The sequence below is a fragment of the Leptolyngbya sp. KIOST-1 genome (assembly GCF_000763385.1).
Lineage (GTDB): Bacteria > Cyanobacteriota > Cyanobacteriia > Phormidesmidales > Phormidesmidaceae > Nodosilinea.
In genome coordinates this window covers 1,828,790-1,941,084 of the sequence record NZ_JQFA01000002.1, presented here as the reverse complement: position 1 = coordinate 1,941,084, position 112,295 = coordinate 1,828,790, and the positions used below count along the sequence as shown (strand labels likewise).

Annotated in this window: 109 protein-coding genes, 2 tRNA genes, 3 pseudogenes and 1 riboswitch (2 of these 115 running past the window's edge); of the genes and pseudogenes, 59 read left to right on the top strand and 55 right to left on the bottom strand. The window is 60.5% G+C overall.

What is annotated here, in order from left to right:
• The 3 genes from NF78_RS08575 to NF78_RS08565 all read left to right on the top strand — a co-directional run.
• Window positions 1-218: the final stretch of an LL-diaminopimelate aminotransferase gene (locus NF78_RS08575; protein WP_035985757.1), read on the top strand. The gene continues 1,018 nt to the left of window position 1, outside the view; the window shows 218 of its 1,236 coding nt (coding positions 1,019-1,236); its start codon lies beyond the left edge, outside the window; its stop codon occupies window positions 216-218.
• Between the two features lie 106 nt (window positions 219-324).
• A complete protein-coding gene (gene hisG, locus NF78_RS08570; protein WP_035985756.1) occupies window positions 325-972 on the top strand; it encodes an ATP phosphoribosyltransferase in 648 nt (215 codons plus the stop codon).
• Between the two features lie 501 nt (window positions 973-1,473).
• Complete coding sequence (locus tag NF78_RS08565) at window positions 1,474-2,841, top strand: MFS transporter (protein WP_035985755.1); 1,368 nt, start codon at window positions 1,474-1,476, stop codon at window positions 2,839-2,841.
• A gap of 13 nt (window positions 2,842-2,854) precedes the next feature.
• Here the strand turns inward: NF78_RS08565 and NF78_RS08560 are convergent, their stop codons facing one another.
• Window positions 2,855-4,354, bottom strand: a complete 1,500-nt coding sequence (locus NF78_RS08560; RefSeq protein WP_035985754.1) for a sodium:solute symporter family protein — start codon at window positions 4,352-4,354, stop codon at window positions 2,855-2,857.
• Window positions 4,355-4,447: 93 nt separating this feature from the next.
• Window positions 4,448-4,581, bottom strand: a riboswitch (guanidine-I (ykkC/yxkD leader).
• Window positions 4,582-4,850: 269 nt separating this feature from the next.
• On the opposite strand from NF78_RS08560, the gene NF78_RS08555 reads away from it, so the two are divergent.
• The 3 genes from NF78_RS08555 (at window position 4,851) to NF78_RS08545 (ending at window position 6,551) form a co-directional block, all read left to right on the top strand.
• Window positions 4,851-5,435 (top strand): DUF981 family protein, encoded by a 585-nt coding sequence (locus NF78_RS08555; protein ID WP_035985753.1) that lies wholly within the window; start codon window positions 4,851-4,853, stop codon window positions 5,433-5,435.
• Window positions 5,436-5,628: 193 nt separating this feature from the next.
• Window positions 5,629-6,291, top strand: a complete 663-nt coding sequence (locus tag NF78_RS08550; protein WP_035985752.1) for a class I SAM-dependent methyltransferase — start codon at window positions 5,629-5,631, stop codon at window positions 6,289-6,291.
• Window positions 6,288-6,551 (top strand): helix-hairpin-helix domain-containing protein, encoded by a 264-nt coding sequence (locus NF78_RS08545; protein ID WP_035985751.1) that lies wholly within the window; start codon window positions 6,288-6,290, stop codon window positions 6,549-6,551. Before NF78_RS08550 ends, NF78_RS08545 begins: the two co-directional genes overlap by 4 nt.
• Window positions 6,552-6,664: 113 nt before the next feature.
• Here the strand turns inward: NF78_RS08545 and NF78_RS08540 are convergent, their stop codons facing one another.
• Together NF78_RS08540 and NF78_RS28125 are read right to left on the bottom strand one after the other, a co-directional pair.
• Window positions 6,665-7,282, bottom strand: coding sequence for an SRPBCC family protein (locus tag NF78_RS08540; protein WP_035985750.1), 618 nt, complete (start codon window positions 7,280-7,282; stop codon window positions 6,665-6,667).
• 106 nt (window positions 7,283-7,388) lie between these two features.
• Window positions 7,389-8,741, bottom strand: coding sequence for a sensor histidine kinase (locus tag NF78_RS28125; RefSeq protein WP_052050003.1), 1,353 nt, complete (start codon window positions 8,739-8,741; stop codon window positions 7,389-7,391).
• A 534-nt stretch (window positions 8,742-9,275) separates the two neighbouring features.
• On the opposite strand from NF78_RS28125, the gene NF78_RS08530 reads away from it, so the two are divergent.
• On the top strand, window positions 9,276-10,964 hold the full coding sequence (locus tag NF78_RS08530) for an ATP-binding protein (protein ID WP_035985749.1): 1,689 nt from the start codon (window positions 9,276-9,278) through the stop codon (window positions 10,962-10,964).
• A 10-nt stretch (window positions 10,965-10,974) separates the two neighbouring features.
• Here NF78_RS08530 and smpB read toward each other — a convergent pair whose 3' ends face one another.
• The 3 genes from smpB to NF78_RS08515 are packed head-to-tail and all read right to left on the bottom strand — an operon-like array spanning window position 10,975 to window position 13,159.
• Complete coding sequence (gene smpB, locus NF78_RS08525; RefSeq protein WP_035985748.1) at window positions 10,975-11,445, bottom strand: SsrA-binding protein SmpB; 471 nt, start codon at window positions 11,443-11,445, stop codon at window positions 10,975-10,977.
• A gap of 11 nt (window positions 11,446-11,456) precedes the next feature.
• On the bottom strand, window positions 11,457-11,723 hold the full coding sequence (locus tag NF78_RS08520; protein ID WP_035985747.1) for a YciI family protein: 267 nt from the start codon (window positions 11,721-11,723) through the stop codon (window positions 11,457-11,459).
• A gap of 35 nt (window positions 11,724-11,758) precedes the next feature.
• The gene (locus tag NF78_RS08515; RefSeq protein WP_035985746.1) at window positions 11,759-13,159 is read right to left on the bottom strand and encodes a glycosyltransferase; all 1,401 of its coding nucleotides are present in this window, start codon (window positions 13,157-13,159) and stop codon (window positions 11,759-11,761) included.
• 292 nt (window positions 13,160-13,451) lie between these two features.
• Here NF78_RS08515 and ebsA point away from each other — a divergent pair, with 292 nt between their 5' ends.
• The 11 genes from ebsA to NF78_RS08460 all read left to right on the top strand — a co-directional run bounded on the left by ebsA (window position 13,452) and on the right by NF78_RS08460 (window position 22,127).
• Window positions 13,452-13,832 carry a type IV pilus biogenesis protein EbsA gene (ebsA, locus tag NF78_RS08510; protein ID WP_052050000.1) on the top strand — a complete coding sequence of 127 codons (381 nt, stop codon included), beginning with the start codon at window positions 13,452-13,454 and terminating at the stop codon, window positions 13,830-13,832.
• A gap of 185 nt (window positions 13,833-14,017) precedes the next feature.
• Complete coding sequence (locus NF78_RS08505; RefSeq protein ID WP_035985745.1) at window positions 14,018-15,100, top strand: phosphotransacetylase family protein; 1,083 nt, start codon at window positions 14,018-14,020, stop codon at window positions 15,098-15,100.
• 85 nt (window positions 15,101-15,185) lie between these two features.
• On the top strand, window positions 15,186-15,701 hold the full coding sequence (locus NF78_RS08500; RefSeq protein ID WP_225885259.1) for a DNA recombination-mediator protein A: 516 nt from the start codon (window positions 15,186-15,188) through the stop codon (window positions 15,699-15,701).
• Window positions 15,702-15,713: 12 nt separating this feature from the next.
• Window positions 15,714-16,130 (top strand): MAPEG family protein, encoded by a 417-nt coding sequence (locus NF78_RS08495; RefSeq protein ID WP_225885258.1) that lies wholly within the window; start codon window positions 15,714-15,716, stop codon window positions 16,128-16,130.
• A gap of 32 nt (window positions 16,131-16,162) precedes the next feature.
• Window positions 16,163-16,654, top strand: a complete 492-nt coding sequence (locus NF78_RS08490) for a YajQ family cyclic di-GMP-binding protein (RefSeq protein WP_035985742.1) — start codon at window positions 16,163-16,165, stop codon at window positions 16,652-16,654.
• A gap of 73 nt (window positions 16,655-16,727) precedes the next feature.
• Window positions 16,728-17,192, top strand: a complete 465-nt coding sequence (locus NF78_RS08485; protein WP_035985741.1) for a YraN family protein — start codon at window positions 16,728-16,730, stop codon at window positions 17,190-17,192.
• Window positions 17,193-17,383: 191 nt separating this feature from the next.
• Window positions 17,384-17,941 (top strand): hypothetical protein, encoded by a 558-nt coding sequence (locus tag NF78_RS08480; protein WP_035985740.1) that lies wholly within the window; start codon window positions 17,384-17,386, stop codon window positions 17,939-17,941.
• Window positions 17,942-17,965: 24 nt separating this feature from the next.
• Window positions 17,966-18,673 carry a RibD family protein gene (locus NF78_RS08475; protein ID WP_072016024.1) on the top strand — a complete coding sequence of 236 codons (708 nt, stop codon included), beginning with the start codon at window positions 17,966-17,968 and terminating at the stop codon, window positions 18,671-18,673.
• 58 nt (window positions 18,674-18,731) lie between these two features.
• Window positions 18,732-19,904 carry a GNAT family N-acetyltransferase gene (locus NF78_RS08470; RefSeq protein ID WP_052049998.1) on the top strand — a complete coding sequence of 391 codons (1,173 nt, stop codon included), beginning with the start codon at window positions 18,732-18,734 and terminating at the stop codon, window positions 19,902-19,904.
• Between the two features lie 107 nt (window positions 19,905-20,011).
• Window positions 20,012-21,580: an adenylate/guanylate cyclase domain-containing protein gene (locus tag NF78_RS08465; RefSeq protein WP_052049996.1), complete on the top strand. Its 1,569-nt coding sequence runs from the start codon at window positions 20,012-20,014 to the stop codon at window positions 21,578-21,580.
• 124 nt (window positions 21,581-21,704) lie between these two features.
• Window positions 21,705-22,127, top strand: coding sequence for a DUF4346 domain-containing protein (locus NF78_RS08460; protein WP_197064798.1), 423 nt, complete (start codon window positions 21,705-21,707; stop codon window positions 22,125-22,127).
• A gap of 9 nt (window positions 22,128-22,136) precedes the next feature.
• On the opposite strand, the gene NF78_RS08455 is transcribed toward NF78_RS08460, so the two are convergent.
• Entirely contained in the window at window positions 22,137-22,448 is a 312-nt protein-coding gene (locus tag NF78_RS08455) for a hypothetical protein (protein ID WP_197064914.1), read from the bottom strand.
• Window positions 22,449-23,117: 669 nt separating this feature from the next.
• Entirely contained in the window at window positions 23,118-24,563 is a 1,446-nt protein-coding gene (locus NF78_RS08450; protein WP_081972555.1) for an LCP family protein, read from the bottom strand.
• Window positions 24,564-24,964: 401 nt separating this feature from the next.
• Between NF78_RS08450 and NF78_RS08445 the strand changes: the two genes are divergently transcribed.
• The 3 genes from NF78_RS08445 to NF78_RS31005 all read left to right on the top strand — a co-directional run bounded on the left by NF78_RS08445 (window position 24,965) and on the right by NF78_RS31005 (window position 27,343).
• Window positions 24,965-26,023 (top strand): mannose-1-phosphate guanylyltransferase, encoded by a 1,059-nt coding sequence (locus NF78_RS08445; RefSeq protein ID WP_035985738.1) that lies wholly within the window; start codon window positions 24,965-24,967, stop codon window positions 26,021-26,023.
• 174 nt (window positions 26,024-26,197) lie between these two features.
• Window positions 26,198-27,037 (top strand): hypothetical protein, encoded by an 840-nt coding sequence (locus NF78_RS08440; protein WP_035985737.1) that lies wholly within the window; start codon window positions 26,198-26,200, stop codon window positions 27,035-27,037.
• 159 nt (window positions 27,038-27,196) lie between these two features.
• Window positions 27,197-27,343 carry a hypothetical protein gene (locus NF78_RS31005; protein WP_156119703.1) on the top strand — a complete coding sequence of 49 codons (147 nt, stop codon included), beginning with the start codon at window positions 27,197-27,199 and terminating at the stop codon, window positions 27,341-27,343.
• Window positions 27,344-27,625: 282 nt separating this feature from the next.
• Here the strand turns inward: NF78_RS31005 and NF78_RS08435 are convergent, their stop codons facing one another.
• Window positions 27,626-28,585: a cobalamin-binding protein gene (locus tag NF78_RS08435; RefSeq protein WP_035985736.1), complete on the bottom strand. Its 960-nt coding sequence runs from the start codon at window positions 28,583-28,585 to the stop codon at window positions 27,626-27,628.
• 222 nt (window positions 28,586-28,807) lie between these two features.
• On the opposite strand from NF78_RS08435, the gene NF78_RS33435 reads away from it, so the two are divergent.
• Window positions 28,808-29,041 carry an HNH endonuclease gene (locus NF78_RS33435; protein WP_197064797.1) on the top strand — a complete coding sequence of 78 codons (234 nt, stop codon included), beginning with the start codon at window positions 28,808-28,810 and terminating at the stop codon, window positions 29,039-29,041.
• On the opposite strand, the gene NF78_RS08430 is transcribed toward NF78_RS33435, so the two are convergent.
• The 3 genes from NF78_RS08430 to NF78_RS08420 all read right to left on the bottom strand — a co-directional run bounded on the left by NF78_RS08430 (window position 29,014) and on the right by NF78_RS08420 (window position 31,625).
• Window positions 29,014-29,643, bottom strand: coding sequence for an ABC transporter permease (locus NF78_RS08430; protein ID WP_035985735.1), 630 nt, complete (start codon window positions 29,641-29,643; stop codon window positions 29,014-29,016). The two genes, NF78_RS33435 and NF78_RS08430, sit on opposite strands and share 28 nt — an antisense overlap.
• Entirely contained in the window at window positions 29,640-30,611 is a 972-nt protein-coding gene (locus tag NF78_RS08425) for an ABC transporter ATP-binding protein (RefSeq protein ID WP_035985734.1), read from the bottom strand. Before NF78_RS08425 ends, NF78_RS08430 begins: the two co-directional genes overlap by 4 nt.
• A gap of 108 nt (window positions 30,612-30,719) precedes the next feature.
• Window positions 30,720-31,625: a glycine betaine ABC transporter substrate-binding protein gene (locus NF78_RS08420; RefSeq protein ID WP_035985733.1), complete on the bottom strand. Its 906-nt coding sequence runs from the start codon at window positions 31,623-31,625 to the stop codon at window positions 30,720-30,722.
• Between the two features lie 172 nt (window positions 31,626-31,797).
• Between NF78_RS08420 and NF78_RS32925 the strand changes: the two genes are divergently transcribed.
• From NF78_RS32925 to NF78_RS08410, 3 genes are all read left to right on the top strand, one after another.
• Window positions 31,798-31,923 carry a hypothetical protein gene (locus NF78_RS32925; protein ID WP_263970570.1) on the top strand — a complete coding sequence of 42 codons (126 nt, stop codon included), beginning with the start codon at window positions 31,798-31,800 and terminating at the stop codon, window positions 31,921-31,923.
• A gap of 161 nt (window positions 31,924-32,084) precedes the next feature.
• A complete protein-coding gene (gene pcrA, locus NF78_RS08415) occupies window positions 32,085-34,430 on the top strand; it encodes a DNA helicase PcrA (RefSeq protein WP_035985732.1) in 2,346 nt (781 codons plus the stop codon).
• Window positions 34,431-34,713: 283 nt separating this feature from the next.
• Window positions 34,714-36,333 (top strand): IS1634 family transposase, encoded by a 1,620-nt coding sequence (locus NF78_RS08410; RefSeq protein WP_035985731.1) that lies wholly within the window; start codon window positions 34,714-34,716, stop codon window positions 36,331-36,333.
• On the opposite strand, the gene NF78_RS08405 is transcribed toward NF78_RS08410, so the two are convergent.
• Complete coding sequence (locus NF78_RS08405; protein ID WP_035985730.1) at window positions 36,330-36,641, bottom strand: glutaminase; 312 nt, start codon at window positions 36,639-36,641, stop codon at window positions 36,330-36,332. The two genes, NF78_RS08410 and NF78_RS08405, sit on opposite strands and share 4 nt — an antisense overlap.
• Window positions 36,642-36,677: 36 nt before the next feature.
• Here NF78_RS08405 and NF78_RS08400 point away from each other — a divergent pair.
• A pseudogene (locus tag NF78_RS08400) lies at window positions 36,678-37,061 on the top strand (L-lactate dehydrogenase); the annotation flags it as partial.
• A 582-nt stretch (window positions 37,062-37,643) separates the two neighbouring features.
• The gene (locus NF78_RS08395; RefSeq protein WP_081972554.1) at window positions 37,644-38,360 is read left to right on the top strand and encodes a tetratricopeptide repeat protein; all 717 of its coding nucleotides are present in this window, start codon (window positions 37,644-37,646) and stop codon (window positions 38,358-38,360) included.
• 187 nt (window positions 38,361-38,547) lie between these two features.
• Here NF78_RS08395 and NF78_RS08390 read toward each other — a convergent pair whose 3' ends face one another.
• From NF78_RS08390 to NF78_RS08375, 4 genes are all read right to left on the bottom strand, one after another.
• Window positions 38,548-38,760 carry a hypothetical protein gene (locus NF78_RS08390; RefSeq protein WP_035985729.1) on the bottom strand — a complete coding sequence of 71 codons (213 nt, stop codon included), beginning with the start codon at window positions 38,758-38,760 and terminating at the stop codon, window positions 38,548-38,550.
• A gap of 271 nt (window positions 38,761-39,031) precedes the next feature.
• Window positions 39,032-39,820 (bottom strand): twin-arginine translocase subunit TatC, encoded by a 789-nt coding sequence (tatC, locus tag NF78_RS08385; protein ID WP_035985728.1) that lies wholly within the window; start codon window positions 39,818-39,820, stop codon window positions 39,032-39,034.
• A 177-nt stretch (window positions 39,821-39,997) separates the two neighbouring features.
• Entirely contained in the window at window positions 39,998-40,885 is an 888-nt protein-coding gene (locus NF78_RS08380) for a helix-turn-helix domain-containing protein (protein ID WP_035985727.1), read from the bottom strand.
• 256 nt (window positions 40,886-41,141) lie between these two features.
• On the bottom strand, window positions 41,142-41,411 hold the full coding sequence (locus NF78_RS08375; protein WP_035989135.1) for a YciI family protein: 270 nt from the start codon (window positions 41,409-41,411) through the stop codon (window positions 41,142-41,144).
• A 516-nt stretch (window positions 41,412-41,927) separates the two neighbouring features.
• Between NF78_RS08375 and NF78_RS08370 the strand changes: the two genes are divergently transcribed.
• The 4 genes from NF78_RS08370 to NF78_RS08355 all read left to right on the top strand — a co-directional run bounded on the left by NF78_RS08370 (window position 41,928) and on the right by NF78_RS08355 (window position 45,010).
• Window positions 41,928-42,245: a Mo-dependent nitrogenase C-terminal domain-containing protein gene (locus tag NF78_RS08370; RefSeq protein ID WP_035985726.1), complete on the top strand. Its 318-nt coding sequence runs from the start codon at window positions 41,928-41,930 to the stop codon at window positions 42,243-42,245.
• Between the two features lie 228 nt (window positions 42,246-42,473).
• Window positions 42,474-43,025, top strand: coding sequence for a tRNA adenosine(34) deaminase TadA (gene tadA / locus NF78_RS08365; protein WP_052049993.1), 552 nt, complete (start codon window positions 42,474-42,476; stop codon window positions 43,023-43,025).
• Window positions 43,026-43,289: 264 nt separating this feature from the next.
• Complete coding sequence (locus NF78_RS08360) at window positions 43,290-43,964, top strand: lysophospholipid acyltransferase family protein (protein WP_225885257.1); 675 nt, start codon at window positions 43,290-43,292, stop codon at window positions 43,962-43,964.
• 59 nt (window positions 43,965-44,023) lie between these two features.
• A complete protein-coding gene (locus NF78_RS08355) occupies window positions 44,024-45,010 on the top strand; it encodes an L-lactate dehydrogenase (protein ID WP_263970569.1) in 987 nt (328 codons plus the stop codon).
• A 204-nt stretch (window positions 45,011-45,214) separates the two neighbouring features.
• Here the strand turns inward: NF78_RS08355 and NF78_RS32920 are convergent, their stop codons facing one another.
• The 6 genes and pseudogenes from NF78_RS32920 to NF78_RS08325 form a co-directional block, all read right to left on the bottom strand.
• Window positions 45,215-45,856 (bottom strand): AAA family ATPase, encoded by a 642-nt coding sequence (locus NF78_RS32920; RefSeq protein WP_035985724.1) that lies wholly within the window; start codon window positions 45,854-45,856, stop codon window positions 45,215-45,217.
• A 147-nt stretch (window positions 45,857-46,003) separates the two neighbouring features.
• Window positions 46,004-46,093, bottom strand: a tRNA-Ser gene (locus NF78_RS08345).
• A 104-nt stretch (window positions 46,094-46,197) separates the two neighbouring features.
• Window positions 46,198-46,374, bottom strand: a pseudogene (locus NF78_RS08340) (thioredoxin domain-containing protein); the annotation flags it as partial.
• Between the two features lie 129 nt (window positions 46,375-46,503).
• A complete protein-coding gene (locus NF78_RS08335) occupies window positions 46,504-46,785 on the bottom strand; it encodes a TMEM165/GDT1 family protein (protein ID WP_035985723.1) in 282 nt (93 codons plus the stop codon).
• 26 nt (window positions 46,786-46,811) lie between these two features.
• Window positions 46,812-47,156, bottom strand: coding sequence for a TMEM165/GDT1 family protein (locus NF78_RS08330; protein ID WP_225885256.1), 345 nt, complete (start codon window positions 47,154-47,156; stop codon window positions 46,812-46,814).
• A gap of 201 nt (window positions 47,157-47,357) precedes the next feature.
• Entirely contained in the window at window positions 47,358-47,714 is a 357-nt protein-coding gene (locus NF78_RS08325; protein ID WP_035985722.1) for a YkgJ family cysteine cluster protein, read from the bottom strand.
• A gap of 159 nt (window positions 47,715-47,873) precedes the next feature.
• On the opposite strand from NF78_RS08325, the gene psb30 reads away from it, so the two are divergent.
• Complete coding sequence (gene psb30, locus NF78_RS08320) at window positions 47,874-48,005, top strand: photosystem II reaction center protein Ycf12/Psb30 (protein ID WP_035985721.1); 132 nt, start codon at window positions 47,874-47,876, stop codon at window positions 48,003-48,005.
• 46 nt (window positions 48,006-48,051) lie between these two features.
• Here psb30 and ispD read toward each other — a convergent pair whose 3' ends face one another.
• Window positions 48,052-48,744, bottom strand: coding sequence for a 2-C-methyl-D-erythritol 4-phosphate cytidylyltransferase (ispD, locus tag NF78_RS08315; protein ID WP_035985720.1), 693 nt, complete (start codon window positions 48,742-48,744; stop codon window positions 48,052-48,054).
• Between the two features lie 166 nt (window positions 48,745-48,910).
• Here ispD and NF78_RS08310 point away from each other — a divergent pair, with 166 nt between their 5' ends.
• The 3 genes from NF78_RS08310 to NF78_RS08300 all read left to right on the top strand — a co-directional run bounded on the left by NF78_RS08310 (window position 48,911) and on the right by NF78_RS08300 (window position 51,212).
• Window positions 48,911-49,822 carry a glycosyltransferase family 9 protein gene (locus NF78_RS08310; RefSeq protein ID WP_052049991.1) on the top strand — a complete coding sequence of 304 codons (912 nt, stop codon included), beginning with the start codon at window positions 48,911-48,913 and terminating at the stop codon, window positions 49,820-49,822.
• A gap of 104 nt (window positions 49,823-49,926) precedes the next feature.
• Complete coding sequence (locus NF78_RS08305; protein WP_052049990.1) at window positions 49,927-50,466, top strand: hypothetical protein; 540 nt, start codon at window positions 49,927-49,929, stop codon at window positions 50,464-50,466.
• Window positions 50,467-50,528: 62 nt separating this feature from the next.
• The gene (locus tag NF78_RS08300) at window positions 50,529-51,212 is read left to right on the top strand and encodes a ferritin-like domain-containing protein (protein WP_035985718.1); all 684 of its coding nucleotides are present in this window, start codon (window positions 50,529-50,531) and stop codon (window positions 51,210-51,212) included.
• A gap of 56 nt (window positions 51,213-51,268) precedes the next feature.
• Here the strand turns inward: NF78_RS08300 and glsA are convergent, their stop codons facing one another.
• The 13 genes from glsA to lysA form a co-directional block, all read right to left on the bottom strand.
• On the bottom strand, window positions 51,269-52,228 hold the full coding sequence (gene glsA, locus NF78_RS08295) for a glutaminase A (RefSeq protein ID WP_035985717.1): 960 nt from the start codon (window positions 52,226-52,228) through the stop codon (window positions 51,269-51,271).
• A 194-nt stretch (window positions 52,229-52,422) separates the two neighbouring features.
• Window positions 52,423-53,487, bottom strand: coding sequence for an LOG family protein (locus NF78_RS08290; protein WP_035985716.1), 1,065 nt, complete (start codon window positions 53,485-53,487; stop codon window positions 52,423-52,425).
• Window positions 53,488-53,680: 193 nt separating this feature from the next.
• The gene (gene trxA / locus NF78_RS08285; protein WP_035985715.1) at window positions 53,681-54,001 is read right to left on the bottom strand and encodes a thioredoxin; all 321 of its coding nucleotides are present in this window, start codon (window positions 53,999-54,001) and stop codon (window positions 53,681-53,683) included.
• 495 nt (window positions 54,002-54,496) lie between these two features.
• On the bottom strand, window positions 54,497-54,895 hold the full coding sequence (locus NF78_RS08280; RefSeq protein WP_035985714.1) for a hypothetical protein: 399 nt from the start codon (window positions 54,893-54,895) through the stop codon (window positions 54,497-54,499).
• Between the two features lie 154 nt (window positions 54,896-55,049).
• Entirely contained in the window at window positions 55,050-56,759 is a 1,710-nt protein-coding gene (ureC, locus tag NF78_RS08275) for an urease subunit alpha (protein ID WP_035985713.1), read from the bottom strand.
• 346 nt (window positions 56,760-57,105) lie between these two features.
• Window positions 57,106-58,062 (bottom strand): RNA polymerase sigma factor, RpoD/SigA family, encoded by a 957-nt coding sequence (locus tag NF78_RS08270; RefSeq protein WP_035985712.1) that lies wholly within the window; start codon window positions 58,060-58,062, stop codon window positions 57,106-57,108.
• Between the two features lie 131 nt (window positions 58,063-58,193).
• A complete protein-coding gene (locus tag NF78_RS32915) occupies window positions 58,194-58,316 on the bottom strand; it encodes a hypothetical protein (protein ID WP_263970568.1) in 123 nt (40 codons plus the stop codon).
• Between the two features lie 283 nt (window positions 58,317-58,599).
• On the bottom strand, window positions 58,600-61,605 hold the full coding sequence (gene sbcC / locus NF78_RS08265; protein ID WP_035985711.1) for an exonuclease subunit SbcC: 3,006 nt from the start codon (window positions 61,603-61,605) through the stop codon (window positions 58,600-58,602).
• A 147-nt stretch (window positions 61,606-61,752) separates the two neighbouring features.
• Window positions 61,753-61,842 (bottom strand) — tRNA-Ser (locus NF78_RS08260).
• A gap of 100 nt (window positions 61,843-61,942) precedes the next feature.
• Window positions 61,943-62,479, bottom strand: coding sequence for a CDP-diacylglycerol--glycerol-3-phosphate 3-phosphatidyltransferase (gene pgsA / locus NF78_RS08255; protein ID WP_035985710.1), 537 nt, complete (start codon window positions 62,477-62,479; stop codon window positions 61,943-61,945).
• A 124-nt stretch (window positions 62,480-62,603) separates the two neighbouring features.
• Window positions 62,604-63,359, bottom strand: a complete 756-nt coding sequence (locus tag NF78_RS08250; protein WP_035985709.1) for an isoprenyl transferase — start codon at window positions 63,357-63,359, stop codon at window positions 62,604-62,606.
• A complete protein-coding gene (cdaA, locus tag NF78_RS08245) occupies window positions 63,356-64,276 on the bottom strand; it encodes a diadenylate cyclase CdaA (RefSeq protein ID WP_035985708.1) in 921 nt (306 codons plus the stop codon). The genes NF78_RS08250 and cdaA overlap by 4 nt, the downstream gene beginning before the upstream one ends.
• A gap of 94 nt (window positions 64,277-64,370) precedes the next feature.
• The gene (gene lysA, locus NF78_RS08240) at window positions 64,371-65,786 is read right to left on the bottom strand and encodes a diaminopimelate decarboxylase (protein ID WP_035985707.1); all 1,416 of its coding nucleotides are present in this window, start codon (window positions 65,784-65,786) and stop codon (window positions 64,371-64,373) included.
• Window positions 65,787-65,967: 181 nt separating this feature from the next.
• Between lysA and NF78_RS28120 the strand changes: the two genes are divergently transcribed.
• The 8 genes from NF78_RS28120 to NF78_RS08205 all read left to right on the top strand — a co-directional run bounded on the left by NF78_RS28120 (window position 65,968) and on the right by NF78_RS08205 (window position 75,084).
• A complete protein-coding gene (locus NF78_RS28120; protein WP_052049988.1) occupies window positions 65,968-66,777 on the top strand; it encodes a GNAT family N-acetyltransferase in 810 nt (269 codons plus the stop codon).
• 199 nt (window positions 66,778-66,976) lie between these two features.
• A complete protein-coding gene (locus NF78_RS08230; protein ID WP_035989117.1) occupies window positions 66,977-69,442 on the top strand; it encodes an ATP-dependent Clp protease ATP-binding subunit in 2,466 nt (821 codons plus the stop codon).
• A 133-nt stretch (window positions 69,443-69,575) separates the two neighbouring features.
• Window positions 69,576-69,749 (top strand): hypothetical protein, encoded by a 174-nt coding sequence (locus NF78_RS30995; RefSeq protein WP_156119702.1) that lies wholly within the window; start codon window positions 69,576-69,578, stop codon window positions 69,747-69,749.
• Between the two features lie 294 nt (window positions 69,750-70,043).
• Window positions 70,044-71,153 carry an S-methyl-5-thioribose-1-phosphate isomerase gene (gene mtnA, locus NF78_RS08225; RefSeq protein ID WP_035985706.1) on the top strand — a complete coding sequence of 370 codons (1,110 nt, stop codon included), beginning with the start codon at window positions 70,044-70,046 and terminating at the stop codon, window positions 71,151-71,153.
• Window positions 71,150-71,740 carry a class II aldolase/adducin family protein gene (locus tag NF78_RS08220; RefSeq protein ID WP_035985705.1) on the top strand — a complete coding sequence of 197 codons (591 nt, stop codon included), beginning with the start codon at window positions 71,150-71,152 and terminating at the stop codon, window positions 71,738-71,740. Before mtnA ends, NF78_RS08220 begins: the two co-directional genes overlap by 4 nt.
• Window positions 71,741-71,847: 107 nt before the next feature.
• The gene (gene rlmD / locus NF78_RS08215; RefSeq protein ID WP_225885255.1) at window positions 71,848-73,269 is read left to right on the top strand and encodes a 23S rRNA (uracil(1939)-C(5))-methyltransferase RlmD; all 1,422 of its coding nucleotides are present in this window, start codon (window positions 71,848-71,850) and stop codon (window positions 73,267-73,269) included.
• Window positions 73,270-73,319: 50 nt separating this feature from the next.
• Window positions 73,320-74,357, top strand: coding sequence for a UDP-3-O-(3-hydroxymyristoyl)glucosamine N-acyltransferase (lpxD, locus tag NF78_RS08210; RefSeq protein ID WP_035985703.1), 1,038 nt, complete (start codon window positions 73,320-73,322; stop codon window positions 74,355-74,357).
• A 127-nt stretch (window positions 74,358-74,484) separates the two neighbouring features.
• Window positions 74,485-75,084: a hypothetical protein gene (locus NF78_RS08205; RefSeq protein ID WP_197064796.1), complete on the top strand. Its 600-nt coding sequence runs from the start codon at window positions 74,485-74,487 to the stop codon at window positions 75,082-75,084.
• Window positions 75,085-75,199: 115 nt separating this feature from the next.
• On the opposite strand, the gene lexA is transcribed toward NF78_RS08205, so the two are convergent.
• The 4 genes from lexA to NF78_RS08185 form a co-directional block, all read right to left on the bottom strand.
• Complete coding sequence (gene lexA / locus NF78_RS08200) at window positions 75,200-75,814, bottom strand: transcriptional repressor LexA (protein ID WP_035989112.1); 615 nt, start codon at window positions 75,812-75,814, stop codon at window positions 75,200-75,202.
• A 241-nt stretch (window positions 75,815-76,055) separates the two neighbouring features.
• The gene (gene rpoD / locus NF78_RS08195) at window positions 76,056-77,201 is read right to left on the bottom strand and encodes an RNA polymerase sigma factor RpoD (protein ID WP_035985702.1); all 1,146 of its coding nucleotides are present in this window, start codon (window positions 77,199-77,201) and stop codon (window positions 76,056-76,058) included.
• 679 nt (window positions 77,202-77,880) lie between these two features.
• A complete protein-coding gene (gene cysE / locus NF78_RS08190) occupies window positions 77,881-78,618 on the bottom strand; it encodes a serine O-acetyltransferase (protein ID WP_035985701.1) in 738 nt (245 codons plus the stop codon).
• A gap of 188 nt (window positions 78,619-78,806) precedes the next feature.
• Complete coding sequence (locus tag NF78_RS08185; protein ID WP_081972552.1) at window positions 78,807-79,289, bottom strand: hypothetical protein; 483 nt, start codon at window positions 79,287-79,289, stop codon at window positions 78,807-78,809.
• Between the two features lie 140 nt (window positions 79,290-79,429).
• On the opposite strand from NF78_RS08185, the gene NF78_RS30990 reads away from it, so the two are divergent.
• Window positions 79,430-79,585, top strand: coding sequence for a hypothetical protein (locus NF78_RS30990; protein ID WP_156119701.1), 156 nt, complete (start codon window positions 79,430-79,432; stop codon window positions 79,583-79,585).
• Between the two features lie 171 nt (window positions 79,586-79,756).
• Here NF78_RS30990 and NF78_RS08180 read toward each other — a convergent pair whose 3' ends face one another.
• Window positions 79,757-80,152, bottom strand: a complete 396-nt coding sequence (locus NF78_RS08180) for a bactofilin family protein (RefSeq protein WP_035985700.1) — start codon at window positions 80,150-80,152, stop codon at window positions 79,757-79,759.
• Window positions 80,153-80,622: 470 nt separating this feature from the next.
• On the opposite strand from NF78_RS08180, the gene NF78_RS08175 reads away from it, so the two are divergent.
• A complete protein-coding gene (locus NF78_RS08175) occupies window positions 80,623-81,066 on the top strand; it encodes an orange carotenoid protein N-terminal domain-containing protein (RefSeq protein WP_035985699.1) in 444 nt (147 codons plus the stop codon).
• A gap of 303 nt (window positions 81,067-81,369) precedes the next feature.
• On the top strand, window positions 81,370-82,356 hold the full coding sequence (locus NF78_RS08170) for an ATP-binding cassette domain-containing protein (protein ID WP_035985698.1): 987 nt from the start codon (window positions 81,370-81,372) through the stop codon (window positions 82,354-82,356).
• 195 nt (window positions 82,357-82,551) lie between these two features.
• On the opposite strand, the gene NF78_RS08165 is transcribed toward NF78_RS08170, so the two are convergent.
• The 3 genes from NF78_RS08165 to NF78_RS08155 all read right to left on the bottom strand — a co-directional run bounded on the left by NF78_RS08165 (window position 82,552) and on the right by NF78_RS08155 (window position 84,987).
• Window positions 82,552-82,893 (bottom strand): cupin domain-containing protein, encoded by a 342-nt coding sequence (locus NF78_RS08165; RefSeq protein ID WP_035985697.1) that lies wholly within the window; start codon window positions 82,891-82,893, stop codon window positions 82,552-82,554.
• Window positions 82,894-82,906: 13 nt separating this feature from the next.
• A complete protein-coding gene (gene aroC, locus NF78_RS08160; RefSeq protein WP_035985696.1) occupies window positions 82,907-83,995 on the bottom strand; it encodes a chorismate synthase in 1,089 nt (362 codons plus the stop codon).
• 116 nt (window positions 83,996-84,111) lie between these two features.
• Entirely contained in the window at window positions 84,112-84,987 is an 876-nt protein-coding gene (locus tag NF78_RS08155; protein ID WP_035985695.1) for a M23 family metallopeptidase, read from the bottom strand.
• Window positions 84,988-85,242: 255 nt separating this feature from the next.
• Here NF78_RS08155 and NF78_RS08150 point away from each other — a divergent pair, with 255 nt between their 5' ends.
• From NF78_RS08150 to NF78_RS08145, 3 genes are all read left to right on the top strand, one after another.
• The gene (locus NF78_RS08150) at window positions 85,243-86,031 is read left to right on the top strand and encodes an MBL fold metallo-hydrolase (RefSeq protein ID WP_035985694.1); all 789 of its coding nucleotides are present in this window, start codon (window positions 85,243-85,245) and stop codon (window positions 86,029-86,031) included.
• A 106-nt stretch (window positions 86,032-86,137) separates the two neighbouring features.
• Complete coding sequence (psb34, locus tag NF78_RS30985; protein ID WP_156119700.1) at window positions 86,138-86,308, top strand: photosystem II assembly protein Psb34; 171 nt, start codon at window positions 86,138-86,140, stop codon at window positions 86,306-86,308.
• A gap of 25 nt (window positions 86,309-86,333) precedes the next feature.
• Entirely contained in the window at window positions 86,334-88,439 is a 2,106-nt protein-coding gene (locus tag NF78_RS08145; RefSeq protein ID WP_035985693.1) for a hypothetical protein, read from the top strand.
• Between the two features lie 173 nt (window positions 88,440-88,612).
• On the opposite strand, the gene rpsU is transcribed toward NF78_RS08145, so the two are convergent.
• The 4 genes from rpsU to NF78_RS08125 all read right to left on the bottom strand — a co-directional run bounded on the left by rpsU (window position 88,613) and on the right by NF78_RS08125 (window position 91,790).
• Window positions 88,613-88,789 carry a 30S ribosomal protein S21 gene (gene rpsU / locus NF78_RS08140; protein ID WP_035985692.1) on the bottom strand — a complete coding sequence of 59 codons (177 nt, stop codon included), beginning with the start codon at window positions 88,787-88,789 and terminating at the stop codon, window positions 88,613-88,615.
• Between the two features lie 317 nt (window positions 88,790-89,106).
• On the bottom strand, window positions 89,107-90,384 hold the full coding sequence (locus NF78_RS08135) for a metallophosphoesterase family protein (protein WP_035985691.1): 1,278 nt from the start codon (window positions 90,382-90,384) through the stop codon (window positions 89,107-89,109).
• 144 nt (window positions 90,385-90,528) lie between these two features.
• Entirely contained in the window at window positions 90,529-91,320 is a 792-nt protein-coding gene (locus NF78_RS08130; RefSeq protein WP_052049986.1) for an SDR family oxidoreductase, read from the bottom strand.
• An 80-nt stretch (window positions 91,321-91,400) separates the two neighbouring features.
• Window positions 91,401-91,790 carry a carboxymuconolactone decarboxylase family protein gene (locus NF78_RS08125; protein WP_035985690.1) on the bottom strand — a complete coding sequence of 130 codons (390 nt, stop codon included), beginning with the start codon at window positions 91,788-91,790 and terminating at the stop codon, window positions 91,401-91,403.
• A gap of 305 nt (window positions 91,791-92,095) precedes the next feature.
• Here NF78_RS08125 and recO point away from each other — a divergent pair, with 305 nt between their 5' ends.
• The 5 genes and pseudogenes from recO to NF78_RS33430 form a co-directional block, all read left to right on the top strand.
• Window positions 92,096-92,941, top strand: a complete 846-nt coding sequence (gene recO / locus NF78_RS08120; protein ID WP_035985689.1) for a DNA repair protein RecO — start codon at window positions 92,096-92,098, stop codon at window positions 92,939-92,941.
• A gap of 50 nt (window positions 92,942-92,991) precedes the next feature.
• Window positions 92,992-94,428 carry an MFS transporter gene (locus NF78_RS08115; RefSeq protein ID WP_035985688.1) on the top strand — a complete coding sequence of 479 codons (1,437 nt, stop codon included), beginning with the start codon at window positions 92,992-92,994 and terminating at the stop codon, window positions 94,426-94,428.
• A 113-nt stretch (window positions 94,429-94,541) separates the two neighbouring features.
• Window positions 94,542-95,696 (top strand): glycosyltransferase family 4 protein, encoded by a 1,155-nt coding sequence (locus NF78_RS08110; protein WP_035985687.1) that lies wholly within the window; start codon window positions 94,542-94,544, stop codon window positions 95,694-95,696.
• Window positions 95,697-95,795: 99 nt separating this feature from the next.
• Window positions 95,796-96,446, top strand: a complete 651-nt coding sequence (locus NF78_RS08105) for a hypothetical protein (protein WP_035985686.1) — start codon at window positions 95,796-95,798, stop codon at window positions 96,444-96,446.
• Between the two features lie 179 nt (window positions 96,447-96,625).
• Window positions 96,626-96,823: pseudogene (locus tag NF78_RS33430) on the top strand (DUF4058 family protein); the annotation flags it as partial.
• 48 nt (window positions 96,824-96,871) lie between these two features.
• On the opposite strand, the gene uvrB reads toward NF78_RS33430, so the two are convergent.
• Entirely contained in the window at window positions 96,872-98,875 is a 2,004-nt protein-coding gene (gene uvrB, locus NF78_RS08100; protein ID WP_035985685.1) for an excinuclease ABC subunit UvrB, read from the bottom strand.
• 501 nt (window positions 98,876-99,376) lie between these two features.
• On the opposite strand from uvrB, the gene NF78_RS08095 reads away from it, so the two are divergent.
• The 3 genes from NF78_RS08095 (at window position 99,377) to NF78_RS08085 (ending at window position 105,825) form a co-directional block, all read left to right on the top strand.
• Window positions 99,377-101,155: a sensor histidine kinase gene (locus NF78_RS08095; RefSeq protein ID WP_225885254.1), complete on the top strand. Its 1,779-nt coding sequence runs from the start codon at window positions 99,377-99,379 to the stop codon at window positions 101,153-101,155.
• 196 nt (window positions 101,156-101,351) lie between these two features.
• Complete coding sequence (locus tag NF78_RS08090) at window positions 101,352-104,258, top strand: PAS domain S-box protein (protein WP_197064795.1); 2,907 nt, start codon at window positions 101,352-101,354, stop codon at window positions 104,256-104,258.
• Window positions 104,259-104,301: 43 nt separating this feature from the next.
• The gene (locus NF78_RS08085) at window positions 104,302-105,825 is read left to right on the top strand and encodes a cytochrome P450 (protein ID WP_035985684.1); all 1,524 of its coding nucleotides are present in this window, start codon (window positions 104,302-104,304) and stop codon (window positions 105,823-105,825) included.
• Window positions 105,826-105,888: 63 nt separating this feature from the next.
• Here the strand turns inward: NF78_RS08085 and NF78_RS08080 are convergent, their stop codons facing one another.
• From NF78_RS08080 to NF78_RS08070, 3 genes are all read right to left on the bottom strand, one after another.
• Complete coding sequence (locus NF78_RS08080) at window positions 105,889-107,190, bottom strand: uracil-xanthine permease family protein (protein ID WP_052049980.1); 1,302 nt, start codon at window positions 107,188-107,190, stop codon at window positions 105,889-105,891.
• Between the two features lie 243 nt (window positions 107,191-107,433).
• Complete coding sequence (locus tag NF78_RS08075) at window positions 107,434-108,672, bottom strand: membrane protein (protein ID WP_035985683.1); 1,239 nt, start codon at window positions 108,670-108,672, stop codon at window positions 107,434-107,436.
• 129 nt (window positions 108,673-108,801) lie between these two features.
• Window positions 108,802-109,941: a trans-sulfuration enzyme family protein gene (locus NF78_RS08070; protein ID WP_197064793.1), complete on the bottom strand. Its 1,140-nt coding sequence runs from the start codon at window positions 109,939-109,941 to the stop codon at window positions 108,802-108,804.
• Window positions 109,942-110,122: 181 nt separating this feature from the next.
• Here NF78_RS08070 and NF78_RS08065 point away from each other — a divergent pair, with 181 nt between their 5' ends.
• Window positions 110,123-110,935 carry a prepilin peptidase gene (locus NF78_RS08065; RefSeq protein WP_035985682.1) on the top strand — a complete coding sequence of 271 codons (813 nt, stop codon included), beginning with the start codon at window positions 110,123-110,125 and terminating at the stop codon, window positions 110,933-110,935.
• A 10-nt stretch (window positions 110,936-110,945) separates the two neighbouring features.
• On the opposite strand, the gene NF78_RS08060 is transcribed toward NF78_RS08065, so the two are convergent.
• The gene (locus NF78_RS08060) at window positions 110,946-111,236 is read right to left on the bottom strand and encodes a putative quinol monooxygenase (RefSeq protein ID WP_035985681.1); all 291 of its coding nucleotides are present in this window, start codon (window positions 111,234-111,236) and stop codon (window positions 110,946-110,948) included.
• A gap of 207 nt (window positions 111,237-111,443) precedes the next feature.
• On the opposite strand from NF78_RS08060, the gene NF78_RS08055 reads away from it, so the two are divergent.
• The gene (locus NF78_RS08055) at window positions 111,444-111,824 is read left to right on the top strand and encodes a hypothetical protein (RefSeq protein ID WP_035985680.1); all 381 of its coding nucleotides are present in this window, start codon (window positions 111,444-111,446) and stop codon (window positions 111,822-111,824) included.
• Between the two features lie 13 nt (window positions 111,825-111,837).
• Here NF78_RS08055 and glp read toward each other — a convergent pair whose 3' ends face one another.
• On the bottom strand, window positions 111,838-112,295 hold the 3' portion of the coding sequence (gene glp / locus NF78_RS08050; protein ID WP_035985679.1) for a gephyrin-like molybdotransferase Glp. 775 nt of this gene lie beyond the right edge of the window; only the last 458 of its 1,233 coding nucleotides appear in the window; its start codon lies off the right edge, out of view; the stop codon is at window positions 111,838-111,840.

Sequence of the window (112,295 nt, the reverse complement as noted above, 5' to 3'; positions counted from 1 at the left end):
ACGGCGGCGTCAACGCCCCCTACGTGTGGGTCAAAACCCCCAACGACCTGAGCAGTTGGGACTTCTTTGACAAGCTTCTGCACAGCTGCCACGTGGTCGGCACCCCTGGCTCCGGCTTTGGGGCCGCAGGGGAGGGCTACTTCCGGATCTCCGCCTTCAACAGCCGCGAAAACGTCAACGAAGCCATGCGCCGCGTCACCGAAAAGTTCCGGGTGTAGTGTCGATCCATTGGGTTCTGTCGGGTGGGCACTGCCCACCTGCCAACTTTTCTGTTCCAATTAAATCTGCTCAATCTGCCTGAGAGCACCGCTAAGGAAAACTGCCATGCTCACCATCGCGCTGCCCAAGGGCGGCATGTTAAAAGACAGTATTCGCCTGCTGCAGGCCGTGGGCCTCGACTTCAGCCTGTTTCAGGACAGCGCCAACCGCCAGCTGCAAATCACCGATCCCACCGGCCGAGCCCGAGGGCTGCTGGTGCGCGCTCAGGACGTACCGGTGTACGTGGAGTACGGCCAGGCCCAGCTGGGTATGGTGGGCTACGACGTGCTGCGCGAGAAAAAGCCCGCCGTGGCTCACCTGGCCGACCTGGGCTTTGGCGGCTGCCGCCTGTCGGTGGCGGTGAAGACCAACAGCCCCTACCGCTCAGCGCTGGATTTGCCCGCCCACAGTCGGGTGGCCTCCAAGTACGTCAACTGCGCCCGCGACTACTTCCAGAGCCTCGATCTGCCGGTGGAAATTGTGCCCCTCTACGGCTCGGTGGAGCTGGGGCCGATTACCGGCATGTCGGAGGCGATCGTGGACCTGGTCTCGACCGGCAAAACCCTGAAGGAGAACAACTTGATGGAACTGGAAGTGCTCTACCACAGTACCGCCCGGCTGATTGCCCATCCGCTCAGCTACCGGGTCAACCCCTACGGCCTGAAGGACCTGATCGATCGCCTGCGCGAGCAGGCCGAGGCCGTTGTGGTGTAGCGATCGCCCCCGCCAGTGGACCAAAAATCAATCATTTTTATAGAAAAATCTTTAGGGGAAAATCGGGTGCGATCGCGCCATCAATCGGTCTGTGGTAGCAGGTGCCCCGGCCTAACATTTGCCACAATAGGGGTAGCCGTACGATTTGTGTATCGACCGCTCGGGTATTCGGCAAAGGCGTTAGCGTTTAAAGCATTCGGATTACAGATTCGGGCTGGCGCAAACGCTGCCGGGCATGAATCTCAGCCTTAGTCTGTGTATCTGTTGTCTGCTGGCAATGTTAGCCCCAGATGACGTTGCATCTTGCCTCCTATCGAGTTTACATAGGCAGGTGCTGAGTAGCACTGGGGAGTCACATATCCTGGCGGCAACTGATGACTCCTAGCTGCGGCAACCCGTTGTGGTTAGTTCGTTGCGGCAGGGCGCAGGATGTCGGGACGTTGCCAGCGAGCCCGTCGCGGCTGACGCCTGCCACCCCCTGGCGAGATTTGGAGACCCCGTTTGACTTCACCACAGACCAAGCCAGAGCTAAGCTTCTGGCAACTCTGGAATATGAGTATTGGCTTTTTCGGCATTCAGTTCGGCTGGGGGCTGCAAATGGCCAATACCAGCGCCATCTTCGAGCACCTGGGGGCTGATGCCGACCAAATTCCGATTCTGTGGCTGGCAGCCCCGCTCACCGGCCTCATCGTCCAACCCATTATTGGCAACCTTAGCGATAACACCTGGAGCCTATTAGGCCGCCGCCGTCCCTACTTCTTAATTGGAGCCATCTTCGGATCTCTGGCACTGCTGTGGATGCCCAACGCAGGCAACCTGTGGATGGCGGTAGGTTTACTCTGGATTTTGGACACAGCGGCCAATATCAGCATGGAGCCCTTTCGGGCCTTCGTTAGCGATCTGCTCCCGCCCAGGCAGCGCACCAAAGGCTTTGCCATGCAGAGTCTATTTATTGGCCTTGGGGCCGTGCTGGCCGCCGCCCTGCCGTGGTTGTTGTCGAATGTCTTTCACCTGCAGGCCAGTACCGCCAACGACGTCCCATTAGCCGTCAAAATTTCCTTCTACACCGGCGCTGTATTCTTTCTGGGCACCGTTCTGTGGACCGTGATTACCACCGCAGAACGGCCACCGGTCGATATGGAGGCGTTTCGAGCGCAGCAGGAACGGCGACTGGGCATCGGTGCCACCGGCCGAGAAATTTTCACCGCCGTGCGACACATGCCAGCCACCATGCGGCAGTTGGCCTGGGTACAGGCCTTTAGCTGGCTGGGTATGTACTGCGTATTTCTGTACTTTCCCACGGCGGTGGCCCACAACCTGTTTGGCGCAACTGATGAGGCTTCGGCTCTTTACAGTCAGGGGATTGAGTGGGCGGGGATCTGCATTGCCGCCTACAATGCCGTCTGTTTTGGCATGTCGTTTTTGCTGCCCCGGCTGGCGAGGATGACGAGTCGCCCGATCGCCCACGCGCTCTGTCTCACCTGTGGCGGGGTGGGGTTAATTTCCCTCTGGTTTGTGCCGTCGCCCCGCTGGGCGCTGCTGCCCATGCTGGGCTTGGGGGTGGCCTGGTCCAGCCTTTTGTCGTTGCCCTACGCCATGCTGGCGGGGGCGTTGCCTGCCCGCAAAGGCGGCATCTACATGGGCATTTTCAACATGTTTATTGTGCTGCCCGAGATCGTGATCTCGCTAGGGTTGGGGTGGATTATGGCCCATTTGCTCGACAACAACCGTCTGCTGGCGGTGGTGCTGGGCGGGGGCTGTTTCTTGATTGCGGTGCCCCTGACCCTGCGAGTCCAAGAGGCCGTGCCAGAGGTGACCCCCACCGTGGTGCTGCACCCCGACCTGGAGTCTGAGGTGGTTTCAAAGTAGGCCGACGACAGCTTTAGAGCGATCGCACCTCCTCCAGCACCTCAGCCCGCTGGTGTTCAGCTCTGAGCGGTTTGTAGGTCAGCCTCGACACGGCCACAAAGGCCACTAGACCCAGCAGCGGGCTAATCAACGTAGGGAAGCCGTCAAAATCAGCGGTGAACAGGCGGTTGGGAAAGTACAGCAGCGTGTTATCAACCCCAAACATGGTTGGCATGAGGGTAAACATCAGCAGGCGCGACAGCGACCCCACCGCAATACAGGCCAGCGCCCCCTGCCGGGTCGCCTTGGCCCAAAACAGACCGCCAATCAGCGGCACCACCAGCCCGGCAAAGCTCATATCAAAGGCCAGCAGCAGCAGCACCCCGGTTTGGGGTACCCGCAGGCCCAGCACCACCCCCACCACCGTAATAACTACGGCCATGAGGCGGGTGATCAGCAGCAGCCTGTCGCCCCCGGCCCCGTGGGCCGTGGCATGGCGAATGCCCATCACATTGTGGGCCAGCACCGACGAGGTGCCTAAGATCGCGCCGTCGGCGGTAGATAGGGAGGCCGACAAAATTGCTGCCAACACCAGCAGCCCCAGCAGGGGTGGCACGACTTCCCTCAGCAGGGCAAACAGCACCGGTCCATCGGGCACAATGCCCGCCTGGCTGAGAATCCCCCCCGCCCCTAACGCAATAATTGAAAAGGGAATACCAATAATCAGCGTGCCAGCCGAGGCAATCAAGCAGGCCCGCTGGGCCGTTTCTGGGCTTTCGGCAGCAAAGATGCGGGCCATAAAGTCGATCGCCACCATATTGCCAAAGCCCAGGGCAATGATGCTAGCCCAGTTAATCGCCGCCCCAGAACTCACGGCAGTCAGCTGATCCAGCGCGGCTGGCCCCATGCCGGAGTCAATGCTGATGCCAAAGTTGGCTACTACGTAAGCCAACAGAGCCCAGGCCCCCACCAGGGCAATCATCACCTGAATGAAGTCGGTGTAGGCGACCGCAAACAGCCCGCCTGACACCGTGTAGACCAGCACCAGCAGCGCTAGCAGAGTAATGCCGCCGGTATAGCTAGTGCCAAGAAAGTCTTGAAACATGTAGCCCCCAGCCACCAGGTTGCCCGCCAGCAGAAATGAGAAGCTGACGCACATAATGCAGGCGGCCACCAGTTCTACGGTGCGGCCATATTTGACCCGATAGAAGTCGGGGATGGTAATCAGCCCCATACGGTTCATGGGCTTAGCCAAAATCAGTCCGGTCAAAAAGAGGCAGAGGGATAACCCGATGGGTAGCGCCGCCCCGGCCCAAAAGCCAAACTCTGAAGCGAGGTCGGTGTTGCCCAAGGTGGCGTTAGAGTCGACCGACTGCGCCATCAGCGTGGCTGCGGCTAAGGGTAAAGCCAGCCCTCGGCCGGCCACCAAAAAATTGACGCTGTCGCCCTTAATTTGTCTGGAGGCCCACACCCCAATGCCTAGCGTCCCGAGCAAAAAGGCAATGATGCCGTAGGAAAACGCACTATGTTCCATACCGTTAGGCTCCTGACCTAGATTCGTGACTATCGAGCGGAAGATACAAGAAAACCCAGGAGTAAAATGCCAATTCCTATAGAACTGGGCTATTTCTCCCGGGCTTTTATCCCTCCGTGAACCAGGCCACAATCGCCGCCCGGCTGCACCTCTCGGACCAGTCCCCTAGCCAGATCAAGACCTCAAAAAATCTTAGCTGCTAAGTCGGAACCCTAGGTGCTCTACTCTCAAGTTTTCTAAAGGCAATCCATACCTCTGTTTTTGAGTGCTTAGTCTAGAAAGCTCCAAAAACAAAGAACTTTATGCGTGAGCGAATTAACTAGGTTCTATCAACTAGCCATAGGCCAACGAAGTATCTATCACTACGGTTGAGCTGGCTTTATGTCATCGTTTCATCATCTTGAGTGGCGAGGCTAAGGGTTGGGGGGCGATCGCATGTCTATCCCCGCCACCCATGGATCGATAGGATATAAAGCGTTGCATTGGGCCGATTGCCATGTTTATCAACTACATCACCCTCATGCTGATCAATATGTCAGCGGGGCTGGTGCTGCTGGCTGACTTTGTCTACCGCGGACTAGATGGGGCCAATCTGAAACGATGGATCCCGGGCTTTGGACTGGTGGGGGCGATCGCCCTGGTCACCGGTCTGCACATGACCCTAACCTGGCCTGTCCCCGGCAGCTTCAATATCTCCTTTGGCGAAACCACGGTGCTGTTTGGCGGGCTGTACGTGGCGGCGGCGATCGCGATCGCTCAGGGGTGGGATCTGCTTTCGCTGGCGGTCTACGCCTTTTTTGCCGGTCTCACTGCAATTTTGGTGGGCGCGCGTATTGTCAATCTGGGTCAAACCCTGCAACCGCTGGTGGCGGGGCTGGCCTTTCTGCTGACGGGGCTGGGCGGGGTGCTGGCCGCCCCCACCCTGGTGTATCTGCGCAACAACAAAATCTGGCGCACCGTAGGGGCCGTGGTGCTGATCGTGGCGGCGCTGATCTGGGCCGTCATCGGCGTCCGTGCCTACTGGGGCCACCTGGAAGGCTACAGCGAGTGGCAGCCACTGATGATGCGGGGCGAGCCCTAGTACTTCTGCGGCAGAAGTCAGTCAACTGTTCCTGACGCCTGACACCGAACACCTGACAACCCCAGCAACGGTTGTTCTATTTCTGCTAGCCAGTACTAGGGCGTGTCGCGTTCAGGCCGATCGCGCTGCCCGGCCGTAGCCCAAAACTTAATCTTTATTTACAATTAGGGAAGCTCCCACAATCGGCCTCACCATGCTGCTTCCCCCCAACCAGCGCACCAAGCTCGACGAGTCCAGCGACACCTTTTTCTACGATGCCCCCCGCTTCGTCACCCACGTAGACGAGGGCTTCATTCAGCAGCTCACCGAGCTGTACCGCGATCGCCTGGCCCCCAACAGCCGCATTTTTGACATGATGAGCAGCTGGGTTTCCCACCTGCCCAAAGATGTCGCCTTTGAGTGGGTCGAAGGCCACGGTATGAATGCCGAAGAACTGGCCAAGAACCCCCGCCTAGACCACTACTTTGTCCAAAACCTGAACGAAAACCCCAAGCTACCCCTAGCCGATCAATCCTTTGATGCGGTGCTGAATACGGTGTCGGTTCAGTACCTCCAGCAGCCCGAGGTGGTCTTTGCCGAAGTCTACCGCATCCTCAAACCGGGGGGCATCGCCATCATCAGTTTCTCAAACCGGATGTTTTACCAAAAGGCGATCGCCGCCTGGCGCGACGGCAGCGAAACTCGCCGGGTCAACCTGGTTAAGAGCTACTTTGGCTCGGTGCCGGGCTTTGGTACCCCCGAGGTGATTGCCCGCACGCCCAGCGTCCCCACTATTCTGCAAATGCTGGGGATGACTGGCGGCGACCCCTTCTACGCCGTCATCGCCGAGCGCCTGGAGCCGCTGGTGCAGCCATGACCGACCTCACTGACATTCCCGGCATTGGCAAAACCTTTGCTCGCGACTTTGCCCGCATCGGGATTTGGTCTCAGCTCGACCTGGTGGGCCAAGGGGCTGAGGATCTCTTTCAGCAACTGGTGGCGGCCAACGAGCGAGAGCGCCATAAAACCAGCAAAAACTACCTCTACGTTATGCGGATGGCGATTTACTATGCCGAGGGCGGCCGCGATCCCGAGCGGCTCAAGTGGCACGCCTGGAAGGATCCAGTCTCATCGTAGATGGGTAAATGCTTCTCTCCTGGGAAACCAGACCCAAACCAGTCCCCCCCCCCTCGGAGTCATTCTTATTCACAGCAAGGCGCGACAGGAGCACCGAGGGCAGTCCTGATTGCTCAAGCCCCAAAGACAACGGCGGTGCGATCGCTAATCGCTTTTAAATTGCGGGTCAGGTCGTGGCGAATGTGCCGCTCGATCAGGCCGACCGGCATGGCACGGGGTGGCCGAAGCGTCAGGTCGTAGCCCAGGCGAATCACCTCTCCCTGGCCATCCGCTACGGGCTCCAGCGTCCAGCGCCCTTCAAACTGGCGAAAGTCACCTTCTACCATCGAGAAGCGCAGTTCTCGGGGAAAAGCCTCGACCATGTCGAGCACGACGCGGGCGCAAAACTTGATGTTGAGAAAACACTGGGAACCGATTTGCTCCAGGCGAATCCCGCCCTCTGGGTGGTGGAGCCGCTGACTCAAGGACAGGTTGGGAATGAAGCTAGACAGATTGTCGTAGTCGGTCAGAACTTGCCAGATCTGCTCAGCGGTAAAGGGAATATCGGTGGAGGCAACGATGCGCCGCTGTTGACCCTCCAGCTTCTGGGTCTGAATAGCCACCCCTGATTCCAACAGCGGGCCGAGCTCAAGCCCGGTTGCCAGTTCAGAGTCCAGGCCTACCTCGGTCGGCTCGGCAATGCCCCAAGCTGCCGCGTCAAGGTTAGTGGTGTCAGGAACGTTTGCAGTCATGGGTAAAAACTAGCCGATAACGGTGCAGTTTAGCCAGGCCACCACGCCTGTGCCCAGAATACCAGCAAAGTTTGCCGGTGCGGTGTTGATCCGGTGAAGTATGGCTCTACTCACCGGGAGTGACCTCGCCATGGGGTTTGAACTCAAGGGTAAAACAAGTCTGCCAGAGCTGAGAAGCATCGCTGGGCTGACTTGACACGGTAATGGTGCCCCCCAGTTGCTCCACCAACCCACGCACCAGAGCCAGTCCGGTACCGGTCCCCGCAATGCCCTCCCTGGTGGCGCTGTGCCCACGCCGAAACTTGTCAAACACATGGGGCAGGTCAGCGGCCTCAATGGCCATGCCCCAATTGGTGACCTGTAGGACGATTCCACGGCCTGGAGCCGGAGAGGCCGCCAGGGACAGGGTGACGGTGGTTGCCGGGGCCGAGTATTTGCAGGCATTGTCCAACAACTCTCGCAGTACCTTGGTCAGCTGCTGTAGATCGGTGGATAGCACCACCGGGCTAGACGGTCGCTGCACGTCCAGGGTTAGCTGAGCCTGCTGTAGATTTTCCCTCACCTGCTCCGCCAAATCGATCAACAGCTGCCCCAGGTCCGTAGGCTGACGATGGGTCGATGCCGCCTTGGATTCCAGGGTTTGCAGCATTAGCAGATCGTTGACCAGATTGATTTCGCGGCTGCACTGCTGCTCCAAAATGTCGAGATACATGGCCGCCCGCTCTGGGGTGAGGTCCGGGCGGCGCAGCATGCGAATGGCCAGCATCATGCTGGTCAGGGGCGTGCGTAACTCGTGGTTGAGGGTGCTGAGAAAGTCTTCTTTCAGGTAGTTGAGGTAGCGCAGTTGCTCGGTTTGGCGCACCGCCTGCCCCTGCAAGTAGTGCTGGTGGAAGGCGATCGCGCCCAGGCTGGCCAGATTGGCCTGGACCCCAGGATCCACTGCGGTTGCCCCGCTGCCCAGCAGTAGAATGGCTCCCTGCAGGCCTGAGCCATCGACGGCGATCGCGGTACAGGCGGTGACAGTGCGCAGCCAAGCCGGGGGGCCGTCTTCATCCCGCAGCAGCGCCGCCAGGCCCTTTTGCCAGCGCGGACGAACCCCAGTCATCGTCTGCTCAATTGTCTGCTGAATTAAGCCCAGCACTACGCGACGCTGCCAGTCTGTGGCCGACCCTGCCTCCGCAGGCCCAAGATACTGGCTGGTAGGCTCCTCGTCCCGATGCCAGCAGGTGTAGATCAGATGGTTGCTACTGGGATAGTGACAGAGCAGCAGGCAGGCCCCAACCCCCAAATGAGTACCCAGGACCTCAGCCAGAGTTGGCAGGGGATTGGGGTCATTGAGGGTGGCGGCCAGGGCGTGAACCAGGGGCCACGTTTCCCGGACATCGCCACCGGGTAAGGCGGATAAGCCACCCTCCGGGGAGCGGACCTGAAACAGCACTGGCGAAGTTTCCGATGCCATGGACAACCATCAACGATATGTTCCTGACCGCCTGAGCTGGAGGTGGAGCTGAGCTACTCCGGACTCCGCCTCCAACTTCCCCTAGCCTATCTACTCGCTCGCGAGGCAGTATCCGTGAATTCGCCAATTTTTCTCTCGTCCCAACTTTCAAAAGATCCGCAATCTCCGTCCGCCGCTCCTGGCTGTTTGTGAGGTCGGGTAGAGCCACGCTCCGACACCAGATGCCCTCACCCAGCCGCTGCACTGGTTTGGCTGACCGGTCTAGCCAAACTTGCTTTACAGATTGATGGGTTGCCTTTACCCTTATCATCAGCAGGACATTAGTATTAATGCAGCCAGCATCCGGCACCGGGCTGGGGGGCGCATCAATTGGCCCCTGATCGCCTACTGATCGCCTGGGGCGCAACGGTCGCAGCCCTTAGCCTGGTTTTGGGGCGGCCTGGCAACGCCGACGGTCAAAATTTTTTGACTGGGGTTAATGACAGGCCCCAGACCACTGACTAAACTGACAGCAAATTCTCGAGCGGAGTTGCGATGGCACGGTCACCTCAATCCTTAGATTCTCCAGTTATTGGCACGGTCAAGGGTCCCGGAGAAAACGGTAACCAGTACGTGTTCATTACCGCCGACAACAGTCAGGTCAAAATTGGCGAGTTTGTCTACTACACCGTCGATCTGACCGACATGCCCAAGGCCCAAATCTTGGGCAAGATTTCTGACCGTCGCCTGATCGACCACCTGCCCGATCGCATTTTTGCCGATCCCGACATCGATCCTGAGGCGATCGCCGCGCTAGTCGGCTTTGCCCACCCCAACCCAGAAATCTATGAGGTCACCGTCGATGTGGTGGGCCACTTTCACCCCGCCCTCGGCTTTATGAACCCGCGCATTTCCCCTGATCCTGGAGCCAAAGTCACCCTGGCCGACGACGACAGCCTGCGCCAGATTATCAACAAAAAGCAGCCCCAGGAGGTCGGCTCGGCCCATATCGGCTCGCTGCTGCTGCGCCCCGGCGGTCGAGTGCCCGTGGCCCTGGACGTGAAAGAGTTGGTCAGTACCCACATGGCCATTCTGGCGGGCACCGGCTCGGGCAAAAGTTATACAGCAGGGGTGCTAATCGAGGAGTTGCTCAGCCCCTACAACCGGGCAGCCGTCTTAATTTTTGACCCCCACGGTGAGTACGGTACCCTGACCGACATGCGCGGGCACGCCAGCTTCGCGACCGCCGATGGCTACAGCCCCGAGGTCAAAATCCTCACCCCCGACGACATTCGGATTCGGATGTCGTCGCTGGACTACTACGACATCCTGACGCTCTTGCCGGATATGAGCGATCGCCAGCAGGCCATTCTCAACAAAGCGTTTAGCCTGCTGGGCAAGCACAAGTTTGGTGAGCACCGCTGGGATGTACAAGATCTGATCTCCGCCTGCTACGAGTCAGACCGCACCACCGACGACGAAGGCAATGAAAAAACCGGATCCTCGGCCCCGGCGCTGGAGTGGAAACTGGGTAAACTGGAGCGATCGGACTATTTTCATCGGGTGCAGCACCTGGCCCCCCGCGATCTCTTTGCCCCTGGACAGGTGACCGTGCTGCAAATGAACGAGATCAGCCAGGAAGAACAGCAGGTGATCTGCGCCGCTGTGCTGCGCCAGAGCTACCAGGCCCGCATGAACACGGCCAAGGACAAAATCACCGCCGAAGACGAAAACTACCTGCCCTACCCGGTGTTCATCCTGATTGAAGAGGCTCACCGCTTTGCCCCCGCCCACGAACCGGCCCGCTGCAAGCAGATTTTGCGCACCATTTTGAGCGAGGGCCGCAAGTTTGGCATGGGGGTGGGGCTGATCACCCAGCGCCCGGGTAAGCTCGACTCCGACGTGCTCAGCCAGTGCATGAGCCAGTTTCTAATGCGCATTGTCAACCCCGTAGACCAGGACAGCCTCAAGTACGGCGTCGAGGCCGCCGGGCGTGACCTCCTACAGGAACTGCCCTCCCTGACTAAAGGCCAGGTGATTGTGTCGGGGGCCTGCGTCAATACTCCGGTGCTGTGCCAGGTACGCCAACGGCTGACCAAGCACGGCGGCGAAACGATGAATGCCCCCGAAGCCTGGATGAGCCACTTTCAGACGCACCACCAGCAGGCCCGCAAACTCGAAAAAGCCGCTCCCGCCAGGGCCGGGAAAAAGGCCGAAACCTTCGGCGGGGTCAGTATTGAGTAAAGCTGAGCAACTAGCCCCGACCGCTGAGCGCCCGGGCCGTTTCGCGGCTCTCCTGCTTGCGTTTGAGGCTTTCGCGCTTGTCGTGGAGCTTTTTGCCCCGAGCCAGGGCAATGGTCGCCTTCACCCAGCCTCGCTGCAGGTAAAGCTTGAGGGGCACCAGCGTCAGGCCCTTTTGCTCCACTTTGCCGATTAGCTTGCGAATTTCGTCGCGGTGCAGCAGCAGCTTGCGGGTGCGCTTGGCGTCGTGGTTATAGGCCTTGTTGGTCATGGTGTAGGGGGAGATGTGCACGTTGTGCAGCCACAGCTCCCCGTCTTTGATTGAGGCATAGCCGTCGCGGAGGTTGACCTTGCCCTGGCGAATCGACTTCACCTCCGAGCCCATCAGCTCCAGACCGGCTTCGTAGGTCTCTAAAATTTCGTACTCGTGGCGAGCCTGGCGGTTGTCGCTGACTACCTTGTACCCGTCGCTAGAATCAGCCACAGCATGTCCTCCTACTCCACAACCACCCGCCATTCATGCAGCTCGTAATCGACGCAGTGGTTTTGAATCAGCGGGTCGGCGGCTACAATGGCGCGGGCTTCATCCAGCGAACTGGCCTGAAACAACAGCATACCACCCCCAAACTCAGCCCAATAGCCGCTCCTGGCGGCGTGGCCTTTGGCAATCAGATCTTTGACGTAGGCCACGTGGGCGGGCACAAACTGGTCAAAAATAGCTTTGTTGACCACGCCTTTCTCAATTTTAACGAACCAGGGCATAGGGGGCGATCGCGGAGCAGCCAGACAGAACGTATCTAGGATAGATCAACCTGAATGTCCTCTTCACTGCCCAGGTGTGTGGTTTTGACCCAGCGCAGTCGTTTGGGCCGCACCGCCAGCCGCATCGTCATGGTGGCAATCACCAGCAGCCAGTGCAGCATGTAGAGATTGCCCCACAGCGTTTGCAGGCCGCTCACCCACAGGGCCTGCTGCCGGGTGCGCCGTAGCCCGCAGAACATGCCCACCATCGACAGGGTCAGGGCCAGACTGGACACCGGCAAAAACAGCGGCAGCCGGTGGCGCAGCACCGCCATCACAAAGTCAGGCAAAGCCACCGTGGGCAGGCCGTACTGAATCATCCAGAAGGCGGCCATATCAAAGGTTTTGACCGGGGCCAGCCGGGGTTGGGCTATCAGCCGCCAGTAGTCGAGGTAGCGCTGATACCCCCCTTCTGCCCAGCGGTTGCGCTGGTGCCACAGCCCCAGGGGCCGCTCGACCCCCTCTTCGCCCACCGCCGGGTGCAGCAAAAACTGGATATCCCAGCCGCCAAAGTGCAGACGCAGGGTTAGATCCAAGTCGTCGGTGATGGTCTCCTCGTTCCAGCCGCCGCACTGGGCCAGGGCTACCCGCCGCACAAACTGGCCGTTGCCCCGCAGCTCACCAATGCCGCCCAGGCTGATCCGCTGCTGCTGAAAGTAGCTGTCGAGGGCCATCTCAGCCTGCTGCCCCCGAGTCCACAGGTTTTTGGCCCGGTTGACCACTGCTTTTTGCACCTGCACGGCCCCCACCTCCGAGGGGTCAAACATCGGCACCACGTGGCGCAACAGGTCCCTCGGCACCCGGGCATCGGCGTCAAAAACGCCGATGATGTCGCCCTGGGTATCGGGCCAGACCTGGTTCAGCGCCCCCGACTTGCCGCCCGTGGCTCCGGCGCTGCGGCACAGCACCCGCAGTTGGGGGTAGCGATCGCGGAGGGTCTGTAGGCGGCGGGCGGTGCCGTCGGTGCTGTTGTCGTCAATGATCCACACCTCGTAGCGGCTGGCGGGGTAGTCGAGCTGACACAGGGCCGCCACCAGGGGTTCAATCACAGCCTCTTCGTTCTTGGCGGCCACCAGCAAGGACACGTAGGGCCAGGTCTCTTTGGCCTCGGGCATCGCCACCCCAGGGAGCGAGGCCGGGGGGAGAGGCGCTGGAGGCCGCCCTGGTCGAGTCAGCAAAATTCGCAGGGCGTGGGTGGTCAGGAGGGCCGTTAAGCCGAGCACTAGCCAGCTGCCCCAGGACACCAGGTGCAGCACCACGGTAGTCCCCCACAACAGGCTCAGGGTCAGCGCCGCCTTTGAGCGACGGCCAGAGAACCCTGGGAAGTCTTCCATCTCGAGTTCATCAACGGGAGTAAAAAAACGTCCGGCAGCAAAGCGTTCGGGAGTATCAGCCATGAACTCAGGTTAGCAAGCACGACAAAACGGCAATGGCCAGGTTGCCCTGCCCAGGGAAAATTACCTTAACCCCAAACATGCCCCCGGCCTAGGTCTATCATCCCCGATTTTGCGAGAAAATTTCAGTGATACCCCTGGTACCCTCATGGGGAATGCTAACGATGTCGAAGGAATCATCGGTCAGTCAGCAGACTGTGGGTATCTAGTATCTTAAGCACCTAAACCCGATGATCGCCGCCATCACCGTTTTTTGAAGCATCGTTTGTTAGAACTCGACCTAAAGGCCAGACCCATGAGTTTGACGTTTGAGGCAATTCAGCCAGCAGGCAAGCAGGACATCAGCGTTTACATGCCCTACTACCAGGGCAGTAAGCGCAATGCGCTGCCCTACGCCATTTCTCTGTACAAGCAGGGCAATCTGGAGGGCGAGCGTCAGATTGAGGGAGGGGACAGCATCGCCTTTGTGGCCACCTGGAATGTCTCGGTGCTGCCCGCTGATCTGACCCGGTGCCGCATGCAGTTCGACGGCGATAGCGATCTGAGCTACGAGATCACGATGGCCACCTTTGAATTTGTAGACTTTTTATTTGATGTGATTGTGGCGCTGCGCCAAAAGCGAGCGGCGGACTTTTCCCAGGGGTTTTATCGCAAGCTTCTGCGGCTGGACGATTAGGTTAGGTCGTTTCAGAGCAGCTGGGCCACGGGTTTGGCAACGGTCTGACGCCGACATCCGCTAAAGTGGCAGAATGAGTATGGCACTGTACCTATCGGCATCAGCCAGGCGATGCTGGGCTGCTCTATGGCGGCAATGCCTGGTCGCTTAAGCACAGTGCTTTGCCCCCATGGAGGAGTTGCAGCGTGCCCAGTTCAGCAAAGCGTCTAGTGATTGGTTCAACCGAGTCCTACAGCGGTAAGTCAGCGGTGTTACTGGGCGTTGGGCTCCAACTTCAGGCCACCGGCCTGGACATTGGGTTTGGTAAACCCATGGGCAGTTCCACTGGCCAGGACGAAACCGATCCCGATCTCGATTTTATTGTTGAAACGCTGCACTTGCCGGCAACCCGGTTTTATCCGCCGTCAATTTCCCTGATCGAAGCGGCGGTGGCCGATCGCCTGACCACGGCAGGCCAGGCCCCAACCCACTACAGTCTGGAAAGCTACACCGAACACCGCGGCGAAGACCTGCTGCTGCTGGAGGGGCCGGGCAACCTGACCGAAGGCACCCTGCTGAACCTGTCGGTGGCCCACATTGCGGCCGACATCGATGCGGTGGTGCTGCTGGTTACCCGCTACGACTCGCTGCTGCTGGTCGATCGCCTGCTGGCGGCCAAGGCTCAGCTGGGGGCGCGCCTAATCGGGGTGATTGTCAACGACATTCCTGCCGATGCCGCCGCCGCCTGTGCCGAGATGGCCCGTCCCTTTTTGGAGAGTCAGGGCATTCCGGTACTGGCGCTGCTGCCGCGATCGCCGATTATGCGCAGCGTGACGGTTCGTGAGATTGTGGCCCGTCTCAACGCCGAGGTGCTCTGCTGCCCCAACCGCCTGGATCTGATGGTTGAGACCCTGACCATCGGGGCGATGAACGTCAACTCGGCCCTGCGGTACTTCCGCAAAGCCACCAATATGGCGGTGGTGACCGGGGGCGATCGCACCGATATTCAGTTTGCGGCCCTGGAGACCTCCACCCAGTGCCTGGTGCTGACCGGCCAGATTCCTCCCTCCCCGGAAATTTTAGAGCGGGCTTCCGATTTAGAAGTGCCGATCGTCTCGGTGGACTCCGATACCCTGTCTACTGTCGAGCGTATCGACGAACTGTTTGGCCAGGTACGCCTGCACGAGCCGATCAAAGTACGCTGCATTCAAGACCTGATCGCCACCCACTTTGACATGGACCGGCTGCTGCAGTTGCTGGACCTCAAGCTGCCGGTGTCGGCCAGCTAGGTAGGCCTGGGGGCGGGGTTTCCTGTAGCCGTACCCTCACCTTCTGATACAATTAAGCGCGTTATTCTCGCATTCGGTGCAGCCTTTGAGTCAGTCCATAGAAGCGTCGCTCGAATCCGCTAAAGTCGACACGTTTTTGCAGGAGCTCGCGGCTATTCAGCAGTCGGGTTCTAAGCGGGTGGCCATTTTGGGGTCGCGCCATGTGCCTATCACTCACCAGCAGCTGATTGAGCTGATGACCTACGCCCTGGCTTTGGGAGGCAACCGCATTATTACCTCCGGGGCCACCGGCACCAACGCCGCCGCCATCAAAGGGGCGATGCAGGCTGACCCCAATTTGCTGACGGTAATTTTGCCCCAGAGTCTGGCCCGCCAGCCCCGCGAGTCGCGGGATCAGCTGGACCAGGTGATGCACCTGGTGGAAAACCCCGCCAACGACTCCATGTCCCTGGCCGATGCCAGCGCCCTGTGCAACCAGGAGATTATCTCCCGCTGTCAGCAGCTGGTGTGCTTTGCGTTCCACGACAGCCACACCCTGCTCAAAACCTGCCAGGATGCCGAGGACCAGCGCAAAATTGTCACGCTGTTTTACTTCGACTAGGGCAGGGGTGGTATGACCAGGCTTTTGACCATGCCCGGCTTTTTGCTGGTCAGCATTGGGCTGGCGGCGCTGCTGGTGTACCTGCCCTTTCTGGCGGTGGGCTACGGGCGGTTTGCGGTGGGCTACGATCGTGAAGCCCCAAGGGCCATGTTGCCCAAGCTGCCCCCCTACGCCCAGCGGGCCACCTGGGCCCACGAGAATGCTTTTGAGTCGATTATTTTGTACGCTCCGGCGGCGCTGATGGCCTACGTCACCAATCAGCAGTCGGATCTGGCTCTGGGGGCCGCGATCACTTACCTGGTCGCCCGCACCCTGTACCCGGCGGCCTACATTCTCAACCTGCCGAACGGGCGATCGCTGATGTTTGCCGTCGCCAACCTGAGCACGTTTACCCTCTATTTCTTGAGCTGTCGGTCGGCCTTGATGTAGTCTGTTGGTGCGCAGATACTCGATATTGCCCTATGGCTTCTAGTTATTCCTTTGATATCGTCAGCGATTTTGATCGCCAGGAGCTGGTCAACGCCCTCGACCAAACTCGACGGGATGTGTCCAGCCGCTACGACCTCAAGGATACGAAGACCACCCTTGAGCTGAGCGACAGCACGATTACCATTGAAACCGCCAGCGACATGACCCTGGATGCGGTGAAGGATCTGCTGCACCAGAAGGCGGCCAAGCGCAATCTGTCCCTGAAGATTTTTGACTACGGCGATGTGGAAGCCGCCAGCGGTACCCGCGTCCGCCAAACGGTGACCCTCAAAAAGGGCATTGAGCAGGAGATGAGCAAGCAGATCACCAAACTGATTCGCGACAACCTCAAGAAGGTGACCGCCGCCATTCAGGGCGATGCGGTACGGGTGACCGGCAAGTCTAAGGACGACCTCCAGCAGGCGATGCAGCTGGTGAAGCAAGAGGACTGGCCGGTGGCGGTGCAGTTCACCAACTACCGCTGAGTCGGCTTCGGGCAGTTAAGCGCGATCGCCCCCGTTTGGGCAGGCTAAGGGCAGCCATCTGCCGGAGCCACCTATGTCCGCCGACCTCAGCAAAACCGAACTTGGCACCCTGGGCGAAACCCTGGTGGCCAACTGGCTGCAAACCCAGGGCTGGCAACTGTGCGATCGCCAGTGGCACTGCCGCTGGGGCGAGCTCGATCTGATCATGGCCAAGGGGCCCGCCAATGGCGATGGTCAGCTGGCTTTTGTGGAGGTCAAAACTCGCAGCCAGGGCAACTGGGATGCCTACGGCCTGATGGCGATTACCCGCAGCAAGCAGGCCAAGCTGTGGAAGGCGGCACAGCTGTACTTGCTCAAGCACTCCCAGTGGAGCGAGGCTACCTGTCGCTTTGATGTGGCTCTGGTGGCCTGTCACCGGCAGCGGGGCGATCGCCCCCCGGCTACCGCCCATCCCAATCGCCAGATGAGGCTAGACGATCGCCATTACCTGGTGCTGCAAGACTATATTGACCACGCCTTTGACCTGGTCAGTGGGTAGGCCGAGCCACCCACGACCAACATTTAAGTAAACAATAACGATCCATTAACAGGATCTCGCCCATCATGGCCTAAGCTGCTATGTAGAGGTATAGTCGTTGTCCTGCCTCTACCCCTAGTGTCTGCCTCCGCTGAGCAGCTAGAGCAGGCTCACTACCGTACTTCCCAGCTCGTTGTTTCTCTGGGAATACCATGACAAAGTTCGCGATTGCTATCTGCCCGACTGGTTCCCTGGCCGAGCAGATTAATCAGTTTCTAACCCAGAATGGCGAGGATCAAGCAGCCAATAGCACTAAAGGATCCGTTCCCGGCTTTACGTTGATTGAAGACTTTGAAGAACAGGGCAGCGCCGCCCCCGTCTACACCCAAAGTCTCGATCGCGCCTTCAATCGGGGGCTAAAATCCCGCCCTTCCCCTGTGGTTACCCTAGATGGCGTGGTCACGAAACCAGACGGTTGTAGTGTGGCGATTACCGCCCCCTGGCTGAAGCAGGTCATGGTTAACTTCGCCTGTACGGTGAAGTCGCCCACCCGCAAAATGCCCCTTCGCATCCAGGAGGACCTGGGCTTACCCCTGGCCTGTGGCCTTGACCACAAGCAAGTTGATGCTGTGGTTGCCCAGGCAACCGCCGCCATTGACTGCCAGACCCCAACCCAGTGGGAAATGCGATTTTACCAGCGATCGCCCAACCGGGGCTGGGTTTGCCACCGCAGCTGGGATCTCGGCGACGGCCAGCCCTCGGTAAACTAGAGGCGGCATTTAGGCTCGAAAGACTTGGCGATCGTCCCCCAGCCTGGCCCCGCTATCCCCCACACCACGCTGGTACTGGCCATGAGCCTGGACGGCAAGATTGCCGATCGGCAGCGGGGGGCGGCGCGGTTCTCGTCCGCGGCCGACCTGGACCACCTGGAGGCCCAGGTGGCGGCGGCGGACGGCGTGCTGTTTGGCGGCGGCACCCTGCGGGCCTACGGCACCACACTCAGCGTCCGCACCGCCGACCTCCTGACCCAGCGGCGACAGCGGGGGCAGCCCGATCAGCCGCTTCAAATCGTCTGGTCACCCTCGGGCAATCTGGACCCCGATCTGCGCTACTTTCGGCAACCGGTGCCCAGGGGGCTGGTGACAACCGCGGCGGGGGCCGAGGGTTGGGGGGCCGAACAGTTTGAGCAGGTCTGGACAGTGCCCCCCGACAGAACCCAGCCCTGGGACTGGGGCTGGATCCTCGCTCAGTTCAAGCGGCGGGGCATCCACACCCTGGCGCTGTTGGGCGGCGGTGGGCTGGCCGCAGAGATGCTGCGCTGCGGCTGTGTCCACGAAATCAAGATCACGGTCTGTCCATTAATTTTGGGCGGCACGATGGCGCCTACGCTGGTGGAGGGGGACGGTTTTCTGGCCGATGTGGCTCCCCGCCTGACGCTGCTATCCAACCGAACCGTAGGCGACGAGGTGTTTTTGCACTACCGGGTGCAGTCCTCTGCATAGACCTACAAATTCCTTTACCCTGGAGAATAACCAACCGTCCCCTACCGGCTAATCACCCATGGGCTACCCCGCTGTGCCGTCGCTCACCGCTACCTGGCTGCGTTCCATTGACGAGGTACCCGAAGCGGTGTGGAACGAGCTGGCGCTGCCCCTGGCCACGCCGTTTTTGGAGTGGAGCTGGCTGCACAACATGGAGCGATCGCACAGCGTGGGGGCCAATTCCGGCTGGCTGCCCTGTCACCTCGCCCTCTGGCAGGGCAAAACCCTGGTGGGGGCCGCGCCCATGTACCTGAAGGGCCACAGCCGGGGCGAGTTTGTGTTCGACCACCAGTGGGCCGATCTGGCGGAGCGGCTGGGGGTGGAGTACTACCCCAAGCTGCTGGGTATGTCGCCCTTTACCCCGGCGGAGGGCTACCGATTTTTGATCTCACCCGACGCTGATGAGGTGGTGATTAGCCGAGCCATGGTGGAGGTGATTGACGACTTCTGCGATCGCAACGGCATCTCCGGCTGCCACTTTCTCTACGTGGACCCCCAGTGGCGGACCACTATGGCCCAGCTGGGGTTTTCCGAATGGCTACACCACAGCTATGTGTGGCAGAACCAGGGATTTCAAACCTTTGACGACTATCTGAGCATGTTCAACGCCAACCAGCGGCGCAATATCAAGCGCGAGCGCAAGTCGATGGAGACGGCGGGGCTGCGCCTGGAGGCGATCGCGGGGGACGCCATCAGCAAAGCCCTGTGCCACCAAATGTACGACTTCTACGCCGACACCTGCGACAAGTTTGGCTGGTGGGGCAGCAAGTACCTGAGCCGCAAATTCTTTACGCTGCTGCACCACGACTACCGCCATCGCATGGTATTCTTCGCTGCCTACGGTGACGACGACAATGACCCGGTCGGCATGTCCTTTTGCCTCACCAAGGGCGATCGCCTCTACGGCCGCTACTGGGGCTCCAGCCTGGATTTCAACAACCTGCACTTCAACGCCTGCTACTACGCGCCAATCGAATGGGCGATCGGCCACGGCATCACAATGTTTGACCCAGGGGCCGGAGGTCGCCACAAAAAACGGCGCGGCTTTCCCGCCCTGGGCAACTACAGCCTGCACCGGTTCTACAACGCCCGCCTGGGCACCCTGCTGACCCGCTACATCGCCGAGGTCAACGACCTGGAGCAGCAGGAGATCGACGCCATCAATGCCGAACTGCCCCTCAAGCAGCCCTAGTTGTCAATTCTGCCTTAGGAGAACCCTGGCCCCGCAGGTGGGAACCCTAGAGCAGCAGACTGCTGCTGGGGCAGCCGCCGCTGGAAACAGCCATCACGGAAAAGGGCATGGCAGAACCGAAGCACCTGGCAGAACTGGAAACCATTGAGCACCGCCTGCGCTACCTGGCCCCGGCGGACCTCTACGCCGCCCTCTGGGTTGATCCCTCGGCTCAGACCCTGGGCCAGGTGTTTGACCACCTGCGGACCCTGCAACACGTGCTGATTGACTACGTACCGCGAGATGTAGCCCAGCGGCCTCCCTGCGGTCCCCAAATCCGCCACCGCTGGCACCGGGGCAGTCTGCTCTTTACCGATCTGGCCGGGTTTACTCCCCTTTTTGCCGCCAATGCAGCGGCGGGCCAGGCTGGGGCCGAAGCTCTGCTCGTCATCCTCAACGACTACTTCGCCCAGATGGTGGACCTGGTCAGCAAGGCGGGCGGCAACCTCCTGGAGTTTACTGGTGATGCGATGCTGGTCCAGTTTCGCCACGAGGCTTACCAGTCCGAAGATGGTAGTGCGGAAATGATTCAGGCGGTCTGCGCGGGGCTGCGTATGCAGCGGGCCATGGCCCCCTTTGCTCAGCTGGAGACCGCCCAGGGGCCGCTATCGCTCCAGATGCGCCTGGGTATTCACCCAGGACCGTTTGTTGCCGCCGACATTGGCACCCCCCTGCGCCGGGCCCACGTGCTGCTGGGCCCAACGGTGCTGGCGGCCAAGCGTACCGAAGGGGCTGGCGCCGTGGGGCGGGTCTGCCTGAGCCAGACGGGCTGCGATCGCCTGACCCCGGCCAAGGCTCCCTTCCGCCTGGAAACCAACCCAGCCGGGGGCAGCCTGATCATCGACGACCTGAGCGCTGAAACCCTGGGGGAGTACGACCTCACCCTGAGCCGCCGCCGCCCGCCCAGCTCTGTGCTGTTGGACCGCAGCGTGCCGGGTCTATTGGGGGAAATTGAGTCCAGTCTGCAATCCCTGGAGCCCCTGGCCAGCTACCTGCCCCGCGCCGTTCTCCAGCTACTGGTCAATACCGCTGCGGCCCGCCGGATTCCGCCCGCCTTTCCCACCGCGGCGATCGCCTTTGTCAACCTGATCGGTTTGCCCGAGGCCGTGGATCCCAATCACCCCGAAGATACCGACGGCATTGTGAGCTGTTTTTCCACTGCCTTTGCCCTGATCAACGGCGCGGTGGAACGGCGGGGCGGCATTTTGCAGAAGGTGAGCTATCACTCCGCCGGTTCTGAGTTGCTGCTGCACTTTGGCGTGCTCAACGGCAACACTGACGCCCCCCAGCGGGCGGCCGAGACCCTGCTGGCCATTCGAGCGGTGGTCACTCGGCTGCGGCCTCCCCTGCGCAGGGGTGAGCCCCTGCCCGTGACCTGCCACATGGGGTTGACCTACGGTCAGGTCTTTGCCGCCGAAATTGGGGAACCCAGGGGACGGCGAGAATTTAATGTGCTGGGCGACCCGGTAAATACGGCCGCCCGCCTGATGGGGCAGGCCACCCCGAACCAGATTCTGCTGGATGCCGCCGCCTACCGGGCCCTGGCGCTCTACGACTACCCCTGCACGGCGCTGGGGATGCGATCGCTCAAGGGCAAGGCCCTCCCTCAGGCCGTCTACAGCCTGGCACCTGAGTGATTCTCCAGGAACATCGGCACTGGGGCCACAGACCCACCGGGGGAGTGGTGAGCTAGGCAGCGGCACACGCTACCATAGATAGGCTTGACCCTGTACAGGCCGCGATCGCGGCGCGCCCCCTGCAATGACTCTGCCCTCCAGCGCCCAGCCCACTGGCACCCAACCGATTGATAAAGCCCAGCGCCAGGCCCTTGATGACCAGCTCTCCAAACGCTACATCGAGCTCGATCCCGGTGGCTATTTTTTAATCTATCTGGATGTTGAGCAGGGGCTGATTTGCGCTAAGCACTTTGCCAATATCATCAACGACAAAGGGTTGGCCTGCGACCCAGCCACCGGCAAGCCGTTGCCCGTTCGCGGTAAGGTAGAGCGCGTCCCCACCCACATCTACAGCGGTCGCACCGCCAAAGAACTCTGTATTGCAATTTTTGAAGATCCCGCCAACCCCTGCCCCATCACCTATCTAGACCATGCGGCCTACCTGGGGCGAGAGTTTATGCGCGCCGAAGCGGCCCTGTCAGCAGGCGCATCCTACGTTCAGGACTGAATTAAGCCCTCAATGCACCCGAGAGGCCAGAAGCTGTTCTTCGAGTGCCGCAATTCGGTTGTAGGCCGCCGTCAGCTGGGCGGTCAGCCGCTGAATTTGAACGTCTGGGGAGAAGGTGGTTTCGGTATTCTGGCGATCCAGATCCAAATAGCTGCTGTCCAGCAGAATGTCTTTGTGTTCACAAACGCTGTCGAGCAGGCCAAGGCTTTGTCGGGAAGCCTTGCCGTAGGCAAATTGACTGGCCCCGACATCTTCGGGTGTAATCCCACAGCTCTGGGTCGCAATTAGTGCAGACACCTGATCGTTGACCTGATCAATCATTTGATGCAGTGCGTCAATTTTATTCGTCAGAAGAACGACCTGAGTTTGGATAGAGTCCATGTGACGCCTGATTTTTTAAATGTCATCATCATCCTAGACTCCAGCCTATGAATCGATGCTGGTCTCCTGAATCATTTAACCTTTATTCGCAAGGCTCTGACTTAGCTGCTAAACGGCTGTAGAACGGCCTCACCACCGCAAACTGGCAAACAAAACTCAGCATTTGTAAACGTCTCGATCAGGCTAGTTACAAAACTACACAAGCAATTAATCGTGTTCAAATATTTGTTTTCTGGGGAAAAAATTGGGCCGCTAGGGCAAAATTTAGGAAGTTTGGCAGGTTTCTTTGACATCATGGTCTGGGCCTACGTTCATGGACCTGACCGAGCTTATACTCGCCCTCAGTCCCTGTAATGCCAATATTTACCCAGTCCATGCCGGGGTGGAAACTGATAGGCGCGATCCCTGGTATTGGCGGGCAGAAATACAACAACCCTTGCTGTTGGTGGTGGGTGCCGGGTGCCAGGAATGGTTGACCAACTTACGCCGCAGAGTACTAGGCGGCCTGCGGTGACGATCGCAGGTCAGGCCGCTTTAAACGCGGGGTGGATAGGGACTTGCTATGGAGCGATGGCTATGGCGCCGGGGCACCGGGGCCCGACCATAGACTTACTGAGGGGTGGCATCGAGGGATTGGCTGGTGCGCTCAACCCAGTCCTGGCCTACCCGAATGGTGATATCAGAAGCGAGGTCGCCGGTTGACTCTGACAGCGATCGCCCGGTACCCAGCAGCGATCGCACCACTCGGGCGCTATCGACATCGCCGCGCTGGGCCACCACTTCGGTGCGGGCTACGGTGCTGGGCCAGTCGTCAATCACGTAAACCTTGCTAAACCCGTTCTCGCGCAGGTAGCGCGCCATGGCGGCCGCCTGCTGGGGCTGGCCCGAGGCATTTTGAACTGCGATCGCCAGTTCGGCCACGTAGCGCCCCTGGGAGTGGTCAGCATAGGTTGCCACGTCGGTCGCGTTGAAGAAATTCTGCATCACCGTGGCCGATGCCTCCCAGTTGGGCAGCCAGTAGCTGGCGATAAATTCGGCCGGGGTGCTGAAGCGACCGGGCAGCATCACCATCTGGAGCTGTTCAGCCTCAATTTCGAGCCCAAAGTTGGCAATTGCCAGCATTTCTTCCAGGGTCAGGTTGGTGTCAACGTAGCGCTGTAGCACGCGAATGGCCTGGGGCAGTTTGGGAATCACGGTGGGGTTGGTCAACCGCTCGCGCAGCGCCCTGAGCAGCATTTGCTGACGCTGCACCCGGCCAATATCGCCGCTGTCCTGGCGGTAGCGGGCAAACTGCTCGGCCTGGTCGCCATTCAGCGTCTGCCAGCCGGGGTGAAGATCGATATAAAGGCCCTGGGTGCGATCGGTGTATTCCATGCGGCTGGGCACATTGATCTCGATTCCCCCAACCAGATCGACCATCTCCCGAAAGGCGGTGGTGTTGATGCGCACGTAGCGATCGACCTGAATGGCACCCAGATTATAGTTCAGGGTCTGGGCGACCAGTTCGGCCCCTCCCAGCACGTTGGCCTGGTTGATCTTATCCATGCCAAAGCCCGGTATCTCCACGCGGGTATCGCGGGGAATGGACATCACATTGAGGGTGCCGGCATCGGCATCGACCCGCACCAGCAGCAGCGTGTCGGTGCGGCCCGCAAACACCTCGTCGGTTGTAGGCTGGGCGTCCGGGACGTCATCGATGCCCATGACCAAAATATTGACCGGCCGCGTTACCTGGTAGCGAAAACCCGCCTGCCAGAGGTCGCCGAGGCTGGCGGCGCGGTTGGTTTCACCGCCCAAAAAACCGGGCAGGGGCACAGAGAGGGCGATCGCCGCTCCCACCACCGCCGAGACCGCCGCCGTACCGACAAACAGACCGCTCCACAGCAGCGAGTTGAGCAGACGCCGGGCCGCTTTGGGCTGAGGGGCAGAATCGGCCGCAGCGCCCTCCGAGGAAGTAGGAATATTCAGCTCATCGGCCTGTTCAAGGCTATCGGAGGGATCCGGAGGGGCGGAAGTATCTGGTTTAGACTCGACGTTCTGCAAAGGAGTTGTCATGGATACCTACTTAACCTGCTGCGACGCCCTACCACCATAGCCCCTGTTACGATGCGTCTCTGTAGCCTCAGCGCGGGTTTTAGGCTAACCAGGCGAATCAGGACCAGATTAACCCGTGCCATGGCAGCCCAGGTTCCAATCCTGAACCCGGGCTAAATCTTCGCAGCAGGTTGATGTGTTAATCAATATTAAGCGAATTTTGCCCTGAATTCTCCCCCTAGGGGATAGGATTGAGCCACTTATAAATGTGGCTATATAGATGACTAACCGGCATCCCGTAGCCCAGCTCGGAAATGGTGGCCCGGGCCCCTAAACCCAACTTGGGTAATCCCCGTTGGGCCGAAACCCACAGCACCGCTATAACGCTTTAGCTTGCGTCTAATACTAGAGACAGAACTACTATGGCTGCACTGATTCCGATTATTTTGGCGGGGGGCAAAGGCGAACGGTTTTGGCCGGTCAGCCGCCTGGCTCGGCCCAAGCAGTTTTTGTGCCTGGACGGCGGCGATCGCAGCCTGCTGCAGGCCACCGCCGACCGCCTGCTGCCCCTGGCCGAGGGCTGGGAAAATATGTGGGTAATTACCGCTGCTCACCTGGCCGACCGGGTGCGGGAGCAACTGCCCCAGCTACCCGAGGCCAACCTGCTGGTGGAGCCAGTGGGGCGCGATACCGCTCCAGCGGTGGCCTGGGGCACCCTGGAGGTGGCCCAGCGCTACGGCGACGACGCTCTGGTGGGGTTCTTCCCGGCGGACCACTGGATCGCCGATGAGGATGCTTTTTGCCAGACCCTACAGGCAGCGGCAGGGCTGGCTGGCACCGGGGCGATCGCCACCCTGGGCATTGCCCCCTCCTACCCGGCTACGGGCTACGGCTACATCGAGCAGGGACAGGCCACCGGCATCTACGGCTCCCTCAGCGCCTACACCGTCAGCCGCTTTACCGAAAAACCCGACGCCCCCACCGCCCAAACCTTCATTGACAGCGGCCGCTTCAGCTGGAACAGCGGCATGTTCATCTTCCCGGCTGGGGTCATGATCGACGAACTCAAAACCCACGCCCCCGACCTGATGCAGGCGCTGATCGCCAGAGGGGTAGAGGCCTACCCAGAGCTAGACAAGCTCAGCATTGACTACGCCGTCATGGAGCACACCGATCGCGCCCAGGTGATGCCCGTCACGTTTGGCTGGGATGATCTGGGCGACTGGAACGCCGTCGAGCGCCTGCTGAAGCAGCCCGGCGATCAAAACGTAGACCTGGCCACCCACGTGGCCCTCGACACCGCTGGCAGCATCGTTTACTCAGCCGATCCCGACGAAGTTGTGGTCACCATTGGCCTGGAGGACGTGGTGATTGTGCGCGACGGCAACGCCACTCTGATCGTACGCAAAGACCGCACCCAGGACATCAAAGCCGCCGTCAAGCAACTGGGCGCTGAAGACCGGTTTCAGCACTTGCTGTAGACCCACAGCAATTCGCGGGCACTGCTACACAGGTGAGTTGAGTAACCCTCAGTTTAAGGATCCTGGGCTGGGGCAGAACGTTCCAGGTAGGACAGTGGTTGATATAATTTCGGGATCAGCCGTTTATACCTGCGCTATGCTGCGGAACTCTGTGGCGTGCGGCAGCTTTGAGCCATGCATCCAACCATCGACGACATCGATTTCCAGGCCCGCCAGGGGAGTGTAGCCGCGATCATTCAAATTTTGAATGATCACTTTGCAGAAGAAGGCATTCGCACCCGCGCCATTCAGGACAGCGGCATCCTCCAGCTGCTGGTCGAAGCGCCTAACGCCGACGCCCTGCCCCGCGAGGCCGTGGTCGACCAGGTCCGCCAGGTCCTGGAGTCCATCAGCCCCAGGGGCATCAGCCGAGTCAATATCAACAGCCGCATTGTGCAGGAGCAGCAGCTGCTGTGGCTTGATGAAATCAAGCGCGACCCCGAGAACAGCTTGCTGTGGTCGGAGCCGATTGTGCTGAAACGCCCCAACCCGGCGGCTCGCCTGTGGCGCGACCTGCGGGCCCCGCGTCAGCGCAACCCATTTTTAGACGACGTCTACAAGAAGAAACCGACCACCAGCCGCAGCGCCTTTTGGCGCGGCATTATTGGCGGGGCCAGCCTGGCCCTGCTGCTGCTGCTGGTGGGGTGGGCCACCAAGGACTGGCTGGGGGTGAACCTGCGGCTGGGCGCCCAGGGTGAGACACCCAACGAAGTCGATCCAACCCCCGCCCCAGCGGCCCCCGCCGGACAGGATCCCTTCGTGCTGGCGGTGCGCATTGCCCAACAGGCGGTGGAAGACGGTAGAACCGCCTCGACCGCCGCTGAGTGGCTCGACCTGGCCGTGCGCTGGCAGCGGGCGGCGGACCTGATGGCCGAAGTGCCCCCCGAGGACGAACGCTACCCAATCGCCCAAGATCGGGTGCAGACCTACTCTGCCAACCGGGCCATGGCCCTGATGGAAGCCGAAAAGTTTTAGGGCTGAATGGGGGCACCGGGGCGATTCTTCAAAGGGACACTGCGCCAACGCCAGCCCCTATGCAAGGCTCAGCCAGATCGATGCGGGGGGCGCATACTGCCGTGGCTAGGCCCAGGCAGATTTGCTATATCAGAGCTATCGGAAGCTCTGTATGTTGTTATGTCTACCCTAAAATCTTCTCAGTCTGCCGCTACCCTGTCTGCCTCGGCCCGCAACGCCCTCGAAAACCGAGAGGAGTTTAGCCTTTGGGCTGAGGCGGTCAAGCAACAGATGCTGGAGGCCCTACAAAAGCGCCAGCGCAGCTAGAGCATCAGCACCCCAGGCTAACCCGGTTTCTGCGGCATTAATCTGCGGCATTAATCTGACGATGCAGCGTCAAAGCTAAAATTAGGGTGCCCGTAGGTTGGGTGAAGCAGAGCGAAACCCAACAACAGTCAGTTTTGTTGGGTTCTGCTGGCGCGTCACCCAACCTACAAATTTGGGATTGACAGACCACTAGCCCTCTGGACAAGCAACCGGGTTGGGCTGCTCGGGTCACTACCGATCAAATTCAACGGTTGAGCTTAGCTTTGGTTGCGGTGCTGGGGGTCAAGGAGAGCCCTGGAACAGGCCCGAGTTGAAGGGTTGCCAACCCCGGCCCCGGTAGCCGTAGGCCGCGATCGCCGGGTGAAAAATCTCCGCCAGCATCTCTAAGGAGTCAACCAGGCGAGGGCCAGGCCGGTTGAAGTACTGGTTGCCATCGCTCAGGAAAACGCGACCCGCCTGCACCGCTCGGAGCAATGGCCACTGCGGGTGAGCCGCCAGCACCGCACTCTCGCGCCGGGTGACGGTCAGGTCGTAGCCGCAGGGCATGATCACTATCACCTCCGGGTCGGCGGCTACCAGATCGTCCCAGGTTAACCAGGGGGAGTGTTGGCCGACCTGGCCGAACAGCGATGTGCCCCCGGCCAGGGCTACCAGTTCGGGCACCCAGTTGCCAGCGGCCATCAGAGGCTCGGTCCACTCAATGCAGGCAACGGTGGGGGAGGGGAGATGGGCGGTGCGATCGCGACAGACCTGCACCCGCTCCTTCAGCCCCGCTAAAACAGCCTCCGCCCGGACTTGCCCTGCCTCCCCCAGCAGCGCTACCCCCGTTTTATAGATGTCGTCCCATACGTCGGCCAGGCGGTTGGGAGACAGCGAAATGAGCTGGGGCTGGCTCGCGGTCAGTTCAGCTACAGCCGCTTCGACATCCCCCAGGCTGACGGCGCAGACTTCGCACTGGGCCTGGGTAATGATGTGGGTGGGCTGTAGTGCCTCTAGCTGGCCAACATCGACTCGGTAAACGCTGAGGGCGGAGGTGAGCAGATCGCTCACCCGCTGGTGAATTTCGCCGCTGGTGCCCTCGGGGTTAAACTTGGGCGCGGTGCAGACGGGTAAATCTTTGACGGCGAACGGAAAGTCGCACTCGTGGCTGCGGCCCACCAGGAAGTTCTCGAGGCCCAGGGCGCAGACAATCTCGGTGGCGCTGGGAATGAGGGAGATGATGCGGAGGTGCGGTTGGGTCATGGGAGATGCCAATTGGAGAGCTAAGTTGCGGGGCGCAATTGCACAACTAGGCGTTGCTGAATGCAGGTATGATATGCCCCCCCAGTCCCCCAATTCTGGGGCGAGTCGAACGCTCAAAGTCCCCCAGAATTGGGGGATTTAGGAGGCGATGAAAGGATGTCAAGTTTGCAAATTCATTACTCAATTCAGCAACGCCCAATTTTCCATTTGAGGTAGAGCATATTGTGTCTCTGTCTCGGCAAGGGTTCAAATGATGAAGCCAATTTAGCCCTTGCTTGTCGTTCCTGTAATCTGCGTAAGGGCAATCGTTTCAGGGGAGAATCTTCCCCATTGAGAAGCACTACACTATGTCGACAGTTTCCGTATAACTGCCCTTTCAGGGTGATTTATACGGATAGTGGCCTCACAACCCCCAACGGCCAACTTACTCATTGCTTTAGCCGTCGTTGGGGCTGAGCGTAGTGCTCCAGGGCCAGCAGTAGCCCGTTAATAGCCAGGGCCAGAACAGCGACTGCAATAGACCCGGCCACAATCTTGTCGTAGCGGTTGGTCTGGATGCCGTCGAACAGTAGCTTGCCCAGACCGCCCGCGTTGAACTTGGCGCCAATGGTGGCGATCGCAATGGCAACAATCGCCGCAATCCGCACCCCCGCCAAAAACACCGGCAGCACCAGGGGCACCTGCACCCGCCACCAGCGCTGGCTGACGCTCATGCCCATGCCCCGCGCCGCCTCCAGCACGGCGGGGTTAATGCCCGCCAGGCCCACTGTCAGGTTGCGGACCAAGATGACCTGGGTGTAGAGCACCATCGCCACAATCACCGAGGTGGCATTGAGGCCAAACATCGGCACCAAAAAAATAATCAGCGCCAGGCTGGGGATGGTGTAGAGCACCCCTAGACTGCCCAACACCGGCACCGAGAGCCAGCGCAGCCGTGTGACCAGCAGGGCCAGGGGAACGGCCAGGGCGATCGCAACCCCCAGGGCAATCCCCGTCATCCGCAGGTGTTGCAGCAGCAGGGTCAGCACCTCTCCGGGCTGGTTCAGCAGGTAGCTCATCGTCGGTTCTCCCCTGGTGCCGCTGCCGACTGTCGGATGTGGTCGAGGGTGAGCAGGCCCACCGGGTTGCCCTCCTGCAGCACGGTTAGGGCCGGAGCCCCGGTTTTGAGAATCAGCGACAGCGCGTCCCGCAGGCTGTCCAGGTGCGAAAGCGTGGGGTTGTGGCCGTTGCTGTAGTTGGGCGGCAGGGCCATCATTGCTGCGCCCACCCGCAGCAGCCCCAGCTGGCGCACCATATCGTCGGCCCCCAGCAGGGTGTAGACAAACTCGTCGGTGGGCTGGGTCAGCAGGTTGAAGGGGGTATCAAACTGCACCACTTCCCCCAGCCGCATGATCAAAATGCGATCGGCCAGGCGCAGCGCCTCTTCTACATCGTGGGAGACAAATAGAATGGTTTTTTTGAGCTGTCCTTGGAGGCGCAAGATCTCGTCCTGCAGAGCGGTGCGGGTAATCGCGTCGATCGCCCCAAACGGTTCATCCATCAGCATAATGCCGGGGTTGCCCGCCAGTGCCCGGGCAATGCCCACCCGCTGCTGCTGCCCACCGGAGAGCTGGGCGGGGTAGCGATCGCGAAATTCCCCCGGCGGCAGCTTTACCAGCTCCAGCAGCTCATCGATGCGGGCCTGAATCTGGGCTTTACCCCAGCCCAGCAGCCTGGGCACCACCGCCACATTGCCCGCCACCGTCATGTGGGGAAACAGCCCCGACTGCTGAATTACATAGCCAATCTGCTGCCTCAGCCTGGTGGCCTTGAGCTTGCGAATGTTGACGCCATCGAGAAAGATATTGCCCCCGGTCGGCTCGTAGAGGCGGTTGACCATCTTCAGCAGCGTGGTTTTGCCGCAGCCCGACGGCCCCAAAATCACCACGATTTCCCCGGCGTTGACCTGGCAGGTCACCCGATTGACCGCCGGGCGCACTCCCCCAGCAAACCGCAGCGAAACATCGTCAAACTGAATGGTGCTCATGGGGGGGCAAGTATCGAGGGTAAAGGGGCAAGGGCGAGGGGAAGGGGGCAGGTCCGCGGCAAAACCGTGAACCGTATACCTGGAACCGAAACCCAAAACCCCAGGCCATTATTCTGTAATCAGACCCGCATCAAGCAAAAACTCACGGGCGACATCCGCCGGTTCCCGCTGGTTCCCGCTCACCTCGTAGTTGAGCTGGCGCATCACCTCGTCGTTGAGCAGGGGCGACAGCTGGTTGAGGGCATCGGCAATGCCGGGGTTGGCCTCCAGCGCCGCCTGGCTCACAATCGGGGCCACCTGGTAGGGGGGAAACAGCCCCTGGTCGTCTTCGAGCACCACTAAGTTAAAGGCGTTAATTTCGCCATCGGTGCCAAAGGCCACCGCCACATCGGCCTGGCCGTCTACCAGTCCTCGGTACCGCAGGCCCGCATCCACCGCTCTATACTCGCCCAGGGAAAAGTTGCCGTAGGCGGCCTGTAGTCCCGGCAAGCCGTCTTCGCGCACCTCAAACTCGGGGGGACCAATTAACGTCAGGTTGCTGGCCTGGGCCGCAAAGTCAGAAATGGTGCGAATAGCGAGAGCGTCGGCCCGCTCCTCGGTCATTGCCAGGGCCTGGGTATTGTTCATCGGCGAGGGCTCGAGCCAGACCAGGTTGAATTGCTCCTCGTAGGCCTGCTTCACGGTGTCAAATACGGCCTGCTGGTCGCTGCTCACCGGCAGTTTGAGCACCGTCAGCAGGGCCGTGCCGGTGTATTCCGGGTAGAGGTCAATCTCGCCGCTTTCGATCGCTGCCTGAGCCACGGGCGTGCCGCCCAAATTTAGCTTGCGCTCCACGGTAAACCCGTTTTCTTCCAGCACCAGGGCGTACATTTCGCCGATGATCAACTGCTCGGTAAAGTCTTTAGATCCGACGCTGATCACATCGTCGCCGCCCCCGCCGCCACAGGCCGCTACTACCAGCGCCGCCGCTACCCCCAGGCACGCCTGACTAAACCACCGTCGAGATAACGCCATAGGACTAAGTGAAGACTGAAACCTAATAACCCGGCAGCCGTCGGGCTGCTTTCCCCTGAGAATATCACAGGATTTTTGGGCCTGGGTTTTCCTCCAGACAGGTTTTAGAGGCATCAGCGGGGTCTGGCTCGGGCTCCGGTTAGAACGCAGAGGTGTTAATCGTTCCTTGTCCATGGCGTCTAGGCCAGCCTGGCTGTGCCAGGGTGGCGGGGTGCTGCGGAAGCACGGGGCGGGAGGCGATCGCGGCGCTATGATTGAGCCAGCTCTGGTAAACCTCGATACAGTGGCACAGTGCTGATCGCCCCAGTTCCCTACTGGCAGGTGCTGCTGCTGAACCAGGTGGCTGCCTCCGCGTCAAGGACCTCCAGCTAAGAAGGACCTCCAGCTAAGACTGGTCCCAGGGCCGTCTTCGCCTGCGCCCAGTGTCATACTAGATAGGCAAAACCCCACCCGGCTGCAATGACTGATTTTCTCGCCCTCCTCAACCCCGCCCAACGTCAGGCCGTCGAGCACTACTGTGGCCCGCTGCTGGTGGTGGCGGGGGCCGGGTCGGGCAAAACCCGCGCCCTCACCTACCGCATTGCCAACCTGGTCCTCACCCACAAAACCGATCCTTACAACATTTTGGCGGTCACCTTCACCAACAAGGCCGCCAAGGAAATGAAAGAGCGGGTTGGGATACTGTTTGCTCAAGAGAGGGCCCAAGCCCACTATGGCAAATCCCTCTCTTCTCTGTCGGAATATGATCAGACTAAACTCAAATCTCAGGTATACAAAGATATTACCAAGGACCTATGGATTGGCACCTTTCACGCCCTATGCGCCCGTATTCTGCGGTTTGACATCGAGAAGTACCAGCACCCATCGGGCTATCGGTGGACGAAGGGCTTTTCGATTTTTGACGAGTCCGATGCCCAGGGGGTGGTCAAAACCATCGTCACCCAAACGTTGAATCTAGACGACAAAAGGTTCAACCCGCGATCGGTACGCTTTGCGATTAGCAACGCCAAAAACCAAAATCTCACCCCAGATGAACTGGAGCGAGAGCAGCCCGACCTCCGAGGCCGCACTATCGCCGACGTCTACCGCCATTATCAGAAGGCACTGGCTGAAAACAATGCCCTGGATTTTGACGATTTGATTTTGATGCCGGTGCACCTGTTTCAGCAGAATGAGCAGGTGCTAGCCTACTGGCACAAGCGCTTTCGCCACATTCTGGTGGACGAATACCAGGACACTAACCGCACTCAGTACGACCTAATTCGTTTGCTGGCCACCAATGGTGAAGCTATTGGCACCTACAAAGACTGGAATCACCGCTCTGTTTTTGTTGTCGGTGATGCAGATCAAAGCATATATTCCTTTCGTAGTGCGGATTTCACCATTCTGATGAACTTTCAGGATGACTTTGGCGATGGGTTACCCGACGATGACACCCGTACCATGGTTAAGCTGGAGGAGAACTATCGCTCGACTTCAAATGTTCTCGATGTTGCCAACCATCTGATCGAAAACAACACTGAGCGCATTGATAAGGTGCTGCGCGCCACCCGAGGCGAGGGTGAGAGCGTCTACGTCTACAGGGCTGATACTGAGAAAGCCGAGGCCGATTTTGTAATCAGCCAGATTCGCAACCTGGAAACCCAGCACCCGGAGCTAAACTGGGGCGACTTTGCAGTTCTATACCGAACCAACGTCCAGTCTCGACCGTTTGAAGAGGCGTTAACCCGCTATGGCATCCCCTACCAGGTAGTGGGGGGCCTCCGGTTCTATGATCGTCGAGAGATCAAAGACGTGTTGGCATACCTGCGGGCTATAGCCAATCCCTTCGATACTATAAGCCTCAAGCGGGTGATCAACGTGCCGAAGCGTGGCGTGGGCAAGGGCACCCTCGATAAGCTTGAGCAGGCTGCCCTTACCTTGGATATTCCCTTGTGGGAAATTCTCAGCGACGAGACCTCAGTAAAGACTCTTGCGGGGCGGTCTGCCAGGGGTGTTATGGAGTTTGCCAGCATTATCAAAAAATACCGCCAAGGCATCGACGAGCAGAAAGGGTCTGAAATTATTCAAGGAGTGATTGAAGACAGTGGCTACCTGGCTGCACTAAAAGCTGAAGGCACTGATGAGGCTGAGGAACGCTTTGTTAACGTGCAGGAGCTTTACAACGCCGTCCTCCAGTTTGAGGAGGAAAACGAAGATACTTCTTTGCTCGCCTTTATCGCTAACGCCTCTCTCGCCTCAGACCAAGACAATAAAGGCAAAAATGCCGTTTGGCTGATTACCCTACATGCTTCTAAGGGGCTAGAGTTCCCAGTAGTATTTCTCGTCGGTTTGGAGCAGGGTCTCTTCCCTAACCACCGATCGCTAGAAGACCCCGCCGCTATTGAAGAAGAGCGTCGCCTCTGCTACGTGGGTATCACCCGCGCTCAAGAGCGCCTGTTTATCTCCCACGCCCGCGAGCGCCGCCTCTATGGTAATGATCGCCAACCCGCCAGCCCCTCGCTGTTTTTGGCCGAGCTGCCCACCGATTTAATCAGCGGCAACAGCGCTCTGAGTTTGCCCCAAAAGTGGAGCACCCCCATTCGCGAGGCCCGCAAAAAGAGTGAGGCCGCCGCCCAACCCGGCAGCGGAGCCCACGAGGCAGACTGGACTGTGGGCGATGTGGTAGTGCATAAGGCCTACGGCGCTGGCGAAGTTACCCACATTTTCGGCGCGGGGAACAAAATCTGTCTGGCCATTCACTTTCAGGGCCAGGGGCGAAAAATTATCGATCCTAAAATAACGGCGCTGCAGCGGGCGGAATAGGCAACGGTAGGCCGCTTGCAGGTGTCAGTAGCCGAGTTCAATTAATTGGAATCAGGGCGTTTGGGAACTGGGACACGGTTAACGACTTGCGGTTCACAGTTTGTACCGACATTCCGCAGGTTGACAAAAAGAATATTTGGCGGGGCTGAGGTAAGCTCAGGGCAAGCCATGGGATCGCGTCTTGGAGATAGAGAATCTAGATCACTTCCGACATTCCGCAGGTTGACAAAAAGAATATTTGGCGGGGCTGAGGTAAGCTCAGGGCAAGCCATGGGATCGCGTCTTGGAGATAGAGAATCTAGATCACTTAGGATTAGTGGCCGCCTTAGTCGATGAGATCGGGCTGGTCGAGCTAACCGACGAGCTTCTACCGCCCCATCCGTTGAACCACATCAGCCCAGGGCAAGTGGTGAAAGCGATGATACTCAATGGATTGGGGTTTGTCAGCGCGCCGCTGTACCTGTTTAGCGAGTTTTTTGAGGGCAAACCGGTCGAGCACCTGCTGGGCGCCGGTATTACAGCAGCGCACCTGAACGATGACCGTCTGGGCCGCGTGCTAGATCAGCTGTTTGAGTACGGGACGACGCTATTTTTCCTCAACGTGGCGATGCAGGCGGCACGCCGCTTTGGGGTGAATGTCTCCCAGTGCCATCTAGACTCGACCTCCTTTGCTCTCGATGGGGAGTATCCCACCGTAGCTAGGGCTGAAGGCGCATCAGAGGCTGAAGCCCCTCAAGCGATTGAGATCTGTCGGGGCTATTCGCGAGACCACCGGCCCGAGTTGAAACAGTTTTTGGTCAACTTGATCTGTAGTGCCGACGGCGGTGTACCGGTGTGGTTCAAGGTCGGCAGTGGCAATGAGACCGATAGCCAAACCTTTGCAGGGCTGATGCGAGCCTTTGCCGAGCAGTGGCAGACGCCCGCTTTGATGGTGGCCGATGCGGCGTTCTACAGTGAACCCAACCTCCAGCAGGTGGGGAGTTTGCCCTGGTTGAGCCGAGTGCCACAAACCCTCAAAGCGGCTCAAACCCTGGTGGATAGCGCCCCCGATTCGCTGAGCGAGAGGCCCTGTGACCTCGACGGCTATCGGCTGTGGGAACAACGGCAGCGCTACGCTGGGGTGGAACAGCGCTGGATTCTGGTGGAAAGCCCGCACCGACGCGAGTCAGAGGATTGGCTCAAACCCCTCGAAAAGCAGGAAAAGGGGCTGCAACGGTCGTTGCGCCAACTCTGTAGCCAGGTGTTTGCCTGTAAGCCCGATGCCATGGATGCACTCCTGCGCTTTCAAGACTCCCTCACCGGCTACACCCTGACTCAGGTGGCGCTGGTCTCGGTCGCTGCTAAGCGTCCCCCCGGTCGGCCCAAGCGCTCTCAACCCTCAGACTCACCGACGTTAGGCTATCAATGGCAGGCGACCCTGGAACGCACCGCTGAGTATGAGGCCCAGTGCCAACAGCGCTATCGTCGCTTCATTCTGGCTACCAACGTCCTGGATGACGACACCTACCCGGCCCAGCGCCTGCTGCAAGAGTACAAAGCTCAGCAGCACGTTGAGCGCGGCTTTCGCTTTCTCAAAGACCCCCTCTTCTTCACCAGCAGTGTCTTTGTCAAAAAACCGCAGCGGGTTGAGGCCCTCGCCCTCGTCATGGCCTTGACGCTGCTGGTCTACAGTCTTGGCCAGCGCAAACTCAGAGCGCAGCTCGCCCAAGCCGATGACACGGTGCTCGACCAAAAGCAGCGCCCCACTCGCAATCCGACCTTTCGCTGGATTTTGCAGAAGTTTCAGGCCATTCACTTGGTCTCTATCGGCTCTTCTCAGCAGGTCAGCAACCTCTCAGAAGAACGCAACAAAATCGTTCGCCTTATGGGCTTCCCGGCCTGCCGGTACTATCTCCTAAATTAACTCCTGTCAACCTGCGGAATGTCGGACGGGTCGCCCGTCGGCTCTACCCCCACCTTTCTCAGCAGTTTTTCGCGGCCATAGTCCTCCAGGGCCATGCCGTAGACAAACACCTTAGAAATCGACTGGATGGTGAATTTTTGCGCCACATCGCCCACCTCAAAGCTGCGGCCATCGAGGGTAACGATACTAATCCCAAACCAGCCGGGATCTGCCCGCGCCAGTTCAGGGATGTAGGACGCTAGCTTACCGTCAGTGATTCCCTTGAACTCGTGGTAGAGCTGCTCTAAAAACGTTTGCACCTGGGCCATGGGGAAGAAGGGGGGCGTGAGTAGGTACCCCTCTGGAGCCATGCCAATGTCTGTGGAACCCCGATTTACTTCGACAGCATGTCCGCCGCTGAGCGAGAGGCGATGGACGACATTTTTCAGCAGACTAAGAATGCGGCCTACGAAATTATCCGCCGCAAAGGCTACACCAACTACGCTGTGGGCTTGGCGGTGACGCAAATTGTGCAGTCCATTGTTCGTGACCAGAACCGGGTGTTGACGGTGAGCTGTATGGCCGATGAGATCTTTGGCGTCAGCGATGTGTGCCTGAGTCTGCCCGCCGTAGTTGGACGGTTTGGGGTCACCCGTCGGCTTAACCTGGCGCTAAATCAGCGGGAGCAGGAGCTTTTGCAGCAGTCGGCCCAAACCCTGCGAGCCGTGATCGATCAGATTAAATTTTAGGGCTTTTGGGCGTGTCATCAATTTTGGCCAGCTGTAATCTCAGAAGAACGCAACAAAATCGTTCGCCTTATGGGCTTCCCGGCCTGCCGGTACTATCTCCTAAATTAACTCCTGTCAACCTGCGGAATGTCGGTTTGTACTGTTAACCCTGGCCCGTAGACTCCCCCCTAGCGATAGCTATTAATACTCAGGTGGTTAAGGAATCATCACTTAAGGACAAGAAAATACATGGACTGTTCCCGTGTATTCCCTTAGATTTGGGTTCCAAATTGGGATTACCCGATCAAAAGGCGGTTTAACCTCCGTCTTTTTTCGGTTTAGCCCACTGGAGGTAGGTGCGACCATAGCGACATCAGTCAGGGTTCTTATGGTTTGGCCTCCAAATACAGCCTTGAGGTAACTCTTCAGCCTGATTTTTGGATTGGCCAGCTCGATAACTGCCACAGGTGGGATGAGGTCATACCGGTCGAGATGGGACGCTATGGATTAGTTCCTGGAAGATGGTATGGCTCAAGGAGCGTTAGCTCCGCTGCCTTGCTGGATTAGTTTCACGGTTTATGAGCACACTACAGGACATCAACCATGCACATCTACCGAACACAGCAACCCCCGGTCTGTACCCTCCCATCCCGATCGCAGGGAGAGGCACAGTTGGCCCAGTCAGCGGTGCCATCCACCGCTGAACCGCTGCCCTTAGCCTGTACCACGGCTGACGAAACCCTCGGTCGCCTGGCGGCAGCGGCAGTGAAGCGACAGCAGTACCCCCAGGCGCTAAAGTTGCTCAACCAGCTAATCGATCGCCATCCCGATCGCGCTATGTACTACAGCAATCGTGGCCTGGTATACCTGTGGCTGGGCCAGCCCGAGCGAGCGCTCCTGGACTGCGATCGCGCCATTGACCTGGGCCCCGACCTGGATCAGGCCTACAACAACCGGGCCATGTGCCACGCCGCCCTGGGCGACCTGCCCGCCGCCCTCGACGACTACGAGCAGGCCGTCGATCTCAACCCCTTTAATAGCCGTGCCCGGATCAATCTGGGAGCAACCCTGCGGCAGATCGGCGCGTTTGACCTGGCCCTCGACTGCTTTGATGAAGCGCTGATGTTCCACCAGTTGCCCGAGTTCATCTACGCTGAGCGGGGCCGCACCTACCATCTGCGCGGTGACTGGAACTGCGCGATCGCCGACTATCGCCGGGCGCTGGCCGCCGCCCAGGACTCCGGCAACTACCCCCAGCCGCTGGTCGCCCGGGTAAACCGCTGGATGGCAGAACTACTGCCCCAGCCCAGCCTGGCCTAGGGCGTGTCATCAATTGTGGTCAAAAGCTCGGTATATCAAGCTTTGCCACGCCCGACCCATCAGACAGGCTAGGGGCTGCAACCCTTGATTTTGGGGCGTTTGGCAGCTAATTGATCACAGCCCCTAGTGATGCTGGCAGAAGCGGGAGGACAAAACCCGGCCTGTCGCCCCGGTGCAGCCGCTGATCTCAGTCAATAGAAATGCTCTGGGGGCCACCGTTGCGGGAACTGGCGCGATCGGCGGCGCTGCTAGCGGGGGCAACACCCTGGTTCTGGAGCCAGCTTTTGACGGGGTCATCGGACAAATTGAGCCGCAGCAACCCTGAGGTCAGCCCGCCTAAAAATGCCACCGGGTGAGCGGTTAGCTCTTGTACAAAAGGGGTCAGCTCATCTAGAAACATAGGGTTCAGGAGGGGTAGCAACGGCTTGATCCTAGCGTGAAAGCGCTGTGAAGAGGTATCTCCTGTAGCCTCCGCCGCCAAATCTGTTTCTATAAGCAACTGGGTGATCCGGCTGTCAGATTGCATCCGAACCGCCTTGGCCAACCCCGGTGCAGCTGGGATAACACCGTTCGGCCCTACGCAAGCCCCCTACTTATAAATTGGGCAAATCGGGGCTATGTGATTCGGATGTGCTTGGAAAATAGCCCAGGACTCAGGGTCCGCGCTGACCCTATCGCCCAATCGCCTTGACCAGACCAATGCCGCCAAAGTAGAGAAACAACACCGCCCCCGCCAGCAGACTCTGGGTGACCGGGTCCGTCGAGGGGGTCAGCACCGCCCCCAGCACCGCCGCCCCCAGCAGTACGTAGCGCCAGCCCTTCAGCATCTGGTCGGAGTTGACAATGCCCAACAGCCCCAGCAGCATCTGCAAAATTGGAATCTGAAAGGCCAACCCGGTACTGAACAGCAGCAGCAGCACAAATTCAAAGTAGCGATCGATCGACCACAGCTGCTCGACCACATCGGCCCCGTAGCTGATGAAGAAGTTGAGCGCCGCCGGGATCAAGGCGACGTAGGCAAACATGAGCCCGGCAAAAAACAAGACGCTCGACCCCAGCACCAGAGGCCCAATCAGCCGTCGCTCACGCCGGGTTAGCCCCGGCAGTACAAACATGACCACCTGGTAGAGAATAAAGGGACTGGCGGCGACCAGGCCGCTATAGCCTGCCACCTTGAAGGAGACAAAGAAATACTCCCCCGGCGATAGCTGTAAAAACTTGACCCCCTGGGCTGGCACCTCCAGCAGGGCCACAATCGGCTTCACCTGCCAGAAGCAAGCCACAATGGCCAGCACCACCGCAATCAGGCTGTAAAAAATACGCTGTCTCAGCTCTTCCAGGTGGTCGAACAGCGACATCTCGACATCGTAGGGTACCTCGTCGAGGTCAACCGCCGGGTTTCCAGCGGCACCGGAAGCCGTCTGGGGAGCGGCGGTGTCAAGCTCGGTGGGCGGTGTCATAGGTTGGGCGGATGAACAGTAGGAGGATCGCTTCTATTGTAGGCCCATAACTCAAGGGGATCGGGTCAGGGCCAGATCCGATGGAGATTGTACGACCGGCACAGGATCCAACCTGGTTTTTGGGGCCGGGCGTGGCCATGGGAATGGTGGGTGGTTTGGGCGAGAGTTCATGCGCCCTTAGGGTGTCTGGAGCGTCTCTGCCCCAGAGTTGGGGGTGATGGTCAGGGTTCTAACCACCCCGGAGTTGCCCAAGACCACCGCCCGATCGCCATTGACCGACAGCTCTACCCCGCCTGCGTTGCCGGTTCTAAACACCAGACTGGCTTGGGCCGTCCAGGTTTCCTCAAAGCCGCTCTCGGCAATGCCCTCGTAGACGTTTTGGCCATCGGCAACAACGCTCAGCCAGGCGCGATCGCTCAGGTTAGCGCTAACGACCACCGGAGCCTCCAGGGGCACGCTGGGACTGTTGTCTGATGCCTCCGGAGAATCAGCGCCAGCCTCGGCATCCCCGTCGGGTGCATCAGCGTCAGTAGTCGGGGCCTCGGTTGGTGCGCTGGTGCCCGGGCTGTTGGCCTGGGGGGTCACGCTACTGCGACCCAAGAGCGCCCACAGCCCCAACCCCAGCACCAGCGCCAGGGCCCCCAGACCCAGCAGCAGCGGCAGCGGCGATCGCGGTGCAGACCGTTTTTCAACGACCCGAGGCCGACTCTCCATCGCTGGGGGGCTGGAGTAAACCTCGGGCTGTTCGACGAAGCCATTGCTGGCAACCGGTTCAAGGGGTGCTGGGATGGGCAGCACATCGACAGGCGTGACCCGAAATTCCTTAGCGATGCTCTGGCCGTCCAGGCCGAGGGCTTCGGCGTAACGCCGAATAAACCCCTGGATGAAGACTGGTTCGGGGAGCGCGGCCTCTTGCCCCGTCTCCAGCGCCTGTAGCAGGGCCGGACGGATAAAAATTTGGTTGGCCAGCATGTCAATGGACAACCCCTGCTCTTGCCGCACCTGGCGCAGATACGCCCCGATACTTTGGAGCTGCTCGATTTGGGTAGGAGCTAACTTAGCCACGGCACCTCATTGAACAACGCTATGGAAATTTCACCGCGGGCAACCATGCCCCAGGCGATGACGCGATCGAAGCTATTTTAATGGGAAATGGTCGCCAGCGTAGTTCGGCCGCGCGAAACCCTTGCGCCCTCAGGACGGGTCATCAATTGTGGCCAAAACCCCTGTGTACCAGGCTTTGCCACGCCCGACCCCAAAAACGGGCTAGGGGCTGTAACCCTTGGTTTATAGGCATTCGGCAGTGAATTGATGACAGCCCCTAGAACACCTGATTCCAGGCATGAACCTCGTAGCCGGTCCAGATGCCGTGCTGCCAGTAGGGATCGCCTTCCACCAATTGGCGCACCGTCGCTTCGTCCTCGGCTTCGTAAATACCAAAGACTTTTGTGTTGTCCATGGTGGGGCCAAGGGCGATGAGCGTCCCGCTGTCTTTCTGCTGCTGCAACCCCTGCAGGTGCTCTGCCCGGAATGGAGCACGCTTTTCGAGCACATTTTCGCAGTAAGTGCCCCACATGACGTACTTTGCCATCGTTAATCCCATCAACTTGATCATCGCTGATGGTATCAGACGGAGTCCCGTTCTCTACAAAGTAATAATCTATACAAAAGGAGTTGGTTTTGGCGAGATAGGCTGATAGCCGCTGCCCGGTTGGAAAAGTGTCATGGTTTTCACGCAAAAAGCGGTGCTAATCCGTCATGATCAACTACAGATAAGCTTCAGTGAAACTACTTGAAAATTGCCCCTGTATAGGGGAGTTAAGAGAGCGATCGCAGGCCTGGGAGCTATATTCCTCGGACCTTTCCGGAATGTGAACTCAGCCCGCTGAAGGTTTTCTTTATCGGAGCTTTAGTCGAAAACAAGGCAGCTTCGCTGATGCTTTACCCGATGTTTGAGGGAATTCTTTAGCTTGAACAAAAGGCTCCCCCAAGCTCTGTTATCTCTATCCTCCTCTGGCCAAGTATTGAGTTTTTATATCAAGTCCAGCTCAATGCTCGGTGGTTTCTCAGACGGTCTCAACTATTTGGACTTGCGAGAGGTTTAACCATGAAACGTTTTCTGTCTACCCTGAGCCACGGTTTTCGCGCTACAGGCCAAACGCTCAACCTAGACCTGTTCCGCCCGCTGCGCCAGTGGGTCAGTCACCTTCGGGTGGAGACACCCCGTCGAGCCCGCAAGGTAGCCGAACTCATCCCGGCCCAGTGCCCCTTTGAGCGCGACATAGTGCTGTGCGGGCGCTCCGTTGCCCACATTCCGCCCCTGTGCAAGCTCAACCCCCTCTACGACGAGTTGGTCGAACTGCGGTTTCGGGCCCTGTGCTACCTGGCCGACGAGTGCGGCGAAGACATTTCGGCCTATATCTAGTCAGAACGGTTGGCAGATTGCTGCTAGCACAGCCTGGCCGCCAGAATCCCAGTTTCTCGACCTGACGAGGGCCCTGGTCAGCTGCCTATATGGCGGGTGCTGAGCAGAATCTTTGCAGAATTTTGAGCAGCGGATCGGCCACAATCTCTGTAGGCTTTGTGGGATAGGCATCCTGCCTGGCTTGACTGGACAGCCGGGAGGGCTACCCCACTCAACCACGATCCCGCCATGCCCGACGACATTCCGCCCATTGACCAGGAGGACGCACCCGACCTGCGCCATCGCCGTTGGATGCGGCGGGCGATCGAGCTGGCTGAAATGGCCGGGAACGCAGGCGATGTGCCCGTGGGTGCCGTGGTGGTAGGCCCCGGCGACGTGGTGCTGGCCGAAGCGGGCAATCGTCGCGAGCAGGACCAGGACCCCACCGCCCATGCCGAAGTGCTGGCCCTGCGCGAGGCGGCCCGCCAGTTGGGTAACTGGCATCTCAACGACTGTACGCTCTACGTCACCCTAGAGCCCTGCCCCATGTGCGCCGGAGCAATTATTCTGAGCCGCCTGGGGCTGCTGGTGTACGGCACTCCCGACCCCAAAACCGGAGCGGTGCGATCGGTGCTCAACCTGCCGGATGCCCCCACCTCCAACCATCGGTTGGCGGTGGTGACCGGCATTCTGGCCGACCCCTGCCGCGAGCAGCTACAGCGGTGGTTTCAGCAGCGTCGTCAGGCCCACCGCCGCAAAACGGCCTCCCATGACGCCATGACACCGGGTGAACTGTCCTGAGCAGGCTTGCGCCTGGTCACAGAGACTATAGGGTGGTGATATAGACCAAGGCCAGTCCCCTTTTGTTTCCGGCTGAGGCTGTTAAGCCATCAGGACGGGCATACTGGGAAGGCCTGGTATCGGCACTATAGGGTTTAGCTGACCATGGCTCCTGTAATCCACCTTCCTATGAAATCGTCTGAGTTCTCTGAATCGTCTGCCGCCGAGTCGAATAGTAGTGGGATCGCGCCGGACGGCCGATCGTTAACCTCGCACTGTTCTCCAATGCTGACGCCGTTGGCCTATTTGCTGGGGCAGCGGCTGGTCGTGCCATCGTACTTTGGGGCGATCACAATTACCGGCCAGGAGCGGGTACCCACCGCTGGGCCTGTGATCTTAGCGCCCACCCATCGAGCCCGCTGGGACTCCATCCTGCTGCCCTTTGCCACCGGGCGACCCGTCACCGGGCGAGACCTGCGCTTCATGGTCACTGCCGACGAGGTCAAGGGTGTACAGGGCTGGTTTATTCGTCGGTTGGGCGGGTTTGCCGTCAACGTGCGGCGGCCTACGGTGGCCAGCCTGCGCTACGGCATTGACCTGCTGCTAGCGGGGGAAATGCTGGTGATCTACCCGGAGGGAGGAATTCGCCGCGAAGACCGGATTCACGGGTTGAAGCCCGGCCTAGCCCGTCTGGCCGTTCAGGCTGAGGCCGCCAAATCTGACCTGGGGCTGCAGGTGCTGCCTGTCGATATTTTCTACGGTGAGACCTATCCAGGCTGGCGCTGCCCAGCACAAATACACATTGGCGAACCCCTGCGAGTCCAGGGGTATCTCAATGGGCAAGATGCCCCCGAGGCGCTCAAGTCCGGGGCGCAGCAGCTGACCCAAGATCTCCAGGCTCAGCTAGAGGCCATGGTGGCTCACCGCCAAGGAATGACCTCCGCCAATTCGCCCAGGTAGGACAATCTGCAATTGCCGTGGTTTATTAAAGGCATTGGCCCTTTAAACCAGGATTTCCTATGTTTGATAGCCTTTTTACTACCAATCCGCTGCCCAACCTCCACATTGACCCACTGCGGCCTTTGAAGGGAGTGATTGTGGGGGCAGGGCAGGTAGGCCTGGCCTGTGCCTACGCCCTGATGATCCAGAATGTGTTGGATGAGCTGGTGCTGGTCGACATCAACCAGGAAAAGCTGATCGGCGAGGTGATGGATCTTGAGCAGGGCATGTCGTTTGTGGAGCCGACGCTGATCACAGCGGGTACGATGGCCGATGGCGCCGGAGCCGATGTGGTAATCATCACCGCCGGAGCAGCCCAAAAGGAAGGAGAAACTCGGCTGGATCTGGTGCAGAAGAACGTCGAGATTCTCAAAAAGCTGATCCCCGATATTGTGACCCATTGCCCGGACGCCATCCTGCTGCTGGTGTCTAATCCCGTGGACGTGCTCACCTACGCCGCCTGGAAGCTATCGGGGCTGTCTCAGGCGCGGGTGTTCGGCTCAGGTACGGTGCTGGATACGGGGCGGTTTCGGTACCTGCTCTCCCGTCGGTTGGGCATCGATTCGCGCAGCCTGCACGCCTACATCGTTGGTGAACATGGCGACAGCGAAGTACCCCTCTGGAGCCATGCCAATGTCTGTGGAACCCCGATTTACTTCGACAGCATGTCCGCCGCTGAGCGAGAGGCGATGGACGACATTTTTCAGCAGACTAAGAATGCGGCCTACGAAATTATCCGCCGCAAAGGCTACACCAACTACGCTGTGGGCTTGGCGGTGACGCAAATTGTGCAGTCCATTGTTCGTGACCAGAACCGGGTGTTGACGGTGAGCTGTATGGCCGATGAGATCTTTGGCGTCAGCGATGTGTGCCTGAGTCTGCCCGCCGTAGTTGGACGGTTTGGGGTCACCCGTCGGCTTAACCTGGCGCTAAATCAGCGGGAGCAGGAGCTTTTGCAGCAGTCGGCCCAAACCCTGCGAGCCGTGATCGATCAGATTAAATTTTAGGGCTTTTGGGCGTGTCATCAATTTTGGCCAGCTGTAACCCATGATTTTTGAGCGGTTAGCAGCTGATTGATGACGGGAGCATGTCAGGTTTGCAAGGTCGGCTGAAACAGGTGAGGATGCAAGTGTTGACCTAAAGGCCTAACTGATGACCCCTGAGAAAGCCACCCAACTCAAAACTCATCTCGCAGCAATCGCTCAATTGCTCTACGAGGAGAGCGATCCGGCTGACATGCAGACTCTAGAAATCACCACGGTGAACAGCATCACCCGCGTATCAAAGCGCTGAAAGCCGTAGCGAATGGCCAGATCGCCCAGCCCGCCGCCGCCGACTACCCCCGCCATGGCTGAGTTGCCAATCAGGCTGATCACCATCAGGGTGAGGCCCAGCACCAGGGCGGGCAGCGACTCTGGAATCAGCACATTGCGGACGACTGGCAGTGGGTAGTTGACCACCGTACACGCCAAATCGAGCCTGAGGTGGCGGCAGAGGAGGGCCTGGGTGGCGCGCACGCCCCGCTGGGTCAGCACCCGCCAGCCCGCCTCGGTGTAGACCTGAAACTCCAGACTGGTGCCCTGGCTGCGGTGGCGACTGCGAATCACCCGGTAGGTGTGATCGCCCTGCTGAAACTGAAAACTGACGCTGGCCTCCAGCGCGCCCTGGTGAATGATGTCGTCATCGGCTGCGGCCCGGCTCTGGCCCCACAGCGCCCAGGCGATCGCCTCTAGCAGCGACGACTTGCCCGCACCGTTTGGCCCCGCCACGCAGACCACGTGCAGGCCGCTAAAGTCGAGACTGGCCTCGCGGTAGCTGAGAAAGTTTTTGAGGGAAATGTGCTTGGGAATCATGGGTACATCAGCACCACTCCCCTAAGCCTACAGTACAAGAGAATCTCAAGTACACCTGTATCTTAAAGGCGGACTCCCATAAACGCAAAAATCGCTGCAGATGACGGCGCATCCCAGCGATTTTTGTCGGTTCGGGTATGTCAAATACGGAAGCGGTGGGATTTGAACCCACGAGGGAAGGTTTACTCCCCTACCTCCTTAGCAGGGAGGCGCTTTCGACCACTCAGCCACGCTTCCAAGAACAAGAAGTTCTTTGTTAGTTTAGCAGACTTTACTGGCCTGAGGCACCTTCCGGCCCTCTGGCCTAACGCTTACGGGGTCAACCGTAGAAAAGACGCTGCTTAGAGATACTTTTCGAGGGTATTGGCCAGGGTTGTTTTGGGTACCGCACCCACAACCATGTCAACTCGCTGACCTTCCTTGAAAATCATCAGGGTAGGAATGCTGCGAATACCGTACTGGCTAGCCACGCTGGGATTTTCGTCGGTATTTACTTTGACCACCTTAATCTGGCCATCTCTCAGGGGCCCAGTGGAATGAGGACAATGTTCCCCAGGTGCTGGCCCATCGTTGTGCTTATCTCAATGGAGCCATTGGGTTACAAAGGTGACATGCTCCCATTGATGACAGCCCCAAGCTCGGCAAGCTCACTCGGCCTTTTCCCCTGGCCACAGTAGCCGGACGGCCAGCAGCGCAAACCCAACCGCCGCTACGGCTTTGATCAGGCGCTCGGGCAGAATTTGGGCGGTGCCTTCCCCAACGATGACCCCCAGCAGGCTGGCCAACAGGAGGGCGGCGGCGGTGCCCAGGAATACGGCGCGGGGAGAACTGGAGCTACCCCCCAGGGCGATCGCGGCCAGCTGACTTTTATCCCCCAGTTCGGAGATGAACACGGCGGTAAAGCTGAGGGCGAGGAGGTTCCAGTCCATAGAGAAAAGGCGGGTGGGTAAGGGAGCTAGAGGTGGGCGACATCCCAGAGCAGCCAGACGGAGATGCCCAGCAGCATGGCGCCGGCGGCGGTGTCCAGGGTGGCGGGGGACACGCGGCGGGCCAACCACTGACCCAGCAGCACGCCAATCAAACTGGTGGTGACCAGGGCTGTGCCAGCCCCAATAAAGACCACCAGCGGGGCCTGGGACTGGGCACTCATCAGCAGGGTGGTGACCTGGGTTTTGTCGCCCAACTCAGCCAGAAAAATGGTGATAAACGTAGAGCTAAAAATACGCCAGAAGGTCGCTCGACTGATGGTTTCAGCGGGCTTGGTGGCGGTGGGCTGGGGAGCAGGGCTGGAAATAGACACAGCAAAAATAGCGGCAGGTCAGTAGGTCAGTTTAGACAGTCAATAGAGCCGGGTCTGCCTCAGCCAGGTAAACCCAGGGCAACCCCCACTGAATACCCCCTGAACACCACCGGATATTTCATAATGCTTTCATTATCTGCAAGCGATCGCAAAATCGCAACCCACCCATCTACTCACCTACTCATCCACCCACCCACTCTCCTACTCATCCACCCCCACCGCCCGGTTAAACCGCTCCATCTCCGGGCTTTCGTCGCCATAGATATCGGCAATGTGCTCCTGACAGCAGTCGATGGCAAAGTCGTCTAGCTGATCGGCGGTAACGCCAAACATGGTCTCGAAGGTACTAAAGGTGACTCGGCAAAAGGTGGGTCGCTCTGGGTAGATGGCGCAGAGGCGATCGCCCTTGTTGTAGTGGATGCACCAGCCGTCTTCGCCCACCATGCTGAGGTAGAGGGCCAGCTGGTCGGGATCGAGGTACGACTCCAGGTCAGGGCGCTCGTCGGGGGCCAGAAAGCAGCAAGCGCCGCAGGTTTTCACACATTGCCAGGTGGCCATTCGTTCTCCTCTGGCCGTCGCTGGCCCAGGTTGTCCAGGTCAGCCAGCGCTGCCTTAGAATTTTGTTAAGTTATCTAAAACGGAGGCCGCGTTAGCGGGTAAAATAGGCTCCGAAAGCAAGCTTCATTCTAGTCCAGTCGCCTTGTGTTGGGAGGTTTCATGAGCTTTGTAAGTGGTTTTTTGAACAGTATTAACTTTGAGCTGATTGCCCAGTTGACCATGCTCGGCATGATTGTCATCGCCGGCCCGGCGATTGTGTTTCTGCTGTTTCTGCGCGGCGGTGACCTCTAAGGCCTTTGGGGCTTAGGCCCCAGCCATGACATCAGCAGCGCCTGGGTTAGCTCAGGCGCTGTTTTAGTATAAATTCTGCGATCGCCAGGTCCACGGGCGTGGTCACCTTCAGGTTGGTTTCCTCCCCCAGCACCACCTGCACCGGTAGGCCGCTCTTTTCGAACAGGGCCGCATCGTCGGTGACGTTCCAGCCCTGCTCCAGGCCCTGGCGGTGGCACCGCTTGAGCAGGGCCACATCAAACCCCTGGGGGGTTTGGGCGGCCCACAGGCGCTGGCGATCGGGGGTGGCCTCGATCCGCTGGTCGGCATCGACCACTTTGATCGTATCTTTGACGGGCACCGCTACCACCAGCCCCGGACAGGTGCCCAGGGCGGCCGCGCAACGGTTGAACAGGTCTGGGGTGGCCAGGCAGCGGGCCCCATCGTGGATCAGCACCCGAGTCGCCTCCGGGGGCAGGCTTTGCAGGCCGTTGTAGACCGACTGCTGCCGAGTGTCGCCGCCCGTCACCAGGTGGATGGGCTTACTCAGTTGCAGTGCCTCAGCCACGGTGGCCAGGTGGGGGCGATCGCCCGGCTGGCCGATCAGCCCGATCCAAACCACAGCCTTGGCCTGGTCGGCGGCCTGGAGGGTCCAGGCGATAATCGGTTGTCCCAGCAGATCGAGCAGGACCTTGTTGCGATCGGCCCCCATACGGCGACCGCTGCCAGCGGCGGGGATGAGCAGGTGGACAGGGGTCATAGCAATATGGCGTAGGGGAAAAACGGAGATAAATTATCCCCTTTGGTGAAATTTAATGCATTTTGTCGGCCAGATATCCCTTAAACCTTGACCAGGTTCCACTACAATAGCTTGCGAACAGGCATGGGCGTAATATATGCGGGTACTGGCTCTTGTTCCAGGGGAAATGGAGACTCAGCTGAGCTTCTTTCCGGTAATCAATCAGATTCAAAATAGCTTTGAAAACGCCGAGGTTTCTGTGGTAGCGGCCCCCAGCGCCACGGCGATTTATCAGCTTTCTAAGGGAGTGGCCGAGGTGGTGCCCTACAACTTTGCGGCCCCCAACAGCCCGGCCGACTGGGCCAACCTGCTCGGCATTGTGCGCGATCGCGAGTTTGATGTGGCCATCACCCTGACCGACTCCTGGTCGATTGCCCTGCTGCTGTGGCTCAGCGGTGTCCCCACCCGGCTGGGTTACGGGAGTGCCGCCAACAACCTGCTGCTGACGGCAACGGTGCCGCCTTCTGCTGCCGCACCTTCCTACAGCGACCTCCTGGCTCCAATTCAGATCACGAGCGCCCCCCCTGCCCTCTCGGTCAATGTCCCCCGCAGCGACCTGACCGCCGCCGAGTCCCTGCGGCAGGGTTTGGGCCTGGAGAATGGCTACGTCCTGCTGTATCCCGGCCCGACCGCCAGCGGCACCACCTACCCCACCGAGAGTTGGGTCGCAATTCTCAAAGACTTTCAGCAGCGCCAGCCCGGTCTGCCCCTGGCGCTTTTGCAGCTTGACGGTGGGGTGGCCCAGGCAGCCGAACTGGCTGCTGCGGTGCCCGACCTCAAGGTGCTGCGGCCCGAGACCCCTGGTCAAACGGCGGCGATGATAGCGGCGGCCAACCTGTTGGTCGCGGTAGAGGGCTACCCGCTGGGGCTCGCGATCGCCCTGGAGGTCTACACCGTGGGGCTGCTTACCAGCCGCGAGGGCACGCTGCCCAAGAGTCCAGAGGGCGATCGCCTGGTCACCCTGGCTTCTGCTACCGGCACCCTGGCCGACATTGCCCCCGACCAGGTACTCAAAAAAATCTGGAGTGAAGATGCCTAGCTCCCCATTGTCCTACCTTTAGCCCCATGCCCCTCCGTAGAGCCTTAGCTACTATCTAAGTGCAAGGCCGTCATCCCTGCCCAGCCCTTGGAGAACTGACACCTATGGACAAGATTAAAGAACAGGCCAATGTCGTCACCCAGCTGCTGTTTGCAGCTGATACTGGCGACCTGTACAAGAAAACCCTCGCTCGCACCTGGGATATTCTGCGCGAAATTGGCATCCTGCTGTGGCTGGTCATCTGCCTCACCTTTGTGGGTGGCGAGTGGTTCTACCGCACCGCCGTGGGCCTGGGCCGCAGTACCCGGGCCTGGTATACCCACCTGAGCGAAAAAGACCCCGCCGCCGAGTCCCAACCCATTACCTCCACCGGGCAGGCTCTGCTGGACACAGTTAAGTCAGGCACATCCTATCTGCTGGCCCAGGCCCGACAGCAGTTGGGCATCCCAGCCCCAGAGCCCCTGGTGCCCGCTGCCCCCCCGGCCCCGACCACCTCGGTAGCACCTCCCGCCCCTGCGGAACCTGCTACCCCCAGTGGCCCCCCCGCCCCGGTGGAGCCCGCCCCGCCGACCGAACCCCCAGCTTCCCCGATCGCAACCATCAGTGCTGACGTGGAAGCCGAGGAGGATGTCGATCTGGCCTAGGGGTTGTAACCCTTGATTTCTGAAATGGCTAGCAGGATCCATACCCCTATCTATCGGTAGCCATGCTTCAGCACCTTCTGTTTATTGGCTTTAGCGCTATCTACTACAGCCAGAGTGCCGCCAGTTCCCAGCGGCGGCCCCACCTGTTTGCCTCGCTGGCACTGCAAGAGGCAGAGGGCAGCCGCACCGTTGCTCACATCCGCACCGCCAAATCGACCGATATTCCGGGCTGGCTGGACGAGCAAATGCAGCGCCACGTCAGCGATGAGGTGCGCCACGCTCAGATTTTTACCAAAGCCGTCGAGCGCGAGGGCTACTTTATTGATCTGGAGAGCGAAGCGGCGCAGCAATCCCTCTCCAGCGTGGGGGAGGCTGCCATGCGGCGCTACCACCAGGTGGAGGATCTAGCGGCTGCCCCGCTGCCCCATCTGCTGGCCAGTGTGCTGCTGGCGGAGGAGTTGGGGGTGCGGGGGTTTCGCTGTATTCTCAAGGCGCTGCCAGAGCACCTGGGCGCAACTCGGGCGGCGATCGCATCGGTTTTGCAGGACGAAGAACGCCACGTGCAATATCTCAGCGATGCCCTGCGCTACTTCCGCGCCACTGCCGTCGTCGATGCCTACCGCCGCGATGTTGAGTCGAAAATGTTTAGCGATCTGGGCAAGGTGGTGGAGTTTTTGACCAGACCCGCCGCCGAGCGCCCCAGCCTGGTGCAGCCCGGCCACAAACCGGAACTCTCCCTGCTGTAGGGTGGCCCAGGTCGGCCAGGCTTAGGCTATGACCCTAACCCAGCCTGGCGTTATCGTCAGCCTTCGGCGGCGGCAAAGTTGCAGCGGCCCAGGGACAGGTCAAACAGGTGAAACCCGTACTGTCGGGAAAGCGCCTCAAACACCTTAAGCCCCCGGACACTGTTGCCGTGGCCATCTAGCAGAGGCGAAAATACCGCGATTCCAGCCTGGTTGGGCACCACCGCCATAATGCCCCCTGACACGCCGCTCTTGGCCGGAATCCCCACCCGAAAGGCCCACTCCCCGGCGAAATTGTACATGCCGCAGGTATACATCACGCTGAGAATGTCGCGCACGTGCTCGGACCCGACCGCCCGCTGACCAGTGATGGGGTTGACCCCCTGGTTAGCCAGCGTCGCCGCCATCACGGCCAGGTCGTGGGTGGTGACCAGCACAGCGCACTGCTGAAAGTACAGGTCGAGGGCTTCCTCAATGGGCTGCTCGATCATGCCAAAGTTGAGCATCAGGTGGGCCATGGCCCGGTTGCGGTGGCCTGTAGTTTTCTCCGACATAAAGGTGGACACGTCCACAAAGACCTCATTGCCCACGTAGCGCTCAAACATCGACAGCATTCGGTTCAGGCGCTCGGCGGGGTCACTGCCGGTGATCAGGCCGGTAGTGGCGATCGCTCCTGCATTTACCATCGGGTTGTCGGGGCGCTTAGAGTCCTCATCCAGGCGAATCAGCGAATTAAACGGGTCGCCCGTCGGCTCTACCCCCACCTTTCTCAGCAGTTTTTCGCGGCCATAGTCCTCCAGGGCCATGCCGTAGACAAACACCTTAGAAATCGACTGGATGGTGAATTTTTGCGCCACATCGCCCACCTCAAAGCTGCGGCCATCGAGGGTAACGATACTAATCCCAAACCAGCCGGGATCTGCCCGCGCCAGTTCAGGGATGTAGGACGCTAGCTTACCGTCAGTGATTCCCTTGAACTCGTGGTAGAGCTGCTCTAAAAACGTTTGCACCTGGGCCATGGGGAAGAAGGGGGGCGTGAGTAGGTGAGTATGCGGGTAGTGGGAGAACGGTCCAACTTAGGGCAATGGGGCACTTAAGGCTCGGCCATCAGGGCACTGGAGCCTGCTGTCTTTTGAGTAGTTTTGAGTAGGACTATCCAACCCGGCGACCCACAGACCCGCTGACTCCTCCACCCGTCCACCCATCCACACACCTACTTCTGCTCAGGGTGTTGGGCTTCGGGGCGGTGGTCGCCCAGATCGTTGAGCCGCCAGATCAGCTGGTGCAGTTTGCCAAAGTCGCGATGGTTGAAGTGCATCACCAGCCGAGGTAGCTTGGCGGTTTCATCGCTGTGTTCTTCGGGGAGCGCCGCAGATTTTTCGATTGTACCCTTGGCCAAAATATCGCCGAACTCATCGTTGAGCAGCGCCACCGCGCCATCGCTCAGGTCGCACTTTAGCCGCATAATCAGGCGATCGCCTGCGTAACGGCAGGAGTGGTACACCCGGTAAAAGCTGCTGATGGCGTGGCAGGCGTCGTCTACGTTGTCGGTCATGGTGTAGAGGCTGGGGTCGTCCGGGCTGATCAACCCTCTGTTGAGCAGGTGGGTGCGAATGTAGCTGTCCCACCCCTGCCAGTAGTCGCCGCCGGGGTGGTCCACCAGCACGATGGGCATGGGGTCAGCCTTGCCGGTTTGAATCAGCGTCAGCGACTCAAAGGCCTCATCCTGGGTGCCAAAGCCGCCGGGAAACAGCACCAGCGCATCACTTTCGCGCAGAAAAAACAGCTTGCGGGTAAAGAAATACTTGAAGTTGATCAGCTTGGGGTCGCCCTCCATAACCGGGTTGGCCCCCTGCTCAAAGGGGAGCTGAATGTTGAGCCCAAAGGAATGCTCAGCCCCCGCCCCGGCGTTGCCCGCCTCCATAATGCCGCCTCCGGCTCCGGTCATTACCATAAAGCCCAGCTCGGTAACCTGCTTAGCAAATTGTTCGGCCAGCTTGTAGTCGGGGCTGATGGCGCCGGTGCGAGCCGAGCCAAAAATGGTAATTTTGCGGGTGTGGCGGTAGGGGTAAAAGGCTTGAAACCCCTGCTCCATATCGAGCAGAGCATAATTTAAAATTTTCCAGTCCAGGCGGTCTGCCTCTCGCCCCATCATCCGCAGAATGGTCTCTAGGACTTGGCGAATTAGTCTGCCGTGTTCCAGGTGAGGCAGTTGCTCCAGCACAGTGGCCAAGTCAGCCTGAACACTAGAGGGCAAATCTGAGGGGAGCGCAACCATACGCTGTTGTTTCCTTAGAGGCAGCACTCTATTTTAGCGACAAATTTGCCCCTTGCCGTGCAAAAACTCTCCAGAGAGAAACTATGCTTCCCCAGAGAGTTTTGCTGAATATGCTGGATGAGTTTACTGGCCTGAGGCACCTTCCGGCCCTCTGGCCTAACGCTTACGGGGTCAACCGTAGAAAAGACGCTGCTTAGAGATACTTTTCGAGGGTATTGGCCAGGGTTGTTTTGGGTACCGCACCCACAACCATGTCAACTCGCTGACCTTCCTTGAAAATCATCAGGGTAGGAATGCTGCGAATACCGTACTGGCTAGCCACGCTGGGATTTTCGTCGGTATTTACTTTGACCACCTTAATCTGGCCATCGTATTGCTCAGCAATTTCTTCTACCACCGGGGCTACCATCCGGCAGGGGCCACACCAGGGGGCCCAAAAGTCTACCAGTACGGGAACGGTGCTTTCTAGAACTTCTTGCTTAAATGTAGAGTCTGTTACCTGGGCGGCTGCCATGCCTCGTGTTCCTTGCCGTTGTTAACCACACGCAATCTTACCATAGCCAACCCCGCCAAACCTCAGTCCTTGGGCAACATCTGGTTTGCAAAACTACACTGAAAGTCCGCAGCAGAATTGCGGTGGCGCTTGCAGCCGGGGTAAGCCCCGGATAAGAAACCGCCCAGACCTAGGGCCTGGGCGGGGTGTGGTGTGAGGAGTGAACGGAAACTTACGTCTCCGCTTTACTCTATTCTACTGTGGACAATTGAAAATCTGCCACTGCTCGATGACATTCGCAACAAATTTATGGTAGTCAAAAATTAATGTTGGCTTCGGGAACCAAAGCCATTTTCCAACATTGTAAATTTGACGTTCGCCCAGCTGCTACCAAACCCATTGACAGCAGAAGGCGCTGAGCGGTGGCTGGATTTTGAGCCGAATTGCTCTAACCATATTCTTAAGGCCTCAGTCGGCTCTAGCTAGCTCCCCTAACCTGCCCCGGTGGGCCAGCCCCTACTCCGAGAGGTGCTTGAGGACACGCTTGTCGGTCTCAGAAAGGGAGGTATTCGGTGAGTTCTCAGCCTGTTCAGCTCGTTCGGCCAGTTTCCGCAAATTGTTGCTGGCTGTCGCTCGCCCCGCTTCAATCGCTTCGTTTCGACCTTCAGTTTTGCCGATAACCTGCTTTGTGGTGTCCAATCCATTGTAGACATCTTCGGTCAGATTTTCGGCTTGCTGACTGGCTTTTTCTAAATCTAGAGGTTGCCCTTGCTTAGGATCGACGCTCTCTTGACCCGTCGTAAAAGGCGTTTCCCCTCGACCGGCATAGGTTAGAACTGTGCCCCAAAGGATTAGCCCCAGGGCAATGGCAAGGATAACGGCTACCAGAGCCACTATGCGGTTACGAACACCCATACTGCTTCCCATACAATGCCTCTAGGCTAAGCAAAAATTGCTGGGACGCCATCCTTCAAGAGAAGGACAGGGCTGGGGCAGAAGCGGGTCGGCGAGGCCATCGCTTGGGGCTGTGGTGACTTGCTGTTAGGCCGTACCAGGTTAATGTCAGCGCCTAAAACAAAAAGTATCGTTGGGCCATGGGCAAAAGGTCCGCTGGCTCGCAGGTGAGAAGTTCCCCATCGGCCCGCACCTCGTAGGTTTCGACGTTGACCTCCATGTGGGGCTGGTAGGTGTTGAGCTTCATGTCGGCCTTGGTGAGAGTGCGGCAGCGGGCCACCGCCGGGGTCGAGCTTTGCAGGCCGAACTGCGCGGGAATGTCCATTTCCAGGGCAGCCTGGGAGACAAAGGTGAGGCGAGTGGGGGCCATGGCTCCGCCAAAGCTGCCGAACATAGGCCGCATGTGGACCGGCTGGGGAGTGGGAATGCTGGCGTTGGGGTCGCCCATCTGCGCCCAGGCGATCGCGCCCCCCTTAATCACCAGCTCCGGCTTCACCCCAAAGAAGGCAGGTCGCCACAGGCAGATATCTGCCAGCTTGCCCTCCTCAATGGAGCCCACGTGGTCGGCGATGCCGTGGGTGATGGCGGGGTTGATGGTGTACTTGGCTACGTAGCGCTTGGCTCGGTAGTTGTCGTTGCGGTCAGAATCTTCGCTGAGCGCCCCCCGCTGTACCTTCATTTTGTGGGCGGTCTGCCAGGTGCGGATGATGACCTCCCCCACCCGGCCCATGGCCTGGGAGTCGGAGGCGATCATGCTGAAGGCTCCCAGGTCGTGGAGAATGTCCTCGGCGGCGATAGTCTCGCGGCGAATGCGGGACTCGGCAAAGGAAATGTCTTCAGGAATGCTGGGGCTGAGGTGGTGGCACACCATCAGCATGTCCAGGTGTTCGTCTAGGGTGTTGCGGGTGTAGGGGCGGGTGGGGTTGGTCGAAGAGGGCAACACGTTGGCCTCGCCGCAGACCTTGATGATGTCGGGCGCATGGCCGCCCCCGGCCCCCTCGGTGTGGTAGGTGTGAATCACCCGGTTTTTGAAGGCGGCGATGGTGTCCTCCACAAAGCCTGCCTCATTCAGGGTGTCGGTGTGGATGGCCACCTGCACGTCGTACTCGTCGGCGACGGCCAGGCAGGTGTCGATGGTGGCGGGGGTGGTGCCCCAGTCTTCGTGGAGCTTGAGGCCGATCGCTCCCGCCCTAAGTTGCTCCACCAGGGCCTGGGGCTGGGCGCTGTTGCCCTTGCCCAAAAAGCCCAGGTTCATGGGGAAGGCTTCCGCCGATTGCAGCATGCGGGCCAGGTGCCAGGCTCCGGGGGTGCAGGTGGTAGCGTTGGTGCCGGTGGCGGGGCCGGTGCCGCCGCCAATCATGGTGGTGATGCCGGAGGCGATCGCGGTCTCGATCTGCTGGGGGCAAATGAAGTGGATGTGGGTGTCGATGCCCCCGGCGGTGGCGATCATGCCCTCCCCGGCCACCACCTCGGTGCCGGGGCCAATAATAATGTCGATGTTGTCCTGGATGTAGGGGTTGCCCGCCTTGCCGATTTTGAAGATCTTGCCGTCCTTAAGGCCGATGTCGGCCTTGACGATGCCCCACCAGTCCAGGATCAAGGCATTGGTGATTACCGTGTCCACCGCCCCGGCGTCGCGCCCGATGGGCGACTGACCCATGCCGTCGCGGATCACCTTGCCACCGCCAAATTTCACCTCGTCCCCGTAGGTGGTGAAGTCCTGTTCCACTTCGATAATCAGCTCAGTGTCCGCCAGGCGGAGGCGATCGCCCACCGTGGGGCCAAAGGTTTCGGCATAGGCACGGCGGTCCATGCGATAGCTCATAGGGACTCCTGGGGAAATGGGGAAAATTTAGCCAGAACCACTCTAGAATGCGGGATTCCCCCCATTTGGTCAATCAGATTACGGTTGTGAAATATCGTTCTGGGCAATTCCATCTCACCCTTACCGCTCGGGGTCCTGGTCAGTAAGACATGAGATTTAAACCAAACAGCCCGAAGGATCAATCCCTCGGGCTGGGCCGCTAAGCTCTTAACGCCGACCTTAGGGCGTGTCGTCAATTGTGGTCAAAAGCCCGGTATAACAAGCTTTGCCACGCCCGACCCAAACGACAGGCTAGGGGCTGTAACGCTTAATTTTTGGGCGTCTAGCAGCTAATTGATAACAGCCCCTAGCTGGCAAGGTATTCGCGGATGTCGGACTGACGCTTGCGGAGCTTGGTCAGGGCCTCGCGCTCGATCTGGCGGACGCGCTCGCGGCTGATCGAGAGCAGATCACCAATTTTGGCCAGGGTCATCGTTTTGCCGTCGGCTAGGCCAAAGCGCAGGGAGAGCACCTCCCGCTGCTGGGGGGTCAGGTCGCCCATCAGACGCTCCAGATCCTGGCGTAGGGAGACCTGGGTGGCAAAGTCCTCGGGGGAGGGACCGTCGTCTTCGAGCAGTTCGCCCAGCTCAGTGTCCTGGTTGTCGCCCACCTTCAGGTCAAGGGAGAGGGGTTGACGGGACTTTTCCAGGTAGTCGCGCACCTGCTTGGTGGTCAGGTCGCACTCAATGGCCAGTTCTGCCACCGTAGCCGCTCGCCCATGCCGCTGCGAAAGCGTGCGCTGAGCTTTTTTGAGCTTGTTCAGCTTTTCAGTGATATGGATGGGCAGCCGAATGGTGCGGCTTTTTTCGGCGATGGCGCGGGTAATGGCCTGACGAATCCACCAGTAGGCGTAGGTGGAGAACCGGTAGCCCTTAGTGGGGTCGAACTTTTCGACGCCCCGCTGCATGCCAATGGTGCCCTCCTGGATCAGGTCAAGCAGATCGACGTTGCGCTTGATGTACTTTTTGGCCACAGAGACCACCAGGCGCAGGTTAGCTTCTACCATTTTGCGCTTGGCCAGGTTGCCCTGACGCACGATGACAGATAGCTCAGCCGCAGGTAGCTCAACCGCTTCGGCCCACTGTTCCAGCGTGAGGCCGTGACCAACCGTCTCTTCGACCGCTACCCGCTTGGCTTCTAGCGCCGTCAGCTTCTGCACCTGCTTACCCAACACGATCTCTTCCTCGTGGGTCAGCAGCGGCACCTTGCCAATCTCCTTCAGGTAGGTGCGCACCAAATCCGTGGAGTTTTGCACAGTTCTCATATAACTCGGCAATCTAAGGAACAGCGTCGAAGGAACAGGGAAGAAAACGGCTAATCAGCCGCCAACCGAACAATTGCCGCAGCAGACTGGGGCGAGCGGCAGAAAACCGGGGGTTAGGTGGAACTGACGGCCTAGGGGCGAGAGCGAACTGGAACTGGAATAGGTTCGGCTTCCAGGGCGGCTTCCTCGGCACGACGCTGGAGGAGTGCGCCAGCGATCGCCAGGGCGGCCGCAACTTCTAAAGCAATATCCACAGCGTTAGCGGGTAGGTTCATTGGTAAATAGTTGTTAATCATTTATGTAAACAACTGTAACATTTATTAAAGAGACCGTGAATGGCTATTAATACCTAGGGCGATCCCCGTCGCAAAGGCTGTATTCCCCAGATTAAAGGTCTTTCAATGGGTGTATTGCATTCCAGAAGACATATTTTTAGAATTGCAGTGAAAGAGATTCTCAGAATCTAAAAAAATATTAATAAAAACTTGAGTGAGCACTCCTTGCTTTCTGTAGGGTCACGCTCTATAAAGTCATGCTCTAGGCAGAGAGGGTCAGCTGAGAGCCGTCGGTCGTTTTGACCACGTCAATTCGAGTCTGGAAGGCGGCGCGGAAGTGGGGAATGTGGGTAACGGTGAGAATGCAGGCAAAGTCTGGGGCGATCGCGTTGATGGCGGCAATCAAGCGATCGCATCCCTGCTGATCCTGGCTGCCAAAGCCCTCGTCGATGATCAGTAGCTGCAGGGCCAGGCCCGATCGCTGGGCCAGCAGCCTGGCCAGGGCCAGCCGCAGGGCAAAATTCACCCGAAACGCCTCACCGCCCGAGTAGGTTTCGTAGGGCCGCGTTCCGTGGGCGTCGGCGATCAAAATATCCAGGGTGTCGATCACCCCCTGGCCGCGTTTGGTGGCCCGCTGGGTGACAAACCGCACGTGGAGCTGGTGGGCGCTGAGGCGGCCCAGCAGGTGGTTGGTTTCGGCCTCCAGGTGGGGCAGCAGATTTTCTATCATCAACGCCTGAATGCCGTTGCGGCCAAAGGCCTGGGCCAGCTCCTGGTAGACCCGCTGCCGCTGGCGCACGGCGGCCAGTTCCTGCTGTTTTTGGGCCAGCCCCTGCTGGAGCGCCTCCAGATGTTGCCGGGCCTGGTCGAGGGCGCCCAGCTGGGCCAGCATCGCATCGCGGCGCTGCTGACGGGCGGCGATCGCGCCCTCCAGTTCGGCCAGCTCGGCCGGACGGTAGGCCAGGGCCTGACGCTCCGTCTCCAGGGCCAGAATGGCCTCATCTAGCTGGGCCAGTTCCTGCCGCTGCTGCTGCTGCTGAGCCTGGAGCAGCGCGAGCTGGGCCTTGCGATCGGCCTGGTGCTGGTGGGCCTGGTTCAGGTCGTGGTGGCGCTGTCGCCAGATCTGGGCCGCCTGCAGGGCCTGGCGCACCTGCTGGTGGTCTTCGATAGAGTAGTCAAGTGCATCAATGGCGGTTTGGACCGCGGCCAGCGCCTGACCGGGTTCACTCTGGCGGAGCTGGGCCAGCTCCGCCTCCAGCCGGGTCAGCTCCGCCTCCAGCCGCTGTTGCCGCTGGGTGAGCTGCTGCTGCCGCCGCTGCCCCTGGACCAGCTCGCGGTGTTTGATCTCGGCCCAGCGCAGGCGATCGACCTGCCCCCGCACCAGGGCGTGGTCGCGATCGTCGTAGGCCAGCTGGGCCAGGGTTTCGTCGAGGTGGCGCAGCTCGGTGCGCAGATCGAGGGCGTACTGGTTGTCGGCCAGCCGCTGCCCCAGCCGCTGCTGCTCCGTTGCCAGGGCCTGGAGCTGCTCCTGCACCGTCGCCTGGGAGGCCATCTGGGCGGTCAGCTGTCCCTGCTTTTGCAGCGCTGGCACGTAGGCTTCCAGCTCCGCCTCTACGGCGCGATACTCCTGCCGCAGCACCTGAATTTCTCGCTCGGAGGCCGACAGCTGCTCTCGAATCACCCAAATTTCTTCCTGGAGTTCTTGCTGCTGCTGGCGATGGCGCTGCTCAACGACGGTGCGGTGGTGGGCAGTGAGGGGGCGATCGCAGAGGGGACAGGTGGCCTCAGGCTGGATCAGCAGCCCCAACTTGTGGCCAATCTGAGCGATCTGGGTTTCGCAGCGGCGCTGGTTGGCCTGCAGGACTTCCATAAAGCTGCGGCGCTCCAGACCCTTTTCTCGCACCTGCTCCTGGTAGGCCCGGCGCTGCTCCAGGTAGCTGAGGGTGTTGGACACTGCCTGGGCCGTGGCGACCAGCTCCGAGCGATCGCCCTGGTGCTGCTGTAGCTGCTGGGCGCTGGCGGTGAGTTCTTCGAGGCGGGTTTGCAGGTGGGTCTGGGCCTGCCGCAGCTCGCCCTCCAGCTGCCGGCGGCGCTGCTGCAGCGGTTCCGCCTGCAGTTGCAGGGCGTCGAGGTGTTGCAGACGCGCCCTGGCCACCAAAAACTGCTCACGGCTGGCGGCGATCGCCTCCGCCTGGGCCAGCAGCTCGGCGCGATCGGCCAGCTGGGCCTCCACGGCGGCCAGCTGCACCTGGGCCTGGTTGAGGCGGTTGCGGGTGTGCTGGGAATGGGCCTGCCAGGTTGCCTCCAGAGTCTGGCGCTGGGCCTGCAGGGTTTGGTATTGAACAAACTGCTGGTTGAGCTGGGTGTCCTGGGCCTCCAGGGCCAGCAGCTCGGCCAGGCCGGCTTCGATGGCGGTTGCTTGGGCCAGCAGGTGTTCTCGCTGGCGCTGCTCGGCGGACAGCGCAGCCAGGTTGGTGTCGGTTTGCTGAAGCAGGGCGACCAGGTGGCCCTGCTGCTGGCGCTGCATCTGGAGCTGCTGCTCGTAGTCGCGGTGGCGCTGCTCCAGCGATCGCAGCTGCAGCAGGCGATCGCGATCGCCCCCCTGCTGCTGGTCCAGCTCGTGGAGGGCCTGCTGCAGCTCGGCCTGGCGCTGCAGGGTGGGCTCGTAGTCGGCCAGGGTGGCCACCAGCTCGTCCAGTTGGGTCTGGCGCAGGGAGGCTTCCACCTTGGCCTGCCGGGCCTGGTCTCTAGCCCGCTCGGCCAGCTGGTCGTAGTGGTTGAGCTTGAGCAGGTCGGCCAAAATTTGCTTGCGATCGCCGGGCCGCTTCAGCATAAAGTCGTCGGCCCTGCCCTGGCGCAGGTAGGCCGAGTTGATGAACGTCTCGTAGTCGAGCCTGAGGTGGCGGCAGAGGAGGGCCTGGGTGGCGCGCACGCCCCGCTGGGTCAGCACCCGCCAGCCCGCCTCGGTGTAGACCTGAAACTCCAGACTGGTGCCCTGGCTGCGGTGGCGACTGCGAATCACCCGGTAGGTGTGATCGCCCTGCTGAAACTGAAAACTGACGCTGGCCTCCAGCGCGCCCTGGTGAATGATGTCGTCATCGGCTGCGGCCCGGCTCTGGCCCCACAGCGCCCAGGCGATCGCCTCTAGCAGCGACGACTTGCCCGCACCGTTTGGCCCCGCCACGCAGACCACGTGCAGGCCGCTAAAGTCGAGACTGGCCTCGCGGTAGCTGAGAAAGTTTTTGAGGGAAATGTGCTTGGGAATCATGGGTACATCAGCACCACTCCCCTAAGCCTACAGTACAAGAGAATCTCAAGTACACCTGTATCTTAAAGGCGGACTCCCATAAACGCAAAAATCGCTGCAGATGACGGCGCATCCCAGCGATTTTTGTCGGTTCGGGTATGTCAAATACGGAAGCGGTGGGATTTGAACCCACGAGGGAAGGTTTACTCCCCTACCTCCTTAGCAGGGAGGCGCTTTCGACCACTCAGCCACGCTTCCAAGAACAAGAAGTTCTTTGTTAGTTTAGCAGACCTTGGCCGCATCTCTATCAACCCGAAAAACTTTCAACCGGAAAAACTTTTGTGTTGCTTAATCCGCCCTAGGCGGTGCGGCTGGGCTGGATCTGGGGCCAGAGATAGACCAGTCCCGACACCAGAGTCAGCCCCACCGCCAGCCAAAACAGCGCCAGGGCTACCCCGTCCCAGGCCGTTGGGTGCGGGGCCAGCAGCAGCGCGATCGCGGCGATCTGCACCACGGTTTTGGCCTTGCCCCACAGGTTGGCTCCCGGCACCGCCCCTCCGGCCTGAAGCACGGGGTTGACGCGCCAGCCCGCGATCGTAACCTCCCGCGCCACGATCAAAAAAACGCCCCAGGCAGGTACCTGTCCCAGCTCGACCAGCATCAGCAGTGGGGCAAACACCAGCAGCTTGTCCACCAGGGGGTCTAAAAACTTGCCCAGGTCGGTGACCTGGTTGAGCCTGCGGGCCAGGTAGCCATCCAGCCAGTCGGTGCCCGCCGCCACCACAAAGAGGCCTGCCGCCCACCAGCGCTGGGCCTCCGTTGGAGCCTGGAGCAGAACCAGCAGGATCGGTACGCCGAGCAGGCGGGAGACGGTGATCCAGGTGGGGAGATTCATAGGATTTTGGATTTTAGATTGCGGATTTTGGCAGCCAGGGCGGCTTGAGCAACGACCATCGCTTTTCCATCAAAGGCCTTTCTGGCCTGAATGTCCTCTTCCCCCAGGGGAGGGCTTGGGCGGCTTATCCCTTGACTTTGCCAAACCGGCGATCGCGCTGCTGGTAGGCAAAAATCGCCCGGTGAAACTCCGAAATATCAAAATCGGGCCAGAGGGTATCGGTGACATAGATCTCGGCGTAGGCCAGCTGCCACAGCAAAAAGTTGCTGATTCGCATTTCGCCGCTGGTGCGAATCAGCAGGTCCGGGTCGCTGATCTCGGCTGTGTAAAGGTGGCGGCTAAACAGGTCTTCACTGATGTCGCTGGGGTCGAGCTCGCCCCGCTGCACCTGCTCGGCGATCGCGCGGCAGGCCTGCACAATCTCCTGGCGACCGCCGTAGTTGGTGGCTACCGTGAACTCAATGCCGTGGTTGCCCTGGGTTTGAGTCACCGCCTGGTGAATTTCGCCCTGGAGGGATTCGGGCAGGGCGGCCAGGTTGCCGACAAAGCGAATCCGGACATTCTCCTCCATCATCTCCAGCAGTTCCTGGCGCAGCACCCGTTCAAACAGCGCCATCAAAAAATCCACCTCCTCCACCGGACGGCCCCAGTTCTCAGTGGAAAAGGCGTAGGCGGTGAGGGCACTAATGCCCCAGTCGCGGCAGCAGCGCAGCAGCGTTTTGAGGGTGTCCACCCCGCGGCGGTGACCCATAATGCGCGGCAGCCCGCGCCGTTTAGCCCAGCGCCCGTTGCCGTCCATAATCACCGCCACATGCCGGGGGAGGCGATCGGGCTTGAGGTCGGCGGGCAGGGCATGTCGAACAACAGGCTTGGTGGTCATTTTTTCTCTCGGGGAGACGATGAGGGGAGACGAAACAAGCGCAGCACGTAGGTAACCCCAAGGCTGCCCAGCCGCCGACCAAGGCTTCTGAGCTGGGGGGCTACCGCCTCGCGATCTACCGATTTTGAAAACTTAGACCGCAGAATACTGCGCAGGCGGCTGCTAGTCAGAGGCCGATCTAGAATACCGCCTTCCGCCAAAGAAATAGAGCCTGTTTCTTCCGATACCACCACACAGAGACAGTGCTCTACCCGTTCGGTGATGCCCATGGCCGCCCGGTGGCGGGTGCCCAGCTGGCGTGAGGCCACCCGCTCCGAAATTGGCAAAATTACCCCCGCAGCCGCAATTCGCGACCCCCGCACCAGCATGGCCCCATCGTGAAGCAGCGTGCTGGTCTGAAAAATAGTTTGAATTAGCTCCTTCGAAACCTCCGCATTGAGGCGCACCCCCGGCACTGTGAAGTCTCGCTCATCGATGGGCTTGTCGATCTCAAGAATCAACAGTGCCCCGGTGCGGTTTTGGGACAGTTCCTTGACGGCATCGACAATTTCATCGATCACGTTGTCGGGCTGGGGCATCGCCTCCCGAGACGGGCTGAGCAACTCCCAGACCCGCCCCTGCCCCAGCAGCTCCAGCAGCCGCCGAAATTCCCCCTGGAGCATGAACGCCATCGCCACCGCCGAGCCAATCACCAGCTTGTCGAGCACAAAGCCCAGCAGCGCCAGGCCCAGGAATTTGCCCAGCGCCGCCGCCAGCATTAAAAAAATTAGCCCCCGCACCATCCACAGGGTGCGCTTCTCGCCAATGATGACCAGCACCACATAGCTCAGCAGCAGCACCAGCGCAATATCCAGCGCCTGAAGCACGAACCTGACCTGGTCAAGGTTTGTTAGCCATTGCTCCCACAGGTAGTTCATGCAGCGTTAGAGAGAGGTGCCTGAGCGGCTGTGCGATAGGTGGCCCGATCGGCCCCCTGGCAAAACCCTGGCCAAGACTAGCCACGGTAGCCGACTAGGTGGACTTGGCTCTGGGTCGCAGGGCTTCAGGTAAGCAATCCTGACGAAGCAAATCGGCTACGGTTTCTCGACGAAGAATCAAGCTGGCGTCGCCTTCGGCCACCAGCACCGCCGCAGGCCGAGGCACCCGGTTGTAGTTCGAAGCCATGCTGTAATTGTAGGCACCCGTGCCCGCAATAGTAACGACATCTCCGCTCTTCAACTCGGGCAGCGGCGCATCCTTGATTAGAATATCGCCTGACTCGCAGTGTTTACCAGCGAGAGTCACCGTTTCTGCCAGGGGCGCGGCCATCCGGTTGGCCACCAGGGCTCGGTACACCGACTGGTAGGTGATGGGGCGAGGATTGTCGGACATGCCGCCGTCGATGGCAGCGTAGGTGCGCAGGCCGGGGATTACCTTCTGACTGCCGACCCGATAGGCGGTGACACAGGCCGGACCCACCAGCGATCGCCCCGGTTCGCACAGCAGCCGGGGCAGGGGGATTCCCTCCGCCTGACAGGCGGCCACCACGCTGTCGCACACCGTCTTCACCCAGGTGTCGATGCTCGGCGGGTCATCGCCCTCGGTGTAGCGAATGCCCAGACCGCCGCCCACATCCAGCTCGCTCAGGGTCAGGCCGTAGCGCTGGGCGGTGACCATCCACTGGGCCATGACTCCGCCCAGATCGGTGTGGGGGTTGAGTTCAAAAATTTGTGAGCCGATGTGGGCATGTACCCCCAGGCAGTGGAGTTGAGGCTGGCCCGCCAAAAACTCAAACACAGATTCGATCTGGTCGGGGTCAAAACCAAACTTGCTGTCCAGGTGGCCGGTGCGAATGTACTCGTGGGTGTGGCACTCGATGCCGGGGGTAACTCGCAGCAAAATCGGCACCGTTTTGCCCTCGCGGCTGGCAATCTCGCCCAGGGTCTTCAGCTCCAGCCAGTTGTCGACGACAACACGACAGCCTACCTCCACGGCCAGGGTCAGTTCTTCGAACGACTTGTTGTTGCCGTGGAAGTAGATGTTGGCGGGGGCGGCTCCGGCCTCGGTGGCGGTCAACAACTCCCCGGCGGAAACCACATCGATGCCCAACCCCTCGTCGGTGACAATCGCGCAGACGGCCAGGCAGCTCCAGGCCTTAGAGGCGTAGAGGACCAGGGCCTGACCGGGGTAGTAGCGCTCAAAGCCCTGGCGGTACTGGCGGCAGGCGGTGCGCAGGGTGTGGTCGTCCAAAATATAGAGAGGGGTGCCAAACCGCTCCACCAGGTCGACTACATCGCAGCCTCCGACGCTGAGATGGTGGTCAGCCGTGACGGTGGCGGTGAGGGGCAGCAGCAGCTGGTTGGGGGACAGATCGGCGGTGGAATCGGTGGGGGGAAGGTACTGGCGGCTGTCAGCAGTAGAGGCCGGCTCAGAAGATGTGGAAACCATAGACGTTGCGCTCACAAAAACGTTAAGAGGATTCAAGGGGTGATTTGGAGACAGCCGCGACGCTAAATCGGCGGTGTTGGGGGGGCTACCCGGCCCCTCCGCCGCACCGCACCTAACCCTCAGTGTACAATTAAGGGCTGTGCCAGTTTTTAGCCAATTTTTGAATTAGCGCCAGTTTTTTGTGGGTTACCTCTCCTGCCAGGCTCCGAGCCACGACGACATTGCTGCTCTGGTAGCCCTCGACCAGCTGGCCCTGGGGGGGCTGTGGTCGGCGGAGGGGTACCGGCGGGAGATCGACAGCCCCAACAGCTGTCTCCTGATGCTGGTGCATCGAGCCCATGCTATCGGTGGGGAGGGGCTGAATCCATCGACGGCTTCAATGGCTCACCCTCAGCCCTCAGATGTAATGGATTCACACTTAATCGGTATAGATGAGCTGGCTGCCGCCGACCTCACGGCGGTGGCTCCGCCTCCAGACCGAGGCCCTGGGGTGGTCCCAGGCGGGGAGAATGGCGATGACTCTGGCGATGACTCTGGCGAACGACGTCTTCTCGGCCTGGGCTGCTACTGGGCTATTTTGGATGAGGCCCACATCACGGTGCTGGCGATCGATCCTCGCTACCAGCGGCGGGGGTTGGGGAGCTGGCTGCTGGTCAACCTGCTGCTTGAGGCCTGTGCGGATCCGGTCGCGGTTGCCAGCAGTTCTAGTCGGGATCGCTCTGAGACCTGTGCCCTGGTCCGCGCCACCCTGGAGGTACGGCCTTCCAACAGTCGCGCCCTGGCCCTCTACGAGAGCTTTGGCTTTGAAAGCCTGGGACGCCGCCGTCGCTACTACGCAGATGGCGAAGATGCCCTGATTTTGTGGCAAAACTCGCTTAGAACCCCCGAATTTCGCGATCGACTGCACCAGCGCTACAGTCAGATTTACCAGCGGCTCCAGCGCCAGGGATGGCGAATTGCCAATCCAAAACTGTCGGCAAACCGAACCTGAAACCGAACCTTTAAAGTTGAGAAAATTTACATTTTCTACAATCTCAACCCATTGACACTTGGCGATCCCGGACTGTTTTTGCAGCTTGATCTGTCTATTAACTACTGCGGGTAAACCGGCTGTTTGGTAGGGCACAACTGACAAAAACCGCTGTGCTAGAATTTGCCTATCCGGCACGCACCAGGTGATTAATACCATCATGTTTGAACGCTTCACAGAAAAAGCAATCAAGGTCATCATGCTGGCGCAGGAGGAAGCTCGTCGGTTAGGCCACAACTTCGTGGGTACCGAGCAGATTCTCCTGGGGTTAATTGGGGAAGGCACAGGCGTAGCCGCCAAGGTCTTGAAGTCGATGGGCGTCAACCTCAAGGACGCGCGCATCGAAGTCGAGAAGATCATTGGTCGCGGCTCCGGGTTTGTCGCCGTTGAAATTCCCTTTACCCCCCGAGCCAAGCGTGTGCTTGAACTCTCCCTGGAAGAGGCCCGTCAGCTCGGCCACAACTACATTGGCACTGAGCACCTGCTCCTGGGATTGATCCGCGAAGGCGAGGGGGTCGCGGCCCGCGTTCTCGAAAATCTGGGTGTTGACCTCTCGAAGGTGCGCACTCAGGTGATTCGCATGCTGGGTGAAACCGCTGAGGTGTCTGCCGGGGGCGGCCAGGGCCGTACCAAAACCCCTACCCTCGACGAGTTTGGCTCTAACCTGACGCAGATGGCCGCCGACGGCAAGCTGGATCCTGTGGTGGGCCGCCAAAAAGAAATCGAGCGCGTCATCCAGATTTTGGGCCGACGCACCAAAAACAACCCGGTGCTGATCGGCGAACCCGGTGTGGGTAAAACCGCGATTGCCGAAGGACTGGCCCAGCGCATCGGCAACGGCGACGTGCCGGACATTCTGGAAGACCGCCGCGTGGTGACGCTGGACATCGGCCTGCTAGTGGCCGGTACCAAGTACCGGGGCGAGTTCGAAGAGCGCCTGAAGAAAATCATGGACGAGATCCGCTCTGCCGGAAACGTCATCCTGGTGATCGACGAAGTCCACACCCTGATTGGGGCTGGAGCCGCCGAGGGAGCAATCGACGCCGCCAACATTCTCAAGCCTGCCCTGGCGCGGGGTGAACTCCAGTGCATCGGCGCGACCACGCTGGATGAGTACCGTAAGCACATCGAGCGGGATGCCGCCCTGGAGCGCCGCTTCCAGCCGGTGATGGTGGGCGAGCCCAGCGTGGAGGAAACCATCGAGATTCTCCACGGCCTGCGCGATCGCTACGAGCAGCACCACAAGCTGAAGATCTCCGACGACGCCCTGGAGGCCGCCGCCAAGCTCTCCGATCGCTACATTGCCGACCGCTTTTTGCCTGACAAAGCCATCGACCTGATTGATGAAGCGGGGTCTCGGGTGCGCCTGATCAACTCCCAGCTGCCGCCGGCGGCCAAGGAGCTCGATCGCGAGTTGCGCCAGGTGCTCAAGGACAAAGACAACGCCGTGCGCTCCCAGGACTTTGACAAGGCCGGGGAACTGCGCGATCGCGAGATGGAGATCAAGGCCGAAATCCGCGCGATCGCCCAAAACAAAGCCACCGAAGACGCCGAGGGCGAGGATCAGCCCGTGGTCGGCGAAGAGGACATTGCCCATATCGTCGCCTCCTGGACTGGCGTGCCGGTGAGCAAGCTTACCGAGTCCGAGTCCGAGAAGCTGATGCACATGGAAGACACCCTGCACCAGCGCCTGATCGGTCAGGACGAGGCGGTGAAGGCGATCTCCCGCGCCATTCGCCGGGCGCGGGTGGGCCTCAAGAACCCTAACCGACCCATTGCTAGCTTCGTCTTCTCCGGTCCTACCGGGGTGGGTAAGACCGAACTGGCCAAGTCTCTGGCCTCCTACTTCTTCGGCTCCGAGGATTCGATGATCCGCCTCGACATGTCCGAGTTTATGGAGCGCCACACCGTCTCCAAGCTGATTGGCTCCCCTCCGGGCTACGTGGGCTACAACGAGGGCGGTCAGCTGACCGAGGCGGTGCGCCGTCGGCCCTACACCGTGGTGCTGTTCGACGAGATCGAAAAAGCCCACCCCGACGTCTTCAACATGCTGCTGCAAATCCTGGAAGACGGTCGCCTCACCGACGCCAAGGGCCGCACGGTGGACTTCAAGAACACCCTGCTGATCATGACCTCCAACATCGGCTCCAAGGTGATCGAGAAGGGCGGCGGCGGTCTCGGCTTCGAGTTCGAGCAGGACCAGGCCGAATCCCAGTACAACCGCATCCGCTCCCTGGTGAACGAAGAACTCAAGCAGTATTTCCGGCCTGAGTTCCTCAACCGCCTCGACGAGATCATCGTCTTCCGTCAGCTCACCAAGGACGAGGTCAAGGAGATCTCCGACATTCTGCTCAAGGAGGTGTTTGCTCGACTCACCGAGAAGAACATCACCCTGCAGGTGACCGAGCGCTTCAAGGAGCGCCTGGTGGAGGAGGGCTACAACCCCAGCTACGGGGCCCGTCCGCTGCGTCGCGCGATCATGCGCCTGCTGGAGGACACCCTGGCCGAGGAGATTCTCTCCGGTCGTCTGGGCGATGGCGACACCGCCACCGTCGATGTGGACGACAGCGGCAAGGTCACCATCCAGGCCGAGCAGCGTCGTGAGCTAATTTCCGCCGAAAGCTAACCCGCTGATTAACAATTCCTATCGGCCATGCCGTCCTCCTGCGGGAGGGCGGCATTTTACTTTTTACCCCTACAGGTCATGCGCCCACGCCCTAGAGCCGTTATGCTGACAGCACGATTTGAGAGGTTCCACCATGGGCGACACCACCAATTGTGAAAAATTGGCGGGCGTGTTCAACCGGGCTAGCCAGGAGGGCAAGAGCGCCTTCTGCAAAATGCTCTGGGGCAACCAGCCCGAAACCGTGCAGGACCAGCTGAAGCCTCTGCTCAGCCAGACCGCGATCGCGGCCCTCCAGAGCGAAGATTAGGGCAGGCGGCTAGTATTGGCGGGCAGAAATATAACAACCCTTGCTGTGGGTGTTGGGTGCCAGGTGCCAGGCACCAGGTGTCAGGTGTCAGGAATGGTTGGTCAACTTACGCCGCAGAGTCCTAGCCGCGTCAACCCCAAGAATCCGCGTCAACCCTCAGAACAAAGGTGCCGTAGGGTGCATTCGCGCAGCAATGCACGCACAGGAGCCAGGTCAGGCATAGCTGCGGGTCGCAGGAAACCTCTGCTACCGTAATAGTCTGTCATAATGCCCCTCAGATGCCAGGACAGGCCCATGAAAATCAACGGCGAACCGACCAGAACCATTCGTCTGCACCGCGACAATCCCCGCATTGTGCAGGTGATTGATCAGCGCCAGCTGCCCCACCAGTTCACCTGGATGGATTTGACCACCGCCGATGAGGCCGCCTACGCCATCAAAGACATGGTGGTGCGGGGCGCGCCGCTGATTGGGGCCACCGCCGCTCTGGGGCTTTACCTGGCCGCCCTGGAGGTCAGCTCGGCAGACGACTTTCGCGGCCCCCTGTACCAGGCGGCGGAGCGCCTCGGCCAAACTCGCCCCACGGCGGTCAACCTCCACTGGGCGCTGAACTCGCAACTCAAGGCGCTGGGGCAGGTGACGACCGCTGCCGAGGCGGTGGAGCGACTGCGCCAAAACGCCGAAGCCATCCTCGATGCTGACGAGGAGCAGTGCTACCAGATTGGCCGCCATGGCGTGGGGCTGATTGAGGCGATCTACGCCCGCACCGGACAGACCGTGAATATTTTGACCCACTGTAATGCGGGCTGGTTGGCCTGTGTGGACTGGGGCACCGCCACCTCGCCCATCTACCAGGCCCACGATCGCGGCATCCCCGTCCACGTGTGGGTGGATGAAACCCGCCCCCGCAACCAGGGGGCCAAGCTCACCGCCTGGGAACTGGGCCAGCACGGGGTGCCCCACACCGTCATTCCCGACAACGCCGGAGGTCACCTGATGCAGCACGGCCTGGTGGACCTGGCGATCGTGGGCAGCGATCGCACCACCCGCCAGGGGGATGTGGCCAACAAAATCGGCACCTACCTGAAGGCCCTGGCCGCCCACGACAACGACGTCCCCTTCTACGTGGCCCTGCCCTCCTCCACCCTGGACTGGACCCTGCGGGACGGAGTCAAAGAAATCCCCATCGAGCAGCGCAGTCAGGATGAGGTGAAGTACATGGATGGGCTGTCGCCCCGGGGGGTGACCTCCGTGCTGATCTGCCCGGAGGCCTCCCCTGCCGCCAACTACGGGTTTGATGTCACCCCAGCCCGCCTGGTTACCGGGCTGATTACCGAACGGGGCATCTGTGCCGCTTCGGAGGAGGGGCTGCTGAGCCTGTTTCCCGAACAATCGGCACAATGATCGATGAGGGCGTCATTAAGTACCGCTGCCAGTGGACCCCCGGCCCGTCCCTGGCAGCGGATCAGCTGGCGGATCTGATGGCGTGGCGCGATCGCCTCCACCAATCCGGCCAAATCGGCCAGTACCCCAACGGCATCGGCTACGGCAACATCAGCCTGCGCCTCTCGCCAGGTACCTTTGCCGTCTCCGGCACTCAAACCGGCCACCTGGCCACCACCACCCCCGACCACTACACCCGGGTGGATAGCTGGGACATCGATCGCAACACCCTGCACTGCACTGGCCCGATTCAAGCCTCGTCAGAATCCCTCACCCACGCCGCCCTCTACGACTTTAGTCCCGGGATCCAGGCCATAATTCACGTCCACAACCGCGACCTGTGGCAGCGCTACCAGGGCGAACTGCCCACCACCGCCGCCACCGTTCCCTACGGCACCCCGGCCATGGCCTACGAAATGGAGCGGCTGTTGCAGCAGGGCGATCCGGCCCAGCAGCGGATTTTGATCATGGCGGGCCATGAGGAGGGCGTGCTCACCTTTGGGGCCAGCCTCGATGAGGCCGCCCAGGTGTTGTACCGGTATCTGTAGAGGAGAGTCTGGGCCACTTTTCCCTCCTCGCAGGGGTGCCCGCAGGGCGGGGCGGGGCGGTCTCGCTATTGCAATAGGTCACGGCTTCGCCCCACAGGCCCTATCCCTTGCTAGAGTCGATAGGCGGCGATCGCCGTAGTCAATCGTTTGGGAGCACCACCGTGGACCAGTGGCAGCAGGGGGCAACCCTGGACTTAGACATTACCGACCTCACCAGCAGTGGGGACGGCCTGGGCCGCTGGCAGGAGCGGGTGGTGTTTGTACCCAATACGGTACCGGGCGACACCGTGCGGGCGCGGCTGGTGCAGGCCAAACCCGCCTTTGGCCGCGCCCAGGTGAAGCAACTGCTCACCCCCTCCCCCGATCGGATTCGGGCCGCCTGCATCGTGGCCGACAAGTGCGGCGGCTGCCAGTGGCAGTCGGTGAGCTACCCGGCCCAGCTGGTGGCAAAGCAGCAGCAGGTGGTGGATGCCTTCACCCGCATTGGCGGATTTGAGAATCCCAATGTGCTGCCAATTCTGGCCGCTGAGGCCCCCCTGGGCTACCGCAACAAGGCCACCTACCCCCTGGGGCGATCGCCCGAAGGCCAGGTGAAGGCGGGCTACTTCCGTCAGGGCAGCCACAAGCTGGTCAACCTCAACCAGTGCCCGGTGCAGGACGAGCGCCTGAACCCTCTGCTGGCGGAGGTCAAGCGCGACATTCAGGATCGGGGCTGGTCGATCTATAACGAAACCAAGCACCAGGGGCGGCTGCGCCACCTGGCTCTGCGGGTGGGACGGCGCACGGGGCAGCAGCTGCTGACGCTGGTGTCTACCGCGCCCAACCTGAAGGATATTGAGCTGCAGGCCCAGGAGTGGCGCGATCGCTACCCTGAGCTGGTCGGCGTCTGCGTTAACCTCAACCCCGACAAAACCAACGCCGTCTTCGGTGCCGAAACCCTGACCATCGACGGCGTCCCCTATATTGAAGAAATCTTTGCCGATCTGCAGTTTCGCATCCACGCCACCACCTTCTTTCAGGTCAATACCGAGCAGGCCGAGCGCGTGTTGGGGGTGATTTTAGACGAGCTTCAGCTGACCGGCAGCGAAACCCTAATCGACGCCTACTGCGGCGTGGGCACCCTGACGCTGCCCCTGGCCCAGCAGGCTAAGCGGGTGGTGGGGCTGGAGGTGCAGCCCGAGGCGGTGGCCCAGGCGCTGATCAATGCTGGCCTTAACGGCATTGACAATGTGGAATTTCGGGCAGGGGATGTGGGCGAATCCCTGGCGGTGGCCGCCGCCCAGCTCAACGATCCGCTGGATATTGTGGTGCTCGACCCGCCCCGCAAGGGCTGCGATCGCCCCGTCCTCGATGCTCTGATCGAACTTCACCCGCCCCGCATCGTCTACATGAGCTGTGACCCTGCCACCCTGGCCCGGGATCTCAAGATTTTGCGTGAAGAGGGTGGCTACCAGCTCATCAAGGCCCAGCCCGCCGACTTCTTTCCCCAAACTCCCCACGTAGAATGCGTCGCATTTCTGGTAGCGTAAAAGCCAGATTGGTTTGACGGCCTAATCCCCAGCTCCTATCCCCAGCTCCTATGAAGTTCAGCACCATTGCCGACAAGATTCAGATTACGGCAGCCTCCAGCCTGTCCACGCACCCCGGCCACGACCCCGAGATCGCTGGAGTGGCCGCCGTTGACCAGGCTACGGCAGGCACGCTGAGCTACATTGAGGGGGATAAATTTGCGTCCTTTGTGGCGACGACCCAGGCCAGCGCCCTGATCTTGCCCCAAAACCCCACCCTTCAGGCCCAGGCAACGGAGCGAGGGCTGGCCTGGCTCAGCACTGCTGACCCCCGGTTGGCCTTTGCCCGTGCCATTGCCCTGTTCTACAGTCCCTACCGCCCTGGCCCCGGCATTCACCCCAGTGCTGTCGTTGACCCGACCGCCATCTGCGGGAGAGACGTCTCGATTGGGGCCAATGCCGTGATTCAGGCCGGGGCCAGGCTGGGGGACGGCGTTTGTGTTCACCCCAACGTGGTGATCTACCCCGAGGTGCAGGTGGGCGATCGCACGGTGCTGCACGCCAACTGCACCCTCCATGAGCGCACTCAGATCGGCGCAGACTGTGCCATTCACAGCGGAGCGGTAATTGGGGCCGAGGGCTTTGGCTTTGTGCCCACCGCCGAGGGCTGGGAAAAAATGGAGCAGTCGGGCATTGTCGTGATCGAAGACGGCGTGCGGGTGGGCAGCAACACCACCATCGATCGCCCCGCGGTCGGCACCACCCGCATTGGCCGCGACACCAAGCTCGACAACCTGGTACACATTGCCCACGGCTGTCAGGTGGGCCAGGGGGTGGCGATGGCAGCCCAGGTGGGAATGGCTGGGGGTGTGATCATCGGCAACCGGGTGATTTTGGCGGGTCAGGTCGGCATTGCCAACCAGGCCAAGATTGGCGACGGCGCGATCGCCACCGCCAAAGCCGGTATCCACGGCGACATTGCCCCAGGGGAAATTGTCACCGGCATTCCCGCCCTGCCCCACCGCGTGTTCCTCAAAGCCTCTGCGGTGTACCGGCGGTTGCCGGACATGTACAAAACCCTACAACGCCTGCAAAAGCACCTGCCCTAACCCCCATGATTGACCTATAGCCATCACCAGAACCGTTAGGACACGACCCATGCCCCTGACGCAATGGCCATCGCTATAGGAGCAGGATAGGCAAATCCTGCTCAACCGCCCTCTGAACAACAATCCTATGGCCGCTGATCCCGACGACCGGACCCCCGACAGTCACGCAATTCAGCAGGAGCTGCGCCTGAGCCGTCCCTTTACCCTGGCCGATGCGATTGGCCAGGAGGCGGGCAACTTCATGCAGGGCGAATCGCCTGTGCCCCGACTGGTGCAGACCAGGCACGGAGCCCAGCAGGCGCTGAAGGACTCCCTGGTTGACGGACCTGGGGCGCTGTACCGGGTGCTGGCCCAGTGGCTCTGGGATGACGAGGCCCGCCTGAGCCAGCACGTGCAGGATCCAGCTGGGGCCGTGAAGGATTTGTTGGAAACGATTCTGCGATCGCCCGCCACTTTTTACGAACTAGTGCGACAGGCCGATGTTACCTGGGGGCAACTGTACGACAGCCGCCCCCACTTCCAGCAGCCGGGGCAGCCCCCTCATCCCGACGATGAGTACACCCACGAGTCGGTGCGAGAAACGCTGCTGGCCTGTCTCTACCGCCTCAACCATCCCCCTCAAACGGATGTCGAGGTGACAGCAGAAGCCGAGCCAACACAAACTCCGCCCTCAACCCCGATGGGCTGGCTGCTGACCAAACTCTCGGCCTTGAGGCAGCGTCTGTGACTGTCTATCCCGGCTGAAGTAAGGCCACCGGCTGACGACGGTCTGGCCCAGGAAAAAACCGCTGTTGCCAAACACAACAGCGGAATAGGAACTGTGGATAGGTTGTACAGGGCCTCTAAACAGCGAAATCTGGGTCAATACCGCGCCATACGGCAATCAACCGACCCTGTACATCGACAAGGTCAGCGGGAAACTCCATGACCGGGTAGTTCGGGTTGGCAGGCTTGAGCTGTACCTGATTGCCCTGGCGGTGGAAGGACTTGAGGGTGGTACCACTCTCCACCCGGGCAGCGACGATGGTCCCCTCCCGGATGCCCTGAGGGTCTTTCACCGGGCGCATGATGACGACATCGCCGTCCTGAATCATCGCCTCAATCATGCTGTCTCCGGTAACCTTCAGGGCGTAGTCGCCCGACTGGATCGGCAGACCGTTGAGGTCGAGGCGTTCAACGCTGTCGGTGAAGGCTTCATTGACAAAACCAGCGGCAATAGTGCCAAGGATGGGCACACCTCGGACATCGTCGCGTACCCGGATGGTGCGGGCCTTGCCCTCGCTCCACTCGATATAGCCCTTATTTTTAAGGTGCTCCAGACGGCTCTGAATCGGTGCTGGGGAGCGCAGGTTCATAGCCCGCATCATCTGGCGAATAGACGGAGAGTGCTGATTGGCTCGAATATAGTCAATTAGCCAGTCATAGAGTTCTTGTTGGGCAGTTGTAAGAGGTTCCATAGGAGTTAGCCACAGCATCAACGTCATTTCATGGAACAAGTGTACCAACTGGGCGCCAATCTGTCCACTTTAGCAGCAAAAATTTGATAAATCTACCCCCTGGCATTCTTTGGAAAATACTCCGACCAACGCTTGATCACAAAAAAGGCTGCCCCAGGGCAGCCTCTTCTCAACAACATCACATACTTGCGGTTTCAGGCCTTGCGGTTTCAGGACAGCCTGAACAAGCCCTAATGAATCCCTAGCGGATGTATTCTTTCAAAATGCTGTTGCGGTTGGGGTGGCGCAGCTTGCGGAGGGCCTTGGCCTCAATCTGACGGATGCGCTCCCGGGTGACGTTAAAAATCTGTCCAATTTCCTCCAGGGTCTTCATCCGGCCATCGTCAAGGCCGTAGCGCAGACGCAGAACGTCCCGCTCGCGGGGGCTAAGGGTACCCAGCACGCTTTCGAGATCTTCCCGCAGCAGGCTCTTAGATACCTGGTCCTCTGGGGTTTCGCCGTCAGATTCAATAAAGTCACCCAGGCGAGAATCCTCTTCTTTGCCGATCGGTGTTTCGAGGGAGATCGGCAGCTGGGCTGATTTGGCAATGAATCGCAGCTTCTCGATGGTCATCTCCATGCGAGTGGCGATTTCCTCTTCGGTTGGCTTGCGGCCCAGTTCCTGGGAGAGCAGCTTGGTGGTTTTTTTGATGCGGGAGATGGTTTCGTAGAGGTGCACCGGCAGACGAATGGTGCGCGACTGGTCGGCGATCGCCCGGGTAATGGCCTGACGAATCCACCAGGTGGCGTAGGTGGAGAACTTGTAGCCCTTTTCGTGGTCAAATTTCTCGGCGGCCCGAATCAGACCCAGGCTGCCTTCCTGGATCAAATCCTGGAAGGAGAGACCGCGGTTCATGTATTTTTTAGCGATCGAAACCACCAGACGGAGGTTCGACTGCACCATCTTGTCTTTGGCACGGCGACCGATGTGCAAACGGTGGCGGAAGCTGGCCAGGCTGTAGTTTTCGCCTTCGTCTTTGCTGACGGCTTCGGCCCACTCGGCGTCGTAGGGATCGCGATCGAGGGCATCGGCCAGTTCATCGAAGATGCGCTCTAGCTTGAGCAGATCGGCAATCTTTCTAGCCAGTTCAATTTCCTCTTCGGCCCGCAGCAGGCGAATGCGGCCAATTTCCTGGAGGTAGAGACGAATGGAGTCTTCGGTGTAGTGACGCTTTTTGGTCTGAGTGCGGCGGCGGGTTACTTTCCCCTTAGGCGCTTTTTCATCGGCGCCGGCCTCGTCATCTTGAGCAACAAAATTCTCGTCGCCATCATTGTCGCTGCCGTCGATCAGTAGATCGAGCTCAGTGTCAGGGTCGATGGTGCCGAGCAGATGATTTGCTTGGGTCATGCCGCGATCCTCGTGCTCCTTAGGGATGAAAGACAAAGACTGTGATCAGATTAACAGCTCTCTTAGTTAGATGCCCACAGTTCCGAAAAAGTGCGGATCTAGTTTTGGCGATCGAATGCTATGAGCCTAAGCAGCTAGGCAGTCCACAGAACCGATCTTGAGCCGATCGCTCAGCCCGCTGCCGCCTCTACCGGGAGGAATACATTAGCGGAGCCGAAGCTTTTCAATTTTAACTGCAATATCCGGTGATGTACCACCCCAACTTTTAGACAGACCAATTGAATCGGCTGAAAGGCCTAACTTTAGGGCCTAAAACTAGGATCAAATGAGGCCGACCACCGCGTTCAAAGCATTGATTCGATAGAACAAACAGACTACTTTTAGGCTGTGTCTACTGACTCAGGCTGAGCTAGGGGATGGGGTGCGATCAGCTGCCGCAGGGACATTTAGAGCCGCTTTACTCGACAGTAAGGGGTAAAAACACCGAAGTGGCGGCTGGCTTTGTGTGACAGAACCCTCACATTTTGATGGCGGCGGGCAGGAAAAATTCAGTATCGCCCCGGAGGCCTTCTATATGAAATTGCTTGGGAATAAAAAACGGATCCAGTTATTGTTGCGAAAGCAATCAGTGGATCCGTTTTTTATTTTTCTGTTTGGTAGCCAGGGATGTCTTGAGTGGTTAAATGCCGCTACCGTCTAAAAACTCTTCGATCACGCGATCTTGCAGGCGGCAGTAGGTGTTGTCTTTTGCAGTGACAGCCCCAGCTAACACTGGCTGAAGACGGGTCTGACCGATCGCCTGCACTTCTTTTTCGAGCGCTTCAATGCGATCGAGCAGGGCGCGAATGACCTGGGCCTCGGAGTCGGGCAGACTGCCGTGCTCCAGAGGGTCGACCCGTTCCCCGGCCCGGTAGACAACTCGCCCTGGCACCCCCACTACGGTGCAATCGGAGGGAACTTCCCGCAGGACGACCGACCCCGCGCCAATACGCACGTTGTGGCCCACATAAATGTTGCCCAGCACTTTTGCGCCAGCCCCAACGACGACATTGTCTCCCAGGGTTGGGTGGCGTTTGCCCACTTCTTTGCCGGTGCCGCCCAGGGTCACCCCCTGGTAGATCAGGGCGTAGTCGCCCACAATGGCGGTTTCGCCGATCACGACTCCCATGCCGTGGTCAATAAAGACGGCCTTGCCAATGGTGGCGCCGGGGTGAATCTCGATACCGGTTAAAAATCGGGCCAGGTGGGAGATCAGGCGAGGGACTAGCGGCAAACCCAGGTGCCAGAGCCAGTGGCTAAATCGGTGCAGCGTTAGGGCGTGGAAACCGGGGTAGCAGGTGAGTACCTCCAGCCAGTTGCGGGCCGCTGGGTCACGTTCGAAAACGATACGAAAGTCGGCAAGCAGAGTCTTCAGCACGGGCAGTGGGGTTAATGGCAGCTTTATCATCCTAGCGTGGCCTTGCCCTCGACTCACACCTACTCCCAGGCAGGACTCTCCCGCCGAAATTTTCCCTGGGCATGTTCCCTGGGCATGTTCCCTGGGGCGCTGAGCCCTGGACAACGGTCACGGGTGCTCAATCTAAACACCCACTCTAAATCACAGCACTACGGGCTGACATTGAGGGAATAACTGTAGCGCTGCCCATGGTGATGGGAGCCCACCCAAACCCGGTAGGTACCTGCGGCCCAGCTTTGATCCTGAATGCGGGCATCGGGGTTGCGGCGACCGGTGTCCTGGCCGCAGCGGACGCTGCCGTCGGGCCCCTGCACCAGCAAACTGGTGTCGTTACTACCGCTGTTGACCTGGAGGGTGAGGGCAGCGAGGTCCTGCTGGAGAACCATGATGTGGTCGGGGTTGGTGTCGGCAAAGCCAGTGCAGATATTGCCGGTGCGATCGCGCCCACTGATATTGGACAGGGCAAAAATGCCGTTGGTGACGCCACTAACGCTGGCATTGGGGGTGGCTTCGTCGAGGGTGAACGATTCGAAGTTGGCCGACTGAGCCAGGGTGGGCAGGGCTGCCACAGCACCCATGACCAGTCCGGCGACCAGACCCATTGCCCCCCACTGTTGCTGCTTGATCGCCATGGCCCCATCTCCTACAGTATCTGTCCCTATGGTGATCGCTCACTACGGCGATCGCCAGCCATAATAGACAGAAGTTACAACTGTCTCTAGCTACACAAAGCGGCCAGGGAAAACGGTCTAGCCCCCAGGAGGCGATCGCGGTGGAACTTGTGATCCTGATTATCTGCGTGGTGGCCGCCTGGGTGAGTTCCAATGCGGTCGACAGCTTGCCGCACCTGGGGCAACTGCTGGTGCCGTCGCCCTGGCTGCTGGGGGTTATTGCCCTGGTAGGCATCACCTGGCTGATGCGGGATTAGGGGCTAACTGATCACAGCCCCTAGGGCGCGTCATCAATTATGGCCAAATTATGGCCAAATGCTCTGTGGCCAAATGCTTGGTCTATAAGCTTTGCCACGCTCGACCCAAATGACAGGCTAGGGGCTGTAACCCTTAGTTTCGAGCGTTTAGCAGCTAGTTGAGCACAGCCCCTAGATCTCGGTTGTGCCGTAGAGCTCAGGCATCTCTCGGGCCGGGGGCAGTGACTTGGCATCCCGGGTTTCGATATAACCTGTGTAGTAGGCTCCCGGCTCTATTTCCAGTGCCCCGGCCACCACATCGCCCTCTAAGCGAGCTGTGCGGCTGAGGGTGAGCTTGCCCTCGGCAAATACCCGTGCTTTCAGCACGCCCTGCACAACAATGTTTTGGGCCCTTACCTCAGGCCCTTCAATCAACCCAGACGATGAGATTTCGAGATCGCCTTTGATATCGACGGTGCCGTGGATAATGCCGTCTACCCGCAGCATGCCTTCGGCATGGAGCACCCCTTCAAACTCCGTTTTCTGACTCAGATAGGTCAATAGCGGAGCCGACTTACGTTTAAACATCAGAATTGCCCTCATAACTCCAGAGAACAGCACTCCAAGCAATCGTCTGAACGGGATTGACCCTACAGAAGCCAGCGCTGCAACTGGGCAGCCTAGCTATGTAACTAAATCTTAAAAGACAATGGCGGTGACTCGGGCAACAATCCCCTAACTGGACGAACTTTTCTCATCTTGGGGAGGATGGGCGGCGACGGCGGGCTGGCTAAGCTTTAAATCAAAAGAAACTTGGAAGAAACGCTCTTGATTCAAAAAGGGCAGGGATCAATATAAACATGACGATAAAGTCGATTGAATTGATCCCCTTTCCTCTTCGTTTTTTTCGCTTCGACCTTTAAAGACATTGTTTTAGCTCTAGCAACCAACAGCAGGGGATTTAACGCCCCGCGATCGCTCCGAGTTTGACAGCGCACTTGCCCTGTGCTGTCACATTTTCATCTCCGCCTATAACAAACCTCCAGAGGAACCCTACCATGACCGCTACAGATGTCCGCCTTCAGTTTGAGCAAGCCGTTCAAGCCTTTGAGGCCGTTGATGTGGACTGTAAGATTGCCGTGCTCTGGCAGACCTACGACACCCTGGGCCAGGCCTTTGCTGCCATTGCCCCGGTGGCGCTTTTCTCCCAGGCGGTCCAGCAGTTGCTCAGTCAGATTCAGCAGGTCGATCGCGAGGACCAGGCGGCCATCCTGCGCGACATTCTGGCCGGGGCCGACACGCGCTTTACCCACGCCTACCGGGGGCTCAACCCCAACATGAAGCTGGCCTTCTGGCACCGGCTTTTTCATCTGATGCCCGCCAGCCGTCTGCCCCTGGCGACCTGCCAGAATGGTTCTACCCGAACCCAGACCCTGCTGGCTCGGCTCAATACCATGGGGTTAAATGAGCGGCTTCACTTCTTGCGCCGCGTCGTCGGCTAGACCCGGGGCTGGGAATAATTCAGCCTCGGATAGCTTGAGAATCAAGGGTTGCAGCCCCTAGGCGGTGGTTTGGGGGCGAACGTGGCAAGGCATTAAATTGCCCAGGTTTTTAGCTGAAACTGATGGCGCGCCTGGGCCTGGGGCGGGCTGTTCACCCCAGGTCGTTTGTACCGAGGGCGGCAAGGGGCTGGGCGGTGGCCATGCTCGCAGGCCTCAGTTGGCGGTAGAGTGAAGTCCAGAGGGCTGCCAGGGGCCAGACCTCCCGTCCGGGTTTCTTTTCGCCGTCAACCGTCGCCCATTTCCATGCCTAGCATCACCGTCGAGCAGCTCAGTAAGCGCTATCCTGTAGCGATCAAAGAGTCAGGGTTGGGGGGGACCCTGCGACACTTTTTGCGCCGTCAGTACCGCATGGTGGAGGCGGTGCAGTCGATCTCGTTTCACATTGAGCCGGGGGAAATCGTTGGCTTTTTGGGGCCAAACGGGGCTGGTAAAACCACCACCCTCAAAATGCTGACCGGGCTGATTCATCCCTCTGGAGGGATGGTGCGGGTTGGTGACCAGGTGCCCTTTCAGCGCCGGGCCGAATTTTTGCAGGACATTACCCTGGTAATGGGGCAAAAGCAGCAGCTGCTGTGGGATTTACCTGCCCTCGACTCGCTGCGCATCAACGCGGCTATCTATGGTCTTTCAGACAAAGAATTTCGCTACCGGGTCGATGAGCTAACCGAGATGCTGGCCCTTCAGGGTAAGCTTGCTCAGCCGGTGCGCAAGCTGTCTTTGGGGGAACGCATGAAGGCTGAGATGATGGCAGCCCTGCTGCACCGTCCCCAGGTGCTCTTTCTCGACGAACCGACCCTGGGCCTGGATGTCAACGCTCAGGTGGCGGTGCGCGAGTTTCTGCGGGACTACAACCGCCGCTACCAGGCCACCATTTTACTGACCAGCCACTACATGGCTGATATCACAGCCCTGTGCCAGCGGGTGCTGCTGATCTACCAGGGGCGGCTGATCTATGACGGCAGCCTGGAGGGTTTGCTCGATCGCTTTGCCCCCTACCGGGAAGTCACGGTGGACCTGTCCACCCCCTGCGACGCCGATGTCCTCCGCCGCTACGGGGAGCTGGAATCCCTGGAGGGCTGCACCGCCCGGCTGATCGTGCATCGCGAGGTGCTGACCCAGACCGTGAGCCAGCTCCTGGGAGAGTTGGACGTGCAGGATTTGACCGTTAGCGATCCGCCCGTGGAAGAGGTAATTGGGCGGGTGTTTGCGGCGGGGGTGGTGAGTGGGTGAGTGGGTGGGTAGATGGGTGGGCGTGGAGCCGTGCTCTGCGAGAAGGTCGTCCCAGCAAAGCCCTAGTACGGGTTGTCAAAAATAGGGCAACCGTTGCTGAGGGTTTCAGGTGCTGGGTTTCAGGTTTCAGGAACCGTTGGCTGACTTGTGCCGCAGGGTACTAGCTTAGATTTCGGTTTTGACAGGCAACGAGGCTTACCCCTGGGTGCGAAGTCCGAAGTAGGTCAGCACGAGGGCTTCGGTGCCGGTGTTGGCGACTTCGTGGTGCTCGCCGGGTTCGACCGCAATACAGGTGCCGGGGGTGAGGGAATAGGGTTGGCCGTTGACGGTGATGGTGCCGTGACCCGACTCTACAAAGAAGACTTCGGCCATATCGCTATGGCTGTGGCCGTTGGCGATTTGGCCGGGGGCAAAGTGGGCCTGGGAGAAATTGGTCAGGTGGGGCAGATCGTGCGATCGCAGCAGCACCCGCTTTTTAATCGCCGGGTTGTGGGAGACCGCCTCTTCGGCCACCTGGTTGAGGTCGGTGATCTTCATGCCGGTGATTCTGTTAAAAAAGCTCACACTGGCCGTGGTGGCGCAGCAGGTGGTCGCACAGCACCAGGGCCACCATAGCTTCGACCATGGGCACGGCGCGGGGCAGCACGCAGGGGTCGTGGCGACCCCGGGCGGCCAGAACGGTGGCTTCGCCGGTATTGGTGACGGTGTTTTGGGCTTTGCGGATGGTGGCGGTGGGCTTAAAGGCGACGCGGAGGATAATATTCTCGCCGTTGGCGATGCCGCCCTGGGTGCCGCCGGAGCGGTTGGTGCGGGTGCGCAGGGTGCCGGTTTCGTCGGTATAGTACTCATCGTTGTGCTGGCTGCCCGTAAGCAGGGTGCCAGCAAAGCCGGAGCCAATTTCAAAGCCTTTGCTGGCGGGCAGCGACATGACCCCTTTGGCCAGCTCCGCCTCCAGTTTGTCAAACACCGGGGAGCCCAACCCCACCTTGACACTCCGGGCTACGCATTCCACCACACCGCCGATGGAATCGCCCTGGTCGCGCACCGCTTCGATGCGGTCGATCATGCGCTGGGCGGCCTCGGGGTCGGGGCAGCGCACGATGTTGCTCTCGATCTGCTCCAGGGTGACAGTGGCCGGGTCAATGGTGCCTTCGAGGTCCTGAATGCGCTTGACGTAGCCGAGAATTTCGGTGCCCGCCACCTGCTGCAAAATCTTTTTGGCGATCGCCCCCGCCGCCACCCGGCCAATGGTTTCCCGGGCTGAGGCGCGGCCGCCCCCCTGGTAGTTGCGCAGGCCGTACTTGGCGTCGTAGGTGGCATCGGCGTGGGAGGGCCGATAGGCGCTCACCATCTCGCTGTAGTCCTGGGGGCGGGTGTTCTCGTTGCGCACCAGAATGGCGATGGGGGTGCCCAGGGTCTGCCCCTGAAAAACACCGGAGAGAATTTCGCAGCGATCGCTTTCCTTGCGCGGGGTGGTGATTTTGCTCTGGCCGGGGCGGCGACGGTCTAGCTCCGCCTGGATCTCTTCAGCGGAGATCGGTAGCCGGGGCGGGCAGCCGTCTATTACCACCCCCACCCCACCGCCGTGGGATTCGCCGAAGGTGGTAATGCGAAATAGGTGCCCAAAGGTGTTGCCCATAGATTCGGTAATGCCAGCGCTGGCTCAGGTAGTTTTACCGATCCTACTATGCCAGGTCCAGCTCAGGAACTGGGGTGCCCCAGGGGCGAAACTCCACGGCTGAACATGGACCTGACTTACTTGGGTGCCTCAAGCTTCAAATAATAGCGGGGATTCACGGCCTGCCCGTTGCGGTAGATGCCGTAGTGCAGGTGTGGCCCCGAGGAGCGTCCGGTGCTGCCCAGGTAGCCCAAAACGTCGCCCCGCTTGACGCGATCGCCGATTTGGACCTCGATCGCCGACAGGTGGGCATAGAGGGTTTCGTAGTTGTAGCCGTGGTCGATTCTGACGTGATTGCCGTAGCCACCGTTGTAGTCGGCCCTGACCACGACTCCCTCGGCGGTGGCCAAAATCGGTTTGCCCACCGGCCCAGCAAAATCGATGCCCTCGTGCATTTCGTAGCTGCGGGCGCCAAAGGGGTTGGGGCGCAGGCCAAATTCCGACGAGATTTCGGCCTTGCCCGCCACCGGCTGGCCGCTGGGGAAAGCCGCCGCCTGCTTGGCCTCAGACGCCAGGGTTTGCTCCAGGGCTGGCTTGATCGCGATCGCAAGCATTCTCTCCAAACTGGGCAGCTGCCGCCGGGCCTCGGCAAACAGCATCTCGGCAGGGGCGGCCTCGGCAACGCCACCGCGGGGGAGAGTCTTCTCCTCGTCGGGGCGGCGGGGGCTTTCGGCCTGGTTCTCAGGCAACCCGGCCCGATGCTTGAGCACCTCAATCTCGTTGCCGATGGCGTCGAGCTCGATCAGCACTTCGCTGGCCGTTTCCGAGAGAGTCTGGTTGCGCTGGGCAAGCTGCACATTCTGGTAGAGCAGGGTGCCAATCCAGGCGATGGGAATGCCCACCAGCACGCCCAGCCCTATCAGCAGCGGCAGCGGGCGCAGGCTCAGCGTAATCGGAGCCTTCCCGGTCGCTGTAATCAACACGGTGTAGGGCTTGGTAGACAGACGGGCCATAGTAGACCTTAGCGATGGAGAAACGGCAGCAAACGCTGATCTCAAACCATGAAGGATTATACGGGGATCAGCGCATTTGCACAATTTCAGGGAATATTGCCGAATTCCAGCCATTGCCCACACCCGATTGCCCCAGCCTCCTGACGCTCCGGTCCAGGGTAATTCGGCCTCAGCTGGCCCGATCTTGGGCCAGTGTAAAGAATCCGTTACACTGTAGGGGCACCTCTACACTCATTCTCTACACAGGCCCTGCCCATGGACGTCACCTGGCTCGACAGTAACTCCTGGCTGCTGACCCTGGGTGGGCAGCGCATTTTAGTGGACCCCTGGCTGGTGGGTGACCTGGTGTTTGGCCAGCAGCCCTGGCTATTTAGGGGAGAACACCCCCAACCCCGTCCCCTGCCCGACGCCATCGATTTGATTTTGCTCAGTCAGGGCTTTGAGGACCATAGCCACCCGCCTACCCTGGAGGCGCTCGATCGCGCCATTCCCGTGGTTGGGTCACCCAGCGCGGCCAAGGTGGCTGAAGGGTTGGGCTACCGTCAGGTCACTGCTCTGGACCATGGCGAAACGCATACCCTGGCCGGGTCGGTGACGATCAAGGCTGTGTCTGGCACCCCCATGGGGCCACTGCTGGTCGAAAACGGCTATATCCTGCGCGACCAGAACAGCGGCCTGTCGCTGTTCTACGAGCCCCACGGTTTTCACCGGGACGACCTGAAGCAGGAAGGCTCTATCGATGTGGTGATTACGCCCATTGTGGATCTGACACTGCCGCTGGTGGGGCCGGTCATTCGCGGTCAAAAGGCGGCCTTGGAACTGGTGGACTGGCTGCAGCCTCAGGTGGTGCTGCCCACTGCCGATGCTGGCGAAGTCACCTACCAGGGCCTGCTGCTCAACTGGCTCAAGGTGGTAGGCGATGTCCAGGCGCTCCAGGCCGCGATCGCCCAAAAAGGCCTCTCTACCCAGGTGCTGCGCCCCTCGGTAGGGAATCCGATCGCCCTCGACCTGGCTCCCCGCCAACCCGCCTCCGCAGCGATTTAGGGCTGTGGGTGCCGACGGGCCTGGGGATCATGGGGTACCCAGTTGACGCCCTCATCAGGTAACCTTCTCTTAAGGTTAGTCAACTTTTAAGAAGGATTCTTTAACGATGCCTTACACCACCGAAGAGGGCGGTCGCCTCAACAACTTTGCCAACGAGCCCAAAATGTACGAGGCTGAACCTCCAACGGCGTCGCAGAAGCGCAACTACGTCATTCTAGGCGGGTTAGGGCTGGCGCTGGTGGTGGGACTGATGGTGGTGGCGGTATCGGTGTCCTAATCGGTGTCCTACCTGAGTTGTTGCCATGGCAGACCGGCCCCGGTGGCTTGAGGGTGCGACAGGTAGCGGCAAGACGGCCTGGCTGCTGGAGCAGCTGAGCGCTGATTCGGCCCATCGCCCCGGCGGTCCACCCCTGGCACTGGGGCAGAGCTATTTGGTTTTTGCGGCCAATGGCGACAACCGCCTGCGACTGGCGGCCCGTCTGGCCGATCTGGTCCCCGCAGTGGCGGTGGTTACAACTACGCCTAACGGGTTTATTCAGGACGAAGTTACTTTGTTCTGGCCGCTGCTGGTGAACAGCCTGGGGCTGCTGCCGCAGTTTCCGCTGCGGTTGCGCCCTGAAAATGAGCAGGAGCTGACCACCGGGCTGTGGCAGGAGAAATTGCTGGACGGCACCCTGACCGTCGAGGGCTGGCGCGAGGCCCAAACCGTGCGGCGAGCGCTCGACTTTTTGCAGATGGCGGCGGGGGCGGGAATTCCGGCGGAGGATTTGCCGGTGCTGCTGCCCGAAGGAATCCCCTCGGGCTATGCGCCGGAGACTGTCTGGCAGGCGATCGGCGAGGCGGTGGTGGGCTGGCGCGACTGGTGCCTGGAGCGCAGCCTGCTCACCTACGGGGTGATGACCGAGCTGTACTGGCGACATCTGCTGCCCCATCCCCTCTACCAGGAGAAACTGCTGGCCCGCTACGGCGGTGTTTTTGTCGATGACCTGGACGAGTACCCGGCGATCGCCGCCCAGTGGCTCCAGGTCTTTATCGACGGGGACCGCCCGGTGGCGATTACTTGGAACCGCTACGGTAAAGGGCGGTTGGGCATGGGGGCCAACCCCGACAGCCTGGAGCGGCAGCTAAAGCCCCAGTGTCAGGTGAGCCAGCGGCCCGACCCCGCCGCCGCCTCCCTGGGTTACCGCTGGGGCGACCAGGTGGTGCAGTGGGTGATGGATCCGCTCACCCAGCCAGAACCGCTGGCCTGCTTTCAAACCCTGCAGACAGTGTCGCGGGGAGAGCTGCTGCGGCAGACGGCGGAGCAGGTTGTGAAGGTGGTTAAGGATGGGCAGGTCGCCCCCCACGAGGTGGCGATTATTGGCCCCGGTCTGGACGCGATCGCCCGCTACACCCTGGCCGAAATCTTGACCAGCCGCGGTCTGCCCGTGGCCTCCCTCAACGACCAGCGCCCGGTGATTCACTCGCCGCTGGTGCGGGCCTTACTCACCCTGCTGAGCTTTGTCTACCCCGGGCTGGGGCGGCTGGCCGATGCGGAAGCCGTGGCCGAAATGCTGCTGGTGCTCAGCCAGATTCCCCAGGCCCCGGAGGCCGGCCCCTGGTTTGAGTCGGTGCAGATCGATCCGGTGCGGGCCGAGCTGCTGGTAGACCACTGTTTTGAACCTGGCCTGGAGCAGCCAGAGCTGCTGCCCGTCGAGCGCTTCGAGCGCTGGGACCGGCTGGGTTACAAGGCGACCGACGCCTACAGCCGCCTCCGCCAGTGGATTGAGCAGCAGCGGCAGCAGCGCCAGCGCCGCCTCACCCCAGGGGTGGTCAGCGTGCTGGATCGGGCCATTCAGACCTTTTACTGGGGCGGCAGTCACCTGCCCCCCGACCAGCTGGCGGCCCTGCGCGAGCTGATGGAAACCGCCCAGCAGTACTGGGCGATCGAAGATCGGCTGCGTCAGATTCCCCCCACCCTGGGCACCACCCCGGCCCACCTGCTCAAACCCGCCCTGGAGCGGTTCATTCTGTTGCTGCGCCAGGGTACCGTCACCGCCGATCCCTACCCGGTGGAGTCGGCTGACCCCAGCCAGCGAGTGATTACCATTGCCACGGTGTATCAGTACCGACTTCAGCGCCTGCGCCACCGCTGGCACTTCTGGATCGATGCCGGATCGCCCCGGTGGCTGGGGGGCACAGAGGATTTGTTGTTTGGCTACCCGATTTTTCTGGACAGCTATGGGGGGCGACCCTGGCGCACGGACGAGCTGGAGGAGCTGCACCGCGATCGCCCCGAGCGTATCCTGCGCGATCTGCTGGGCCGGGTGACGGAGCGTGTAGTACTGTGCCACAGCGAACTGGCCGTCAGCGGACAGGAGCAGATCGGCCCGCTGCTGACTCTGGTCAACGCCAATACCGAGGGGTAGCCCGAGCGGGATGTAACCCCAATAAAAGATGTAACCCCAATAAAAAGGGACGCCATTGGCGTCCCTGGGTGTGGTTTTATTAGCCGTATCCAGACGGTGCTCTAGGGGCCAATCGGTTTAGGCCGAGAGTCGCCCGCTAGATTCGAGATGTCCAGACATGGCCGGATGGCGGTTTAGCGGTAGCGCTTTTTGCGACGAGCTACGGCTTTGCGCTTGCGCTTTTCCTGGGGCGTCTCGAAGTGGCGACGACGCTTAACTTCTGAAAAAATCCCTGCCTTAGAGACCTGCCGCTTAAAGCGGCGCAGGGCTGATTCAATGCCCTCGTTTTCACCTACAACGACTTGAGTCATACGAAATCGCTTCTTTACTCCTTGGGTATGAACTGGTGAGCCAAACAATCGGCAGGCGCTGAGACCTGCAAAAATTGGGTTGGATTGCCCCGGAACTTTTGAGCCACCTCCCACTGTTCCAGGCAGAGTCGTTAAGGCTGCGTAGCAGCACGGTCATTAAAAAACTGTCGGCATAAAACATACAGACAGCAAAGCTCGGGCATAACTGCCCTTATTCCTTCCTACCCTAGCACAAAACCAGTGCGCTGACCGCCGATTGTTCTGCTCCAGGCTGATTGATTCCTGACCGGTGGCAGGTCGGGGCTAGGATCCAAAGGCTAGGCTGCATAGGTTTTGGGTTTGGGGAAGGGCAGGTGGCTGGTACACAGGGCTTTCCCCAGGCGTTGCTCACAGAATGACTTCTCGTCGGGGGCCAGGTCGTCGTAGGCAATATCCCGGCGCAGCACCACGCCATTGTGCCCCGCCAAGAATCGGGGGAGTTCGTCGTACTCAACCGTGCGCAGGGTTTGGATGTCGTAGGTGGTGTAGGTAGTCAGGTCGGGATCGCTGAAGTCTATATCGATGACCGTCAGGCCCTTCCAGGGGGGGCGATTGCTGTCGATCAGGGGGCGGGGGCCAGAGCCCAAAATCCCGGTGTGCAGCAGCTGGAGCTGCCCGCGGTGGCCGGGGTAGTAGGCGTGATGGTGGCCGCTGATGTAGGTGTGCACGCGGTAGCGCTCGAGCATGGCCCGCAGCTGTTCGGGGTTGGCCATTACTTCGCCGGGGCGATCGCGGCCCACCGCCACCCCGTAGAGGGGCAGGTGGCTGATCAAAATTCGGGCTTTGGCCTGCTGGGCGGCGTCGCTGGCCAGGGCCTGCTCCACCCAGGCCAGTTTATCCGCTGGAATCTGGCTGGTCGAGCCATCCCAGGCCATAAAGAAAATGCCCTGCTGCTCAAAGGTGTAGTAGAAGGGAAAATCGCTGCGGTCGATGAAGTTGACCCCAGGGCTGTGCTCTGGAGCCCTCCAGTAGACGGTGGCCAGATCGCGTTCCTGCTGGAACAGGAATGTGTTGTTGGGTCCCCTGGCCCCGGAGGCGTCGTGGTTACCAACGGTGAAGCCAAAGGGGAGGTTTTGGGCGCGCAGCGGGGCCGCGACGCGATCGTCAAAGGCCTGCCACATGGCCCTGATTTGCTCGGGGGTGAGGGATGCCTTTTGCCCGGCGACCATATCGCCGCCGCAGACCACCAGATCGGGCTGCCAGAAGGGCAGCAGCGCGATCGCCTTATCGACCTCCGGGTCGTAGTCGGTGGATCCGTAGGCGCTGTTCAGGTCGCTGATGGCTACCAGGCGCACATCCTTGCGGGGCGGGCTGACCATGCCCCCCGGAGCACTGGCAATCCAGCCCTGGGCGGCGGCGGATAGCTCCGGAGCGACAGGGGCGGGGAGTTCGGAGGCGATCGCCGACCCCTCCCGCGCCTGCTGGGGAGAAACCTCCGCGGCTACCGCATCGGCAGAGGGGGGCGGCTCCGACAGCAGCACCCGCTGGGAGCAGGCGAGGCAAACGCTGAGCACTAGGCCCAGGCCCAACCCGGTGAAAAAACGTCTGTAACCCATAAACCGCTCAGGCCAAACCACAGGCATAAACTTACCCCATCTGCCTCCTTTTGTGTGAAGACAGGGGCTGTGCCGCCAGGGCAGGTCAAGAACCATGTCGGATTTTGGCAGGGGCGATCGCCCCTGCGGCTTGCCCCCCGGGAGCTATTTGCCACCGGCCACATCGATAAATGCGCCCGTTGTGTAGGCCGACTCCGCCGACAGCAGCCACAGAATGGCCTGGGCCACCTCGATCGCCTGTCCGCCTCGCCCCAGGGGTACAGCTGTTTTGACTCGCTCGACGCGATCGGGTTCGCCGCCGCTGGCGTGGATATCGGTATAGATGAACCCAGGGCGCACGGCATTGACGCGAATGCCTTCGGCGGCCACTTCCTGCGCCAGGCCAATGGTCAGGCTGTCGATCGCGCCCTTGGCGGCGGCATAGTCCACATATTCCCCTGGCGCACCCAGACGGGCCGCCACCGACGACACATTGACGATGGCTCCCCCCGCTCCGCCGCGTCGGGTTGACATCCGCCGGATCGCTTCGCGGGCGCACAAAAAGCTGCCGGTCACGTTGACGGCCAGTATGCGGGAGATCCGGGCGGCATCGATGTCTTCGACGCGCTGCTGCCGTTCTAAAATGCCGGCGTTGTTGACCAGGGCCGTCACCCGGCCCAGCTGCGCATCTACGGTCTGAAACAGACGCACCACCTCGGCCTCAATGGCGACATCGGCGGCGACGGCGATCGCCTGTCCGCCTGCCCGGGCAATGGATCCGACCACCCCGCTGGCGGCGGCCTGGTGGTGCCGGTAGTTGACGCACACTGCATACCCCCGCGCAGCGGCTAGCTGGGCCGTAGCTGCCCCAATGCCTCGACTGCCGCCGGTTACAATCAAAACGGGTTTTAGGCCGGCTGGGGCCGAAGGATTGGCAGTTGAGCTGAATTGAACCATGTTAAACGACGCCCAAGCGATGTAACGTTCGGTGCTAAGGAACGCAGGTTATTAAGTTATGAACTAACCCGGCAATTGGCTCAAATTGACTGTTTTTGATCCAGTTCGGCAAAAACGGCTTTGGCCACCAGCAGCGCATTGACAGCAGCCGGAAATCCAGCGTATACCGCCATCTGCATGATCACTTCAACAATTTCGTCTCGGGTGCAGCCTACGTTCAGGCTGCCCTGAATATGGGCCTTGAGTTCGGTGGGGGCGTTACCGAGGGTGACCAGAGACGCGATCGTGGCAATCTGCCGTTGCTTGGGCGATAGGCCGGGCCGTGAGTAAATATCCCCGTAGGGAAATTCCACAATCAGCCGGGCAAAGTCGGGGGCAATATCGCCCAGGGCATCCATGACCCCCTCACCGATGTGACCATGAATTCTGGCTAGGGCAGCTTGTCCACGGGTATATCGGGTTGAGTCCATAATCTGTTCGCAAATAGTAGGAAATAACGCTAATTTGACGGCTAAAAAAATACCTATTTGAGAATGAATTTTTAGAAAAGGTTTCCGCAGGTATAGCACAAGCTTTTGTCTAGATGATTTTTCTAGTCAAAAAAAGGCGATCGCCTCAACATTTTAAAGAGCTCAGCCCCCTATTTTTCCATACAATGGAAGCACTACCCGCCGCCGCGTAGCGATCTGGACTCAAGCTGGTCTTCACAAACTGGTTTTCAAGAGAGCGCTATGCCAGGGCTCTGGCGCTGTAGCCGCCCCCTGAATCAACCTCAATGAGTCAAACCTACAAAACCACTGGCATCAACCTCAAGGCCATGCCGCTGGGCGAGAGCGATCGCCTGCTCACCATCCTCACCCCCGATCTGGGTCTGGTGCGGGCGGTGGCTCCGGGGGCGCGCAAGCACCAGTCGCGGCTGGGGGGGCGCAGCGGTCTGTTCGTTATCAACGACTGCCTGGTGGTCAAGGGCAAGCGCCTCGACAAGCTGGTTCAGGCTGAGACCCAGCGCACCTTTCCAGGGCTAAGTCAGCACCTGGGGCGGCTGACCGCCAGCCAGTACCTGGCCGAGGTGGCCCTACTCATGGCCCTGAGCGACTGTACCCAGAGCGATTTGTATAATGTACTCGTAGAACATCTGGAACGCCTCGAAACTGCCCCTCCCGGGGCGCTGCTGGCGGCTCTCTGCCACGGGCTTTACCACCTGCTGGCCCTGGATGGGGTGGCTCCCGAGGTGCACCGCTGCACCCTCAGTCGGGTAGACATTGTGCCCAATCTGCTCGACCCCGCCTGGCGCGTTGAGTTTAGGACCGATGCCGGAGGGCTGGTGCAGCTAGCCGCTACTCCCCCACTGGTCGAGTCATCGGGGCGCTCAAGCCAGAGCCAGAAGCGCCCAACGCTGCTAACCGCTACCGATGTCGCGCTGCTCCAGCAGCTGAGCAAGCCTGACATTGTCTCGACCCTCCCCACAGACCTGCCCCACGGCTTTGAGTCCAGTGGGGCAGGCAAAAGCCAGCAGCTGTGGTCGCGAGTTGAGCGCCTTCTGCGAGAATATGCTCAGGACCACTTTGAACGTCCGATTCGGTCGGCAGCTCTGGTTGATGTCTGTTTTGCTACCGTTTAAACTGCTGGGTAGAGAGCTATTCAGCGCCCTGCTGGTTCGTTGGTTAACCCATGCTCCGCGAGTTTGATGCTGATACTGACACAGCCGAGGCAAACGATTTGTCTCCGGCTGAGTTTGAAAAATCCACCTCAGACGACATAGACTCTGCCCCGGCACAACGGGGGGCGCTGGGTTTCGATCACCTGCCCCCAGAGCCAGAGAACGGGTTTGGGGCTGTGTTTCAAAACCGTAATTTTTTAATCCTATGGGCCGGGCAGCTGTTCTCTCAGCTGGCCGACAAAGTCTATCTGGTCCTGATGATCGCCATCATTGCAGCCCGCTTTGAAACCCCTGGACAGACCATTAGTGGCTGGGTAGCAGCGGTGATGATTGCCTTCACGGTGCCCGCCGTCCTGTTTGGGGCCCTGGCCGGGGTATTTGTCGATCGCTGGCCCAAGCGCCCGGTCCTGATCTGGTCGAACTTGCTGCGGGGCGGCCTGGTAATGGCCCTGCCCCTGGGAATTTGGCTGACCCTGGGTTGGGGTACTGTGCTGGGCCTGCCGGTGGCTTTTTGGCTGCTGCTGCTGGTGACCTTTCTCATTTCTACCCTGACCCAGTTTTTTGCCCCGGCGGAGCAGTCCATTATTCCGCTAATTGTGGCCGAAGGCGATCTGCTCTCGGCCAACTCCCTCTACACCACCACTATGATGGCGTCGGTGATTGTCGGCTTTGCGGTGGGTGAGCCGCTGCTAGCCCTGGCCGACCGGCTGATGCTGGCCCTGGGAATCGCCAACAATGGCCCGGCTATTTTGGTGGGCCTCAGCTATTTGGTGGCGGGGCTCTGCCTGACGACGATGGCCCCCGGCCCAGAAACCCTCTCGGCAGCCCACGAAGATTTGTCTCAGTTTTGGGCCGACATCAAAGATGGCTTGCGCTACCTGGGGCAGCAGGTGCAGGTGCGGGTGGCAATTATTCAGCTGGTGCTGCTGTCCTCGGTTTTTGCGGCCCTGGCGGTGCTGGCCGTGCGGCTGGCCGAAATGATCCCCGCCATCAAGGCCTCGCAGTTTGGCTTTTTGCTGGCCGCTGGGGGGCTGGGCCTGGGCCTGGGGGCGGTGCTGGTGGGCAACTTTGGCCCCCGTTTTCCCAGGCGATTTCTGAGCCTGTGGGGTGCCCTTGGCCTCGCGGCTTGTCTGGTTTCCCTGGCCTGGACCACCCATCAGCTGTGGGCCTCCATGGTGATTATTGCGGTACTTGGCCTGTGTGGGGCCTTCGTTGGGATTCCGATGCAGACCCTGATTCAGGAAAAAACGCCAGAAGCGATGCGGGGTAAAGTGTTTGGCCTGCAAAACAATTTGATCAATATTGCCCTTAGCCTGCCTTTGGCCCTGGCCAGCATCGTGGAAGCGCGCCTGGGATTGGCCAATGTTTTCATTGGCATGGGCGCCCTGGTGGGTTTAGGGGGAGTTGTAACCTGGTATATTGCCGATACGGCCATGAGAAAGGTCTAGGCGCTACGCCAGGCACTGTTTTTTTACCTTGGCCATAAATGGCCCCTTGAGGCGATCGCGTCAGCCCATAGCTGATGCTGGTTTCGGATGTTTAGCGGATATCGCGACACGGCATGCACATCGCGTGGCTAGGTAAAAAAAATCCCTTCTGTGGCAACGTCACCTATGGCCGAGAGGTGACCAACGCCCTGCTGGAGCGTGGCTACCGGGTTACCTTTTTGCACTTTGCCCAACCCCAGGAAGGGCAGCATCACGACCCAATCCAGCGCTCCGAGGAGGTGCCGCTACCTTTCCTGTTCAAATCCCAGATTCTGACGATTCCGTCCCTGAAGTCGGGCAAGCTGCTGGCGGAAGCCCTGGAGCGACTGCAGCCCGACCTGGTCCACGCGTCGCTGACCCTGTCACCGCTCGATTTTAGGCTGCCCGAAATCTGTGCCGACCTCAAGATTCCCCTGGTGGCCACCTTTCATCCCGCCTTCGATCGCCGGGTACGCAGCCTGACCTCGGGCACCCAGCACCTCACCTACCAGCTCTATGCCCCCTGTCTGGCCAACTACGATCGCGTCATCGTCTTTTCGGAGCTACAGCGCGACCTGCTGAGCAAGCTGGGGGTGCCCGCCTCTACCCTGGTGGTCATTCCCAACGGCGTAGATACCCTGCGCTACTCGCCCGGGCCGTCGGCGGTAAAGGCCGATCTGTACGCCCGGCAGCTGTTTGTCTACCAGGGGCGAATTTCGCTGGAAAAAAATGTGGAGGCGCTGCTGCGGGGCTGGCGTCAGGCGGAGATGGGGCCTAACTGCAAGCTGGCGATCGTCGGCAGCGGTCCCCTGGAGGCGTCCCTAAAGCGGTTCTACGGCGAGGATGACGACATTCTGTGGCTGGGCTACCTGGCCAACGAGCAGCGCCGCATCGATATTCTGCGGGCGGCGGACGGCTTTATCCTGCCGTCTCTGGTGGAGGGGCTGTCGCTGTCGCTGCTGGAGGCGATGGCCTGCGGCACCGCCTGTATCGCCACCGACGCCGGGGCCGACGGCGAGGTGCTGGCCGACGGGGCGGGCATTGTGCTCGACACGCAGCGGGTGTCGTCGCAGCTACAAACCATCTTGCCCATTTTGCGCGACCACCCCGAAATTACCCAGCTGTTGGGCCACAAGGCCCGCGAGCGAGTGCTGCAGCGCTACACCCTGCGCGACAATATCTCGGCCCTGGAAGCCCTCTACAGTGAGGTGACGGCGGAGCAGCGGCTGATGTGCGGTCAGCGCGCATAGGCGGCTACCGGAGAAGTCTGGGCGGGATGGGGGTGGCAGGATGCTGGCCAGGGACTATGATGCAGGTGGTTCGAGGACTGTTGAATTCTTACCTGGATCATGATCAGAACAAAAATTGTCGAGCTATCGACCATCGAGGCTGCTGCCTACCGCCAAAAGCTGAGGGGCGGCAAGTCTGGGGTCGTGGTGATGCGCTACGACACCGACCAGCCCGGTTTAGCGTCCTTTAGCCGCAACACGGGGGATCCTGTCCCCAATGCCAACGTCAATCTGGAGCTGTTTCCCCTGGAGGCGTTTCAGGAGGCGCTGGAGTTGACGGCCGGTCTGCCCTACTCCAAGCGTGGTCCGGTGAAGCTGAGTGGTCAGCCTCCGGCCTCCACCCCCGAGGAGGATCTGGAGACAGACGCTCCCGAGGACGAGGCTACGGTGGACAGCGCCGAGTACGCCGCCGTGGTCGCCGCCTACACCAACAAAAAGGGCGAGCTGTCCTACGACTTGATCAACAAAGACTTTATTCAGTTTGCCCGGTCGAGCAAGATCGTCGGCGATATGGTGGCCAACGGTGCCTCCCAGGACGAGATCCGCAGCCACATCGTCAAGGTGAAGCTGGAGCAGCTGACCGGCAACCGCGACCTGAGCGAGACCCAGGCCCAACGGATTGTGGACATGCTGGATGAGGTTAGCCCCCGCTTTGTCTTCCGCGAACTCAACGACGAGATTCGCAAACTGCTGAGCGCCGCCAAAGGTTGAGGGTAGGGGAATCCGTCTAACCGGGCTATCCCGATAAATCCATGCTTGAGCCGGTTTGCCCCAATGAATAGCATCCTCTTAACTCAGTAGTTGCGGTATCGCTACTACGTAGAGGTAGAAACCCGCACCGATATGGACACTTCTGAGGGGGGAGGGGTGCTGGTAGGGATTCCGATGCGGTGGTGCTATCGCGTCAGGCCGTGTCCTCGCCTTTGGCCGAACCCACTGAGACTGTAGCTGTTCAACCGCTGCCTCAAACGGTGACGCTGCCAATACCGACAGAAAGCAAGGAGCGGTACCCGGAGATCAGGGAGGTGAGCCGTAACGCGGTCATCACCGTCGTCGAAGTGCTGTCGCCCAAGAAGGAGCGTCCTGGTCGAGGACGCACACCGTTCTGCATAATACCCTACGGTGCTTGGGGTAGATCAGGATCGCTTGCCCAGGAGCTGGTCGCGCAGGGTTTTGATGCGATCGCGGTACTTGGCCGCCTCCTCAAAGTCGAGGTTTTTGGCGGCTTCCTTCATCTGCTTTTCCAGCTGACCGATGAACTCGGGGATGTCCTCCAGGGGCAGTTCGTCCTTATGCTCGTAGACCTCCTCCAGCTCGTGGGCGTTGAGGCGGCGGGAGACTTCGAGGAACGACAGAATCGAGTTGCTGTTGCGGCGGATGATCGAGGTGGGGGTAATGCCGTGGGCCTCGTTGTAGGCGGTCTGGATGGCGCGGCGGCGTTCGGTTTCGCTGATGGCCTTGGCCATGCTGTCTGTTAAGTTGTCGGCGTAGAGGATGGCCTGCCCCTGGACGTGGCGGGCGGCGCGGCCAATGGTCTGGATCAAGGAGCGTTCGGCCCGCAGGAACCCCTCTTTGTCGGCATCAAGAATGGCCACCAGGGAAACCTCCGGCAGGTCCAGCCCCTCCCGCAGCAGGTTCACCCCCACCAGCACGTCGTAGAGCCCCTCCCGCAGGTCTTGGATGATCTCAATCCGCTCGATGGAGTGGATTTCCGAGTGCAGGTAGCGCACCCGCACCCCGTGCTCCTCGAAGTATTCGGTCAGGTCTTCGGCCATGCGCTTGGTCAGGGTGGTGATCAGCACCCGTTCCTGCTTGGCGGCCCGCTCCCGCACTTCCCCCAGCAGGTCGTCGATCTGTCCTTCGGTGGGGCGCACAAAAATTTCGGGGTCAAGCACCCCGGTGGGGCGAATGATCTGCTCCACCACTTTGCCGCCAGAGATCTCCATTTCCCAGTCGCCAGGGGTAGCCGAGACAAAGATGCACTGGTTCACCTTTTCCCAGAATTCTTCGGCCTTGAGCGGGCGGTTGTCGGCGGCGCTGGGCAGGCGAAAGCCGTGGTCGATCAGCACCATCTTGCGGCTGCGATCGCCGTTGTACATGCCGTGGATCTGGGGAATGGTGACGTGGGACTCGTCGATCACCAACAGCCAGTCCTTGGGAAAGTAGTCGAGCAGGCATTCCGGCGGCGACCCGGCTTTGCGCCCCGCCAGGTGGCGGGCGTAGTTTTCCACCCCGTTGCAGTAGCCTACCTCGCGGATCATCTCCAGGTCGTAGCGAGTGCGCTGCTCCAGCCGCTGGGCCTCCAGTAACTTCCCTTCTTTTTCTAGCTCCGCCAAACGCTCTTGCAGCTCATCTTTGATCGCCTGGCAGGCTTCTTCAATGCGCTCATCCGGCGTTACAAAGTGCTTGGCCGGGTAAATGCTCAGACCCTCCATGCTCTGGAGGGTGGCCCCGGTGATCGGGTCCACGTAGCGCACGGCGTCGATCTCGTCGCCAAAAAACTCCACACGGATAATTCTGTCCTCGTAGGCGGGGCCAATCTCTAGCACATCGCCCTTGACCCGAAACTTGCCCCGGCCCAAGTCCAAATCGTTGCGCTCATACTGAATCGAGGCCAGGTCCCGCAGCACCTGGCGCTGGTTGACTTCCATGCCCACGTGCAGCGGAATCGAGGCTTTAAGGTACTCGGACGGAATCCCCAGACCGTAGATGCAGCTGATCGAGGCCACCACGATCACGTCCTTGCGCTCGAACAGGGAGCGGGTGGCGGAGTGCCGCAGCATGTCGATCTCGTCGTTGATCGAAGCCGTTTTGGCGATGTAGGTGTCGGTGGTGGGGATGTAGGCCTCGGGCTGGTAGTAGTCGTAGTAGCTGATGAAGTACTCGACGGCGTTGTCGGGGAAGAACTCCCGCAGCTCGTTGCACAGCTGGGCGGCCAGGGTTTTGTTGTGGGCCAGCACCAGGGTGGGCTTGCCGATGTTGTTGATGACGCGGGCGATGGTGTGGGTTTTGCCCGTGCCCGTGGCCCCCAGCAGGGTCTGGTACTTGGTCTGGTCCTGGAGAAACTTGGTCAGACCTGCGATCGCCTTGGGCTGGTCGCCCGTGGGTTCAAAGGGAGCCTGAATGTTGAAGTCGCCCATAGGTCATTCGGTACAAAAAGAGCGGCGGTACAAAGACACTATTACGCCTCTTCATAATGACTGATTTTCTTCCCTATGGTGGTTACTTCAACTACTCGATGGCGCGATCGCTGTAGGGCTCGGCCATCCTGGGCCAGGCATCTGGCTGCCTTGGGCAGTGGGACGGCCATCTGTACGCCACAGAGCTTGCCAGTAAAAATCAGCACTAGGGCATAGAAAGCCTGCGTCAGGACCGACTAGGATGAGTAACGCCCGGGGGATGGCGGCACGGGCTACGGGTTTAGTTCGGAGTAGGATAATGACAAACTTGGGGGGGCACCACACCGCATTGTCCACTGTGCAACCCATGGGTGATTACATCCCGTATCAATGGTGGAAGAAAAACCTGCAGTGTCTCAGGTTTCAGCAGTGCTGAAGCCGCGAATGGTTGCGTTCAGGCGGCGTCCTGCCAAGTCAGCCGGGCGCTGTACCGTTTCGCTGCGGTGGTACCTGATGTTGCTCATGGCGGGTACCCTGCTGCCAGTGGTCCTGTTCGCCGGGGCCATCGTGTATCGATTGTCCTATCAAGAACAGGCGGCGGCAGAGCGGCGAATCCTGCGAGAGGCCCGCAATTTGGCTGCTACGGTAGACCGCGAATTTTCCAACACGACCCGAACCCTCCAGGCTCTGGCGGCATCGGATCAGCTGGTTGAGGGAGACCTGGAGGGGTTCTATGGCGATGCCAGGCGCGTGGAGGAAACCCAGGCCACCTGGATGACGGTGATTTTGCTGTCCCCTGATGGCCAACAGCTTTTAAATACCAGGCAGCCATTGGGGGTGCCGTTGCCCTCCGTAAACGAGCCCGCTAGCCTGACACACCTGGTAGCTACACAGCGGCCAGTCGTTGGCGATCTGAGTCGAGGTAATGCGGGGAAAAACTATGCCTTTCCGATCCGGGTTCCGGTCATTCAAGACGGTGTTCTGCGCTACGCCTTGACCGCTGTGATCACACCCCAGGCGATGGCTACGGTGGTTGAGGAGCAGCAACCGGTGGAAGGTGAGTGGACGCGCACCATTCTCGATGGTCAGGGTGTGGTGGTAACCCGCACGCTCAATCCTCAGCAGTTTGTGGGGCAGCGGGGTACGCCGTCGTTTTTGCGACGCATCGAAGCCGCCAGCGAAGGCGTTTACCAGGACCTGAGCCTGGAAGGGATGGAGGTGTATGTGGCCTTCAGCCGGATTAGCAATACGCCCTGGACAGCGGCTGTCACGATACCGATTCAGGACATTCAGGGGCCTGCCCGTCAGGCCATGGGGCTGGTGATTGGTTCGGGCATGGCGCTGCTGCTGATTAGCGGCCTGGGGGCGTACTGGCTGTCGCGGCCCATTTCTCGTAGCTTCACGGCGGCGGCCCTGGCGGCCGAGGCGCTGGCCAACAATGAGCATCCCCAGCTCAGCTCGCGGTCGATCAAAGAGGTGGCCCTGCTGGGGCGATCGCTGGAGGTGGCCGCCAACCTGCTGGCCGAGCGCGATCGCGAGCGGGCCGAACACCTCGAACGGGCGGAGATGGCCAAGGAAGAGGCCGAGCGGGCCAATCGGCTGAAGGACGAATTTTTGGCCGTGTTGTCCCACGAGCTGCGCACCCCCCTAAACCCCATTCTGGGCTGGGCCAGCCTGCTGCGCGACGGCCAACTCAGCGCCGAAAAAACCGCCTTTGCCCTAGAGACCATCGAGCGCAATGCCAAACTGCAAACCCAGCTGATCGACGACCTGCTGGATGTGACTCGAATTATGCAGGGCAAAACCCGGCTGACGATGGTCCCGGTTGACCTGGTTGCCATTGTGGTGGCGGCCCTGGAAACGGTGCGGCTGACGGCGGAGGCCAAAGCGATCGCGATTCAAACCCTGTTTGAACCGGAGCTGGGGCCGGTCTTGGGCGACTCCACTCGGCTGCAGCAGGTGATCTGGAATTTGCTCAGCAATGCGGTCAAGTTTACCGACAGCGGTGGCCAGGTGGTAGTGACGGTGGCCCAGGTGGGGGCTGAGGCCCAGGTTCAGGTGAGCGATACGGGCAAAGGCATTCACCCCGGTTTCCTGGGCTACGTGTTCGAGTATTTTCGCCAGGAAGACGGCACCACGACCCGCAAGTTTGGCGGCCTGGGGCTGGGGCTAGCGATCGTTCGCAACCTGGTCGAACTCCACGGCGGCACCGTGGTGGCCGCTAGCCCCGGCGAGGGCCAGGGCGCTACGTTTACGGTGAGGCTGCCGCTGCTGCCGAGCCAGGCTGATCGGGGGGGATAACAGGGATGGAGCGGCGTCTATCTTTCGATAGATTGGCTGGCCCTGCCAAACGCTATAGATTAGACCAGTATTGTTGGCGATCGCCTCTGTAGTTCGCAGGGTGTTTAGCAGGGCCGATCTCCTTGCCCGATGCACCGTTTTAGCCGGCATAACAGTGCTGCTGAAAATCATGGCAGTACCCACGCTGAGCTTCCCTATGGTTGATCCCGAGTTGCAGACGGACCTCTCCCAGGCACGGATAGTATTAGTCATTGCTGATCGCCCCGATAACGCCGATTTGTATCGGCATTGGCTAGATCAGCAGGGCAAGGTTTCCGATCAAGTACTGTCGGCTACCGATGGTGCTCAGGGGGTAACCCTGTGCCAAACGCATTCAGTTAGGGTCATTCTGCTGGAGCTGGAGGCATCCAGTCCAACCGATCGCCGGGCTGAGGACTGGGGCCTGGAGCGGCTGGCTGAGCTGAAGAAGTCCCTGGGGGAGGCCTGTCCACCGATTTTGGCGATCGGCCGCAACGACGCTCCCCTGGCGGTGGAGGCGATGCGAGCGGGGGCGGTGGACTACCTGGTTGCCGACCAGATCACGGCGGACAGCCTGGGGTGGGCCCTGAGCCGGGTGGTTGCCACTGCTGCCGAAACCAACCCAAGCTGCACGGGGCTGCAGCAGCAGCTCCAGGCTACGGCGGCCGCCCTGGACGAGAGTCGCGATGAGCTGGAGCGGCGATCGCAGATTTTTGACGCCCTGCTGGCTACCATTTCCGACTTCGTCTACCTGCTCGATCGCCAGGGGCGCTTTGTGTTTGTCAACCAGCCCCTGCTCGACCTGTGGGGGCTGAGGCTGGCCGAGGCTGTCGGCAAAACCTTTTTCGAGCTCAACTATCCCCCTGCCCTGGCCGCTAAACACCAGAGGGAGATCGAGCATGTGTTTGTCACAGGGCAGACGGTGCAGGATGAATCGACCTATGTCAGCCCCACGGGCGTCAGCGGCATCTATGAATACATCTTTAAACCGATGCTTGGCCCCGAGGGGGCAGTGCAGTTTGTAGGCGGTTCGACCCGCAACATTACCCACCGCCAGCGGGCCGAAGCCGCCCTGCGCGAAAGCGAAGCGCGATTTCGCAGCTTTGCTGAAAACAGCCGCGATGTGATCTGGATTACGGATTTGCAGGAGGAACGGTTGGTCTACGTCAGTCCGTCCTTTGAACAGGTGTGGGGACGACCGGTGGCGGACGTATACGACGACTTGAACCGCTTCATTGGCTTTGCCCACCCCGACGATCGCGATCGGATTCGCACCAGCTGGCAGCAGTGCCGGCGGCGCGGCACCAGCCAGGACTACCGGATTGTGCGCCCCGATGGGGCGATGGTCTGGATTCGCGATCGCTGTTTTCCCATCTTTGACGACCAGGGCAAGCTGCTGTGGATGGGGGGTATTGCCGAAGACATCACCGAGCACAAGCAGATTGAAGACACCCTGCGCCAGCGGGAAGCCGAACTGCGCCTGATCACCGATGCCGTCCCCTCGCTGATCTCCTTTATCGATGCCCAGAGGCGCTACCGCTACAACAATCGCAGCTACGAAAACTGGTTTGGCCAGCTGGCTCAGGACAACCACGGCAAGCACATGCGGGAGGTGCTGGGGGAAGCCGCCTACGCGGTGGTTCGCCCCTACGTGGAGCGGGTGCTGGCCGGAGAGCAGGTCACCTTTGAAACCCAGGTGCCCTACAAAGACGGCGGTACTCGCTACATCAGCGCCACCTACGTGCCTCAGACCAGCGCCGAGGGAGCGGTGGAGGGGTTTGTGGCGCTGGTCAACGACACCACCGATCGCCGCCGGGCCGACCAGGAGCGCGAACAGCTGCTGGACCGGGAGCGGGCGGCCCGCAACCAGGCCGAGGCCGCCAACCGGATCAAGGACGAATTTCTGGCCGTGGTCTCCCACGAACTGCGAACGCCCCTCAACCCCATTCTGGGGTGGTCCCAGCTGCTGCGCGATCGCCAGCTCGATGCCCAAAAAACCCAGTACGCCCTCAGTGTGATCGAGCGCAACGCCCAGATCCAGGCCCAGCTGATCAATGACTTGCTGGATGTGTCGCGGGTGCTGCGGGGCAAGCTGAGCCTCAACACCACGGTGGTGGATCTGGCCGTCACCATTCGGGCCGCCGTGGAGACGGTGCGCCTGGCCGCCGAGGCCAAACGGATTCAGCTAGACACCAAGCTAGAGGCCGACGTGGGCCGGGTTTCGGGCGATGCCGACCGACTGCAGCAGGTGGTGTGGAACCTGCTCTCCAACGCGGTCAAGTTCACCTCCGAGGGAGGGCAGGTCGAGGTGCGGCTGTCGCGGGTGCGGGTCGATCGCCGCAAAAAAGATCGCGGCGAAGACGCCACGGCCAAGCCCTTGCCCCCCCTCTACGCCCAGATCACCGTTAGCGATACAGGCAAGGGCATTCACCCGGCTTTTCTGCCCTACGTTTTCGATCGCTTTCGCCAGGAAGACGCCGCCACCACCCGACAGTTTGGCGGTCTGGGGCTGGGCCTTGCCCTGGTGCGCTACCTGGTCGAACTCCACGGCGGAATTGTCCAGGCCGACAGCCCAGGGGATGGGCAGGGGGCCACCTTTACGGTGCAACTGCCCCTCGCCCCGCCCGCCGCCGCCGACTCGCCTTCGGCAAACCCCGCTGCCGGGGTAATCGCGGCCGACCAGCGGCCGGGCGACCTGGCCGGAGTTCGGGTCCTGGTGGTGGACGACGACCAGGGCACCCGGGAGTTTATTACCTTTTTGCTGGAGCTGCACCAGGCCCAGGTAATCGCCGCCAGCAGCGCCGCCGCGGCGATCGCTGCCCTGGAGCAGGGACCGCCAGACATTCTGCTCAGCGACATTGGCATGCCGGGCACCGATGGCTACACGCTGATGCGCCAGGTGCGCGACCTGCCCCCCGACCAGGGCGGCGATCTGCCGGCCATTGCCCTGACCGCCTACGCAGGGGAGATCGACTACCGTCAGGCGATCGCGGCGGGCTTTCACAAACACATGCCCAAACCCGTGGAGCCCCAGCGCCTGATTGAGGCGATCGCCGCCCTGGTCCGGCACCGGCCCAGCCCCTGAGTCCCGCTATATAATCGGTCCATTCTTCTGGCAGGAATATCCGATGGGACAGGTGTGGGGGATGCCGGTTGTCGTGGGCCTGGGGCTGGTGGCGGCGGTGGCTGGCTGGCGGCGGTGGACCTGGCAACAGCGGTTCAAAACGCTGCGATCGCTGCCCTCGCCCCCTGGGCACTGGCTGCTGGGGCACATTCCGCCCTTGCTGGCGGCGGTCAAAAATCGGCAGCTATTCCAAATTTTGTTTGACTGGTCCCAGGCCTATGGCCCCCGGTACGTGTACTGGGTGGGCTATCCGGTGGTGGTGCTCAGCCAGGCAAAGCTGATCGACAACACCATTGTGCAGGGCACCCGCGACGGCAGCCTAACCCGCACCGGCCAGTCACAGCGGGCCTGGAACGACCTGATGGGGCCAATCATGATCGGCCAGGATGGGGCCGAGTGGCAGTGGCGGCGCAAGGCCTGGACCCCGGAGTTTAGCTCCAGCGGCGTCAACCACTACCTGACCCTGGTAGACCAGAGCTGTACCCAGGTGATCGCCCAGCTTCACGCCGCCCCCACAGACCAACCATTGCCCGTCGATCCGCTGTTTGTGGAGCTGACCCTGCGGGTAATTGCGGCGCTGGTGTTGGGCATTCCCATCGATCCAGCCCAGCCCAGCCCCGAAGGCCCGCCCCTGGAAATCGAGCCCACCTACAACGCCATGTCGGTGCTGACCTACCGATTCTTGCGGGTGGCCGTGGGCGAAAAGCCCTGGCAAAAGTATCTGCCCACCCCCTCCGCCCGGGCCTACTGGGCCGCCCGCCGCCACTTTGAAACCTGTTTGCAATCCCGCGTTGACCTGGCCCTGCGGCTGCGCGATGGCGACCTCGCCGCCCAGGCCCAGGCCAGCCCCCTATTTCAGCAGTCGATGGTGGTCAAAATTGCGGCCAAGGAACCCCGCTACAGCCGCGCCACCCTGCTGCCCGAAATCGTTGAAATGCTGATCGCAGGCACCGACACTACCGCCCACACCCTCTCCTTTGCGGTGGGCGAACTGGCGCTCAATCCGCAGGTGTTTGAGACGGCCCGGGCCGAGGTCGATCGCGCGTTTGAGCACCACGGCACCCTCACCCTGGCCAGCCTGAAGGAGCTGAGCTACCTGCAGGGGGTGATCAAAGAGACCTTGCGGCTCTATTCGGTGGCTTCAGGCACGACGTCGCTCCAGGTGACCCGAGACATGGTAGTGGATGACCTGGCGGTGCCCGCCGGAACCCGCCTGTTCTGGTCCATGCTGGGAGCCGGACGGGACCCCGATGCCTATCCCCAGCCCCACCGGTTCTGGCCCGATCGCTGGCTGAGCGGCGATCGCCATTCACCCACCCCGCCGATGATTGACTTTGGCTCTGGCCCCCACCGCTGCCTGGGCGAACACCTGGCCATGCTGGAAGCGACGCTAATGCTGGCCCAGATGCTGCGGCACTTTGACTGGGAGCTGGTGAACGGGCGATCGTCGCTGGAGAATTTAAAGCAGAACCTGTTGATCTACCCGGTGGATCGGATGCCGATCTATGTAAAGCCTCGGCAGGGGTAAGGTTTGGGGGCGAGGCACCAGGTGTCAGGTTTTTGGCGGGCCTTGAACCTGACACCCTAGAGCCTAGGGCTCCACCCCCATCTCTCCACGGGCCTCCACCTCTGCACGGGCCTGGGGCAGCACCAGATTCAGCAAAACGCCCACGATGCCGCACAGGCCAATGCCTTCCAGGGCAAATGCCCCCGCTTGGAGCGACAGGCCACCCACGCCAAAAATGAGAATGATGGCGACGATCACCAGGTTGCGAGGCTGGGTCAGATCCTGCCCGGCCTGCACCAGGCTATTGATGCCGATCACCACAATGGTGCCGAAGAGGATGACCAGAATGCCGCCCATGGCCGGGGCCGGGATGGTCTGGAGCAGAGCGCCCAACTTGCCGACGAAGGCCAGCAGGATGGCGATGATCGCCGCCCAGGTCATAATGCCCGCATTGAACGTGCGGGTCAGGGCAACGGCCCCGGTCACTTCGGAGTAGGTGGTGTTGGGGGGGCCGCCGAAGAACGCGGCCAGGGTAGTGGCCAGGCCATCGCCGAGGAGGGTGCGGTGGACACCCGGATCGCGCAGGTAGTCTTTTTTGGCCACGGCGCTAACGGCGATGATGTCGCCAAAGTGCTCAATGGCAGGGGCGATCGCCACGGGCAGGATAAACAAAATCGAGGGCAGGTGAAACACCGGGGCCGTGAAGCTGGGCAGGGCAAACCAGGGTGCCTCGGCCACGGGCGCAAAGCTGACCATACCCAGGGGCAGCGCCACCAGGTAGCCCACCGCAATGCCCACCAGAATCGGCACCAGCCGCAGCCAGCCCCCAGCTAGCAGGGCGGTGAGCATCGTGGCTAGCAGGGCGGCACCGGCCACCCCCAGCGCCGCGTTGACGCCGTAGGTTTCGCCAGCGTTGGAGGCCATGCCCACTGCCACCGGAGCCAGGGACAGGCCAATCACCATAATCACCGGACCGGTGACAATCGGGGGCAGCAGCCGGGTGAGAAAGCCGGGGCCGCGCCAAAAAATCAGCAGGCTGAGCACCAGGTAAAACACCCCCGCCGCCGCCAGCCCAGAGAGGGTTTCGCCCAGGCCGTACTGCTCAACGCCCAGTTGAATCGGAGCGATGAAGGCAAAGGAGGAGGCCAGAAAAATCGGCACCTTGCCCCCTGTCACCAGTTGAAACACCAGCGTGCCCAGCCCAGCGGTGAAGAGGGCCACATTGGGATTGAGCCCGGTCAAAATGGGCACCAGCACCAGGGCCCCAAACGCCACAAACAGCATCTGCGCTCCCAAGAGAATATCTCGGGGACGAAACCTGTAGGCCGTGGGATCAGTCACCTCGGGGTAGGGGCTTTCGGGGATGGGATTTGAATCTTCGATCATTGGACTCCTTGGGGGGCACACAGAAGGGGGCACACAGACAGCAGGGGCAACCCTCACAGGACATTAAAGAGCCAATCTTGCCGAAAAATGGTTCTGCTTGACAATGTTTAAGCTAACGATTCCGCCACGACATCCCGTCTCTCTTGTTCAGGTTGCACGTTGCACGTTGCACCCCCCGCAGCGGCCCTAACCTGCTGGCCCAGAAACCGGGTTTTTGTAATGGCGTCTCAGGGGCGATCGCCCTCAAACCTCCAGTTCCTGAGGGGTGCCGCAGTGGCGGCAATAGGGCAAATACTTGTAGGTGGGCTGGTGGCAGTGGTGGCACTCTGTCTCCTGGTGGTAGCCGCAGTGGGGGCAGTGGGCATCGTCCCGGCGCAGCTTTTTGGCGCAGCGAATGCACTTCTGGTTCTGCACCCGCCCTGCTACCTGGAGTCGGGGGTTGAGCACCACCTTTTGAAAGAACTTGATGATGCTGTAGCCGATCAGCGGCACCACCAGAATGTAGAGGTAGTTGATTAAAAACAGTAGCCCCCCCAGCAGCGCCACAATTACCTGGGACAGCCAGCTAAACAGCGCTCCAAACTGCAGCACCTCAAAAACCTTGATCACCAGAGGAATGCAGAAGATCACCAGCAGGTGCCAGCTCTGCAAGGCCACCAGGCCGTAGCCGCGCCGCTCGGCGAAGCGGTAGACGGCCCAGGCGAGCCCCACCAGAGGCAGCAAAAATAGACTCTGAAACAGCAGCTGTACCGTGGGGTACCAAAACGAAGCCCGCTGATACTGGCGATCGAGCGATTGAAACTGGGCGTCGTTATTCAGCAGGGCGAGAAACGGTTGGCTGGCCGGGGTTTGGGTGAGCTGGGTTTGCAGATCGCGCTCCTGCTGGCGCAGTTGTTCCAGACTGGCGTTGTTGCGATCGAGGGTGGCGCGGGCCTGGGCGGCTTCCACCTGGTTGATCGACTGCTCCGGCGACTGCCCGGCAATCTGCTCTAGCAGGGTGGAGTCGTACTGGCTGCGGATGGTCTGGTTCTCCTGCTCCAGGTCAGCGATGGAATCCTGGACCTGGTCGAGAGCAGCGAGAATCTGGCGATTGTTGGGCGTGTCGAGGCCGTCGGCGGTGGCGGCATAGTCGAGACAAATCGGCGACACCTCGCCCAGGTGACCCTCGGCCATGTTGCGGTAGTTGTTGGCCCAGCTAAACTCCGGTTGGTTCTCGAATTGAATGCTGGCGCGCAGAATGTCGTAGTCGCGGTTTCCCTGGGTTTGGTTGCGGTAGCCGGCCCAGGGCTCATGGCAGGGGTGGGCCTGGTAGGGACTGAGGGGCCAGCGACTGATGTCGCTGAGGCCGCTGAACACATTGAAGAGAATAAACAGGTCAATCAGGATGATCACCGCCAGGCTGGCCCGGTTGACGGGCTCGTTGTTGACGGTGCGCGCCTGCCTGAAAAACCGGCGAATCTGCCGCCGAACTCGATTGACCATAGCCCTGGCTCCAAAAGCGTGATGCTACTGACTGTAGCCCTGGCTTCGCTTGGAATGCCTGGCTATTGTCCAGTTTCGGGCTCTGGCTGCTGCTGGCGGCTGAATGGATGAGTTTGTCGGCGATCGGGGCTAGGGCTGGAGGGCCTGGTCGAGGTCGGCAATCAGATTGTCCACCTGCTCCAGGCCAATGGAGAGGCGCAGCAGATTGGGGGCGGTCTGGGTGCCCTGCTCGATCGAGGCGCGGTGCTCCAGGGTGCTGTGGGGGCTACCAAAGCTGGTGGCGCGGGCGATCAGGCGCGTTTTGGCGGCTACGCCCATAGCGGTTTCCTGGTTGCCCTTGACCAAAAAAGACAGCAACCCCCCGTAGCCCTGCATCTGCTGCTGGGCGATGACGTGGCCGGGGTGCCCCGGTAACCCGGGGTACAGCACCTGCTCCACGGCGGGGTGCTGTACCAGCCAGGTGGCAACGGTCTGGGCCGCCTGGGCCTGGGCGCGCACCCGCAGGGGCAGGGTTTGCAGACCGCGCAGGGTGAGCCAGCAGTCAAAGGGGGAGGGCACCACGCCGCCAATGGTCTGCACCAGCCGCAGCTGCTCAAACAGTGGGTTGACCTCGCGGGTGACGACTGCGCCGCCAATCACGTCGCCGTGGCCCGCCAGGTACTTGGTGGTGGCGTGGATAACAAAGTCGGCTCCCAGGGCGAGCGGGGTTTGCAGCACTGGCGAGGCGATCGTGTTGTCGCAGGCCAGGTAGGCGTTGGCCTGGTGGGCGAGAGCTGCGATCGCGCGAATGTCGGTCACCGCCAGCTGCGGGTTGGAGGGGGTTTCGATCAGCACCAGGCGAGTGTTGGGGCGCAGCGCCTCGGCCACCGCCGCCAGGTCAGTGGTATCCACCAGGGTGTAGCTCAAGCCCCAGGGGGCAAATATTTGGCTCAGCATTTGCTGCACCCCAAAGTAGACACTCTGGGGCGCAATTACGTGGTCGCTGGGGCCAAGCGCCTGCAGCAGGCTAAAGGTGGCGGCCGACCCGGAGGCAAAGGCGGCGGCCGCGACCCCCTGTTCCAGCTCCGTCAGGGCGGTTTCGAGGGCGTCGCGGTTGGGATTGCCGCTGCGGCCATAGACGTAACCCCGAGGGTAGCTGCCGTCGGCATCCCGCTCAAAGGTGGTCGAGAGGTGAATGGCGGCAGTCAGCGCTCCGGTAGCGGGGTCAATGCCCCGTCCGCTGTGGATAGCCTGGGTGTCGGCGGAGAAGGACATGGCATCTGGAGACATAAAATGATGGGGAAATGACGTTCTTTAAGATTGTAGGAGCGATTTTTCAGGCCCTGATCCAGTCGATTCTCGCTCAGGTAGACTTTGCCAACCCACCCAAACCCGCCCCACCCATCTGGGCACCCTAACCCCATCCCTCCTCCCCTTCACCCCCCTACCTCCTCACCCCCTCACCCCCTCCATGGACGCCCTCATCACCTCCGCCCTCGTCTTCCTCTTCGGCGCCGCCGTGGGCAGCTTCCTCAACGTGGTGATCTACCGGATACCAGCGGGGCTGTCGCTGCTGCATCCGCCGTCGCGCTGCCCCCAGTGCCACACCCAGCTCAAACCCTATGACAACGTGCCGGTACTGGGCTGGCTGTGGCTGCGTGGCCGCTGCCGCTACTGTCGTACGCCCATCTCGCCCCGCTACCCGCTGATCGAGGCGCTGACGGGGGCGCTGTTTTTGGTCACCTACTGGCTGCTGGGGCTGGGCTGGGCCACGGTGGGCTACTGGCTCCTGCTGAGCTGGCTGGTGGCGCTGACCTTTATCGATATCGACACGCTGACGCTGCCCAACCGGCTCACCGGGTCGGGGCTACTGCTGGGCCTGGGGGTCAGCGCTGCCCTGCCGCTTTTGCAGGGGGAACCCTGGCCTGCCCCAATCCTGAAGTTGGTGGGCAGCATCCTTGGCGCAGTGCTGGGGATCTGGCTGTTTGATTTAATTTCGCTATTTGCCTCGGCGGCCCTGGGTCAAACCGCCATGGGCGGCGGCGATGCCAAGCTGGCGGCGATGCTGGGGACCTGGCTGGGCTGGCAGGGGGTGCTGCTGAGCGGGTTTTTGGCCTGCCTGGTGGGGGCGGTAGTCGGGGGGGGCGCGATCGCCCTCAAGCTGATCGGTCGCCGCCAGCCGATGCCCTTTGGCCCGTTTCTCGCGATCGGGGCTGTGCTGACGGTGTTCTGGGGCGAAGCGCTGATTGGTGCTTACCGATCGCTGTTTTTCCCGACGCTGTAATTGAATTGCCCTACATCACCAGGATGTACCACTGGATGTCGGGGGGATGATCGACCAGTTCAGGGATTTCGCGCATGAACTCATCCATATAGCCCGAGCGAAAGTGGGACTGAAAGGCGGCATCATTCTGCCAGTGCCCCAGGGTGACAAACTCCCCTGGGTTAGATTGGCTCTGCAATAGTTCAAAACTCAGGCAGCCGGGATTTTCGCGGGCCAGCTCGACGATCTCTATCAGCAGCGATTTCAGGGCATCGGTTTGCCCTGGGCGGGCGATAATTTTGGCGATGGTGCGCACGGTCACGGCGGACCTCCTGTCAGCCTTGCCAACCAGCCGCCTTGACTGGGCCAGTCGGAATGATTCACGATCGTGAGGAGGCGTGCGTTACGCTACCGTCCCGATATCAAAAACCATACGTCTAGATAGCCTGTTGTGACCGAACACCCGCAATATTTTAAGCTTGACGCCTGGTTCCTGGGCAGCCGGTGGCCAGGTTGGAGGGGCCAATGGATGGGCCGAATCGTGGCGCTCTGGCTGGGGCTTGTGCTGGGCTGGGCGATCGCTTCCCCCAGCGCCCTGGCCGCTACCTGGTACCGCGTGGCCGAAACCAGCCAGGGGCAGCAGCAGCAATTTGTCGATCTCGACTCGGTGGAGTGGCTGAGTCCAGGCCACGTGCGGGTGAGCAGCTACTACGTCGATAGGCGCTCTGGCTCTCCCCAGCGCACCGACTATGTGACGGAGTACGACTGCGATCGCCGCCGCTTTCGCGATGTCGAGTTCCAGGGTCCCGTCGGCAGCCGGGGCTGGCTGCCCGTAGACCCCGACCCGCTGAATTTGGCGGCAATGGACTATGTCTGCGCGGTGGAACCAGGGGCTGGGGAAGGTCGGTGAGGGGCGATCGCGCCTAGCTGACGGTCATCACCTGGACTGTCTCTCCTCCATCAATTTGGGTGGTGCCCACCGGGACGACCGCCAGGGCGTTGGTGCCCGCCAGGTTGATCAAATTGCCGGAGCTGTGGCCCCCGCTGGCCAGCTCAAACTCATAGCCCGCTGACGTTGACAGCAGCCTGCCCCACAGGTAGGTTTCCCGCTGCCCCCCGGCTTTTAAAGGGTGGCGGGTAGTGGCGGGCACAAACGCTGGCCCCCAACCCGTTGCCAACCCCGATCGCTTGCGGAGGGCGGGCACCACAAACCGCCAGAATGTCACCAGGGCCGACACCGGGTTACCCGGCAGGCCAAAGTACAGGGGCGCAGAGCCACGCTCCGCTGGAAATGTCGCCACCGTCAGCGGCTTGCCGGGCTTTACCGCCACCGCGCGAATGTGCAGCGTTGCCCCCAGATCCGCCAAGATTTCATCGACAT

Coding starts and splice junctions, on each gene's coding strand:
- hisG (WP_035985756.1), top strand. CDS start 325: ATGCTCACCATCGCGCTGCCCAAGGGCGGCATGTTAAAAGACAGTATT.
- NF78_RS08560 (WP_035985754.1), bottom strand. CDS start 4,354: ATGGAACATAGTGCGTTTTCCTACGGCATCATTGCCTTTTTGCTCGGG.
- NF78_RS08555 (WP_035985753.1), top strand. CDS start 4,851: ATGTTTATCAACTACATCACCCTCATGCTGATCAATATGTCAGCGGGG.
- NF78_RS08550 (WP_035985752.1), top strand. CDS start 5,629: ATGCTGCTTCCCCCCAACCAGCGCACCAAGCTCGACGAGTCCAGCGAC.
- NF78_RS08545 (WP_035985751.1), top strand. CDS start 6,288: ATGACCGACCTCACTGACATTCCCGGCATTGGCAAAACCTTTGCTCGC.
- NF78_RS08540 (WP_035985750.1), bottom strand. CDS start 7,282: ATGACTGCAAACGTTCCTGACACCACTAACCTTGACGCGGCAGCTTGG.
- NF78_RS28125 (WP_052050003.1), bottom strand. CDS start 8,741: ATGGCATCGGAAACTTCGCCAGTGCTGTTTCAGGTCCGCTCCCCGGAG.
- NF78_RS08530 (WP_035985749.1), top strand. CDS start 9,276: ATGGCACGGTCACCTCAATCCTTAGATTCTCCAGTTATTGGCACGGTC.
- NF78_RS08520 (WP_035985747.1), bottom strand. CDS start 11,723: ATGCCCTGGTTCGTTAAAATTGAGAAAGGCGTGGTCAACAAAGCTATT.
- NF78_RS08515 (WP_035985746.1), bottom strand. CDS start 13,159: ATGGCTGATACTCCCGAACGCTTTGCTGCCGGACGTTTTTTTACTCCC.
- ebsA (WP_052050000.1), top strand. CDS start 13,452: ATGAGTTTGACGTTTGAGGCAATTCAGCCAGCAGGCAAGCAGGACATC.
- NF78_RS08495 (WP_225885258.1), top strand. CDS start 15,714: ATGACCAGGCTTTTGACCATGCCCGGCTTTTTGCTGGTCAGCATTGGG.
- NF78_RS08490 (WP_035985742.1), top strand. CDS start 16,163: ATGGCTTCTAGTTATTCCTTTGATATCGTCAGCGATTTTGATCGCCAG.
- NF78_RS08485 (WP_035985741.1), top strand. CDS start 16,728: ATGTCCGCCGACCTCAGCAAAACCGAACTTGGCACCCTGGGCGAAACC.
- NF78_RS08480 (WP_035985740.1), top strand. CDS start 17,384: ATGACAAAGTTCGCGATTGCTATCTGCCCGACTGGTTCCCTGGCCGAG.
- NF78_RS08470 (WP_052049998.1), top strand. CDS start 18,732: ATGGGCTACCCCGCTGTGCCGTCGCTCACCGCTACCTGGCTGCGTTCC.
- NF78_RS08465 (WP_052049996.1), top strand. CDS start 20,012: ATGGCAGAACCGAAGCACCTGGCAGAACTGGAAACCATTGAGCACCGC.
- NF78_RS08460 (WP_197064798.1), top strand. CDS start 21,705: ATGACTCTGCCCTCCAGCGCCCAGCCCACTGGCACCCAACCGATTGAT.
- NF78_RS08455 (WP_197064914.1), bottom strand. CDS start 22,448: ATGATTGATCAGGTCAACGATCAGGTGTCTGCACTAATTGCGACCCAG.
- NF78_RS08450 (WP_081972555.1), bottom strand. CDS start 24,563: ATGACAACTCCTTTGCAGAACGTCGAGTCTAAACCAGATACTTCCGCC.
- NF78_RS08445 (WP_035985738.1), top strand. CDS start 24,965: ATGGCTGCACTGATTCCGATTATTTTGGCGGGGGGCAAAGGCGAACGG.
- NF78_RS08440 (WP_035985737.1), top strand. CDS start 26,198: ATGCATCCAACCATCGACGACATCGATTTCCAGGCCCGCCAGGGGAGT.
- NF78_RS31005 (WP_156119703.1), top strand. CDS start 27,197: ATGTCTACCCTAAAATCTTCTCAGTCTGCCGCTACCCTGTCTGCCTCG.
- NF78_RS08435 (WP_035985736.1), bottom strand. CDS start 28,585: ATGACCCAACCGCACCTCCGCATCATCTCCCTCATTCCCAGCGCCACC.
- NF78_RS08430 (WP_035985735.1), bottom strand. CDS start 29,643: ATGAGCTACCTGCTGAACCAGCCCGGAGAGGTGCTGACCCTGCTGCTG.
- NF78_RS08425 (WP_035985734.1), bottom strand. CDS start 30,611: ATGAGCACCATTCAGTTTGACGATGTTTCGCTGCGGTTTGCTGGGGGA.
- NF78_RS08420 (WP_035985733.1), bottom strand. CDS start 31,625: ATGGCGTTATCTCGACGGTGGTTTAGTCAGGCGTGCCTGGGGGTAGCG.
- NF78_RS32925 (WP_263970570.1), top strand. CDS start 31,798: ATGGCGTCTAGGCCAGCCTGGCTGTGCCAGGGTGGCGGGGTGCTGCGG.
- pcrA (WP_035985732.1), top strand. CDS start 32,085: ATGACTGATTTTCTCGCCCTCCTCAACCCCGCCCAACGTCAGGCCGTC.
- NF78_RS08405 (WP_035985730.1), bottom strand. CDS start 36,641: ATGGCCCAGGTGCAAACGTTTTTAGAGCAGCTCTACCACGAGTTCAAG.
- NF78_RS08395 (WP_081972554.1), top strand. CDS start 37,644: ATGCACATCTACCGAACACAGCAACCCCCGGTCTGTACCCTCCCATCC.
- NF78_RS08390 (WP_035985729.1), bottom strand. CDS start 38,760: ATGTTTCTAGATGAGCTGACCCCTTTTGTACAAGAGCTAACCGCTCAC.
- tatC (WP_035985728.1), bottom strand. CDS start 39,820: ATGACACCGCCCACCGAGCTTGACACCGCCGCTCCCCAGACGGCTTCC.
- NF78_RS08375 (WP_035989135.1), bottom strand. CDS start 41,411: ATGGCAAAGTACGTCATGTGGGGCACTTACTGCGAAAATGTGCTCGAA.
- NF78_RS08370 (WP_035985726.1), top strand. CDS start 41,928: ATGAAACGTTTTCTGTCTACCCTGAGCCACGGTTTTCGCGCTACAGGC.
- tadA (WP_052049993.1), top strand. CDS start 42,474: ATGCCCGACGACATTCCGCCCATTGACCAGGAGGACGCACCCGACCTG.
- NF78_RS08360 (WP_225885257.1), top strand. CDS start 43,290: ATGCTGACGCCGTTGGCCTATTTGCTGGGGCAGCGGCTGGTCGTGCCA.
- NF78_RS08355 (WP_263970569.1), top strand. CDS start 44,024: ATGTTTGATAGCCTTTTTACTACCAATCCGCTGCCCAACCTCCACATT.
- NF78_RS32920 (WP_035985724.1), bottom strand. CDS start 45,856: ATGATTCCCAAGCACATTTCCCTCAAAAACTTTCTCAGCTACCGCGAG.
- NF78_RS08335 (WP_035985723.1), bottom strand. CDS start 46,785: ATGGACTGGAACCTCCTCGCCCTCAGCTTTACCGCCGTGTTCATCTCC.
- NF78_RS08325 (WP_035985722.1), bottom strand. CDS start 47,714: ATGGCCACCTGGCAATGTGTGAAAACCTGCGGCGCTTGCTGCTTTCTG.
- psb30 (WP_035985721.1), top strand. CDS start 47,874: ATGAGCTTTGTAAGTGGTTTTTTGAACAGTATTAACTTTGAGCTGATT.
- ispD (WP_035985720.1), bottom strand. CDS start 48,744: ATGACCCCTGTCCACCTGCTCATCCCCGCCGCTGGCAGCGGTCGCCGT.
- NF78_RS08310 (WP_052049991.1), top strand. CDS start 48,911: ATGGAGACTCAGCTGAGCTTCTTTCCGGTAATCAATCAGATTCAAAAT.
- NF78_RS08305 (WP_052049990.1), top strand. CDS start 49,927: ATGGACAAGATTAAAGAACAGGCCAATGTCGTCACCCAGCTGCTGTTT.
- NF78_RS08300 (WP_035985718.1), top strand. CDS start 50,529: ATGCTTCAGCACCTTCTGTTTATTGGCTTTAGCGCTATCTACTACAGC.
- glsA (WP_035985717.1), bottom strand. CDS start 52,228: ATGGCCCAGGTGCAAACGTTTTTAGAGCAGCTCTACCACGAGTTCAAG.
- NF78_RS08290 (WP_035985716.1), bottom strand. CDS start 53,487: ATGGTTGCGCTCCCCTCAGATTTGCCCTCTAGTGTTCAGGCTGACTTG.
- trxA (WP_035985715.1), bottom strand. CDS start 54,001: ATGGCAGCCGCCCAGGTAACAGACTCTACATTTAAGCAAGAAGTTCTA.
- NF78_RS08280 (WP_035985714.1), bottom strand. CDS start 54,895: ATGGGTGTTCGTAACCGCATAGTGGCTCTGGTAGCCGTTATCCTTGCC.
- ureC (WP_035985713.1), bottom strand. CDS start 56,759: ATGAGCTATCGCATGGACCGCCGTGCCTATGCCGAAACCTTTGGCCCC.
- NF78_RS08270 (WP_035985712.1), bottom strand. CDS start 58,062: ATGAGAACTGTGCAAAACTCCACGGATTTGGTGCGCACCTACCTGAAG.
- sbcC (WP_035985711.1), bottom strand. CDS start 61,605: ATGATTCCCAAGCACATTTCCCTCAAAAACTTTCTCAGCTACCGCGAG.
- pgsA (WP_035985710.1), bottom strand. CDS start 62,479: ATGAATCTCCCCACCTGGATCACCGTCTCCCGCCTGCTCGGCGTACCG.
- NF78_RS08250 (WP_035985709.1), bottom strand. CDS start 63,359: ATGACCACCAAGCCTGTTGTTCGACATGCCCTGCCCGCCGACCTCAAG.
- cdaA (WP_035985708.1), bottom strand. CDS start 64,276: ATGAACTACCTGTGGGAGCAATGGCTAACAAACCTTGACCAGGTCAGG.
- lysA (WP_035985707.1), bottom strand. CDS start 65,786: ATGGTTTCCACATCTTCTGAGCCGGCCTCTACTGCTGACAGCCGCCAG.
- NF78_RS08230 (WP_035989117.1), top strand. CDS start 66,977: ATGTTTGAACGCTTCACAGAAAAAGCAATCAAGGTCATCATGCTGGCG.
- NF78_RS30995 (WP_156119702.1), top strand. CDS start 69,576: ATGGGCGACACCACCAATTGTGAAAAATTGGCGGGCGTGTTCAACCGG.
- mtnA (WP_035985706.1), top strand. CDS start 70,044: ATGAAAATCAACGGCGAACCGACCAGAACCATTCGTCTGCACCGCGAC.
- NF78_RS08220 (WP_035985705.1), top strand. CDS start 71,150: ATGATCGATGAGGGCGTCATTAAGTACCGCTGCCAGTGGACCCCCGGC.
- lpxD (WP_035985703.1), top strand. CDS start 73,320: ATGAAGTTCAGCACCATTGCCGACAAGATTCAGATTACGGCAGCCTCC.
- NF78_RS08205 (WP_197064796.1), top strand. CDS start 74,485: ATGGCCGCTGATCCCGACGACCGGACCCCCGACAGTCACGCAATTCAG.
- lexA (WP_035989112.1), bottom strand. CDS start 75,814: ATGGAACCTCTTACAACTGCCCAACAAGAACTCTATGACTGGCTAATT.
- rpoD (WP_035985702.1), bottom strand. CDS start 77,201: ATGACCCAAGCAAATCATCTGCTCGGCACCATCGACCCTGACACTGAG.
- NF78_RS08185 (WP_081972552.1), bottom strand. CDS start 79,289: ATGGCGATCAAGCAGCAACAGTGGGGGGCAATGGGTCTGGTCGCCGGA.
- NF78_RS08180 (WP_035985700.1), bottom strand. CDS start 80,152: ATGTTTAAACGTAAGTCGGCTCCGCTATTGACCTATCTGAGTCAGAAA.
- NF78_RS08175 (WP_035985699.1), top strand. CDS start 80,623: ATGACCGCTACAGATGTCCGCCTTCAGTTTGAGCAAGCCGTTCAAGCC.
- NF78_RS08170 (WP_035985698.1), top strand. CDS start 81,370: ATGCCTAGCATCACCGTCGAGCAGCTCAGTAAGCGCTATCCTGTAGCG.
- NF78_RS08165 (WP_035985697.1), bottom strand. CDS start 82,893: ATGAAGATCACCGACCTCAACCAGGTGGCCGAAGAGGCGGTCTCCCAC.
- aroC (WP_035985696.1), bottom strand. CDS start 83,995: ATGGGCAACACCTTTGGGCACCTATTTCGCATTACCACCTTCGGCGAA.
- NF78_RS08155 (WP_035985695.1), bottom strand. CDS start 84,987: ATGGCCCGTCTGTCTACCAAGCCCTACACCGTGTTGATTACAGCGACC.
- NF78_RS08150 (WP_035985694.1), top strand. CDS start 85,243: ATGGACGTCACCTGGCTCGACAGTAACTCCTGGCTGCTGACCCTGGGT.
- psb34 (WP_156119700.1), top strand. CDS start 86,138: ATGCCTTACACCACCGAAGAGGGCGGTCGCCTCAACAACTTTGCCAAC.
- NF78_RS08145 (WP_035985693.1), top strand. CDS start 86,334: ATGGCAGACCGGCCCCGGTGGCTTGAGGGTGCGACAGGTAGCGGCAAG.
- rpsU (WP_035985692.1), bottom strand. CDS start 88,789: ATGACTCAAGTCGTTGTAGGTGAAAACGAGGGCATTGAATCAGCCCTG.
- NF78_RS08135 (WP_035985691.1), bottom strand. CDS start 90,384: ATGGGTTACAGACGTTTTTTCACCGGGTTGGGCCTGGGCCTAGTGCTC.
- NF78_RS08130 (WP_052049986.1), bottom strand. CDS start 91,320: ATGGTTCAATTCAGCTCAACTGCCAATCCTTCGGCCCCAGCCGGCCTA.
- NF78_RS08125 (WP_035985690.1), bottom strand. CDS start 91,790: ATGGACTCAACCCGATATACCCGTGGACAAGCTGCCCTAGCCAGAATT.
- recO (WP_035985689.1), top strand. CDS start 92,096: ATGAGTCAAACCTACAAAACCACTGGCATCAACCTCAAGGCCATGCCG.
- NF78_RS08115 (WP_035985688.1), top strand. CDS start 92,992: ATGCTCCGCGAGTTTGATGCTGATACTGACACAGCCGAGGCAAACGAT.
- NF78_RS08110 (WP_035985687.1), top strand. CDS start 94,542: ATGCACATCGCGTGGCTAGGTAAAAAAAATCCCTTCTGTGGCAACGTC.
- NF78_RS08105 (WP_035985686.1), top strand. CDS start 95,796: ATGATCAGAACAAAAATTGTCGAGCTATCGACCATCGAGGCTGCTGCC.
- uvrB (WP_035985685.1), bottom strand. CDS start 98,875: ATGGGCGACTTCAACATTCAGGCTCCCTTTGAACCCACGGGCGACCAG.
- NF78_RS08095 (WP_225885254.1), top strand. CDS start 99,377: ATGGCGGGTACCCTGCTGCCAGTGGTCCTGTTCGCCGGGGCCATCGTG.
- NF78_RS08090 (WP_197064795.1), top strand. CDS start 101,352: ATGGTTGATCCCGAGTTGCAGACGGACCTCTCCCAGGCACGGATAGTA.
- NF78_RS08085 (WP_035985684.1), top strand. CDS start 104,302: ATGGGACAGGTGTGGGGGATGCCGGTTGTCGTGGGCCTGGGGCTGGTG.
- NF78_RS08080 (WP_052049980.1), bottom strand. CDS start 107,190: ATGATCGAAGATTCAAATCCCATCCCCGAAAGCCCCTACCCCGAGGTG.
- NF78_RS08075 (WP_035985683.1), bottom strand. CDS start 108,672: ATGGTCAATCGAGTTCGGCGGCAGATTCGCCGGTTTTTCAGGCAGGCG.
- NF78_RS08070 (WP_197064793.1), bottom strand. CDS start 109,941: ATGTCTCCAGATGCCATGTCCTTCTCCGCCGACACCCAGGCTATCCAC.
- NF78_RS08065 (WP_035985682.1), top strand. CDS start 110,123: ATGGACGCCCTCATCACCTCCGCCCTCGTCTTCCTCTTCGGCGCCGCC.
- NF78_RS08055 (WP_035985680.1), top strand. CDS start 111,444: ATGGGCCGAATCGTGGCGCTCTGGCTGGGGCTTGTGCTGGGCTGGGCG.